General features: G+C 60.5%; 101 protein-coding genes, 1 pseudogene and 1 riboswitch (2 of these 103 running past the window's edge). Of the genes and pseudogenes, 44 read left to right on the forward strand and 58 right to left on the reverse strand.

What is annotated here, in order from left to right; all coding sequences use genetic code 11:
- The 8 genes from fdhA to ACA054_RS29785 all read right to left on the reverse strand — a co-directional run.
- Nucleotides 1–243: the beginning of a formaldehyde dehydrogenase, glutathione-independent gene (gene fdhA / locus ACA054_RS29750; RefSeq protein WP_150705250.1), read on the reverse strand. It extends 957 nt beyond the left edge of the window; the window shows 243 of its 1200 coding nt (coding positions 1–243); its start codon is at nt 241–243; its stop codon lies beyond the left edge, outside the window.
- 209 nt (nt 244–452) lie between these two features.
- Nucleotides 453–1310 carry a formyltetrahydrofolate deformylase gene (purU, locus tag ACA054_RS29755; RefSeq protein ID WP_497687325.1) on the reverse strand — a complete coding sequence of 286 codons (858 nt, stop codon included), beginning with the start codon at nt 1308–1310 and terminating at the stop codon, nt 453–455.
- 208 nt (nt 1311–1518) lie between these two features.
- Nucleotides 1519–2151: a sarcosine oxidase subunit gamma gene (locus tag ACA054_RS29760; RefSeq protein WP_497687326.1), complete on the reverse strand. Its 633-nt coding sequence runs from the start codon at nt 2149–2151 to the stop codon at nt 1519–1521.
- Nucleotides 2152–2299: 148 nt separating this feature from the next.
- Nucleotides 2300–5317 carry a sarcosine oxidase subunit alpha gene (locus tag ACA054_RS29765; RefSeq protein WP_497687327.1) on the reverse strand — a complete coding sequence of 1006 codons (3018 nt, stop codon included), beginning with the start codon at nt 5315–5317 and terminating at the stop codon, nt 2300–2302.
- A complete protein-coding gene (locus tag ACA054_RS29770) occupies nt 5314–5643 on the reverse strand; it encodes a sarcosine oxidase subunit delta (RefSeq protein ID WP_438659005.1) in 330 nt (109 codons plus the stop codon). Before ACA054_RS29770 ends, ACA054_RS29765 begins: the two co-directional genes overlap by 4 nt.
- Before the next feature lie 14 nt (nt 5644–5657).
- A complete protein-coding gene (locus ACA054_RS29775; RefSeq protein ID WP_008057117.1) occupies nt 5658–6908 on the reverse strand; it encodes a sarcosine oxidase subunit beta in 1251 nt (416 codons plus the stop codon).
- A gap of 23 nt (nt 6909–6931) precedes the next feature.
- Nucleotides 6932–8185, reverse strand: coding sequence for a serine hydroxymethyltransferase (glyA, locus tag ACA054_RS29780; RefSeq protein WP_497687328.1), 1254 nt, complete (start codon nt 8183–8185; stop codon nt 6932–6934).
- Between the two features lie 293 nt (nt 8186–8478).
- Entirely contained in the window at nt 8479–9207 is a 729-nt protein-coding gene (locus ACA054_RS29785; protein ID WP_497690391.1) for a TraX family protein, read from the reverse strand.
- Between the two features lie 131 nt (nt 9208–9338).
- On the opposite strand from ACA054_RS29785, the gene ACA054_RS29790 reads away from it, so the two are divergent.
- A complete protein-coding gene (locus tag ACA054_RS29790; protein ID WP_497687329.1) occupies nt 9339–10379 on the forward strand; it encodes a threonine aldolase family protein in 1041 nt (346 codons plus the stop codon).
- A 319-nt stretch (nt 10380–10698) separates the two neighbouring features.
- On the forward strand, nt 10699–11016 hold the full coding sequence (locus ACA054_RS29795; protein WP_497687330.1) for a transposase: 318 nt from the start codon (nt 10699–10701) through the stop codon (nt 11014–11016).
- A gap of 174 nt (nt 11017–11190) precedes the next feature.
- Here ACA054_RS29795 and gbcB read toward each other — a convergent pair whose 3' ends face one another.
- Entirely contained in the window at nt 11191–12291 is a 1101-nt protein-coding gene (gene gbcB, locus ACA054_RS29800; protein ID WP_497687331.1) for a glycine betaine monooxygenase reductase subunit, read from the reverse strand.
- A gap of 283 nt (nt 12292–12574) precedes the next feature.
- On the opposite strand from gbcB, the gene gbca reads away from it, so the two are divergent.
- On the forward strand, nt 12575–13870 hold the full coding sequence (gbca, locus tag ACA054_RS29805; RefSeq protein WP_497687332.1) for a glycine betaine monooxygenase oxygenase subunit: 1296 nt from the start codon (nt 12575–12577) through the stop codon (nt 13868–13870).
- Nucleotides 13871–14652: 782 nt separating this feature from the next.
- Here the strand turns inward: gbca and ACA054_RS29810 are convergent.
- The 9 genes from ACA054_RS29810 to ACA054_RS29850 all read right to left on the reverse strand — a co-directional run bounded on the left by ACA054_RS29810 (nt 14653) and on the right by ACA054_RS29850 (nt 25591).
- A complete protein-coding gene (locus ACA054_RS29810; RefSeq protein WP_497687333.1) occupies nt 14653–15519 on the reverse strand; it encodes an RHS repeat-associated core domain-containing protein in 867 nt (288 codons plus the stop codon).
- Between the two features lie 132 nt (nt 15520–15651).
- Nucleotides 15652–16743: a retropepsin-like aspartic protease gene (locus tag ACA054_RS29815; protein WP_497690392.1), complete on the reverse strand. Its 1092-nt coding sequence runs from the start codon at nt 16741–16743 to the stop codon at nt 15652–15654.
- A 311-nt stretch (nt 16744–17054) separates the two neighbouring features.
- The gene (locus tag ACA054_RS29820; protein WP_497687334.1) at nt 17055–17621 is read right to left on the reverse strand and encodes a GNAT family N-acetyltransferase; all 567 of its coding nucleotides are present in this window, start codon (nt 17619–17621) and stop codon (nt 17055–17057) included.
- A 170-nt stretch (nt 17622–17791) separates the two neighbouring features.
- The gene (gene etfB, locus ACA054_RS29825) at nt 17792–18562 is read right to left on the reverse strand and encodes an electron transfer flavoprotein subunit beta (RefSeq protein WP_497687335.1); all 771 of its coding nucleotides are present in this window, start codon (nt 18560–18562) and stop codon (nt 17792–17794) included.
- 15 nt (nt 18563–18577) lie between these two features.
- On the reverse strand, nt 18578–19798 hold the full coding sequence (gene etfA, locus ACA054_RS29830) for an electron transfer flavoprotein subunit alpha (RefSeq protein WP_497687336.1): 1221 nt from the start codon (nt 19796–19798) through the stop codon (nt 18578–18580).
- Nucleotides 19798–21744, reverse strand: a complete 1947-nt coding sequence (gene dgcB / locus ACA054_RS29835; RefSeq protein ID WP_497687337.1) for a dimethylglycine demethylation protein DgcB — start codon at nt 21742–21744, stop codon at nt 19798–19800. Before dgcB ends, etfA begins: the two co-directional genes overlap by 1 nt.
- Nucleotides 21745–21928: 184 nt before the next feature.
- On the reverse strand, nt 21929–23989 hold the full coding sequence (gene dgcA, locus ACA054_RS29840; RefSeq protein WP_034147459.1) for a dimethylglycine demethylation protein DgcA: 2061 nt from the start codon (nt 23987–23989) through the stop codon (nt 21929–21931).
- A 15-nt stretch (nt 23990–24004) separates the two neighbouring features.
- Complete coding sequence (locus ACA054_RS29845) at nt 24005–24535, reverse strand: 4-vinyl reductase (protein WP_046818255.1); 531 nt, start codon at nt 24533–24535, stop codon at nt 24005–24007.
- Between the two features lie 78 nt (nt 24536–24613).
- Entirely contained in the window at nt 24614–25591 is a 978-nt protein-coding gene (locus ACA054_RS29850) for a dipeptidase (RefSeq protein ID WP_008019494.1), read from the reverse strand.
- Between the two features lie 235 nt (nt 25592–25826).
- On the opposite strand from ACA054_RS29850, the gene ACA054_RS29855 reads away from it, so the two are divergent.
- The 4 genes and pseudogenes from ACA054_RS29855 (at nt 25827) to ACA054_RS29870 (ending at nt 27330) form a co-directional block, all read left to right on the forward strand.
- Nucleotides 25827–26228: a lysozyme inhibitor LprI family protein gene (locus ACA054_RS29855; protein ID WP_497687338.1), complete on the forward strand. Its 402-nt coding sequence runs from the start codon at nt 25827–25829 to the stop codon at nt 26226–26228.
- 91 nt (nt 26229–26319) lie between these two features.
- Nucleotides 26320–26573, forward strand: a pseudogene (locus ACA054_RS29860) (type II toxin-antitoxin system RelE family toxin).
- Nucleotides 26557–26880 (forward strand): helix-turn-helix domain-containing protein, encoded by a 324-nt coding sequence (locus ACA054_RS29865; protein WP_497687339.1) that lies wholly within the window; start codon nt 26557–26559, stop codon nt 26878–26880. Before ACA054_RS29860 ends, ACA054_RS29865 begins: the two are co-directional and overlap by 17 nt.
- Nucleotides 26881–26913: 33 nt before the next feature.
- Nucleotides 26914–27330 carry a DUF3010 family protein gene (locus tag ACA054_RS29870; protein WP_497687340.1) on the forward strand — a complete coding sequence of 139 codons (417 nt, stop codon included), beginning with the start codon at nt 26914–26916 and terminating at the stop codon, nt 27328–27330.
- A gap of 116 nt (nt 27331–27446) precedes the next feature.
- On the opposite strand, the gene ACA054_RS29875 is transcribed toward ACA054_RS29870, so the two are convergent.
- Nucleotides 27447–28391, reverse strand: coding sequence for a GlxA family transcriptional regulator (locus ACA054_RS29875; protein ID WP_497687341.1), 945 nt, complete (start codon nt 28389–28391; stop codon nt 27447–27449).
- 211 nt (nt 28392–28602) lie between these two features.
- Here ACA054_RS29875 and ACA054_RS29880 point away from each other — a divergent pair, with 211 nt between their 5' ends.
- The 6 genes from ACA054_RS29880 (at nt 28603) to ACA054_RS29905 (ending at nt 34039) form a co-directional block, all read left to right on the forward strand.
- Nucleotides 28603–29547, forward strand: coding sequence for a choline ABC transporter substrate-binding protein (locus ACA054_RS29880; protein WP_497687342.1), 945 nt, complete (start codon nt 28603–28605; stop codon nt 29545–29547).
- Nucleotides 29548–29621: 74 nt separating this feature from the next.
- The gene (gene cdhC, locus ACA054_RS29885) at nt 29622–30509 is read left to right on the forward strand and encodes a 3-dehydrocarnitine:acetyl-CoA trimethylamine transferase CdhC (RefSeq protein ID WP_497687343.1); all 888 of its coding nucleotides are present in this window, start codon (nt 29622–29624) and stop codon (nt 30507–30509) included.
- Nucleotides 30510–30642: 133 nt separating this feature from the next.
- Nucleotides 30643–31608, forward strand: a complete 966-nt coding sequence (locus ACA054_RS29890; protein WP_497687344.1) for an L-carnitine dehydrogenase — start codon at nt 30643–30645, stop codon at nt 31606–31608.
- A gap of 124 nt (nt 31609–31732) precedes the next feature.
- Nucleotides 31733–32209, forward strand: coding sequence for a thioesterase family protein (locus tag ACA054_RS29895; RefSeq protein ID WP_497687345.1), 477 nt, complete (start codon nt 31733–31735; stop codon nt 32207–32209).
- Nucleotides 32210–32221: 12 nt separating this feature from the next.
- Nucleotides 32222–33385, forward strand: coding sequence for a gamma-butyrobetaine dioxygenase (locus ACA054_RS29900; protein ID WP_497687346.1), 1164 nt, complete (start codon nt 32222–32224; stop codon nt 33383–33385).
- Between the two features lie 387 nt (nt 33386–33772).
- Nucleotides 33773–34039 carry a hypothetical protein gene (locus ACA054_RS29905; protein ID WP_497687347.1) on the forward strand — a complete coding sequence of 89 codons (267 nt, stop codon included), beginning with the start codon at nt 33773–33775 and terminating at the stop codon, nt 34037–34039.
- Nucleotides 34040–34141: 102 nt separating this feature from the next.
- Here the strand turns inward: ACA054_RS29905 and gbdR are convergent, their stop codons facing one another.
- Complete coding sequence (gbdR, locus tag ACA054_RS29910) at nt 34142–35245, reverse strand: choline metabolism transcriptional regulator GbdR (protein ID WP_095052585.1); 1104 nt, start codon at nt 35243–35245, stop codon at nt 34142–34144.
- A 556-nt stretch (nt 35246–35801) separates the two neighbouring features.
- A complete protein-coding gene (locus ACA054_RS29915) occupies nt 35802–37178 on the reverse strand; it encodes an L-serine ammonia-lyase (protein ID WP_497687348.1) in 1377 nt (458 codons plus the stop codon).
- Nucleotides 37179–37615: 437 nt separating this feature from the next.
- Here ACA054_RS29915 and ACA054_RS29920 point away from each other — a divergent pair, with 437 nt between their 5' ends.
- From ACA054_RS29920 to choV, 3 genes are all read left to right on the forward strand, one after another.
- Nucleotides 37616–38563, forward strand: coding sequence for a choline ABC transporter substrate-binding protein (locus ACA054_RS29920; RefSeq protein WP_497687349.1), 948 nt, complete (start codon nt 37616–37618; stop codon nt 38561–38563).
- A gap of 66 nt (nt 38564–38629) precedes the next feature.
- The gene (gene choW / locus ACA054_RS29925; protein ID WP_497636914.1) at nt 38630–39475 is read left to right on the forward strand and encodes a choline ABC transporter permease subunit; all 846 of its coding nucleotides are present in this window, start codon (nt 38630–38632) and stop codon (nt 39473–39475) included.
- Complete coding sequence (choV, locus tag ACA054_RS29930) at nt 39472–40650, forward strand: choline ABC transporter ATP-binding protein (protein WP_497636916.1); 1179 nt, start codon at nt 39472–39474, stop codon at nt 40648–40650. The genes choW and choV overlap by 4 nt, the downstream gene beginning before the upstream one ends.
- Before the next feature lie 193 nt (nt 40651–40843).
- On the opposite strand, the gene ACA054_RS29935 is transcribed toward choV, so the two are convergent.
- Nucleotides 40844–42784, reverse strand: coding sequence for a BCCT family transporter (locus ACA054_RS29935; protein WP_497640020.1), 1941 nt, complete (start codon nt 42782–42784; stop codon nt 40844–40846).
- A 378-nt stretch (nt 42785–43162) separates the two neighbouring features.
- Here ACA054_RS29935 and betI point away from each other — a divergent pair, with 378 nt between their 5' ends.
- From betI to yccS, 9 genes are all read left to right on the forward strand, one after another.
- Nucleotides 43163–43756 (forward strand): transcriptional regulator BetI, encoded by a 594-nt coding sequence (gene betI / locus ACA054_RS29940; protein ID WP_007975486.1) that lies wholly within the window; start codon nt 43163–43165, stop codon nt 43754–43756.
- A gap of 62 nt (nt 43757–43818) precedes the next feature.
- Nucleotides 43819–45291 carry a betaine-aldehyde dehydrogenase gene (gene betB, locus ACA054_RS29945; RefSeq protein WP_497687350.1) on the forward strand — a complete coding sequence of 491 codons (1473 nt, stop codon included), beginning with the start codon at nt 43819–43821 and terminating at the stop codon, nt 45289–45291.
- A gap of 153 nt (nt 45292–45444) precedes the next feature.
- Nucleotides 45445–47145, forward strand: coding sequence for a choline dehydrogenase (betA, locus tag ACA054_RS29950; protein ID WP_497687351.1), 1701 nt, complete (start codon nt 45445–45447; stop codon nt 47143–47145).
- A 266-nt stretch (nt 47146–47411) separates the two neighbouring features.
- Nucleotides 47412–48854 (forward strand): TldD/PmbA family protein, encoded by a 1443-nt coding sequence (locus tag ACA054_RS29955; protein ID WP_497687352.1) that lies wholly within the window; start codon nt 47412–47414, stop codon nt 48852–48854.
- Nucleotides 48854–50191: a TldD/PmbA family protein gene (locus ACA054_RS29960; RefSeq protein WP_497687353.1), complete on the forward strand. Its 1338-nt coding sequence runs from the start codon at nt 48854–48856 to the stop codon at nt 50189–50191. Before ACA054_RS29955 ends, ACA054_RS29960 begins: the two co-directional genes overlap by 1 nt.
- A gap of 133 nt (nt 50192–50324) precedes the next feature.
- Nucleotides 50325–51752, forward strand: a complete 1428-nt coding sequence (gene mdtD / locus ACA054_RS29965; RefSeq protein WP_497636925.1) for a multidrug transporter subunit MdtD — start codon at nt 50325–50327, stop codon at nt 51750–51752.
- A gap of 105 nt (nt 51753–51857) precedes the next feature.
- A complete protein-coding gene (gene dbpA / locus ACA054_RS29970; protein WP_497690393.1) occupies nt 51858–53195 on the forward strand; it encodes an ATP-dependent RNA helicase DbpA in 1338 nt (445 codons plus the stop codon).
- A gap of 148 nt (nt 53196–53343) precedes the next feature.
- Nucleotides 53344–54522 (forward strand): BaiN/RdsA family NAD(P)/FAD-dependent oxidoreductase, encoded by a 1179-nt coding sequence (locus ACA054_RS29975; protein WP_497687354.1) that lies wholly within the window; start codon nt 53344–53346, stop codon nt 54520–54522.
- A 238-nt stretch (nt 54523–54760) separates the two neighbouring features.
- Nucleotides 54761–56944, forward strand: coding sequence for a YccS family putative transporter (yccS, locus tag ACA054_RS29980; RefSeq protein ID WP_497687355.1), 2184 nt, complete (start codon nt 54761–54763; stop codon nt 56942–56944).
- Between the two features lie 25 nt (nt 56945–56969).
- Here the strand turns inward: yccS and ACA054_RS29985 are convergent, their stop codons facing one another.
- Entirely contained in the window at nt 56970–57707 is a 738-nt protein-coding gene (locus tag ACA054_RS29985; protein WP_497687356.1) for a substrate-binding periplasmic protein, read from the reverse strand.
- Between the two features lie 255 nt (nt 57708–57962).
- Here ACA054_RS29985 and ACA054_RS29990 point away from each other — a divergent pair, with 255 nt between their 5' ends.
- On the forward strand, nt 57963–58415 hold the full coding sequence (locus ACA054_RS29990; protein ID WP_497687357.1) for a GNAT family N-acetyltransferase: 453 nt from the start codon (nt 57963–57965) through the stop codon (nt 58413–58415).
- A 126-nt stretch (nt 58416–58541) separates the two neighbouring features.
- On the opposite strand, the gene ACA054_RS29995 is transcribed toward ACA054_RS29990, so the two are convergent.
- Genes ACA054_RS29995 through ACA054_RS30005 form a run of 3 tightly spaced genes read right to left on the reverse strand, consistent with a single transcriptional unit; the run spans nt 58542 to nt 61576 of the window.
- Nucleotides 58542–58841 carry a winged helix-turn-helix domain-containing protein gene (locus ACA054_RS29995; protein ID WP_497687358.1) on the reverse strand — a complete coding sequence of 100 codons (300 nt, stop codon included), beginning with the start codon at nt 58839–58841 and terminating at the stop codon, nt 58542–58544.
- Between the two features lie 59 nt (nt 58842–58900).
- The gene (locus ACA054_RS30000) at nt 58901–59407 is read right to left on the reverse strand and encodes a M48 metallopeptidase family protein (protein ID WP_497687359.1); all 507 of its coding nucleotides are present in this window, start codon (nt 59405–59407) and stop codon (nt 58901–58903) included.
- Between the two features lie 45 nt (nt 59408–59452).
- On the reverse strand, nt 59453–61576 hold the full coding sequence (locus tag ACA054_RS30005; protein WP_497687360.1) for a putative bifunctional diguanylate cyclase/phosphodiesterase: 2124 nt from the start codon (nt 61574–61576) through the stop codon (nt 59453–59455).
- Between the two features lie 321 nt (nt 61577–61897).
- On the opposite strand from ACA054_RS30005, the gene ACA054_RS30010 reads away from it, so the two are divergent.
- Entirely contained in the window at nt 61898–62566 is a 669-nt protein-coding gene (locus ACA054_RS30010; RefSeq protein WP_497687361.1) for a polysaccharide lyase family 7 protein, read from the forward strand.
- A gap of 226 nt (nt 62567–62792) precedes the next feature.
- Nucleotides 62793–63176, forward strand: coding sequence for a hypothetical protein (locus tag ACA054_RS30015; protein WP_497687362.1), 384 nt, complete (start codon nt 62793–62795; stop codon nt 63174–63176).
- 43 nt (nt 63177–63219) lie between these two features.
- On the opposite strand, the gene fba is transcribed toward ACA054_RS30015, so the two are convergent.
- The 6 genes from fba to tkt all read right to left on the reverse strand — a co-directional run bounded on the left by fba (nt 63220) and on the right by tkt (nt 69589).
- Nucleotides 63220–64284 (reverse strand): class II fructose-bisphosphate aldolase, encoded by a 1065-nt coding sequence (gene fba / locus ACA054_RS30020; RefSeq protein ID WP_007975467.1) that lies wholly within the window; start codon nt 64282–64284, stop codon nt 63220–63222.
- A gap of 261 nt (nt 64285–64545) precedes the next feature.
- Complete coding sequence (locus ACA054_RS30025; protein WP_497687363.1) at nt 64546–64878, reverse strand: MliC family protein; 333 nt, start codon at nt 64876–64878, stop codon at nt 64546–64548.
- A gap of 56 nt (nt 64879–64934) precedes the next feature.
- Complete coding sequence (locus ACA054_RS30030) at nt 64935–65156, reverse strand: hypothetical protein (RefSeq protein WP_497687364.1); 222 nt, start codon at nt 65154–65156, stop codon at nt 64935–64937.
- 35 nt (nt 65157–65191) lie between these two features.
- Nucleotides 65192–66355: a phosphoglycerate kinase gene (locus ACA054_RS30035; protein WP_497687365.1), complete on the reverse strand. Its 1164-nt coding sequence runs from the start codon at nt 66353–66355 to the stop codon at nt 65192–65194.
- Between the two features lie 26 nt (nt 66356–66381).
- A complete protein-coding gene (gene epd / locus ACA054_RS30040) occupies nt 66382–67437 on the reverse strand; it encodes an erythrose-4-phosphate dehydrogenase (RefSeq protein WP_497687366.1) in 1056 nt (351 codons plus the stop codon).
- A 154-nt stretch (nt 67438–67591) separates the two neighbouring features.
- Nucleotides 67592–69589 (reverse strand): transketolase, encoded by a 1998-nt coding sequence (gene tkt / locus ACA054_RS30045; RefSeq protein WP_497687367.1) that lies wholly within the window; start codon nt 69587–69589, stop codon nt 67592–67594.
- Between the two features lie 273 nt (nt 69590–69862).
- Here tkt and ACA054_RS30050 point away from each other — a divergent pair, with 273 nt between their 5' ends.
- The 4 genes from ACA054_RS30050 (at nt 69863) to ACA054_RS30065 (ending at nt 74386) form a co-directional block, all read left to right on the forward strand.
- Nucleotides 69863–70858 (forward strand): ArsR/SmtB family transcription factor, encoded by a 996-nt coding sequence (locus ACA054_RS30050; RefSeq protein WP_497687368.1) that lies wholly within the window; start codon nt 69863–69865, stop codon nt 70856–70858.
- 18 nt (nt 70859–70876) lie between these two features.
- Complete coding sequence (gene metK, locus ACA054_RS30055; RefSeq protein WP_497687369.1) at nt 70877–72067, forward strand: methionine adenosyltransferase; 1191 nt, start codon at nt 70877–70879, stop codon at nt 72065–72067.
- Nucleotides 72068–72211: 144 nt separating this feature from the next.
- Nucleotides 72212–73885, forward strand: a complete 1674-nt coding sequence (gene ligB / locus ACA054_RS30060) for an NAD-dependent DNA ligase LigB (protein WP_497687370.1) — start codon at nt 72212–72214, stop codon at nt 73883–73885.
- Between the two features lie 102 nt (nt 73886–73987).
- Entirely contained in the window at nt 73988–74386 is a 399-nt protein-coding gene (locus ACA054_RS30065; protein ID WP_497687371.1) for a DUF1090 domain-containing protein, read from the forward strand.
- Nucleotides 74387–74516: 130 nt separating this feature from the next.
- Here ACA054_RS30065 and ACA054_RS30070 read toward each other — a convergent pair whose 3' ends face one another.
- Nucleotides 74517–74966, reverse strand: coding sequence for a c-type cytochrome (locus tag ACA054_RS30070; RefSeq protein ID WP_497687372.1), 450 nt, complete (start codon nt 74964–74966; stop codon nt 74517–74519).
- A gap of 128 nt (nt 74967–75094) precedes the next feature.
- Between ACA054_RS30070 and mltA the strand changes: the two genes are divergently transcribed.
- Nucleotides 75095–76267, forward strand: a complete 1173-nt coding sequence (gene mltA, locus ACA054_RS30075; protein WP_497687373.1) for a murein transglycosylase A — start codon at nt 75095–75097, stop codon at nt 76265–76267.
- Between the two features lie 122 nt (nt 76268–76389).
- Here the strand turns inward: mltA and ACA054_RS30080 are convergent, their stop codons facing one another.
- Together ACA054_RS30080 and ACA054_RS30085 are read right to left on the reverse strand one after the other, a co-directional pair.
- Complete coding sequence (locus ACA054_RS30080) at nt 76390–76773, reverse strand: MAPEG family protein (protein ID WP_497687374.1); 384 nt, start codon at nt 76771–76773, stop codon at nt 76390–76392.
- Nucleotides 76774–76803: 30 nt separating this feature from the next.
- Nucleotides 76804–77637: an EamA family transporter gene (locus ACA054_RS30085; protein ID WP_497687375.1), complete on the reverse strand. Its 834-nt coding sequence runs from the start codon at nt 77635–77637 to the stop codon at nt 76804–76806.
- Nucleotides 77638–77958: 321 nt separating this feature from the next.
- On the opposite strand from ACA054_RS30085, the gene ACA054_RS30090 reads away from it, so the two are divergent.
- The gene (locus tag ACA054_RS30090; RefSeq protein WP_497687376.1) at nt 77959–79128 is read left to right on the forward strand and encodes an MFS transporter; all 1170 of its coding nucleotides are present in this window, start codon (nt 77959–77961) and stop codon (nt 79126–79128) included.
- A 281-nt stretch (nt 79129–79409) separates the two neighbouring features.
- A complete protein-coding gene (locus ACA054_RS30095) occupies nt 79410–80114 on the forward strand; it encodes a hypothetical protein (RefSeq protein WP_497687377.1) in 705 nt (234 codons plus the stop codon).
- A 57-nt stretch (nt 80115–80171) separates the two neighbouring features.
- Here ACA054_RS30095 and ACA054_RS30100 read toward each other — a convergent pair whose 3' ends face one another.
- Both ACA054_RS30100 and ACA054_RS30105 read right to left on the reverse strand, forming a co-directional pair.
- The gene (locus tag ACA054_RS30100; RefSeq protein WP_497687378.1) at nt 80172–81050 is read right to left on the reverse strand and encodes a formate/nitrite transporter family protein; all 879 of its coding nucleotides are present in this window, start codon (nt 81048–81050) and stop codon (nt 80172–80174) included.
- 72 nt (nt 81051–81122) lie between these two features.
- Complete coding sequence (locus ACA054_RS30105; protein ID WP_497687379.1) at nt 81123–81527, reverse strand: acyl-CoA thioesterase; 405 nt, start codon at nt 81525–81527, stop codon at nt 81123–81125.
- Nucleotides 81528–81725: 198 nt separating this feature from the next.
- A riboswitch (S-adenosyl-L-homocysteine riboswitch) is annotated at nt 81726–81828 on the forward strand.
- Between the two features lie 23 nt (nt 81829–81851).
- On the opposite strand from ACA054_RS30105, the gene ahcY reads away from it, so the two are divergent.
- From ahcY to rhlE2, 4 genes are all read left to right on the forward strand, one after another.
- Complete coding sequence (gene ahcY / locus ACA054_RS30110) at nt 81852–83261, forward strand: adenosylhomocysteinase (RefSeq protein ID WP_497687380.1); 1410 nt, start codon at nt 81852–81854, stop codon at nt 83259–83261.
- A 200-nt stretch (nt 83262–83461) separates the two neighbouring features.
- The gene (gene metF / locus ACA054_RS30115) at nt 83462–84307 is read left to right on the forward strand and encodes a methylenetetrahydrofolate reductase [NAD(P)H] (RefSeq protein ID WP_497636956.1); all 846 of its coding nucleotides are present in this window, start codon (nt 83462–83464) and stop codon (nt 84305–84307) included.
- Nucleotides 84308–84494: 187 nt separating this feature from the next.
- The gene (locus ACA054_RS30120) at nt 84495–85310 is read left to right on the forward strand and encodes a substrate-binding periplasmic protein (RefSeq protein ID WP_497687381.1); all 816 of its coding nucleotides are present in this window, start codon (nt 84495–84497) and stop codon (nt 85308–85310) included.
- A gap of 225 nt (nt 85311–85535) precedes the next feature.
- The gene (rhlE2, locus tag ACA054_RS30125; protein WP_497687382.1) at nt 85536–87416 is read left to right on the forward strand and encodes an RNA helicase RhlE2; all 1881 of its coding nucleotides are present in this window, start codon (nt 85536–85538) and stop codon (nt 87414–87416) included.
- 273 nt (nt 87417–87689) lie between these two features.
- Here the strand turns inward: rhlE2 and ACA054_RS30130 are convergent, their stop codons facing one another.
- The 3 genes from ACA054_RS30130 to ACA054_RS30140 all read right to left on the reverse strand — a co-directional run bounded on the left by ACA054_RS30130 (nt 87690) and on the right by ACA054_RS30140 (nt 91261).
- Nucleotides 87690–88277 carry a YceI family protein gene (locus ACA054_RS30130; protein WP_046818303.1) on the reverse strand — a complete coding sequence of 196 codons (588 nt, stop codon included), beginning with the start codon at nt 88275–88277 and terminating at the stop codon, nt 87690–87692.
- Nucleotides 88278–88308: 31 nt separating this feature from the next.
- A complete protein-coding gene (locus ACA054_RS30135) occupies nt 88309–88860 on the reverse strand; it encodes a cytochrome b (protein ID WP_497687383.1) in 552 nt (183 codons plus the stop codon).
- A gap of 652 nt (nt 88861–89512) precedes the next feature.
- Nucleotides 89513–91261, reverse strand: a complete 1749-nt coding sequence (locus ACA054_RS30140; RefSeq protein ID WP_497687384.1) for a flavin monoamine oxidase family protein — start codon at nt 91259–91261, stop codon at nt 89513–89515.
- A gap of 221 nt (nt 91262–91482) precedes the next feature.
- Between ACA054_RS30140 and ACA054_RS30145 the strand changes: the two genes are divergently transcribed.
- Complete coding sequence (locus ACA054_RS30145; RefSeq protein WP_497687385.1) at nt 91483–92889, forward strand: adenosylmethionine--8-amino-7-oxononanoate transaminase; 1407 nt, start codon at nt 91483–91485, stop codon at nt 92887–92889.
- A 134-nt stretch (nt 92890–93023) separates the two neighbouring features.
- On the forward strand, nt 93024–93743 hold the full coding sequence (locus ACA054_RS30150; RefSeq protein WP_497687386.1) for a 16S rRNA (uracil(1498)-N(3))-methyltransferase: 720 nt from the start codon (nt 93024–93026) through the stop codon (nt 93741–93743).
- Between the two features lie 105 nt (nt 93744–93848).
- Here the strand turns inward: ACA054_RS30150 and ACA054_RS30155 are convergent, their stop codons facing one another.
- From ACA054_RS30155 to ACA054_RS30165, 3 genes are read right to left on the reverse strand one after another with little or no spacing between them, the layout of a single operon-like run.
- Nucleotides 93849–94751 carry a transporter substrate-binding domain-containing protein gene (locus ACA054_RS30155; RefSeq protein WP_497687387.1) on the reverse strand — a complete coding sequence of 301 codons (903 nt, stop codon included), beginning with the start codon at nt 94749–94751 and terminating at the stop codon, nt 93849–93851.
- 27 nt (nt 94752–94778) lie between these two features.
- Nucleotides 94779–95129: a RidA family protein gene (locus ACA054_RS30160; RefSeq protein WP_497687388.1), complete on the reverse strand. Its 351-nt coding sequence runs from the start codon at nt 95127–95129 to the stop codon at nt 94779–94781.
- Between the two features lie 25 nt (nt 95130–95154).
- Nucleotides 95155–96396, reverse strand: coding sequence for a D-amino acid dehydrogenase (locus tag ACA054_RS30165; protein ID WP_497687389.1), 1242 nt, complete (start codon nt 96394–96396; stop codon nt 95155–95157).
- Between the two features lie 108 nt (nt 96397–96504).
- Here ACA054_RS30165 and ACA054_RS30170 point away from each other — a divergent pair, with 108 nt between their 5' ends.
- Nucleotides 96505–97422 (forward strand): LysR family transcriptional regulator, encoded by a 918-nt coding sequence (locus ACA054_RS30170; RefSeq protein ID WP_497687390.1) that lies wholly within the window; start codon nt 96505–96507, stop codon nt 97420–97422.
- Between the two features lie 39 nt (nt 97423–97461).
- Here the strand turns inward: ACA054_RS30170 and trhA are convergent, their stop codons facing one another.
- Nucleotides 97462–98079 carry a PAQR family membrane homeostasis protein TrhA gene (gene trhA / locus ACA054_RS30175; RefSeq protein ID WP_497687391.1) on the reverse strand — a complete coding sequence of 206 codons (618 nt, stop codon included), beginning with the start codon at nt 98077–98079 and terminating at the stop codon, nt 97462–97464.
- A 99-nt stretch (nt 98080–98178) separates the two neighbouring features.
- Here trhA and ACA054_RS30180 point away from each other — a divergent pair, with 99 nt between their 5' ends.
- On the forward strand, nt 98179–99099 hold the full coding sequence (locus ACA054_RS30180) for a LysR family transcriptional regulator (RefSeq protein ID WP_497687392.1): 921 nt from the start codon (nt 98179–98181) through the stop codon (nt 99097–99099).
- 113 nt (nt 99100–99212) lie between these two features.
- Here the strand turns inward: ACA054_RS30180 and madM are convergent, their stop codons facing one another.
- The 11 genes from madM to ACA054_RS30235 all read right to left on the reverse strand — a co-directional run bounded on the left by madM (nt 99213) and on the right by ACA054_RS30235 (nt 107718).
- Nucleotides 99213–99977, reverse strand: a complete 765-nt coding sequence (gene madM / locus ACA054_RS30185) for a malonate transporter subunit MadM (RefSeq protein ID WP_497687393.1) — start codon at nt 99975–99977, stop codon at nt 99213–99215.
- A 1-nt stretch (nt 99978) separates the two neighbouring features.
- Nucleotides 99979–100395, reverse strand: coding sequence for a malonate transporter subunit MadL (gene madL / locus ACA054_RS30190; protein WP_008063455.1), 417 nt, complete (start codon nt 100393–100395; stop codon nt 99979–99981).
- A 66-nt stretch (nt 100396–100461) separates the two neighbouring features.
- Nucleotides 100462–101373 (reverse strand): malonate decarboxylase subunit epsilon, encoded by a 912-nt coding sequence (gene mdcH, locus ACA054_RS30195; protein WP_497687394.1) that lies wholly within the window; start codon nt 101371–101373, stop codon nt 100462–100464.
- On the reverse strand, nt 101370–101990 hold the full coding sequence (locus ACA054_RS30200) for a malonate decarboxylase holo-ACP synthase (RefSeq protein WP_497687395.1): 621 nt from the start codon (nt 101988–101990) through the stop codon (nt 101370–101372). The genes mdcH and ACA054_RS30200 overlap by 4 nt, the downstream gene beginning before the upstream one ends.
- Complete coding sequence (mdcE, locus tag ACA054_RS30205; protein WP_497687396.1) at nt 101984–102787, reverse strand: biotin-independent malonate decarboxylase subunit gamma; 804 nt, start codon at nt 102785–102787, stop codon at nt 101984–101986. Before mdcE ends, ACA054_RS30200 begins: the two co-directional genes overlap by 7 nt.
- Entirely contained in the window at nt 102784–103635 is an 852-nt protein-coding gene (locus tag ACA054_RS30210; RefSeq protein WP_497687397.1) for a biotin-independent malonate decarboxylase subunit beta, read from the reverse strand. Before ACA054_RS30210 ends, mdcE begins: the two co-directional genes overlap by 4 nt.
- Nucleotides 103628–103927 carry a malonate decarboxylase subunit delta gene (locus ACA054_RS30215; RefSeq protein WP_008063460.1) on the reverse strand — a complete coding sequence of 100 codons (300 nt, stop codon included), beginning with the start codon at nt 103925–103927 and terminating at the stop codon, nt 103628–103630. The genes ACA054_RS30210 and ACA054_RS30215 overlap by 8 nt, the downstream gene beginning before the upstream one ends.
- Nucleotides 103927–104802, reverse strand: a complete 876-nt coding sequence (locus tag ACA054_RS30220) for a triphosphoribosyl-dephospho-CoA synthase (protein WP_497687398.1) — start codon at nt 104800–104802, stop codon at nt 103927–103929. Before ACA054_RS30220 ends, ACA054_RS30215 begins: the two co-directional genes overlap by 1 nt.
- Nucleotides 104802–106472, reverse strand: coding sequence for a malonate decarboxylase subunit alpha (gene mdcA / locus ACA054_RS30225; protein WP_497687399.1), 1671 nt, complete (start codon nt 106470–106472; stop codon nt 104802–104804). Before mdcA ends, ACA054_RS30220 begins: the two co-directional genes overlap by 1 nt.
- Before the next feature lie 228 nt (nt 106473–106700).
- Nucleotides 106701–107126: a hypothetical protein gene (locus ACA054_RS30230; protein ID WP_497687400.1), complete on the reverse strand. Its 426-nt coding sequence runs from the start codon at nt 107124–107126 to the stop codon at nt 106701–106703.
- On the reverse strand, nt 107089–107718 hold the full coding sequence (locus ACA054_RS30235; RefSeq protein ID WP_497687401.1) for a transcriptional regulator: 630 nt from the start codon (nt 107716–107718) through the stop codon (nt 107089–107091). Before ACA054_RS30235 ends, ACA054_RS30230 begins: the two co-directional genes overlap by 38 nt.
- Nucleotides 107719–108162: 444 nt before the next feature.
- On the opposite strand from ACA054_RS30235, the gene ACA054_RS30240 reads away from it, so the two are divergent.
- Nucleotides 108163–108531: a DUF6124 family protein gene (locus tag ACA054_RS30240; RefSeq protein ID WP_497687402.1), complete on the forward strand. Its 369-nt coding sequence runs from the start codon at nt 108163–108165 to the stop codon at nt 108529–108531.
- 113 nt (nt 108532–108644) lie between these two features.
- Here ACA054_RS30240 and ACA054_RS30245 read toward each other — a convergent pair whose 3' ends face one another.
- The 3 genes in view from ACA054_RS30245 to ACA054_RS30255 are tightly spaced (at most 49 nt apart) and all read right to left on the reverse strand, a layout consistent with a single transcriptional unit that may run on beyond the window.
- On the reverse strand, nt 108645–109112 hold the full coding sequence (locus ACA054_RS30245; protein WP_497687403.1) for a chemotaxis protein CheW: 468 nt from the start codon (nt 109110–109112) through the stop codon (nt 108645–108647).
- Nucleotides 109105–115116, reverse strand: a complete 6012-nt coding sequence (locus ACA054_RS30250) for an Hpt domain-containing protein (RefSeq protein ID WP_497687404.1) — start codon at nt 115114–115116, stop codon at nt 109105–109107. Before ACA054_RS30250 ends, ACA054_RS30245 begins: the two co-directional genes overlap by 8 nt.
- A gap of 49 nt (nt 115117–115165) precedes the next feature.
- Nucleotides 115166–115343, reverse strand: the final stretch of a protein-coding gene (locus ACA054_RS30255; protein WP_497687405.1) for a methyl-accepting chemotaxis protein. Its footprint extends 1883 nt past the window's final position; only the last 178 of its 2061 coding nucleotides appear in the window; the start codon falls outside the window, past its right edge; its stop codon occupies nt 115166–115168.

The raw sequence follows: 115343 nt of genomic DNA on the forward strand, positions 1-115343 counted from the left end.
GACGTCGCGGCCCTTCTCGATAACTTCACCGGTGATCTCGTGACCCAGGACCAGACCGGTTTGAGCGGTGGTACGGCCGCGCACCATGTGCTGGTCGGAACCACAGATGTTGGTGGAAACCACGCGCAGGATGACGGCGTGCTCGATCTTCCTGCCGCGCGGGTCCTGCATTTTCGGATAGTCGATTTTCTGTACTTCGACCTTGCCAGCGCCGAGATACACCACACCACGATTGCCAGACATGCTTTCACCTCGCTGTTGTTTTTATGTAGCGGTCGCGTCGCCATGGAGCGGCGGCGCGTTGATTGCTCGGGTTATTGCCTGTGTCTTTTTGCGTTGTATTTGAGGGCCTCATCGCGAGCAGGCTCGCTCCCACAGTTGATCTTGGGTGTGACCAGGATCCGCGGGCAGACACAAATCCCTGTGGGAGCGAGCCTGCTCGCGATGGCGATCTAAAGAACGACGGTTCTGTTCGCGTTGAGAAACACCCTTCGCTCGATGTGATAACCAACCGCCCTGGCCAATGTCAGCCCCTCGATATCCCGCCCCCTGGCGATCAAATCTTCGGGGTAATGGCTGTGATCCACCACCTCGACGCCCTGGGCGATGATCGGACCTTCATCGAGATCGTTGTTGATGTAATGCGCCGTGGCGCCGACCAGTTTCACGCCCTTGTTGTAGGCCTGGTGGTAAGGCTTGGCACCCTTGAAACCCGGTAGCAGGGAGTGGTGGATATTGATCGCCCTGCCGTCGAGTTTGCGGCACAGCTCTGGCGACAGGACCTGCATGTAACGGGCAAGGATCACCAGTTCGGCGCCGGACTCTTCGATCACCTGCAACACCTGACGCTCCTGTGACGGTTTGTCGTTCGGGTCCAGCGGGAAGTGGTAGTACGGAATCTGGTGCCAGTCGGCCAGCGGTTTGAGGTCCGGGTGGTTGGAGACCACGGCAGCCACGTCCATCGACAGCTGGCCGATGCGCTGACGGTAGAGCAAGTCGTTGAGGCAGTGATCGGCCTTGGACACCATGATCACCACTTTTGGCCGGTAATGCGGCGGGGTCAGCTCGAAGATCATGCCGAAGGATTCACCGCGTTCGGCGAGGCCTGCGCGAAACGACTGCTCGTCGAAGCCATCCGGTTGGCGGAACTCCACGCGAATGAAGAAACGGCCCGAGAGCCGGTCATCGAAAGAGTGGTGTTCGGTGACGTAGCAGCCCTGCTCAAACAGAAAGCGCGTCACCGCGTCCACGGTGCCGAGCACGCTGGGGCAGTCGGCGGTCAGAATCCATGTGTCTGGGGCGCGGCTCATAGTGCGGTGACTCCTGTTACAACATCGTGATCGAAGAGAACTGTGTGGCGAGGGGATTTATCCCCGTTGGGCCGCGAAGCGGCCCCAATGTTTGCAACCATGGTGTATCAGGTACACCGCATTCAATGGTTTACGACTGCTGCGCAGCCGGACGGGGATAAATCCCCTCGCCACAAAATCCCCTCGCCACGGGTGGGAACGATCATCTTTATGCCTGAACGCTAAGGCCGAACTCGGCAGAAGCATCCTGCAACCACAACCACCAGTAATCCGAGAAGCTGCGGCGGATCAGCAATTCCCAGGTGTCTTCGCCGGTGTGACGGATCACCAGTTGCGACTTGGCGAACACCGTGCCAACCGCCTTGCCCACCGGGAAGTTGTTCGGATGCACGTCGTAGCTGGTGGATTTCATCAGCACCTGGCGCACGTTCGGGCCGCTCAGTTCGAGGATCTGCTGGCCACCGCTGACGTTGACGATCTGGATGTGCAGATCGCCCAGCGCTTTGCGCAGTTTTTGCTCGGCGGCGAATTCTTCACCGGTCGGCACGATCAGCAACCATTCATCCGGCCCCATCCATTGCAGGCTGGTTTCGCCTTTGACGATGACGGTAAGCGCGCCCGGCAATTCGATGCCGAGGGCTTTGTGTACGCCCGCGGCAAACGCGGCATCGTGGCCATCGCCACGGATGGTCAGGTGGCCGAGGAGTTTTTTCTCGCGCACGGTCACACCGGCGCTCTTGCGGCCCTTGCCCACCAGGCTGGCGAGGTCGGCGTGATGCAGCGACGACTCGGCCTTGGCCCCGGTGGTTGGGCGTTGTTGGTAAACATTGGCTGCGGTCATAAAGCACCTTTCCTGAATTCTGTTGGCCTTGTGGAGGCTGTTCTGCCGTCTTCGCGAGCAGGCTCGCTCCCACAGGGGTTACGCGATATCCTGTGGGAGCGAGCCTGCTCGCGAAGGCGTCGTCAGGCTCACCACAGGGCCTGGGCAATCACACGTTCTGGCGTTCGCCTTTCGGATCGAAGAACACCGAAGAAACGATTTCCGCCTCGATCACGCTGCCGTCCGCCAGTGGCGCGAACACACGCTCGCCCATACGGTTGAGGCCGCCCTTGACCACGCCCATGGCAAACGAATAGCCCAGGGAGTTGTGCAGGTAACTGGAAGTCACGTGACCCACCATGGTCATCGGGATCGCTTGCTTGGTGTTGAACACCAGTTGCGCGCCTTCCGGCAGCCATTTGTTCGGGTCGATCGGCTTCAGGCCGACCAGCTGCTTACGCTGATCACGCACACAGTCTTCGCGGTTCATGCCACGCCAGCCGATCCACGAGAACGGTTTGGTGCGACCGACACACCAGCCCATGTTCAGGTCGTCCGGGGTCATCGAGCTGTCAGTGTCCTGACCGACGATGATGAAGCCCTTCTCGGCCCGCAGCACGTGCATGGTTTCGGTGCCGTACGGCGTCAGGTTGTACTTCTTGCCAGCGTCGACGATTTTTTCCAGTACGCCCATGGCGTAGTCGGCTTGCACGTTGACTTCGTACGACAGCTCACCGGTAAACGAAATCCGGAAGATCCGCGCCGGCACACCACCGACCAAGGCCTCTTTCCAGGTCATGAACGGGAAGGCTTCGTTGCTCAGGTCGGCGTCGGTGACTTCGCTGAGCAGCTTGCGGCTGTTCGGCCCGGACAAGGTCATGGTTGCCCAGTGATCGGTCACGGAAGTGAAGTACACCTTCAGCTCTGGCCATTCAGTCTGGGAGTAGATTTCCAGCCATTGCAGCACGCGTGCAGCGCCGCCGGTGGTGGTGGTCATCACGAAGTGGTTGTCGGCGAGGCAGGCGGTTACGCCGTCGTCGAAGACCATGCCGTCTTCTTTGCACATCAGGCCATAACGGGCCTTGCCCACGTCGAGCTTGGTCCAGGCGTTGGTGTAGATGCGGTTGAGGAACTCACGTGCATCCGGGCCTTGAATGTCGATCTTGCCCAGGGTCGAAGCGTCCAGCAGGCCGACGCTGTCGCGTACGGCTTTGCATTCGCGCTTGACTGCCGCGTGCATGTCTTCACCGGATTTCGGGAAGTACCACGGACGCTTCCACTGGCCAACGTCTTCGAACTCGGCGCCGTTTTTCAGGTGCCAGTGATGCAGTGCGGTGAAACGCACCGGTTCGAAGATGTGCCCACAGTGACGACCGGCCACGGCGCCGAAGGTCACCGGCGTGTAGTTCGGACGGAACATGGTGGTGCCCATCTGTGGGATGGTCACGTTCAGCGAACGAGCGGCGATGGCCAGGCCGTTGACGTTGCCGAGCTTGCCCTGATCGGTGCCGAAGCCCAGCGCGGTATAGCGCTTGACGTGCTCGACCGACTCGAAGCCTTCGCGGGTCGCCAGTTCGATACCGGCCGCGGTGACGTCGTTTTGCAGGTCGACGAATTGCTTCGGCGCACGTGCGGTGACTTTCTCGTAAGGCACTTGAAACAATGCCAGTGTAGGCTCTTCCAGGCGGACCAAGGCTTTGGGCAACTTGGCTTCGACCGGACCGAAGCCGGCTTCGCTGGCGGCGCGAACACCACCTTCAAAACCGTCGGCCAGGGAATCGCCGAGGCCGTAGACGCCGTTGATGCCACCGACGCATACGCGTTTCTGCGGAGCTTCGCCCGGTACGAAACCGAGGATGTCTTCACGCCAGATCGGCTTGCCGCCCAGGTGCGAAGCCAGGTGAACCACCGGGCTATAGCCGCCGGAACTGGCGACCAGGTCGCAATCGAGCCATTCGCCAGGGCTCGTGACCTTGTGTCCTTTCACATCGATCGCGGCCACGCGGGCAGCGGTGACGCGCTTGCTGCCACGGGCTTCGATCACAGCGCTACCGGTGAGGATGCGGATGCCTTTTGCACGCGCCTCTTCCACCAACGCTCCACGCGGGTTGCTGCGGGCGTCGGCGATGGCCACGACTTGCAAACCGGCATCGAGCCAATCCAGCGCTACGCGGTAAGCGTGATCGTTGTTGGTCGACAGCACCAGCTTCTTGCCCGGTGCCACGCCGTAGCGGCGCACGTAAGTCGAGACAGCGCCAGCCAGCATGTTGCCCGGCACGTCGTTGTTGCCGTAAACCAGTGGACGCTCGTGAGCGCCGGTCGCCAACACTACACGCTTGGCGCGAACCCGGTGGATGCGCTGACGCACCTGGCCAATCGGCGCGCGGTCACCGAGGTGATCGGTGAGGCGCTCATGAATGGTCAGGAAGTTGTGGTCGTGGTAACCGTTGACCGTGGCGCGCGGCAACAGCAGCACGTCCGGGGTGTCCTTCAGCTCGGCGATGACGCTGGCGACCCACTCGGTTGCAGGCTTGCCATCGAGGCTTTCGCGGGAGTCGAGCAGGCTACCGCCGAACTCTTCCTGCTCATCGGCCAGGATTACACGCGCACCGCTACGCGCAGCCGCCAGTGCAGCGGCCAGGCCTGCAGGGCCGGCGCCGACGATCAGCACATCGCAGTGCTGGTTCATGTAGTCGTAGGTGTCTGGATCATTCTCGGTTGGCGAGCGACCCAGGCCGGCAGCCTTACGAATGTACTTCTCGTAAGTCATCCAGAACGATTGCGGGTACATGAAGGTTTTGTAGTAGAAACCCGGTGGCATCAGCTTGCCGCCGACCTTGCCGAGAATCCCCATCATGTCGTTGTTTACGTTTGGCCAGCCGTTGGTGCTGGTAGCGACCAGGCCCTGGTACAGCGCTTGTTGCGTGGCGCGTACGTTGGGGATCTGCGTGGCTTCGGTTGCGCCAATCTGCAGCACCGCGTTTGGCTCTTCGGCACCGGCGGCATAGATGCCGCGCGGACGGGAATACTTGAAACTGCGACCGATGATGTCGACGCCGTTGGCCAGCAATGCGGCGGCCAGGGAATCGCCCTCGAAGCCTTTATAGCTCTGGCCGTTGAAGGTGAACGTCAGGACTTTGTTGCGGTCGATCCGTCCGCCGTTGGACAGGCGATTGATCTGGCTCATACCTTCTCTCCCAGAGCCGTGGTGGCCGCTTTCGGGCTATCGGTCTTGTCGGTGAATTGTGGCTTGGTGCCGATCTTGTAGGTTTCGAGAATCTCGTAGGTCACGGTGTCACGGGTGGCGTTGAAGTACTGACGGCAACCGGCGACGTGATCCCAGAGCTCGTGATGCAGACCGCGAGGGTTGTCGCGGAAGAACATGTAGTCGCCCCACTCCTCGTCGGTGCAGCTGTTGGGGTCCAGTGGACGCGGGATGTGCGCCTGGCCGGATGCGTGGAATTCCTCTTCGGAGCGCAGCTCGCCGCAGTGAGGACAGAAGATATGCAACATGGGGATTTCTCCTGTTAGTGGGCAACCGCAGCAGCGCCGTGTTCGTCGATCAACGCACCGTTGTGGAAACGGTCGATGGAGAAAGGTGCGGCCAATGGGTGCATTTCACCCTTGGCCAGGCTCGCGGCAAAAACGTTGCCCGAGCCAGGTGTAGCCTTGAAGCCACCGGTGCCCCAACCGCAGTTGAAGAACATGTTCGGTACCGGGGTTTTCGAAATGATCGGGCATGCGTCCGGGGTGGTGTCGACGATGCCGCCCCACTGACGGTTCATGCGTACGCGGGACAAGACCGGGAACATCTCGACGATGGCCTGGACGGTGTGTTCGATCACCGGGTACGAACCACGCTGGCCGTAGCCGTTGTAGCCGTCGATACCGGCGCCGATCACCAGGTCGCCCTTGTCGGACTGGCTGATGTAACCGTGCACGGCGTTGGACATGATCACGCTGTCGATAATCGGCTTGATCGGCTCGGACACCAGCGCTTGCAGCGGGTGGGATTCGATCGGCAGGCGGAAACCGGCGAGTTTGGCCATGTGCCCGGAGTTACCGGCGGTCACTACGCCGACGCGCTTGGCGCCGATGAAGCCCTTGTTGGTTTCAACACCGATGCACACGCCGTTTTCCTTGCGGAAACCGATCACTTCGGTCTGCTGGATCAGGTCCACGCCCAATGCGTCCGCGGCACGGGCAAAGCCCCAGGCTACGGCATCGTGACGGGCCACGCCGCCGCGACGCTGGACGGTTGCGCCCATCACCGGGTAGCGAGTGTTCTTCGAGCAGTCGAGGTACGGAATCTCGTCGGCCACTTGCTTGGCATCGAGCAGTTCGCCGTCGACGCCGTTGAGGCGGTTGGCGCTGACCCGACGCTCGGAATCGCGAATGTCCTGCAGGGTGTGGCACAGGTTGTAGACGCCGCGCTGGGAGAACATCACGTTGTAGTTCAGGTCCTGGGACAGGCCTTCCCACAGTTTCATCGCGTGTTCGTACAGGTGCGCCGACTCGTCCCACAGGTAGTTGGAGCGAACGATGGTGGTGTTGCGCGCGGTGTTACCGCCGCCCAGCCAGCCTTTTTCGACCACGGCCACGTTGGTGATGCCGTGTTCCTTGGCCAGGTAGTAGGCGGTCGCCAGACCATGCCCGCCACCGCCGACGATGACCACGTCGTAGACCTTTTTCGGGGTCGGCGTGCGCCACATGCGCTGCCAGTTTTCATGGTGGCTGAGGGAGTGTTTGAAGAGGCCGAAGCCTGAGTAGCGTTGCATAGTCATTTACTCCAAAACCGCGCTCAGCGATAAACCGGGAAGTCCGCGCACAGTGCCGATACTTGCTGCGCAACATTGGCCTCGACATCGGCATCGCCGAGGTTGTCGAGGATGTCGCAGATCCAGCCGGCCAGTTCAACGCACTGGGTCACCTTGAAGCCGCGAGTGGTCACCGCCGGGGTGCCGATGCGCAGGCCGGAAGTCACGAACGGCGACTGTGGATCGTTCGGGACAGCGTTCTTGTTCACGGTGATGTGGGCGCGACCGAGTGCTGCATCCGCCTCTTTGCCGGTGAGGCCCTGACGGATCAGGCTGACCAGGAACAGATGGTTATCGGTCCCGCCGGACACTACATCGTAGCCGCGTTTGATAAACACGCCGGCCATGGCCTGGGCGTTGTCGATCACTTGTTGCTGGTAGGTCTTGAAGCCTGGCTCCAGCGCTTCCTTGAAGCACACCGCCTTACCGGCGATCACGTGCATCAGCGGGCCGCCCTGGGCACCGGGGAATACTGCAGCGTTGAGCTTCTTCTCGATTTCTTCGTTGGACTTGGCCAGGATCAGGCCGCCACGTGGACCGCGCAGGGTCTTGTGGGTGGTGGTGGTGACCACGTCGGCGTAAGGCAGCGGGTTCGGGTACAGGCCGGCAGCGACCAGACCGGCGACGTGGGCCATGTCGACGAACAGCAGCGCACCGACTTTGTCAGCGATCTGACGGAAGCGCGGGAAGTCGAGGGTCTTGGAGTAGGCCGAGAAGCCAGCGACGATCATCTTCGGCTTGCACTCGACGGCCAGGCGCTCGACTTCGTCGTAGTCGATCAGGCCGGTCTTGGTGTCGATGCCGTACTGAACGGCGTTGTACAGCTTGCCCGAGGACGACACTTTGGCGCCGTGAGTCAGGTGACCGCCATGGGCCAGGCTCATGCCGAGGATGGTGTCGCCGGCTTGCAGCAGGGCCAGGTACACGGCGCTGTTGGCCGAAGAACCGGAGTGTGGCTGGACGTTGGCGTAGTCGGCGCCGAACAGCTGCTTGGCGCGTTCGATGGCCAGGGCTTCAACCTTGTCCACGTGCTCGCAGCCACCGTAGTAGCGCTTGCCCGGATAGCCTTCGGCGTACTTGTTGGTCAGGCCGCTGCCTTGCGCTTCCATCACGCGCTTGCTGGTGTAGTTCTCTGACGCGATCAGCTCGATGTGATCTTCCTGACGTTGCTCCTCGGCATTCATCGCCGCCAGCAGTGCATCGTCGTAACCCTGGATCTGGTCTTGCTTGCTGAACATCGCGTCTCTCCCAGCGGCGGTGGTGCGCCATTCGTCTCGGTGAGGCACTGGCTTTTCGGCAGTGCCCTTTGATAGCGATGGTATGACCGGCTTCGAGTCGTCAAATGCCTACGCGCGCCACGCAAAGGTGCGTTTACGACATGGCGGAAAATGGCAAGCCGAACACTCCCCGCGAACCAACCGCAATCCCCTGTGGGAGCGAGCCTGCTCGCGAAGGCGATGTGTCAGAAACATTGATGTCGACTGACACTCCCTCTTCGCGAGCAGGCTCGCTCCCACAGGGTTTCCCGTGGTTATGCGAGGGCCTGGCGCAGAGCCAGCAACACAAGGAAATGCGCGGGATAGAGCGCATAGGCCCACCGCCGCATCGGCGGTGGTTTTACGTCACGGGCGTGTCGCAACAGGAACAGAGCCAGCCATGGCGCAATCAGACAAGTGCCGATGGCCGCCATTGCCACGTGATTACCCAGCCGGACGGAGTAATAGAGCACCTGCCACTGATTGGCCGCCAGACAGACCAACCCCGGCAACAGGGCGAAATACCACGGCCGCCGAATCACCCATAGCAGCACCAGCGGCAACAACACGCCAAAGAAACCAAACATCAATCGCTGCGAGAAAAATGCCGCCAGCAATAAGCAAACGGCCGCGAGTAATCGTGTTTGAAGCGCCGGTTGCTGCCAGCCTCGCACCACCAGCAAACCCAGGGCTAACGTTGGCATCACGTTGAGCGTGTCGGGATTGGGAATGAACATCCGGTAAGGAATTTCGCTCAGCGCACTGAACAGCAGCAGCCATCCCAAATAGCGCCACTGTCCGTTGGTCGCCACCGCCGGCTTGCGCTCCAGGTTCGCCGCCATCGCCAGGCAAAACCAAGGAAACGCCAAACGCCCGGGCACATACAACAAATCGACGGAATAACCGACATATCGCAGGTGATCGAGCACCATGCTCAGCAGCGCCAGCCACTTGAGCAGATCCAGTGCGCCGTCGCGCTGCTTTAAGTACACAGTCACGTGCATAATCGTCCTTCGATTGTGTAATTTCCTGACAGCAACATCCCGTGTGCTCTCCTGACGATCTTGGGTAAAGTGCGCACCATCATTGACCACGGAACGCTTCACCATAGGCGTCCCGACCACGGAAGCAGGCCATGACCGATAAGAGCCAACAATTCGCCAGCGACAACTATTCCGGCATTTGCCCTGAAGCCTGGGCAGCCATGGAACAGGCCAATCATGGCCACCAGCGCGCTTACGGTGACGACGAGTGGACCGCCCGCGCGTCCGACGATTTCCGCAAACTGTTCGAAACCGACTGTGAAGTGTTCTTCGCCTTTAACGGCACCGCCGCCAACTCGCTGGCCCTGTCGTCGCTGTGCCAGAGTTACCACAGCGTGATCTGCTCGGAAACCGCCCACGTCGAAACCGACGAATGCGGCGCACCGGAATTTTTCTCCAACGGCTCCAAGCTGCTGATCGCTCGCACCGAAAACGGCAAGCTGACGCCGGAATCAATTCGCGAAGTGGCGCTCAAGCGCCAGGACATCCACTACCCGAAACCCCGCGTCGTGACCCTGACCCAGGCCACCGAAGTCGGCAGCGTCTATACCCCCGACGAAATCCGCGCCATCAGCGCTACCTGCAAGGAACTGGGCCTGAACCTGCACATGGACGGCGCGCGGTTCTCCAACGCCTGCGCCTTCCTCGGCTGCACGCCAGCGGATCTGACCTGGAAGGCCGGTGTTGACGTCCTGTGCTTCGGCGGCACGAAAAACGGCATGGCCGTGGGCGAGGCAATTCTGTTCTTCAACCATAAACTGGCTGAAGACTTTGACTACCGCTGCAAACAGGCCGGGCAACTGGCGTCGAAAATGCGCTTCCTCTCGGCGCCGTGGGTCGGGATTCTGGAAAACGACGCCTGGCTCAAATACGCCCGCCACGCCAACCACTGCGCGCAACTGCTGGCCGAACTGGTGCGCGACATTCCTGGGGTGGAACTGATGTTCCCGGTACAGGCCAACGGCGTGTTCCTGCAACTGTCGGAACCGGCCATCGCCGCCCTGACCGCCAAGGGCTGGCGCTTCTACACCTTCATCGGCAACGGCGGCGCACGCTTCATGTGCTCGTGGGACACCGAAGAAGAGCGCGTGCGGGAATTGGCGAAAGACATTCGCGAAGTCATGTCTCACTAACCCAACATGATCGTTCCCACGCTTCGCGTGGGAACGCCTCCAGGGACGCTCCGCGTTCCGGCCTCACCGCCGATGACAGCCCTGACACCGCTGTGACGCAGAGCGTCACGGGCTGCATTCCCACGCAGAGCGTGGGAACGATCATCAGTGGTGACCTGAACCTTCGCGCAGATATTTCCCACCGCCACCGCAGACTCATCCTCTAGCGCGTCCGCATCGCCCGCGGCAACCTGATCGTTCCCACGCTCTGCGTGGGAATGCCGCCAGGGACGCTCCGCGTTCCATTTCCATCGCGCTACAAGATTCAAGGACGAATCCCATGGGCCGAAGCCGTTACTCCATCACCGAACCTGACAAACCCCACTTCCTCACCTGCAACCTCATGGAATGGCTCCCGCTGTTCACAACCACCTGCTGGGCTGCTGCGCACAAGCAGGATCGGGTTTATCAGCTGTGGCAGGAAGGCTCGCACGCAGAGATGGTTTTCAGTGAATCGGTGATGCGCCAAAAGCTCGAACACCTCCACAACAACCCGGTGAAGCGGGGGTATGTGGAATTGCCGGAGCATTGGCGGTATTCGAGGGCCAGGAACTATGCGGGGATGGGTGGGCTGATCGAGATTCAGCGCTGGTTCTGACGTGCACGGCCAGAAAACTGCGGCGTGACTGGGGCACAGAGCGTCCCGGGCTGCATTCCCACGCGGAGCATGGGAACGATCGGGGTGCGGAGGGTATTGATGATCGTTCCCACGCTCCGCGTGGGAATGCCTCAAGGGACGCTCTGCGTTCCGGCCTCACCGTTGTGAGCGAGATCAGAACTCAATACGCACATCACCCTTCGGTACGCTGCAGCACGACAGGATGTACCCTTCGGCTTCGTCTTCCTCGGTGATCCCGCCGTTGTGCTCCATCTCCACTTCGCCACCCAGCTTCAGCACCTTGCAAGTACCGCAGATGCCCATGCCACAGGCTTTGGGGATCAGCAAACCGACCTTGGCCGCCGCCGCATGCACGGTTTCGCCAGGCGCCACGCGAATGCTCTTGCCGGACGCGATGAACTCCACCTGGTGCAAATCGGCCAAATCTACTTCCGGTGCGTCGGCCGCTTGTTCGGCGTGCTCCACAGCGTCGGCACGCGCCTCTGGCGGGGTCGCGCCGAAGGATTCCTCGTGATAGCGCTTCATGTCGAAGCCGGCGGTTTCCAGCAAGCGTTTGACGGCGCTCATGTACGGGGTCGGGCCGCAGCAGAACACTTCCCGTTCAAGGAAGTCCGGCGCCATCAATTCAAGCATTCTGTGGTTCAGGTAACCGCGATAACCGGCCCAGGGCTCACCCATACCGTGCTTCTCGCAGATCAGGTGCAGGCTGAAGTTGTCGATCCGCGACGCCATGTGTTCCAGCTCGCGGTGGTAAATGATGTCCTTGGGCGAGCGGGCGCTGTGGATAAACACCATGTCGACATTGCCGTTGGTGTCGTAGAACCAGCGCGCCATGGACATGACCGGCGTGATACCGACGCCACCGCTGAGGTAAAGCACCTTCGGCGCGGTGAAGTCCATGGCGTTGAACAGCCCGACCGGCCCGTGCACCGCCAGCTCCTGGCCTTCGTGCAGGGTGTCGTGCAACCAATTCGAGACCTTGCCGCCCGGTACGCGCTTGATCGTCACCGAAAAGCTGTACGGCACCGACGGCGAGCTGGAAATGGTGTACGAACGCATGATCGGCTGGCCTTCGATTTCCAGCTCCAGGGTGACAAACTGCCCCGGCTTGAAGAAGAACATGATCGGCTGGTCGGCCATGAAGCAGAAGGTGCGCACATCCCAGGTTTCCTGGATGACTTTGACGCAACGGACGATGTGCCGACCATTGGCCCAGGTCTGGGTGGTTACCGGGTTCAGGAAGCTGTTGGACATGCTGATCTCCACGGCCGACTGTCGGCCTTCATGTTGGCGATTCTGCGTATAGCGCGAACCATCCATTTACCTATCTGCGACATTCACATGCTTATCGCGACCAGCCCCCAACTACCGGGGCTTGCGCGTCGGGAACAGATTGCACCATGTCGCCCATGGATAAGGTTCTGGCCAGCGCCGGCCCCACACTCGCCTCAACAGGTAACTGCTGTTTTTTTGTCTTGCGTCGCACAACCGTAGCCACTTTCGCCGGCCACACAGAATGGCCTTGAGGATTAAATCGATGGACGTCACTACTACCCTGAGCCTGGGCGATCCGCTGGAACCCGCACGCAAGGCCACCGCGCAGATGCTGCAAGAGCGCGAGCGTACGTTCTCGCTGCCGCAGCCGTTCTACTCTGACGAGCGCCTGTTTGATATCGACATGCAGGAAATCTTTCAGAAAGAGTGGTTGATCGCCGGCATGACCTGCGAGATCCCCACCAAGGGCAACTACCTGACCCTTCAAGTGGGCAAGAACCCGATCATCGTGATTCGCGGCGCCGAGGGCGTGGTGCATGCCTTCCATAACGTCTGCCGTCACCGCGGTTCGCGCCTGTGCACCAGCGAAAAAGGCAAGGTCGCCAAACTGGTTTGCCACTACCACCAGTGGACCTACGAACTCGACGGTCGCCTGCTGTTCGCCGGCACCGAGATGGGCGCCGACTTCGACATGAAGCAGTACGGCCTCAAGCCGGTGAACGTGAAAACCGCCGGTGGTTACATCTTCATCAGCCTGTCGGAGAATCCACCGGCCATCGATGACTTCCTGTCGACGCTCAACCATTACATGGAACCGTATGACATGGAGAACACCAAGGTGGCAATCACCACCACCTTGATGGAAAAAGCCAACTGGAAGCTTGTGCTGGAAAACAACCGCGAGTGCTACCACTGCAACGCGTCGCACCCGGAACTGCTGAAAACCCTTCTGGAATGGGACGACGTCACCGACCCGCGCGCCGACCAGGCCTTCAAGGACCACGTCGCCGCCTCAGCAGCTTCCTGGGAAGCCGAGAAGATCCCATACGCCCACGCCAGCTTCGGCCTGCGTAACCGCATCGTGCGCATGCCGCTGCTCAAGGGCACCGTGTCGATGACCATCGACGGCAAACAGGGCTGCGCCAAACTCATGGGACGCATCAAGAACCCGGACCTTGGCTCGATGCGCATCCTGCACCTGCCGCACTCCTGGAACCACTGCATGGGCGACCACATCATCGTCTTCACCGTGTGGCCGATCAGCGCGCAGGAAACCATGGTCACCACCAAATGGATCGTGCACAAGGACGCCGTTGAAGGCGTGGACTACGACGTGGAGCGCATGCGCCAGGTCTGGGATGCGACCAACGACCAGGACCGTCGCCTGGCCGAAGAGAACCAGCGCGGTATTAACTCCACCGCTTACCAGCCAGGGCCTTACTCCAAGACTTACGAGTTCGGCGTGGTGAACTTCGTGGATTGGTACAGCGAGCGCCTTCTGAACAACCTCGGCGCTGAACCTGCACCGTACCTCAAAGGCGTCCCAGTCCAAGGCTAACGCCACCGCCCCCCTGTAGGAGCGAGCATGCTCGCGATGGACGTCAACGATGACGCTGGCAACCTGATGCCCAGCGGCGTTCTCAGGTTCATCGCGAGCATGCTCGCTCCTACAGGGACGGGTTTTCTCCACACAATTCACATCTCCTTTAGAACTGTACGAAATATGATCTATTCCGTTCAGAGCTATACCGTGCGCGCCTTCCAGCCTTCCGCGAACAAGTTATCCACACCTCCACCCACAGCAAATGGGGACAACTGTGGAAATGTTGAAAACTTTCTCCACAGAAACCACAGAAATTCCGTGACTTATCCAGAACCACGGTTTTCCATAACGTCTGGTCATTTATTAATCAATCATCTAAAGAGCACGGATTACCTGGTTTGTAGAGGATAGCGAACACCTTATCCACAGAAGCGCCAACAGACTTTGGGGGCAACTATTGCGCCTTTGTGGAAAAGCGCTGAAAGCCACGAGTTTTCAGGGTTTGCGCACGGTATAACACTGAAAAACCAAGATTTGATCGATTTTTAACCAAAAGCCTGGACACCTCTGTTTATAAGGCTCTCAGAGGTAAGCGAACATCTTATCCACAGAAGCGCCAACAGAGATTGGGGGCAAGTATTGGCCTTCATCTGATAAAAAAGCGCGGGAAAACCGTAACTTATGCTGGTTATTATTTGATCCAAGGCTTACAGGCCACGGTTTGTATGGGTTGTAGCGAGGGGGCGAACATGTTATCCACAGAAGTACCAACAGTGATTGTGGGTAAACCGGCTATCTCACGAAGTGCGAGGTCGCCCCGTTCTGATCTCACTTAGGGATCCACTCAGTGAACGCATCTGGATATCCTGCCCTCCGCCAGCGGATCCGCTCCTAGTCTGTTCACTTGATGAATCCCGGCGCACTTGCTGGTTTACCACCTTCGCAGGCGTCTTGTTAAAGCCAAAAAGGTTCTTGAGACCAACGCCAGCTTTCGAGCCAGGATTTTCCTGGCGCATCAAGTTTTGGCTCCCCAGGCCAGCTCGGGTTGCCACAGCCAATGTCGATATACCCGTGCCTGTGGCAGACAGTATTTTGCCTATGTCCTTTTCTCCCGCCAGTTGCAGGACAGACCCTGTAATGGCTGTCGTTGATCCGAACAAAGTGGTGCGAGCCGCCCAGAGGGCCAACCCCGAAGGAGGATTCAAGATTGCCGTGACCACAGTCGCGGCGATAATTCCTATATGCAGCGCAATGGTCAGCACCGGTTGAAGCCAATCGGGAACTTCTATTGACTGTCCTGTCGGGTCCGTGAAGTTGATCGGGTTTCCCACACAATAGGCATATGGATTCAGCCCGCCCTTGCCAAATGGACTCAACCGATCTGAACTGTGAAAGCGCATCAGCACCGGGTTATAGACCCGATGACCATTACCCAGGTGATACCAGCCAGCTCGCTCCTTCACCTGCCCGTTGAAGCCCAGGTGCGCTCTCGCGGCCAGGGGGCCGCTTTGCACGCCATAAGCGGTATAGGCGAGGTGGTTCAGGCCATCACGGTGCAATTCGCCGAGAACGCTTTGCTGCAGGTCAGTGGCCAACAACAGCGTTCGCGAGAAGCCGCGATTTGTCGAAGGAGAACGGTGGAGCAGGCGGGATTCAGGCATCATCAGCGTCCTCGATGAATGGGTATTCCTGCAGCGGAAATCAACTTTTCAACACCGTAACAAACGCCTGATGAAATCGACACTAGCAGTTCTGATAGGTAGCTCTCGGCCCGGACTTCAGTAATCCGTCCATAGTCAGACGCTGTTGAAACAAGACCGCCCCGTGTCGACATCCAGATTCAATTCAAAGTCATTGAAGGCTCGCCAGCCGAGCAAAATCGACGGCACGTACCGCCCAAGCACCCACGACGGTGGAATGGTGAAGCCCGGGTAGTATTTGTAGGTAACGGCCATGCCATGACCCGGCAAATTCAGCACGCCTTTGAAGGTTTGATAGCGTTGCCTGTTGGCGGTGTTGAGGGGGGAATTCCCAGGGGCCAGCGACTTCACCGCATTGAGTGGGTTCCCCGGCAATGCCGACGTCAGGTAATCGACATTTCCGGTGTCGACGATCGCCTGGGTAACCCGGTTATCCAGGCGTGCGGCTATCACCAGGCGCTGGTTGATATCCACCCGGCTGTACATGATCGGCGATTCGCAGCGCACGGCAGAGGCCGGGTTCAGTTCCAGGGTTTTACGGGTGATTTTCAGGCGCCCCAGCTTGCTGATCAGGTCCAGGCCCAACAGATTGTCGCGGTCACTGACAAACACCAGCACATTGCGGAATTCGCTTTCGCCCACCTTCAGAGAATCAAGAATCCCAAGCCTGGCAGACAGTGCTCTCTCCCCATAGAACGTGCTGTAGGCGTAGTGGGAGTCAGTCAACAACTTGATCCCCATCAGCTTCGCGGTGTCGTAGTTGACCCGGGTTTGCGGAGCGCCGGTGTCCAGGACGAAACGTGCCGAATGACCATTTGCCGCGCTGACATCGATGAATGGAAGTACTTGGTCAGCAATGAAAGCGTCACTGGAATAGGGATGAATCACCAGCCTTTCGCGCCGCTGCGTTCGTCTAACCGAAAAGTCGCCGGTCACCCTCAGGGTTGATAACGATTGGATGCCGAACATTGAAAACAGTGCTTTCAACTCAGGATCAGCTTCGATTGCCCGAGCATGCTTGCGATTGGTTGCCAGCATGTAGTCAGGCAACTGGTTGGCAGCCTTGGCCTCGAACATTCGAGCGATAACAGATACCGAGCAATCTAGGTTTTTCCCAGCGTCCAGTACCCGGTCGCAACGCTGCTGCAATTGCGCCAGTGAGGCTTTCTGTCCCTGCCCGGACTCCATCCACTGAGAGAAATCCTGATCGGGTTCATCACGTCGGTCGGGCGGATTTAGCCGGGGGCCAGCTATAGACCCATCAGAGGCAAGCGTCACCAGTACAAGAACCAGCAGAGAGCGCTTTACAGGCTTCATAGCCGCCCACTCATAAAAACCAGGTTTTATGATCAAGCGCTGAAGCTCAGAAAACTCCGTGACCGGTTGCTGCACCTTCAACAGCGCACAGTAAAAATGTAGCAGGTGGGGGGATAGCGCGAGAGGTAAACGGGTTATCCACCGGGCTGTGGATAACCGTTAGAGAGGGACAAACTGAGGCCCTAAGGCCGATACATCAAATAGGCTTCCCCGGTGACCCTAATCATCGGATGCGGCGTGATCTGGCAGGTATCGACAATGCGGAAGCCGTGGCGCTCGTAGAAACGACGGGCGCCGGTGTTTGCCGCGTAGTCGATCAAGCTCAGGCCATTGAGCCCGAGCCGGTTGGCGCGGTCGTAGGCGTAGGCAAGGAACTGCTTACCCAGTCCCTGATTGCGCCAGCCTTCATGCAGCGCCAGGCTGGAAATATAAAGGGTGTCGGGGATTTCCATCTTGGCGTACGGCGCCAACACCGGGTCGGTCACCGGTGCCGCGAACGGATCGTGACGCATCACGTAGCTGTGCAGCATGCCAATGACTTCACCCTCGACCTCGGCGATCAGGCAGTTCTGCCAGGAGAAATCCACATCGTCACGGGCGTAACGCAGGGCTCCGACGTCCAGCAGATCCTGGCCAGGTTCTGCTATCTGGCTCCAGATGTAATCCGCAGCACCCTCTGACGAAATCTGGAACAAACGCGCAATCTCTCGCGCATCCGCGCGCACTGCCGAACGAAATTCAACTGCCATTGGTTTTCCTTATGAGGAGCAAACCTGTGGCGAGGGGATTTATCCCCGTTGGGCTGCGAAGCTGCCCCAAAAAATGGGACTGCTGCGCAGTCCAACGGGGATAAATCCCCTCGCCACAATTTACGCATTGCTTGCTACAGCAAACCCACATTTTTGATCCCGTTTGAGGGTCAGCGGACCACACCTTCTTCTATCAGCAGCTTGAGAATCGCCTCAGCCCCCGCTTGCGCCGTCACACCCTTGAGCACTTGTCCCCCACCACCACTGGCCTTGGCCGTTGCGGCTTTCATGCGGTCAGCGCCGCTCTTGGCCTTGATCACCTTCAAGCGTTTAGGCCGCGGCTTGGCCGGTTGCAGGGTAGCGACCGCCAGCAGTTCATCGTCGACGACTTCGACGTCATTGGCCTGCAACAGCCCGCGCCGGGCCGGGCCGTAGGCGCTCTGCCGAGGCTTGGGCGCGGCGTTATCCACAGTGGCGAGGAACGGCAAACGAACCTTCAAGCGACGCCGCTGACCGCGCGGCAAGGCTTGCAACACCAGTGCAGAACCGCCATCGATGGACTCGACCTGCGCCAGTCCCACCACCAGCGGCCAGCCAAGGCCTTCCGCCAGCAGGAACGGCAACATGCCCGAACCTTCGCCGGTTTCGGCCTGGGTGCCGGTCAGCACCACCTGCGCCCCTGCATCACGCAAATACGCGGTCAACGCCGGCAGCGCATCGGCGCCCTCCGGTTGCTCAAGCACGTGCAGTTGCTCAAGGCCCATGCCCAGATAGGCGCGCAGTGCAGGTTCGCCGACGTCGCCGGCATGCAGCACCTGCAAGTTATCCCCAGCCAGTTGCAAGCCCAGTTCCACCGCCCGCGCATCCTGTTCCGCGCGACGTGGTCGACCGGAAGTCGGGTGGGCGCCGATGGACACCAGGCTGATGATTTTCGTGCTCATAACCCTTTCCTTCCCTTAAGCCGCATCGCGCTTGGCTTCGTTGCGGTAGGCCTCTACCGCCGCGATTAAGGCACGAAGAATCTCGGCGCTCTCGCCGATTACCGACAGGTCGGCCCGTTTGATCATGTCGCAGCCTGGATCGAGGTTGATCGCCACCACCTTGTCGCAGGCGCCGATGCCCTGCAGGTGCTGGATCGCCCCGGAAATCCCCACCGCCACGTAGACCCGCGCGGTGACCCAGGTGCCGGACGCCCCGACCTGACGGTCGCGGGCCATGAAGCCGTCGTCCACCGCAACCCGGGACGCACCTTCGGTTGCCCCCAGGGCTGCGGCGGTCTGGTGGAACAAATCCCAATCCTTGACCCCGTTGCCGCCGGAGAAAATGAATTCGGCCTCGGCCATGGGAATCGCCGCCGGGTCCACCGCCACCGCCCCCAGGTCCTCGATGCGCGAGAGACTGCGGGCGACGGCTGTGGATAACTCCACCGGCAAGACTTCGTGACGGGTTTCGCTGACCGGTTCGGCGCATTCAACGGCGGCCAGGATCAACCGTGCAACCGGACGCGCCAGGTCTTGCAAACCGGCACCGGCGCGGCCGATGCACTCCTGATCCTTGACCTGCCAGACCCGCGTGGCCGGGCGTTCGCCCAGGGCAGCGGCAAAGCGCCGACCCAATTCGCCACCGCCGCTGCGACTGTCCGGCAGCAGCCAGTGACGCGGGCTGAACTGGTTATCCACAGCCCGCAGGCCCTGAACTCGTTGTTCCGGTGCATAACCGCTGAACTCGTCGCCTTCGAGCACCAGCAAGCGATCGACGCCGGCTGTGGAAAACGCGTTTTCCTTGTGTTCGCCGAAGACCACGGCCAATACCGCGCCGTCGCTGCCGGCCAGTTGATGGGCCAGGCCCAACAAGTCCTTGTCGTGGCTGCTCAAGCGACCGCCGACCATGTCCGGTACCACGCAAATGAAGAACGCCGGCGCAGGGACTTGATGCAACGGCAATTGCACTTCAACGGCGGCCGAGCGTTTGGTCGCCCCGCCCTGCTGAGCGCCACTGCGGTCGATCCGCTTGATGCCGTTAGGGCCGATGAAACCGATGCCGTGCGGGTTCTTGCGGATAACACCATTGGGCCCCATCCAGCTGTGTTGCGCCGGTTGCATGGCCGCGTGCAGCGGGTGCAGGCGGTTACGGGCGATCCATTCGGCACGGGGGTCGCGGCGGATAATGTCGCTCATCAGTGCACCTCCGCGGGTTCACGTTTGGCCGGCGTAGCCGACTTTGGGGCCTCATCTTCCAGGAGCGCGTCGGCCACCAATTCGGCAATGTCCTTGATCAGAGGTCGCGGCTCGACCACGCCTTCAAGCATCGCGGTGCACTGCGGGCAGCCCACGGCCACCAGTTCGGCGCCCGTCTCGCGGATGTCTTCCATACGCATGTCGGGGATACGTTGCTTGCCCGGAATGTCGGTGATCGGCGCGCCGCCGCCACCGCCGCAGCAGCGCGAACGGAAGCCGGAGCGTTGCATCTCTTTCACTTCGATACCGAGCGCGCGCAGTACCTGGCGCGGTGCCTCGTATTCGCCGTTGTAGCGACCGAGGTAGCACGGGTCGTGATAGGTCACGCTGTCGCCTTTGTGCTGGCCGAGGTTCAGCGCGCCAGCATCGATGATTTCCGCCATGTAGGTGCTGTGGTGCTGCACCAGGTAGTTGCCATCGAAGGCGCCGTATTCGTTCTTCAGCACATGGAAGCTGTGCGGATCGCAAGTGACGATGCGGTTGAAGCTGTATTTGGCCAGGGTCTGGATGTTGCGTTTGGCCAGCAACTGGAAGGTTGCCTCGTCGCCCAGGCGTCGGGCCACGTCACCGCTGTCGCGTTCTTCGAGGCCGAGTACCGCGAAGTCGATTTTCGCCGCTTTCAACACCTTGACGAACGCGCGCAAGGTGCGCTGGTTGCGCATGTCGAAGGCGCCGTCGCCGACCCAGAACAGCACGTCGGTGGATTTCTTTTCGCTGAGCAGATTGAGGTTCAAGTCCGCCGCCCAGTTCATCCGCCCGCCCGGCGCGAAGCCGCCCGGGTTGTCGGTGGCGATCAGGTTTTCCAGGACTTCGGCGCCCTTGTTCGGGGTCGCGCCTTTTTCCAGGGTCAGATGGCGACGCATGTCGACGATGGCATCGACGTGCTCGATCATCATCGGGCATTCCTCGACACAAGCGCGGCAGGTGGTGCACGACCATAGGGTTTCGGCGTCCACCAGACCGTTGACGATCGGCTGATGCGGATTACCGGCGTGTTCGCCAATCGGTTTGCCGGGATAAGGGCTGCCGGCGAACTTGGCATCGGTGCCACCGGCCAGGCCGACGACCATGTCCTGAATCAGCTTTTTCGGGTTCAACGGCTGGCCGGCGGCGAATGCCGGGCACGCAGCTTCGCATTTACCGCACTGCACGCAGGCGTCGAAGCCGAGCAATTGGTTCCAGGTGAAATCCTTGGGTTTTTCCACGCCCAACGGTGCGGTCGGGTCGTTCAGGTCCAGCGGTTTCAAACCGGTGGAGCGACCGCCACCGAAGCGCTCGGCGCGACGGTGCCAGGCCAGGTGCAGGGCTCCGGCGAAGGCGTGCTTCATCGGCCCGCCCCAGGTCATGCCCAGGAACAACTCGGACACGCCCCACAGCACGCCAATACCGAGGATCACGGCCAACAGCCAGCCACCGAAGTTCTCCGGAAGAATCCCGGCCACTGGCAGGGTCACCAGGAAAAACGACACCGAGAATGCCAACAGGCTTTTCGGCAGGCGCATCCACGGGCCTTTCGACAGGCGCGAAGGTGGGTTGCGTCGACGCAGGTACATAAAGATCGCGCCCACGAACATCACCGCCGACATCAGCAGCAGCGCATAACCGAGGAAACGGTTATGCAGGCCGAAACCGTGAACCAGTATCGCCAGCACGATGGACGCCACCGCGCCGCCGGCCGTGGCGACGTGGGTGTTGGCAATGTATTTGTCCCGCGCCACCACATGGTGCAAGTCGACCATGTAGCGCTTGGGCATGGCGAACAGGCCGCCGATCAGGTCGACCTTCGAGGCCCGGCCCCGGCGCCACATGGCTACCCGCCGCAACGCGCCCAGAACCGCGAGGCCCAGGGCAGCGAACAACAGGATTGGAAGAAGGGTGTTCAACATGGTGAAGCTCCCAAAGACCGCAGGGTCTTGCAGGCCAAACTACCTGGATGCCTTGCCCGATTCCTTGTAGGAGCGAGCTTGCTCGCGAAAAACCTGAGAAATACGCGTTAAATCAGACTGCCCGCGTCATCGTTCACGTCCATCGCGAGCAAGCTCGCTCCCACAGGGTTATCCACAAGCTCTCTTAGAAATCCTTGCACAGCCGCAGCGCGTCGTAGATCGCCGCGTGCACGTTGCGCTGGGCCACGCAGTCGCCGATACGGAACAGCAGGTAGCCGTCCCCGCTCTGCTCCAGGCAAGGCTGCGGCTTGATCGCGAACAAGGCTTCGACGTCGATCTGGCCTTTGTTGCGCGAGCCTTCCTTCATCGCGTAGTAGATCTCCTCGTCCGGACGCACGCCGTTCTCGATGACCACCTGGTCCACCACCCGCTCCTCTTTGGCGCCGGTGTATTCGTTTTCCAGCACCGCCACCAGCTTGTCGCCTTCGCGGTAGACCTTCTCCAGCATCATGTCGCCGGTCATGATCACTTCTTTGGGGTACATGCTGCGGTAGTAGGTCGGGAACGACGTACCGCCAATCGCCACGCCTGGCTTGATGTCGTCGGTAACGATCTCAACCTGGCTGCCCTTGTCGGCGATGAAGTCGGCGGTCGACATACCGGTGAATTCGCAAATGGTGTCGTAGACCAGTACGTTCTTGCCCGGCGCAACCTTGCCATCAAGGATGTCCCAGCTGCTGACCACCAGGCCTTCAGCCGCGCCCCAGTGTTCGTTCTGCTCGATGAACGGATGCCCGCCGACAGCGAGCACTACCACGTCCGGACGCAGGTCCATGATGGTTGGCGCATCCGCCGCAGTACCCAAGCGCAGGTCGACTTTCAACCGTGCCAGTTCCAGCTGATACCAGCGGGTGATACCGGCGATCTGGTCACGCTGCGGCGCTTTCGACGCCGTGGTGATCTGCCCGCCGATGAATTCCTTTTTCTCGAACAGGGTCACGTCGTGGCCACGCTCGGCGGCGACACGGGCGGCTTCCATCCCGGCAGGACCGGCACCGACCACCACGACCTTGCGTTTCACACCGGTGGTTTTTTCGATGATGTGCGGCAGGCCCATGTACTCACGGGAAGTCGCCGCGTTCTGGATGCACAGCACATCCAGGCCTTGGTACTGACGGTCGATGCAGTAGTTGGCGCCGACGCATTGTTTGATCTGGTCGATCTGGCCCATCTTGATCTTGGCGATCAGGTGCGGGTCAGCGATGTGCGCGCGGGTCATGCCGACCATGTCGACGTATCCGCCTTCCAGGATACGCGTGGCCTGGTTCGGGTCCTTGATGTTCTGCGCGTGCAGCACCGGAACCTTGACCACTTCCTTGATGCCGGCGGCCAGATGCAGGAACGGCTCCGGTGGATAACTCATGTTCGGAATCACGTTGGCCAGGGTGTTGTGGGTGTCGCAACCCGAGCCCACGACGCCGAGGAAATCGAGCATGCCGGTGTCGTCGTAATACTTGGCAATCTGCTTCATGTCCTCATGGGACAAACCATCCGGGTGGAACTCGTCGCCGCAAATCCGCATGCCCACGCAGAAATCGTCACCGACCTCGGCGCGCACGGCTTTCAAGACTTCCAGACCGAACTTCATGCGGCCTTCGAAGCTGCCGCCCCATTCGTCGGTACGCTTGTTGACCCGCGGGCTCCAGAACTGGTCGATCATGTGCTGGTGCACCGCCGACAGTTCGACACCGTCCAGGCCACCGGCCTTGGCGCGGCGGGCTGCCTGCGCGTAGTTACCGATCACCCGCCAGATTTCTTCCGGCTCGATGGTCTTGCAGGTGGCACGGTGCACCGGCTCGCGCACACCCGATGGCGACATCAGCGTAGGCCAGTTGAAGCCGTCCCAGCGCGAGCGCCGGCCCATGTGGGTAATCTGGATCATGATCTTGGCGCCGTGCTTGTGCATGGCGTCGGCAAGATTCTGGAAGTGCGGGATGATGCGGTCGGTGGACAAGTTCACCGAACTCCACCACTCCTGCGGGCTGTCGATGGCCACGACGGACGAACCGCCGCAGATCGCCAGGCCGATCCCGCCCTTGGCCTTCTCTTCGTAGTACTTGACGTACCGGTCGGTGGTCATGCCGCCGTCGGTCGCATAGACCTCGGCGTGCGCGGTGCTGAGCACGCGGTTACGGATGGTCAGTTTGCCGATCTGGATCGGCTGGAACATTGCTTCGAAAGCCATGGCGGGTTCCTCGACTTACAACGGCTTGACGATGAACAAGCCGTCTTCGTGGCCCTCTTCGGAGCCACCGTAGACTTGCTCGGCCACGGTGCGGATCTTGCTGCCACGAGCAGCGAGGATCTGGTCCATCGCGCCGGCAAACCAGCCGGTGAACATGTAGTCGACCTTGCGCCCGACTTTGCCGTACACGTAGACGAATGCGGAGTGCTCGAGCTTGACGCTGGCAGTGCCTTTATCGAGGTCGATGTCCTGGATCTTGAACAGGCCCCAGCCGCGCTGCGAAAGGCGCTTCATGTAGTGCTCGAACACCGCTACGCCTTCCAGGCCGTGGCATTCGGCTTCTTTTTCACACCAGTGCCAGGCGGACTTGTAGCCGGCCTTGTAGAGGATCTCGGCGTAGGCGTCGGCGCCCAGCACTTCCTCGATGCCCATGTGGTTGTTGACGAAGAAATGACGCGGCACATACAGCATCGGCAGGGCATCGGACGTCCAGACACCGGTCTCGCTGTCGACTTCGATTGGCAATTGCGGGGCGATCTTGGCCATGGAAACTTAACTCCAGAAAAATTTTGGTATTGCCTGCGGCGCGAATGGCCGCAGGTAAGGATTCAGAAGTGCGGCGGCTTATTCGCCCCAGACGTCTTTCAAGACATTGACCCAGTTCTCGCCCATGATCTTGCGCACCACGCGCTCGGAATGGCCGCGCTTGAGCAGGGTTTCGGTGAGGTTCGGGAACTCGCCGACGGTGCGGATGCCCAGCGGGTTGATGATCTTGCCGAAGCTGGTCAGGCGGCGGGCGTAGCCCTTGTCGTGGGTCAGGTACTCGAAGAAGTCCTGGCCGTGACCCTGGGTAAAGTCGGTGCCGATGCCGATCGAGTCTTCGCCGACGATGTTCAGGGTGTATTCGATGGCTTCGGCGTAGTCGTCGATGGTCGAATCAATGCCCTTGGCCAGGAACGGCGCGAACATGGTCACGCCGACGAAACCGCCGTGATCGGCGATGAACTTCAGTTCTTCATCGGACTTGTTGCGCGGGTGCTCTTTGAGACCCGACGGCAGGCAATGGGAGTAGCAGACCGGTTTTTTCGATTCGAGGATGACTTCTTCGGAAGTCTTGGAGCCAACGTGGGACAGGTCGCACATCACGCCGACACGGTTCATTTCGGCGACGATTTCACGACCGAAGCCCGACAGGCCACCGTCACGCTCGTAGCAACCGGTGCCTACCAGGTTCTGGGTGTTGTAGCACATCTGCACAATACCGACGCCGAGCTGCTTGAACACCTCGACATAGCCGATCTGGTCTTCAAAGGCGTGGGCGTTCTGGAAGCCGAAGAGGATGCCGGTCTTGCCCTGCTCCTTGGCCTTGCGGATATCGGCAGTGGTACGTACCGGAATCACCAGGTCGCTGTTCTCGCGGATCAGCTTCTGGCTGGCGGCGATGTTGTTGACGGTGGCCTGGAAGCCTTCCCACACCGACACGGTGCAGTTGGCCGCGGTCAGACCGCCCTTGCGCATGTCTTCGAACAGCTCACGGTTCCACTTGGCAATAATCAGCCCGTCGATAACGATGCTGTCGGCGTGCAATTCGGCTGGGCTCATCAGGCTGTCCCCTTATTAGCGATTCATGCGCCGAATCGTCTGCCGGCGCTTTGGGGCCAGCATATGCCTGAGGACCGGGGCAGCCGGGTGCAAAAACGACAGGGGGTTTGCCGAAAGCGTCAATCCGCGACAAAGGGTCGTCGCAAGGCACAATTGTCGACCTGTTCAAGGCGGTTCGCTTGGGCCAGAATTCGCCACATCTCTTGATGCTTCACTGGATGGGAGCGGCAACCACATGAAATTCATCTTCCTGGCTTTGGCACTGATTGCGACCGGCGTACACGCGGCCGAGGAGTCAGAAGACACCCCCTGCGACAAGGTCGAAAACGACGTCCAGACCCTGGAATGCTCGGCCTTCAGCAAAACCACCGCCGAAGATCTGCTGAGCGAGAACTACAAAAGCCTGGCCGAGCGCATGCAGTCGCTCTATGGCAAGAACCCGTCGCAACTGGCCGACATCACCGCCAAAATCAAGGCTGGGCAACAACAATGGCTGAAAACCCGCGACGCTGATTGCGCCATCGAAGCCTTCCCGGCCACCGCCGGCAGCAAAGCATTCACCATCGCGCAAAATGATTGTGTGGCGCGGATGAGTGATGAGCGGTCGGAGTTTTTGGAGTTGATTGGGCAGGAGTGAGCCGAGCAACATCCCGACATGCTTCGTTCATTGGCCGACAGTGAAATATAAGTAAAGATTGGCATATCTTATAAAAGACTTATATTCTCTCATGAACAGTATTCACTGGACTCGAAAGGCCGTTAAGCAGCTTTTGAAATTGCATTCGCTCACCAGATCCAGGTTCGTGATGCCGTCACAGCGCTGACTGACATGCCTGATATTGGCAACGTCAAAGCACTGGTCGGTCATGACTACGCCTATCGACTTCGAGTAGGTAACTACCGAATCATGTTCGATTGGGATGGCGCAATCAAAGTGGTCAGTATTCAAGAGGTCAAAAAACGCGATGAACGCACCTACTGACGTTCAAATCATCAACGACGCAGATGGAAATCCTGCTTTCGTGGTCATTCCCTACGCGCAGTATGTCGCGCAGAAAATTGAGCCCGATCTGATTCCCCATGAAGTCGTCAGCCGTATTGTCGATGGTGCGACGCCGATTCGCGCCTGGCGCGAACACTTGAACCTAACACAGGATGAAGTGGCCAAACGCATGGGTATCTCCCAACCGGCTTTCGCCCAGCAGGAAAGCGTCGCGAAGCCGCGCAAGGCCACCCGCGAAAAAATCGCTGCGGCGTTTGGCATCACCGCCAATCAACTTGAGCTGTAAGCTTCACGCCTTCAGCCAGAAAAGGGATTCAACATGAAAGTCTGCGGCATCGAAATCAAAGGCAGCGAAGCGATCATTGCCGTGGCCGCCCTCGAAGGCTCGGCGCTGAGCCATGTCGCGCTCGCCACCAAGAAAATCGCCCTCGACGATGACGACGAAGCCGCCAACGTCAAAGTGTTCGCGGCTCAGGTTGCGTCGTTCGTGCGGGAGAATTCGATTGATCGGATCGCCATCAAGAAACGCAGTAAGAAAGGTGAATTCGCTGGCGGACCGACTACGTTCAAGATCGAGGGTGTTTTCCAGTTGTTGGAGAGTTGTGAGGTGACGCTGTTGTCGCCGCAAACCATTACTGCGCAAGCCAAGAAACACGGTTTTGAACCGCCGGCGTCGCTGAACAAGTATCAGCATGAGGCTTACAAGGTGGCGTGCTCGGCGTTGCTGAAGAAGTAACCGTTGATCAATTGTGGGAGCGAGCCTGCTCGCGAAGGCTGTGGATCAGTCAACATCAATGTTGAATGTACCGACCTCTTCGCGAGCAGGCTCGCTCCCACAGGTTTTTTGGGAGGTTATGCCTGGGCGGTACGCCGATCCTCCCTAGGGCACCGTTCATATTTCGCCCGATAACTACGGGTGAAATACGACGGCGATTCAAAGCCGCACGCAATGCTCACCTCCAGCACGCTCATGTCGGTCTGGCGCAACAACTGCCGGGCCTTTTCCAATCGCAATCGCAGATAGAAATTGCTCGGTGTGTCGTTCAGGTGCAAGCGAAACAACCGCTCCAGCTGACGTCGGGTGACTTTGATCGATTCCGCCAACGCCAACGTACTCAGCGGCGGTTCGCTGTGCTGCTCCATTTCACCAATCACCTGCACCAGTTTCTTGTTACTGATGCCATAACGCGTGGCGACTTCCATACGCTGGTGGTCTTTGCGCGGACGGATGCGGCCGAGCACGAATTGCTCGCTGACCTGGATCGCCAGTTCCGGGCCGTGGGCCTGGGCGATCAGATCCAGCATTAAATCAATGGAGGCGGTGCCGCCGGCGGAGGTGATGCGCCGACGGTCGATCTCGAACAGCTCCTGGGTGACGCTGAGCTGCGGATAGGACTCCTTGAAGGCGTCGATGGCTTCCCAGTGCAGGGTCAGCCGGTGGCCGTCGAGCAGTCCGGCTTCGGCGAGAATAAAGCTGCCAGTGTCGATGGCACCGAGGGTCACGCCTTCGTTGTCCAGCCGGCGCAGCCAGTGCTCCAGCGACGGGGTGGCGAATTTCAGCGGTTCGAAGCCCGCCACCACCAATAAGGTCGCGCCTTTTTTCAGCGGTTCCAGCGCCGCATCGGCGTTGACCGACATGCCGTTACTGGCCAGCACCGCCCCGCCATCGGCGCTCAATACATGCCAGCGATACAGCTCGCCACGAAAGCGATTGGCGACCCGCAACGGCTCGATGGCCGAGATAAATCCAATGGCCGAGAAACCCGGCATCAACAAGAAGTAGAAATCCTGGGACATGGAGCGCACTCGATTGGCGGGTAGCGTGAGGGCGGGGAGCGTGAGGACGTTGATACGCCACTTGCCAGCGGCATTCAAGAGCACAGGTCGCTGCAGTGCAAGAGTCGGTCGCCGCAGTGCGCTTTCATGGCAGATTAGCTGCGTAACGTGACATCACCGGCGCACAAAGACGACCGGACCCACAATAACGAAACTGCCGAGGAATCCTGAGATGAAACGACTGATCAGCAGCTGTGTTCTTGCACTCAGCGGTACCGCATTGCTGAGCGCCAGTGTCATGGCCGCCGAACCTGCGTCATGCCAGAACGTGCGCATGGGCGTAGTGAACTGGACCGACGTGATCGCCACCAGTGCGATGACCCAGGTATTGCTCGACGGCCTCGGCTACAGCACCAAACAAACCAGCGCCTCCCAGCAAATCATCTTCGCCGGGATCCGCGATCAGCGCCTGGACCTGTTCCTGGGTTACTGGAACCCGCTGATGACCCAGACCATCACCCCGTTCGTCGACGCCAATCAGGTCAAGGTGCTGGAAGCGCCAAGCTTGAAAGATGCCCGCGCTACCCTCGCCGTACCGACTTATCTTGCCGACAAAGGCCTGAAAACCTTCGCCGACATTGCCAAGTTCGAAAAAGAGCTGGGCGGCAAGATCTACGGCATCGAGCCAGGCTCGGGCGCCAACACCCAGATCAAGGCGATGATTGCCAAGAACCAGTTCGGCCTCGGCAAGTTCCAGCTGGTCGAGTCCAGCGAGGCCGGCATGCTCGCGGCGGTGGATCGCGCTGTGCGCCGCAAGGAGGCCGTGGTGTTCTTCGGCTGGGCGCCGCACCCAATGAACGTCAACGTACAGATGACCTACCTCACCGGCAGCGACGACGCCCTCGGCCCGAACGAAGGCATGGCCACGGTCTGGACCGTCACCGCGCCAAAATACGCCGAACAGTGCCCGAACATCGGTCGCCTGCTGAGCAACCTGACGTTCACCGCCGAAGACGAGAGCCGGATGATGCAGCCGCTGTTGGACCACAAGGACGCCTTCGAATCGGCCAAACAGTGGCTGAAAGACCACCCGCAAGACAAGCAGCGCTGGCTCGAGGGCGTGACCACCTTCGATGGCAAACCGGCGGCTGAAAACCTGAAGCTGACCACCAAGTAACCCTGAACTGAACCACCGCTTCGCAGCCCGACCCGGCTGCGAACGGCACCACCACGCCTGAAGGAAACCGCCTCATGAACCACGACGTCATCATCACCTGCGCACTCACCGGTGCTGGCGACACGACCGCCAGAAGCCCACACGTGCCGGTCACTCCGAAACAGATCGCCGCTGCCGCCGTGGAAGCCGCCAAGGCCGGCGCCACCGTGGTTCACTGCCACGTTCGCGACCCTGAAACCGGCAAGTTCAGCCGCGACGTGGCGCTGTACCGCGAAGTCATGGAGCGCATTCGCGAGGCTGACGTCGACATCATCGTCAACCTCACCGCCGGCATGGGCGGTGATCTGGAAATTGGCGCTGGCGAGAACCCGATGGAGTTTGGCCCGAACACTGACCTGGTTGGTCCGCTGACTCGCCTGGCCCATGTCGAAGAACTGCTGCCGGAAATCTGCACCCTCGATTGCGGCACGCTGAACTTCGGCGATGGCGATACCATTTACGTCTCCACCCCGGCGCAGCTGCGTGCTGGCGCCAAACGCATTCAAGAGCTGGGCGTTAAGCCTGAGCTAGAGATTTTCGACACCGGTCACCTGTGGTTCGCCAAACAGATGATCAAGGAAGGCCTGCTCGATAATCCGCTGTTCCAACTGTGCCTGGGCATCCCTTGGGGCGCGCCGGCCGACACCACCACCATGAAAGCCATGGTCGACAACCTGCCTGCAGACGCCGTGTGGGCCGGCTTCGGTATCGGCCGCATGCAAATGCCGATGGCCGCACAAGCCGTGCTGTTGGGTGGCAACGTGCGGGTCGGGCTGGAAGACAACTTGTGGCTGGACAAAGGCGTACTGGCGACCAACGGCCAGTTGGTCGAACGCGCCAGCGAAATCCTCAGCCGCCTCGGTGCCCGCGTTCTGACCCCGGCTGAAGGCCGCAAGAAAATGGGCCTGAAACAGCGCGGTTAAACCGAACCTATATCCCACCTGTAGGAGCTGCCGCAGGCTGCGATCTTTTGATGTTGCTCTTAAAAACAAGATCAAAAGATCGCAGCCTGCGGCAGCTCCTACAGGGGCTCACCGAATTCTTCAGGAAGTTGCCATGACCTTCATTACCGAAATCAAAACCTTCGCCGCCTTGGGCAGCGGTGTCATCGGCAGCGGCTGGGTGTCCCGCGCCCTTGCCCACGGCCTCGACGTAGTTGCCTGGGACCCTGCGCCCGGTGCCGAAGCCGCCCTGCGCAAACGCGTCGCCAATGCCTGGGGCGCGCTGGAGAAACAAGGCCTGGCGCCCGGTGCCTCGCAGGATCGCCTGCGCTTTGTCGCGACCATCGAAGAATGTGTGCGCGACGCCGATTTCATCCAGGAAAGCGCCCCTGAACGCCTTGAACTGAAACTGGAGCTGCACAGCAAGATTAGCGCCGCGGCCAAGCCCAATGCCTTGATCGGCTCAAGTACCTCCGGCCTGTTGCCAAGCGAGTTCTACGAGAGTTCAACGCACCCGGAACGCTGCGTGGTCGGGCACCCGTTCAACCCGGTTTACCTGTTGCCACTGGTGGAGGTGGTCGGCGGCAAAAACACTGCCCCCGAAGCCGTGGAAGCGGCGATGAAAGTCTACGAATCCCTCGGCATGCGTCCACTGCATGTGCGCAAGGAAGTGCCGGGCTTTATCGCCGACCGATTGCTCGAAGCGCTGTGGCGCGAGGCGCTGCACCTGGTCAACGACGGTGTGGCGACGACCGGCGAAATCGACGACGCTATTCGTTTTGGCGCCGGTCTGCGCTGGTCGTTCATGGGCACGTTCCTGACCTATACCCTGGCCGGTGGCGATGCGGGCATGCGCCACTTCATGGCACAGTTCGGCCCGGCACTGCAGTTGCCGTGGACCTACCTGCCGGCGCCGGAGCTGACTGACAAGTTGATCGACGATGTGGTCGATGGCACCAGCGATCAGTTGGGCAAACACAGCATTTCGGCGCTGGAGCGCTATCGTGATGATTGCTTGCTGGCAGTGCTGGAGGCGGTGAAGACCACCAAAGAGAAGCATGGGATGGCCTTCAGCGAGTAATTAGCTAGCAGGACCGGCCCCTTCGCGAGCAGGCTCGCTCCCACAGGTTTTGCACGGTCCTTGTGGGAGCGAGCCTGCTCGCGAAGACGACAGACCAGTCACCACCCATATTGGAACTTGAAAGATGACCGCACTGACCACCTACCAAACCAGAATCATCCCCGACTGGGTCGACTACAACGGCCACCTGCGCGACGCGTTCTACCTGCTGATCTTTAGCTACGCCACCGACGCACTGATGGACCGCCTCGGCATGGACAGCAACAACCGCGAAGCCAGCGGCAACTCGCTGTTCACCCTGGAACTGCACCTCAATTACCTGCACGAAGTGAAGCTCGACGCCGAGGTCGAAGTGCACACGCAGATCATCGGCCACGACAGCAAACGCCTGCATCTCTATCACAGCCTGCATCTGGTGGGCGATGACAAGGAGCTGGCAGGCAACGAACAGATGCTGCTGCACGTCGACCTCGCCGGGCCAAGCTCCACTCCATTCAGCGAAGTGACCCTGGGTAAACTGCAAGCCATCGTCGCCGAACAGACCGACCTGCCCGCCCCCGCCTACATCGGCCGAGTGATCGCATTACCGCCAAAAAAATAACAAGGAGATCGCATGAACACCGCCGCCGCTTTTGCCGACTTCCGTACTTATCCGTTGATCAGCGCGCTGACAGGCGTGCAGGCCATGGCGGATCGTGTCTTGGTGAAGTGGGCCGACAACCGCGTCAGCCCCTTCCACCACCCATGGTTGCGGGACAATTGCCCGTGCCCGCAATGCGTCTACACGGTGACTCGCGAACAGGTGCTGGAAATCGTCGATGTGCCGGAAAACCTGATGCCTGTCCAAACCAGTGTCGACGCTGAAGGCTGCCTGAGTATCCAGTGGCAGGATGGCCACCTCAGCCGCTTCGACCCCGGCTGGTTGCGCGCCCACGCCTATGACGACGAGTCCCGCGCCGAGCGCCTGGCAGGCAAGCCCAAAGCCAGGCTTTGGCACAGTGACTTGCAGTTGCCGGTGTTCGAGTATCAAGCGCTGATGAACGATAACCAGGCCCTGTTGCAATGGCTGCTGGCCGTGCGCGACACCGGCCTGACCCAGGTCCGTGGCGTACCCACCGAGCCCGGCTCGCTGAAGCTGATTGCCCAGCGCATTTCCTTCATCCGCGAGAGCAATTTCGGCGTGCTGTTCAACGTGCAATCCAAGGCCGATGCCGACAGCAACGCCTACACCGCTTTCAACCTGCCGTTGCACAGCGATCTGCCAACCCGGGAGTTGCAACCGGGGCTGCAGTTCCTGCATTGCCTGGTCAACGATGCCGAGGGTGGCGAGAGCATTTTCGTCGATGGTTTTGCCATCGCCGAGGCGCTACGTCTGGAGGCCCCCGACTCATTCCAGAGCCTCTGCGAGATTTCCCTGGAATTCCGCAATAAAGACCGCCACAGCGACTACCGTTGCCTCGCACCGATCATCGCACTGGATGCCTTGGGGCAAGTGTCGGAAATCCGCATGGCGAACTTTTTGCGGGGGCCGTTCGATGCTTCGGTGGAGCAGATGCCCAAGCTCTATCGTGCCTATCGCCGCTTCATTGCAATGACTCGCGAGCCTCGCTTTCGCTTGATGCAGCGGCTCAACCCTGGCGAGTTGTGGTGCTTCGACAACCGCCGCACCCTGCACGCCCGCAATGCGTTCGATCCTGCCACCGGGGCGCGGCATTTCCAGGGGTGTTATGTCGATCGGGATGAGTTGTTGTCGCGCATTTTGGTGCTACAGCGCTAGACCGCGTCATCGTTCTTCGCGAGCAGGCTCGCTCCCACATTCAACCGCTTTTTTCTGATAGAACTCGGTCAACTGTGGGAGCGAGCCTGCTCGCGATGGCGTCATTCCAGACACCCGAAATGTCCCTGTTTCACAGGCAAAAAAAAGCCCCGATCAAGCCGTGACAGGATCGAGGCAGAGGGTACTGTTGAGGAGCTGCCGTGGGAAGGTGACCAAACCCTCGTGAAGCAAGCTGAGTTCAGTGTGCCGGTTCTCATCGCAGGTAAATAGCCCGAAAACGACCTGTTCATAGTCAATGCTGCCATTGCGACAAATCGCCCTTGCCGCCACCGCGTGCCACTACCAGAATCGATCCACGACACCATTCCCAGAAGAAGGATTCGCGTCATGATGCACGCCGATTTGATAGACCAGGAAGACCTGTTGGGCCAGCTCAAGTCATTGGGTTTTCAAGTACCGAACGGCGCCACGGCCGAGCAGGCTTGCGAGTTTGCTGTGCGAGGTTTGAACAACGAACGGGCCATCGTGCTGCGCACCATGGTCAAGCAGATGTACACCAGCAGCGCGACGATCCTGCCGGCTGTGCGCCAGGCCATCGACAAGCAGTTGCTGCCGGCATTGGCGGAGTACCAACAGAGCCACGTCGCCCGATAAATCGCTTTCGCGAGCAGGCTCGCTCCCACAGTTGACCGAGTTCCAACAAAGGAATGCGGTCGAATGTGGGAGCGAGCCTGCTCGCGAAGAAGGCGACTTGGTCTAGAGCCTTACGCTCGCGAAAGTCGACTCATTACGCGCCTGACTCAGCGCCGACAACGGCCCCGACAACGGCGACAGCACCAACGCCTGCGGCAGCGGCATCATCGCCACTTGCTGCGTGGTGTTGGAACCGACGCGTTCGTCACGCGGCGGAATGCCGAAGTATTCGCGGTAGCACTTGGAGAAGTGCGGCGTGGACACGAAGCCACAGACCGACGCCACTTCGATGATCGACATCGGCGTTTGCTTGAGCAGTTGCCGCGCGCGAATCAAGCGCAGTTTCAGGTAGTAACGCGACGGCGAACAATGCAGGTACTTCTGGAACAGCCGCTCCAGCTGACGACGGGACACGGCGACGTACACCGCCAGTTCGTCGAGGTCGATCGGCTCTTCGAGGTTGGCTTCCATCAGCGCGACGATTTCCTGCAACTTCGGCTGATTGGTGCCGAGCATGTGCTTGAGCGGTACGCGCTGGTGATCCTGTTCGTTGCGGATGCGCTCGTAGACGAACATTTCCGAGATCGCGGCCGACAGCTCACGCCCGTGATCGCGGCTGATCAGGTGCAGCATCATGTCCAGCGGCGCGGTGCCACCGGAGCTGGTGAAGCGGTTACGGTCGAGGGTGAAAAGGCGGGTACTCATGGCCACCCGCGGAAACGCTTCCTGCATCGCCGCCAGGCATTCCCAGTGCACGCTGCAATCGAAACCGTCCAGCAGGCCGGCGCACGCCAGGGCCCAGCTGCCGGTACAGACCGCACCCAGGCGACGGGACTGACGCGCCTGGCTCTGCAGCCATGACACGTGTTCGCGGGTAACAGTGCGTTGAATACCGATACCACCGCAGACGATCACGGTGTCCAGAGGAGGCGCTTTGTGCATGGAGGCGTCAGGCGTGATCTGCAGACCGTCACTGGCCCAGACTTGCCCGCCATCGACGGTGAGGGTGGTCCAGCGATACAGCTCGCGGCCGGACAACTGGTTGGCCATGCGCAGCGGTTCGACTGCGGAGGCCAGGGAAATCAGCGTGAAATTGTCCAGCAGCAGAAAGCCGATGGATTGAGGCGCACGGTTCTGGGGTTGGGCCCCGGAGTTGAACGTCGTCATCGCGGTATCTCCTCACACAAAGCGGGTGATGGCCTCAGGCGGAGGCTCTTGTTATGGCCATCGTTCTCGCGTGGGAGACGGGCTTTGTAATGACAGAGCAATTGCCATGCCTAAATTTGAATGTGCGTTCAATAACTCCTAAAAACGACGTCGGAATGTGTCTATATATGACGCGCAGGGAGTAGGGGGTTATAAGTGCCATCAATGGCGGCAGGCGCTCTGCCCCGTTGCGTGTGAGCAAATCGGTAGCACTTGTGGGAACAGGGCTACAGGGAGCTCTGCAAGAGTGTCACCGCAGGCACGGGTGACGGATGGTCAGCCCTTCGAAAGAGACCCCACCACTGATGAGACAAGTTATCTGTTAGCGACGCGCCAAAAGGTGGCGCGTATTAAATCGGGTGTTCACTTAACGCGCAGTTTTGACTGGTCTGGCCTGGCAAGGTCTATTGTGGCGAGGGGATTTATCCCCGTTCGGCTGCGAAGCAGCCGTAGAGATATTGGGGCCGCTTCGCGACCCAACGGGGATAAATCCCCTCGCCACAGGGTCAACCCGGTCTCAGCATTCCACCGCGCTTACCGCCAACCCACCCCGCGACGTCTCCTTATATTTGTCATGCATATCGGCACCGGTATCACGCATGGTGCGAATCACCCGATCAAGAGAAATGAAGTGCTGACCATCGCCCCGCAGCGCCATTTGCGCCGCGTTGATCGCCTTCACCGCGGCAATCGCGTTGCGCTCGATGCACGGCACCTGCACCAGGCCGCCCACCGGATCGCACGTGAGTCCCAGGTTGTGCTCCAGGCCGATTTCCGCCGCATTACACAGTTGTTCCGGTGTGGCGCCAAGAATTTCCGCCAAGCCCGCCGCCGCCATGGCGCAGGCTGAGCCGACTTCGCCCTGGCAACCGACTTCGGCACCGGAGATCGAGGCGTTCTTCTTGCACAGGATCCCGACTGAAGCCGCGCCGAGCATGTAGTCGACGACATTGGCGTCGGTCACGTCCTCGCTGAACTTCATGAAGTAGTGCAACACCGCCGGAATGATCCCGGCCGCGCCATTGGTTGGTGCCGTGACCATGCGCCCGCCGGCGGCGTTCTCTTCGTTGACCGCCAGGGCGAACAGGTTGACCCACTCCATGGCGCTCAGCGTCGAGCCGATCACGTTGGGCTTGTTCAGCTCCTGCAAGCTGCGATGCAATTTGGCCGCGCGACGGCGCACGTTCAGCCCGCCGGGCAGGATGCCCTCGTGCTTGAGGCCTTGCTCGACGCAATCCTGCATGGCGCGCCACAGGTGCATCAGGCCACTGCGGATTTCCTCTTCGCTGCGCCAGACCTTCTCGTTGGCCATCATCAGTTCGGCCACTCGCAGGTTGTGCTTTTTACACAACTCCAGCAGCTCGGCGGCGCTGGAAAAATCGTACGGCAACACGGTTCGATCCATATCGACTACACCGCTGCTGGCTTGCGCCTCATCGACGACAAAACCGCCGCCGACCGAATAGTAGGTGTCGCGATGCAACTCGCCGTCATCGCCTTCGACAATCAGGGTCATGGCATTGGGGTGAAAGGGCAGGTTCTCATCGATCAGGCGCATGTCCCTGGCCCAGATGAACGGTACTGGCAGCCGGCCGTCGAGCAACAACGTGCCGGTTTCGCGCAGGGTGTCGATGCGAATGCCGATTTGCGACGGATCAATCGCGTCCGGCCACTCCCCCATCAGCCCCATGATCACCGCGTTGTCGCTGCCGTGGCCGATGCCGGTAGCCGACAGCGAACCAAAGAGCTGCACTTCGACACGTCGAACCTGCTCAAGCTGCCTCTGTTCGCGCAACCCCTGCACGAACAGCGCCGCCGCCCGCATAGGCCCCACGGTGTGTGAACTGGAAGGGCCGATGCCGATTTTGAACAGGTCGAAAACACTGATAGCCATTGCTGCCGGACTCCTGGATGTGCCAACTCCAGGCGCAGGAGCGCCCGGTGACGGAGCTGCTACGCTCAAGCTGCAATCCGTCGGGATGGCCGCATCATCAGGCTTTTATCCTGTCGTTCGACGTCTCACACCGACGCACTCATGTCCACGAACGCCGCGTGTCTTTCACGTCGTGTTTTCGCCGTTTTTTTGCGGCTCAGACGGACAAAAGAGGCTGAAAAAAGCTGTAAACGACGTCACCGACACTGGATGCGACCATCCCTGTACTGGTTACGACGCACCCTGTAGGCGTCAGATTTTCACTGGTACATGATCGTATCGACTCGATTGCAAGGCGCCGTGGTAGAGCTGTCTCCAAAACGCCATCCAACCGCAACCTATAAGTGCGGTGGTTCCAGTCGGAAACACTGCCAAAAAAAACACCAAGGAGTCCATCCATGAAAGGTTCCCCGTCGTTGTTGTTGGCCGCCCTGCTTAGTCTGCCGGTTCTGGCGCAAGCCGCCGAACCGGCCCAATGCAACACCGTAAACTTCTCCGATGTCGGCTGGACCGACATTACCGCGACTACCGCGACCACCAGCGTCGTGCTCAACGCCCTCGGTTACAAGACCAAGACCACCATGATTTCCGTGCCCGTGACCTACAAGTCCCTGGCCGACGGCAAGAACATGGACATTTTCCTCGGCAACTGGATGCCGACCATGGAAAACGACATTAAGCCCTACCGCGACGCCGGCACTGTGGATACCGTGCGCACCAACCTCAAGGGCGCCAAGTACACGCTGGCCGTTCCCCAGGCGCTGTATGACAAAGGGCTGCATGATTTCGCCGACATCGCCAAGTTCAAGAAAGAACTCGATGGCAAGATCTACGGCATCGAGCCTGGCAACGACGGCAACCGTCTGATCCAGAGCATGATCGACAAGGACGCCTTCGGCCTGAAAACCGCTGGTTTCAAAGTCGTCGAGTCCAGCGAAGCGGGCATGCTCTCGCAAGTTGACCGCGCGCAGAAACGCGACACCGCCGTGGTCTTCCTCGGCTGGGCGCCGCACCCAATGAACAAGCGCTTCAAGATTCAATACCTGACCGGCGGCGACGACTTCTTCGGCCCCGATTTTGGCGCCGCCACCGTGGCGACCAACACCCGCAAGGGCTACGCCGAGGAATGCAGCAACGTCGGTCAGTTGCTGAAGAACCTGGAGTTCACCGTCGACATGGAAAGTGAACTGATGGGCAACATCCTGGACGACAAAATGAAGCCTGACGCGGCCGCCAAGGCCTGGCTGAAAAAGAATCCCCAGGTGCTCGATACCTGGCTCGCTGGCGTGACCACCATTGACGGTAAACCAGGCTTGGAAGCCGTGAAAGCCAAGCTCGCGCAGTAATCGCTTACGCCGGGCGAGTTCGCTCGCCCGGGCTGTTTATTTCCTTGCATGCGGACGTTCACTACCATGCTGATTGATCAGAAAATACCTCTAGGCCAGTACATCGCAGGCTTCGTCGAATGGTTGACGCAACACGGCGCCAACACCTTCGACGCAATTGCCGTGTCACTGGAAACGATGATCCACGGCGTGACTTTTGCGCTGACCTGGTTCAACCCGCTGGTCTTGATCGGCCTAATCGCAATACTTGCCCACTTCATCCAGCGCAAATGGGGGCTCACCGCCTTCGTCGTAGCCTCCTTCCTGCTGATCCTCAACCTGGGGTACTGGCAGGAAACCATGGAAACCCTGGCCCAGGTGTTGTTCGCCACCCTGGTCTGCGTGGTCATCGGCGTACCCTTGGGTATCGTCGCCGCGCACAAGCCAATGTTCTACACTGTAATGCGTCCGGTACTCGATCTGATGCAGACCGTACCGACCTTCGTTTACCTCATTCCTACCCTGACCCTCTTCGGGCTGGGTGTGGTCCCGGGCCTGATCTCGACGGTGGTGTTCGCGATTGCCGCGCCGATCCGCCTGACCTACCTGGGCATCCGCGATGTCCCGCAAGAACTGATGGACGCCGGCAAGGCCTTTGGCTGCTCGCGTCGCCAACTGCTTACACGGATTGAACTGCCCCACGCCATGCCGAGCATCGCGGCCGGTATCACCCAGTGCATCATGCTGTCGCTGTCGATGGTGGTGATCGCGGCACTGGTGGGCGCCGACGGACTGGGTAAACCGGTGGTCAACGCACTGAACACTGCTGATATCGCCCTGGGCTTCGAAGCGGGCCTGGCGATCGTACTGCTGGCGATCATGCTCGACCGTATCTGCAAACAACCCGACGCTAAAGTAGGGGGTGACGCATGAGCATAATTCGCTTTGAAGACGTCGACGTGATCTTCACCAAAGATCCACGCGAAGCACTGAAACTTCTCGACCAGGGCTTGACCCGCAGCGAGATCCTGAAAAAGACCGGGCAGATCGTTGGCGTCGAAAAGGCCAGTTTAGATATCGAAAAAGGTGAAATCTGCGTGCTGATGGGCCTGTCCGGCTCCGGCAAATCCAGCCTGCTGCGCTGCATTAACGGCCTCAACACCGTCAGCCGTGGCAAGCTGTTCGTCGAGCACGAAGGCAAGCAGATCAACATTGCGTCCTGCACCGCCGCCGAACTGAAAATGATGCGCACCAAGCGCATCGCGATGGTGTTCCAGAAGTTCGCCCTGATGCCTTGGCTGACAGTGCGCGAGAACATCAGCTTCGGCCTGGAAATGCAGGGCCGTCCGGAGAAGGAACGCAAGAAACTGGTCGATGAAAAACTCGAACTGGTGGGCCTGACCCAATGGCGCAACAAGAAACCCGATGAACTGTCCGGTGGCATGCAGCAGCGTGTGGGCCTGGCCCGCGCGTTGGCGATGGACGCCGACATTCTGCTGATGGACGAACCGTTCTCGGCGCTCGACCCGCTGATCCGCCAGGGCCTGCAGGACGAACTGCTGGAGCTGCAACGCAAGCTGAACAAAACCATCGTGTTCGTGAGCCACGACCTCGATGAAGCCCTGAAGCTCGGCAGCCGTATCGCAATCATGAAAGACGGCCGGATCATCCAGTACAGCAAGCCTGAAGAAATCGTCCTCAACCCCGCGGACGACTACGTGCGCACCTTCGTCGCCCACACCAACCCGCTGAACGTGCTGTGCGGGCGCAGCCTGATGCGCACCCTGGACAACTGCAAGCGCATCAACGGTTCGGTATGCCTCGATCCGGGTGGCGATTCGTGGCTGGACCTGGCCGAGGGCAACACCATCAAGGGCGCACGCCAGAACGGTGCGAGCCTGGACCTGCAGAACTGGATTCCAGGGCAGGCGGTAGAAGGTCTGGGTCGCCGGCCGACGTTGGTGGACTCCAATATCGGCATGCGCGATGCGCTGCAGATTCGTTATCAGACCGGCAACAAACTGGTGCTGCACGACAACAACAAAGTGGTCGGGATTCTCGGCGACAGCGAGCTGTACCACGCGCTGCTCGGCAAGAACCTGGGGTAAGGCAACAGACACAAAAACGCCGCGAGAGATCGCGGCGTTTTTGTTTGTGGGGATATCGGGTCATTCAGCTTTATGGCTGATGCCCCCTTCGCGAGCAGGCTCGCTCCCACATTGGAACACGGTCAACTGTGGGAGCGAGCCTGCTCGCGAAGAACGCGACGTGGTGCCTCTGAGACACCGCGCCCCTCACAACTTAGCTATACACCCGGCCAAGGAGCTGCCGATGGCTTTCAAACTGATCGAGCACATCACGCGTGATCTGATCCTGAGTGAAGCCCATCAGGTCGTAGTCCTGACTGCCGTTGTGCAGGTACACCTCGGCGCGGTAGTAGCGCTGACGCGCCTCATCGGACTGGGCCGACTCGGTCGGGGTCGCCAGATAACCGTCCAGGCTGACTTCGTAGACAAAAGGGTTGCCCTCTTCCATCTCGACCCGCACGCCCATGCAACGCTTGGACTTGCCCAGCAGTGTCTGCACTTCCAGGCCTTGAGCACGCATTTGCGTCGTCGCATCCTGCAATGCCGGGCTCACATGCTTATCCATGAAGCGCTGTACCACCGACTGGCTCGGTTGCAGGTCCAGCTGGGTCAAACGCTCGCTGAAACCACGACGACCACGAGCCGCCAATTCCGCTTGCTCCTGTTCGATCTGCACATCCTGGCGCATGGCCTTGTGCAAGCCGAACATGAAGAACACCAACACCACCGAGAACGGCAGGCCGGCCAGTACCACCATGGTTTGCATGGCTTCGAAGTTACCGGCGAACAGCAGGCCGATGGTCACCAGGGTGATCACCGCCGACCAGAAGATCCGCAGCCAGTGCGGCGCATCTTCGTCAACGTTGCCGCCCTTGCACGAAAGGTTGGCCATCATCACCGCGCCGGAATCCGCCGGCGTCAGGAACAACACGAAACCCACGAAAATCGATACACCGATCACCACTTTCGACGCCGGGTAGTGCTCAAGCAACTGGTAGATCGCCATGGACGGCTGTTCCAGCGCCGTCTTACCGAGTTCCACCGCCCCGTGGTTCATCACCAGGTCCAGCGCCGAGTTACCGAAGATCGACAGCCACGCCAGAGTGAAACCCAGCGGAATCAGCAACACGCCAGCGACCAGTTCACGCACCGTGCGACCACGGGAAATACGCGCGATGAACATGCCTACGAATGGCGCCCAGGAAATCCACCAGGCCCAGTAGAACAGGGTCCAAAGGCCCAACCAGCGGTCGGACTTCTCACTGTCGCCTTCGTACACATAGAGGTCGAAGGTCTTCAGCACCACGCCGTTCAGGTAGTCACCGACGTTCTGCACAAAGCCGTTGAGCAGGTGCAGGGTCGGACCGAACAGCAGGACGAAAATCAGCAAGCCGCTGAACAGGATGATGTTGAGGTTGGACAGGCGACGAATGCCGTTTTCCACACCCGACACGGCAGCGATGGTCGCCACGGTGCTCATCACGATGATCACGATCAGCAGGTTGGTGTTGCTGTGCTCCATGCCGAACAGGTTTTCCAGGCCCGACGACACCTGCAGCGAACCAATCCCCAGGTTGGTCACCAGACCCAGCAGGGTCACGAACATGCCGAAGCCGTCCACCGCATGACCGGCCGCGCCCTTGACCCAACGCTCACCCACCAGCGGATACAGCGCCGAACGCAACGCCAGCGGCTGATTGTGACGGTAGGCAAAATACGCCACGGCCAGGCCTACCAGCGCGTAGATCGCCCAGCCATGCAGGCCCCAGTGCAGGAACGTCAGCTGAACCGCCTGACGGGCCGCAAGGTTGCTGCCAGCTACGCCTTCCGGCGGATTGAAGTAGTGGTCCAGCGGCTCGGAAGCACCGAAGTACAGCAGCGAGATGCCAATACCCGACGAGAACAGCATCCCCGCCCAGGCGCCATAGCTGAAGTCCGGGGTATCGTCCTTGCTGCCCAGCTTGAGCTTGCCGTAGGACGAGAACGCCAGGCCGACCACGAAGATCAGATAGGCGGCAATCACCACCATGTAGTACCAGCCGAAGCTGCGGGACAACCAGGCTTGCGCCGTACCGAGCAGTCTGCCGGCCTCTTGCGGGGCGATGATCAGAATGGCGGTCAACAACAGAATCAACGCGGTAGAGGTGTAGAACACCCAACCGTTGACCGTCACCTTCTCGGGTGGGGTCTTTATTAGCGAGGCAGAACTCATGGCACAGATGCTCCGGGCAGTGCGAGAGAAGAACGCAAGACAAACGAGTTACCCGACCAATCGCTTAGTGGGCAGCCGACCAGCGGGTGATATAAAGACAGCCCGATAAAGCTCGAACCCCTTGAGCGCCGTAGCGCGTGGGTTTCGAGCATTTCGGAAGTCGTTTTTTTCGCCGCTACGCGTAGGAAAAATCTGTAGGCAGCGACGATTTGTCGCAGATCTTATTCTTTGTTGATTGAACGTTCAATCAAAACAAAATAGACTGGCCCTCAATCCGATAGACGTTCTGCGTCTGCCGGAAGGCCTAAGGAGATGTGCAAGATGCCCAAGGTCGGTATGCAACCCATCCGTCGCCAGCAGTTGATCGAAGCCACATTGCTGGCGGTCGATCAGGTCGGAATGGGGGACGCCAGCATTGCGCTGATCGCCCGTTTGGCCGGTGTCTCGAATGGCATCATCAGTCATTACTTTCAGGACAAGAACGGCCTGATCGCTGCCACGGCGCAGTACCTGATGAGTGTCCTCAGCGAGAACGTCACCGCGCGCCGACAGGCGCTGACAGATGCCAGCCCGCGGGCGCATCTGCAGGTGATCATCGAAGGCAACTTCGACGCCAGCCAGGTCAATGGCCCGGCAATGAAAACCTGGCTGGCCTTCTGGGCCACCAGCATGCACCACCCGTCTTTGCACAGGTTGCAGCGGATCAACGATCACCGTCTGTATTCCAACCTGTGCTGCCAGTTCCGCCGCGTACTGCCGCTCGATGATGCGCGCAGTGCAGCCCGTGGCCTGGCAGCCCTCATTGACGGCTTGTGGTTGCGCGGCGCGCTGTCGGGAGATGCTTTCGACACCGGGCAGGCGCACCAGATCGCTTACGAATACATGGATTTCCAACTGGCCAAGCAGGTGAGTTAGAGCACACACAGAACGCTCAACCACCGGACCGCGCCACTCACTGATGCACTTGCGAGGACTTTATGGCCCGTTTCGAATTGCAAAAACTCTACATTGATGGCGCTTACTCCGATGCTGGCAGCGACGCCACCTTCGAAGCCATCAACCCGGCTAACGGCGAAGTCCTCGCAAAAGTACAACGTGCAACCAAGGAAGACGTCGAGCGCGCTGTGGTCAGCGCCGAAAAGGGCCAGAAAATCTGGGCCGCGATGACCGCCATGGAGCGTTCGCGCATCCTGCGTCGTGCCGTGGACATCCTGCGCGAGCGCAACGATGAACTGGCCGCCCTGGAAACCCTGGACACCGGCAAGTCGTACTCCGAAACCCGCTACGTCGACATCGTCACTGGCGCTGACGTGCTGGAATACTACGCAGGCCTGGTACCCGCCATCGAAGGCGAGCAGATCCCGCTGCGCACCACTTCGTTCGTCTACACCCGTCGCGAGCCGCTGGGCGTCGTGGCCGGTATCGGCGCGTGGAACTACCCGATCCAGATCGCCCTGTGGAAATCCGCACCGGCCCTGGCCGCCGGTAACGCGATGATCTTCAAGCCAAGCGAAGTCACCTCGCTGACCACCCTGAAACTGGCCGAAATCTACACCGAAGCCGGCCTGCCAGCGGGCGTGTTCAACGTATTGACCGGCAGCGGCCGTGAAGTCGGCACCTGGCTGACCGAGCACCCGCGCATCGAGAAAGTCTCGTTCACCGGCGGTACCGACACCGGCAAGAAAGTCATGGCCAGCGCTTCGAGCTCTTCGCTGAAAGACGTGACCATGGAACTGGGTGGCAAGTCGCCGCTGATCATCTGCGACGACGCCGACCTCGACCGCGCCGCCGACACGGCGATGATGGCCAACTTCTACAGCTCCGGCCAGGTCTGCACCAACGGCACTCGCGTGTTCGTACCGGCGCATCTGAAAGCCGCTTTCGAAGCCAAGATCGTTGAACGTGTTGCGCGCATCCGCGTCGGCAACCCGGAAGACGAAAACACCAACTTCGGCCCGCTGGTCAGCTTCGCCCACATGGAAAGCGTGCTGGGCTACATCGCCAAGGGCAAGGAAGAAGGTGCCCGCCTGCTGTGCGGCGGCGAGCGTCTGACCGAAGGCGAATTCGCCAAGGGCGCCTTCGTTGCGCCGACCGTGTTCACCGACTGCAGCGACGATATGACCATCGTCCGTGAAGAAATCTTCGGCCCGGTGATGGCGATCCTCACCTACGAAACCGAAGAAGAAGTGATCCGTCGCGCCAACGACACCGACTTCGGCCTGGCCGCCGGTATCGTCACCAAGGACCTGAACCGCGCTCACCGCGTGATTCACCAACTGGAAGCCGGTATCTGCTGGATCAACGCCTGGGGCGAGTCCGACGCGAAGATGCCGGTCGGCGGCTACAAGCAGTCGGGTGTTGGTCGTGAAAACGGCATCAGCTCGCTGAACAACTTCACCCGCATCAAATCGGTACAGGTTGAGCTGGGCGACTACGCCTCGGTGTTCTAAGGCGACATTCGCTTCGCCTGCGAGGCCGTCTTCGCGAGCAGGCTCGCTCCCACAGGAGTACGCGTTCCACTGTGGGAGCGAGCCTGCTCGCGAATCGAGTGCGCAGCACTCGCCATGGCCTGACCTGAACCAACTTCAAAGAGGGTGCATTCAATGTCCCAAGAATTCGATTACATCATCATCGGTGCCGGCTCGGCCGGTAACACCCTGGCGACCCGCCTGACTGAAGACGCAGGCGTCACAGTCCTGCTGCTCGAAGCCGGCGGCCCGGACTACCGCATGGACTTCCGCACGCAGATGCCGGCCGCCCTGGCGTTCCCGCTGCAAGGCCGCCGCTACAACTGGGCCTACGAAACCGATCCAGAGCCACACATGGACGGTCGTCGCATGGAATGCGGTCGCGGCAAGGGCCTCGGCGGTTCCTCGCTGATCAACGGCATGTGCTACATCCGTGGTAACGCCATGGACTACGACGGCTGGGCAAAATTGCCAGGCCTTGAGGACTGGTCGTACCTGGACTGCCTGCCGTATTTCCGCAAGGCGGAAACCCGTGACATCGGCCCCAACGACTACCACGGCGGCGAAGGCCCGGTCAGCGTGACCACGCCGAAAGCTGGCAACAACCCGCTGTTCCACGCCATGGTTGAAGCCGGCGTGCAAGCCGGTTACCCGCGCACCGAAGACCTCAACGGTTATCAGCAGGAAGGTTTCGGCCCGATGGACCGTACCGTCACGCCGAAGGGCCGTCGTGCCTCCACCGCCCGCGGTTACCTGGACGTTGCCAAGAAGCGTTCGACCCTGACCATCGTCACCCACGCCCTGACCGACAAGATCCTGTTCGAAGGCAAGCGTGCGGTCGGCGTGCGTTACCTGGTGGGCGACGCCGAAGAGCGCGTTGAAGCCAAGGCACGCAAGGAAGTACTGCTGTGCTCCGGCGCGATCGCTTCGCCGCAGATCCTGCAACGCTCCGGTGTCGGCCCGGCCGAATTGCTGAACAAGCTCGACATTCCGGTGGTCCACGACCTGCCGGGCGTCGGTGAAAACCTGCAGGATCACCTTGAGTTGTACCTGCAGTACGCGTGCACCCAACCGGTCTCGCTGTACCCGTCGCTGCTCTTGCACAACCAGCCGGCCATCGGTGCCGAATGGCTGTTCAACGGCACCGGCATCGGCGCCAGCAACCAGTTCGAAGCCGGCGGTTTCATCCGTACTCGCGAAGAGTTCGAATGGCCAAACATCCAGTACCACTTCCTGCCCGTAGCGATTAACTACAACGGCAGCAACGGTGTGAAAGAGCACGGTTTCCAGGCGCACATGGGCTCCATGCGTTCGCCAAGCCGTGGGCGCATCCAGGCCAAGTCCAAGGACCCACGCCAGCACCCGAGCATCCTGTTCAACTACATGGCTACCGAACAAGACTGGCAGGAATTCCGCGACGGCATCCGCCTGACCCGTGAAATCATGCAGCAACCGGCGCTGGACGCCTACCGTGGTCGCGAAATCAGCCCGGGTATCGAAGTGCAAACCGATGAGCAGCTGGACACGTTCATCCGCGAACACGCCGAAACCGCGTTCCACCCTTCCTGCTCGTGCAAGATGGGCAGCGACGAGATGGCCGTGGTTGATGGCGAAGGCCGCGTGCATGGCATGCAAGGCCTGCGTGTGGTCGATGCGTCGATCATGCCGATCATCACCACCGGCAACCTGAATGCACCGACGATCATGATGGCCGAGAAAATCGCCGACAAGATCCGTGGTCGCCAGCCGTTGCCGCGCAGCAACGCCAAATACTTCGTAGCGGGCGATGCGCCGGTGAAGGGCAAGCCGATGCGTGAAGTCAGCCAGACTGCGTAACACCGCTATACCGCGTTACGGCTATTCGCGAGCAGGCTCGCTCCCACATTTGATCTGTGAACGACTCAGATCCCTTGTGGGAGCGAGCCTGCTCGCGAAGGGGCCTTCCAAAACAACCAACCTCTATCAGACTCACCCCGCTTAAACTTTTCCACACCGATCCAAGCTTGATCCTCCCCCCATGCAGGCCTACTCTAGTGCCGCGCAATCGCTTCATCCCCTCGCCGCACCGCTGTACCGTCACTCCATACCAGGGAGGTTCCCGAATGTTCGATTTCCACCCCCAGCTCAAGCAGCGCTTTGCTGCCTTGCGCACGGGCGCTGAATTCTTTTCCCTGCGTTATGTGCGCGAGTCCGGCCAGTACCTGTCGGTGCGCAAGAACGTTGCCGAACCGCCGAGCCTGAGCCGCGACGAAGGGGCGATGCTGACCGTGCGGGTCAACGGCGTGGAAGCCTATGCGGCCACCAATGACCTGTCGCAACAGGGCCTGCAAGCCGCTCTCGAGCGCGCCGAACATCAGGCGCGCCGACTCAAGCCACACGCCCTGCTGGACCTGCGCGAACACGCGGTATCCAGCGACCGTGCCGATTATTTCTCGCCGACCCTCGACCAGCCCTTCCCCTCCCTGAGCGATTGCTACCAGTTGCTGGGGGCCGAATCCGCCGCCGTGCCCAAGGACGAGCGCCTGGTGAGCTGGCAGGTCAGCCTCGGCATCACCCACGTCGAGCAAATCTACCTCAACAGCGCCGGCGCCGAACTGCGCCAGGCCCAGCGCTTCGTCTACCCGGGTCTCGACGTCACCGCCTACGACGGTAACGACAGCCAGACCCGCAGCCTGGGTCGCGAGAACTTCGGTCAACAGGGCGGCGCCGATGTAATCAGTCGCTGCGGACTGGTCGGTGCCGGCCCGCTGGTCGCCGATCAGGCGCTGCAATTGCTACTGGCACCGAACACGCCGCAAGGTCCACGCGACCTGCTGCTGATGCCCGACCAGATGATGCTGCAGATCCACGAATCCATCGGCCATCCGCTGGAACTGGACCGCATTCTCGGCGACGAGCGCAATTATGCCGGCACCAGTTTCGTCTCTGCCGGCGACTTCGGTAGCCTGCAATACGGCTCGAAACTGCTCAATGTGACCTTCGACCCGGATATTCCCGAACAGCTCGCCAGCTATGGCCATGACGACGACGGCACGGCTGCCAGCAAACAGTTCCTGATTCGCGAAGGCCTGCTGCTGCGGCCCTTAGGCGGTGCCCTCTCGCAGTTCCGCGCCGGCCTGGACGGTGTCGCCAACAGCCGCGCGTGCGGCTGGAACCGTCCGCCGATCGACCGCATGGCCAACCTCAACATCGAGCCTGGCGACCAGCCGCTTGCGCAACTGATCGGCAACATCGAACACGGCATCCTGATGAGCACCAACCGCTCGTGGTCCATCGACGATGCGCGCAACAAATTCCAGTTCGGTTGCGAATGGGGCCAGTTGATTGAAAACGGCGAACTCAAGGGCGTGGTGAAGAACCCGAATTACCGGGCGATTTCCGCGCAGTTTTGGAAGAACCTCAGCGCGGTCGGCGATGCCAGCACCTTCAAGGTCCTGGGCACGCCCAATTGTGGCAAGGGCGAACCGAATCAAGTGATCCGCGTCGGCCATGCCTCGCCAGCCTGCGTATTCAGCAACGTTGATGTTTTTGGGGGAGACAGCTGATGACTACGTCGAAAGCCCAGGCCGATTCGTTCAAGGCATTGGTCGCCGGATTGCGCGAAGCGTTGCGCGAACCGGAACAGTTCACGCTCAGCTACGCCGCCGAATCGTCGGCCTTCGTGCGTTTCAACCACGCCAAGGTGCGTCAGGCCGGGCAGGTGCAGCAGGCGAGCATCGGTTTGAAACTGATCAATGATGGCCGCCACGCCGACTTGCAAATCACCCTGGCGGGCGATCCTGCAGTCGACCATCAGCGCCTGGCCGAAGGTCTGCAACAGCTGCGCGACACCTTGCCGCTGCTGCCCCAGGACCCCTATCTGCTGCTCAACTACAACGGCTGGCAGAGTCAGAACGTGCAGGAGCATCCGCTGCCGGACACCGAGCAAGTGGTCGCCGAAATCACCCAGGCCGCCGAAGGCCTGGATCTGGTCGGGTTCTATGCGGCCGGGCCGATCAGCCGCGGTTTCGCCAGTTCCGCCGGCGCGTTCGGCTGGCATCAGGCCAACAGCTTCAACTTCGATTTCAGCCTGTTCCATGAAAACGGCCAGGCGGTGAAGGCCAGCTATGCCGGGCACGACTGGAACAGCGAAGGCTTTGCCAAACGCTTCCAGCAGGCACGGGAACAGCTTGAATACCTGGGGCGGCCGCTGCGCACCCTGCCCCCGGGTCAGTACCGCGCCTACCTGGCGCCCGCCGCGCTGGAAGAAATCATGGGCATGCTGTGCTGGGGTGGTTTCTCGGCACAGTCGATTGCCAGCAAAAGCAGTCCGCTGCAGAAGCTCTACGGGGGCGATCATGCGTTCAGCCCGTTGGTCTCGCTGGACGAAAAGGTCAGCGGCTCGCTGAGCCCGGCGTTCTCCGACGAAGGTTATCCACGAAGCGACCTGGGTTTGATCGTCGAAGGCAAGGCCGGTGCGCAACTGGTGGGCTCACGCAGCGCCGCCGAGTACGGGTTGACCGCCAACGGCGCCAGCGGCGGGGAATCGCCAACGGCCCTGAACATGCAGGCCGGGGATTTGCCTGAGGCACAAATCCTCAAGCAACTCGGTACCGGCTTGTACATCAGCAACTTGTGGTATCTGAATTTCTCGGACCAACCGGCGGCACGCCTGACCGGCATGACCCGCTTTGCGACCTTCTGGGTCGAGAACGGCAAGATCCAGGCACCGGTCAGCACCATGCGTTTCGATGACAGCGCCTACAGTCTGCTGGGTTCACAGCTGGAAGCGCTGACCACGGAGCGCGAATTGCTGTTGTCGGCGAGCACCTACAGCCAGCGGGCGACGGCATCGGCGTTGTTGCCGGGGGCGCTTGTAAGGCGGTTGACCTTGACCCTCTGACACCGCTCGTTCCCACGCTCTGTGTGGGAATGCAGCCCGGGACGCTCTGCGTCCCAAGTGCGGACGCAGAGCGTCCATTGAGGCATTCCCACGCGGAGCGTGGGAACGATCACTTCCGTCATCAAGAGGTTCCATGCCCAACCGCCTGCCTCTCGATCCTGTCACCGCCCGCTGGGTGCCCTGGGTCGTCGCCATTGCCTTCTTCATGCAGTCCCTCGACGGGACAATCCTCAACACCGCCCTGCCGGCCATGGCCAGCGACCTGGCGGAAGACCCGCTGCGTATGCAAGGCGTGATCATTGCCTACATGCTCACGGTCGCCTTGCTGATCCCCGCCTCGGGCTGGATCGCCGACCGCTTCGGCACGAAAAAAATCTTCTTCAGCGCGATCCTGCTGTTCAGTTTCGGCTCGTTGCTCTGCGCATTATCAAGCAGCTTGAGCATGCTGATCGGCGCTCGGGTGATCCAGGGCCTGGGCGGCGCGTTGATGTTGCCGGTCGGGCGATTGGTGGTGCTGCGCGCCTACCCGCGCTCGGAACTGGTGCGGATCATGGGCTTCATCACCATTCCCGGCCTGCTCGGGCCGTTGATCGGCCCCACCATGGGCGGCTGGATGGTGCAGTACCTGACCTGGCACTGGATCTTCCTGATCAACCTGCCGGTGGGTTTGGTGGGCTGCTACGCCGTGTGGAAATTCATCCCTGACCTGCGCGGTTCCGAGCGTACCCGCTTTGATAGCTTAGGTTTCCTGCTGTTCGGTGCGGCGATGATCCTGATCACCGTCGCCATGGAAGGCCTGGGCGAACTGCACCTGCCGCACCTGCGGGTGATGCTGCTGCTGTTCGGCGGCATGGCCTGCCTGGCGGCCTACTGGCTGCGCGCCGGGCACATCGATAATCCGCTGTTTGCGCCGTCGCTGTTCAAGACCCGGACCTTTGCCGTCGGCATTCTCGGCAACCTCTTCGCCCGGCTCGGCAGCGGCGCCCTGCCGTTCCTCGTGCCGTTGTTGCTGCAAGTGGCGCTGGGGTATTCACCGTCCCAGGCCGGGATGAGCATGCTGCCGCTGGCGGCTGCAGCGATGATCGCCAAGTGGGTGGCGCGACCGCTGATCGAACGCCTGGGCTACCGCATCGTGCTGACCGGCAACACCCTGGCGCTGGGGATCATGCTGGCGAGCATGGGCCTGGTCAGCGAGCAGACGCCATACTGGTTGCTGTTGTGCCTACTGGCAGTCCTGGGGGCGATCAACTCCTTGCAGTTCACCGCGATGAACACCGTGACCCTGATCGACCTCGACGACGCCAGCGCCAGTAGCGGCAATAGCCTGCTGTCGGTGGTGGCGCAATTGTCCTTGAGCCTGGGTGTGGCCTGCGCTGGTGCATTGCTCGGCGGCTTCACGGCAGGGATCGGGAACGATGGCGTCGAGACCGTGTTGGGCGCGTTCCAACTGACGTTTGTCACCGTCGGAATCATGGCGATGCTGGCTGCAACGATCTTTTCCCAGCTCTCAAAGGAAGACGGACGGCGCGTCAAGCGTCCGGAAGAGCACATCGAACCTTAGGGCGAATGGCCATCGGGCTGGTACACTGCGCGACATTTTGTTTTGCAGGCCAGTCCCGTGACCACCATCGCCACCGAATTTAATACTTTGCCGCTGTCCGCCGCCATGCTGGCTAACCTCGACTCCCTCGGTTATGCCCAGATGACGCCGATCCAGGCGCAAAGCTTGCCGGTGATCCTCAAGGGGATGGACCTGATCGCCCAGGCCAAGACCGGCAGCGGCAAGACCGCTGCCTTCGGCATCGGCCTGCTCAACCCGATCAACCCGCGCTACTTCGGTTGCCAGGCGCTGATTCTGTGCCCGACCCGTGAGCTGGCCGACCAGGTTGCCAAGGAAATCCGTCGCCTGGCCCGTGCCGAAGACAACATCAAGGTCCTGACCCTGTGCGGCGGCGTGTCCCTCGGTCCGCAGATCGCTTCGCTGGAACACGGTGCGCACATCATCGTCGGCACCCCTGGACGCATCCAGCAGCACCTGCGCAAGGGCTCGCTGGTCCTGCATGGCCTCAACACCCTGATCCTCGACGAAGCCGACCGCATGCTCGACATGGGTTTCTACGACTCTATCGAAGAAATCATCATGCAGGCCCCGGAGCGTCGCCAGACCCTGCTGTTCTCCGCCACCTACCCGGTGGGCATCAAGCAGCTGGCGTCGAAGTTCATGCGCAACCCGCAGCAAGTGAAGGCCGAGGCGTTCCACGACGATACGCAGATCGAGCAGCGCTTCTACGAAATTTCCCCGGACGATCGCATGAGCGCCGTGACCAAGGTGCTGGGCCATTTCCGCCCGGCGTCCTGCGTGGCGTTCTGCTTCACCAAGCAGCAGGTCCAGGAAACCGTTGATCACCTGACGGCCAAAGGTATCTCCGCCGTCGGCCTGCACGGCGATCTGGAACAGCGTGATCGCGACCAGGTGCTGGCGATGTTCGCCAACCGCAGCACCTCCGTCCTGGTAGCCACCGACGTCGCCGCACGCGGCCTGGACATCGATTCGCTGGACATGGTGATCAACGTCGAGCTGGCCCGTGATTCGGAAATCCACATCCACCGCGTTGGCCGTACCGGTCGCGCCGGTGAAAAAGGTCTCGCCATCAGCTTGGTCGCACCGTCCGAAGCGCACCGCGCCCAGGCCATCGAGCAATTGCAGAAGAACCCGCTGAACTGGGATCAGGTGGACAACCTCACCTCCCAGGGCGGCGGTCCGCTGCTGCCGCAGATGAGCACCCTGTGCATCGGCGCCGGTCGTAAAGACAAGGTTCGCCCGGGCGATATCCTGGGCGCACTGACCGGTGACGCTGGTATTCCGGGCGCCCAGGTCGGAAAGATCGCGATTTTCGACTTCCAGGCCTTCGTGGCCGTGGAACGCGGGATCGCCAAGCAGGCCTTGCAGCGCCTGAACGACGGCAAGATCAAAGGCCGTTCGTTGCGCGTGCGCATCCTGTAACAACAACGCATTTCCCTGTGGGAGCGAGCTTGCTCGCGATGAGGCCAGTACATTCAACATCAATGTTGCCTGTCAGTCCGTCATCGCGAGCAAGCTCGCTCCCACATTGGTTTCCCGGTGAATTTGAATTTAGTGTGAGGACACCGTTTTGCGCTCTACCGAAGTCGTGATCATTGGCGCTGGCGCCGCAGGGTTGATGTGTGCACTGACCGCCGCCGGGCGCGGGCGCAAAGTGTTGCTACTCGACCACGCCAACAAGGCCGGCAAGAAAATCCTGATGTCGGGCGGTGGCCGCTGCAATTTCACCAACATGTACACAGAACCGGGCAATTTTCTCTCGCAGAACGCCCACTTCTGCAAATCCGCCCTCGCGCGCTACACCCAGTGGGACTTCATCGGCATGGTGGCCAAGCACGGCGTGCCATACCACGAGAAAAAACTTGGCCAGCTGTTCTGCGATAACAAGTCCAGCGACATCCTCGAAATGTTGCTCGATGAGTGCGATCAGGTCGGCGTCAGCCTGCACCTGGACACCTCGATCCAGACCATCGAGAAGCTCGAGAAGGGCTATTTGCTGGACACCGCCATGGGCCAGATCACCTGCGAATCGCTGGTGATCGCCACTGGCGGCTTGTCGATTCCAACCCTGGGCGCCACCGGTTTCGGCTATCAAGTGGCCAGGCAATTCGGCCACGAACTGCTGCCTACCCGCGCCGGGCTGGTGCCGTTCACCATCACCGATCAACTCAAGGAGCTGTGCACCGAGTTGTCCGGCACCTCGGTCGATTGTCTGGTTAGCTGCAATGACCAGAGCTTTCGCGAGAACATCCTGTTCACCCACCGCGGCCTCAGCGGGCCAGCGATTTTGCAGATTTCTTCGTTCTGGGAATCCGGCGACACGGTTGAAATCAACCTGATGCCGGACCACGACGTACCGAGCTGGCTGCAACAGCAACAAGCCGAACGTCCCAACAGTGAGCTGAAAACCCTGCTCGGGGAAATCTTCACCAAGAAAATGGCCAACCTGCTGGCCGATAACTGGTTCGTTTCCAAACCAATGAAGCAATACACCCACGCGGAACTGGCCGACATCGCCGAAAAACTGGCGAGCTGGAAAGTCGTACCGGCCGGCACCGAAGGCTATCGCACGGCCGAAGTGACGCTGGGCGGCGTCAATACCAACGAAGTGTCGTCCAAGACCATGGAATCGCTGAAGTGCCCTGGCCTGTATTTCATCGGTGAAGTGCTGGACGTCACCGGGCATCTGGGCGGTTTTAACTTCCAGTGGGCCTGGGCTTCGGGCTACGCGGCTGCGCAGTACGTCTGAAAACAAAAAAAAACTGTGGGAGCGAGCCTGCTCGCGAATGCAATCTGTCAGCCTCCATTGATGTCGGCTGATCCACCGCTTTCGCGAGCAGGTCGAATCGTCGCACCGTCGCTCCCACATTGATTTTGCACTGATCGATAAAGGAACAGATTTTGCTGTCAGATGTGATCGTCGCCATTGCGTCGGCGTCATTACTGGCTCAATTTAGCGTCATTGCCTCGGAAGGCCCTCGCACTTCATGTCATCGACTTCGTTCCGTCAGTCTCTGCGCCGCCTTTGGGCGCTGGATAAATTCAGCTACAGCGTGCGGGTATTCATCGCCCTGACCGGCACCATGGCGCTGTGCTGGTATCAGGATGAAATGGGACTGCTGATCCCGTTGTTCCTGGGGATTATCGCCAGCGCCCTGGCCGAAACCGATGACAGCTGGCAGGGGCGCCTCAACGCGCTGGCGGTAACGCTGGTGTGTTTCGCAGTCGCCGCACTGTCGGTCGAACTGCTGTTCCCCTACCCCATTCTCTTTATCATCGCCTTCGCCCTGGCCGCCTTTTGCCTGACCATGCTCGGCGCCCTTGGCGAGCGTTATGGGGCGATTGCCTCGGCGACGCTGATTCTTTCTGTCTACACCATGATCGGTGTCGATCAGCGCGGCGGCGCGGTCACCGATTTCTGGCATGAGCCGGTGCTGCTGGTGGCCGGTGCGGCCTGGTACGGGTTGCTGTCGGTGCTGTGGCAGGCGTTGTTTTCCAATCAGCCGGTGCAGCAAAGCCTGGCGCGGCTGTTCCGGGAACTGGGTTTTTACCTGAAGTTGAAATCGTCGTTGTTCGAGCCGATCCGCCAGATGGACGTGCAAGCCCGTCGACTGGAACTGGCCCAGCAGAACGGCCGCGTCGTCGCCGCACTGAACGCGGCCAAGGAAATCATCCTGCACCGGGTCGGCAACGGTCGCCCCGGCTCGAAAGTCAGCCGCTACCTGAAGCTGTACTTCCTCGCCCAGGACATCCACGAACGCGCCAGTTCCTCGCACTACCCTTACAACGCCCTGGCCGAAGCGTTCTTCCACAGCGACGTGCTGTTCCGCTGTCAGCGCCTGCTACGCCAGCAAGGCAAGGCCTGCCGCGCTCTGGCCGAATCGATCCAGATGCGCCAGCCGTTCACCTATGACGCGAGTTTCGCCGAAGCCCTAGGCGACCTGCACGCCTCCCTCGAACACCTGCGCATCCAGAGCAATCCCGCCTGGCGCGGGCTGCTGCGCTCACTGCGGGCACTGGCGGCCAACCTGGGCACACTCGACCGCCTGCTCAGCGATGCCAGCAACCCCGACACCCTGGCCGACGCCACCGACAGCAGCCTGCTCGACCGCTCGCCGCGCAATTTCAAGGATGTCTGGGTACGCTTGCGCACGCAGCTGACGCCGACGTCTTTGCTGTTTCGCCATGCCCTGCGCTTGCCCCTGGCCTTGAGCATCGGCTACGCGATGGTGCATTTGATCCACCCGTCCCAGGGTTATTGGATCATCCTCACGACGCTGTTTGTCTGCCAACCGAACTACGGTGCAACAAGGCGCAAGCTCGGCCAGCGGATCATCGGCACCGCGATCGGCCTGACCCTGGCCTGGGCACTGTTCGACCTGTTCCCGAACCCGCTGATCCAGTCGTGTTTCGCGATTGCCGCCGGGGTGGTGTTCTTTACCAACCGCACCACGCGCTACACGTTGGCGACGGCGGCGATCACCCTGATGGTGCTGTTCTGCTTCAACCAGGTGGGCGACGGTTACGGGCTGTTCCTGCCTCGCCTGTTCGATACCCTGCTCGGCAGCCTGATCGCCGGGCTGGCGGTGTTCCTGTTCCTGCCGGACTGGCAGGGTCGGCGCCTGAATAAAGTGCTGGCCAACACCCTGACCTGCAACAGCATTTACCTGCGCCAGATCATGCAGCAATACGCCGCCGGCAAAAGCGACGACCTGGCGTATCGCCTGGCGCGGCGCAACGCACACAACGCCGACGCGGCGCTGTCGACCACCTTGGCCAACATGCTGATGGAGCCGGGACATTTCCGTAAGGAAGCGGATGTCGGGTTCCGCTTCCTGGTGCTGTCGCACACCTTGCTCAGTTATTTGTCCGGGCTGGGTGCACACCGGGAAACCCAATTACCGCAGGACGTACGCGAACATCTGATCGAAGGCGCGGGGGTGAAACTGGCCGCCAGCATCGATGAAATTGCCCAAGGCCTGGCGAGTAAATCCGCCGTTGCCATTCAGAGCGATGAGGAGGAAGCGCTGGCCAACACGCTCGAGCAGATGCCCGATGAAATCGACGAGGGCCAGCGATTGGTGCAGACGCAACTGGCGTTGATCTGTCGGCAATTGGGGCCGTTGCGCACGCTGGCGGCGCATTTGATCAAGGACACGAGTGAGGATTGAGAGCGCTGGTTTCTGCACCGGCCCATTACATCCCGTGTCGCTTCATCAACCGTGCATAACTGCCGTCGGCCTTCATTGCCGCTATGGCGCGGTCAAAACCGGCGACGATCTGCTCATGCTGCGGATTTTTCAGGCTGACCAGGATGTGCAACCCGTTCTCGCTCAGTGGTTTGGGTAAGAACTCCACGGCACTGCGGACCTTGGGGGACTCGCGGGCCAGGTAGTAACGAGCGACGTATTCGTCTTCCAGGGTCAGCTTGACCCTGTCGGCAGCGACCATGCGCACGGCCATGGCGAAGTTGTGTACCGGAATCTTCTGCAATGACACATCTTGATCGAAGGTGGGTGAATAGGCGTAACCACGCACCACCGCAATCGGATAGGTGTATAGCTGCTGCAAATTGCCGAATTCGATGGGTGCATCTTTACGCTTGAGAAAGCGCACGCGATTGACCAGGTACTCGCCCGAAAACTGCCCGAGCCTTGTGCGCTCCTCATCGAACCAGGCATTGACCAGAACGTCATAGCGGCCCTCGCCCACCCCCAGCAACGCCCGCGCCCAGGGCACCTGCTGGAAATCACTGGCATAGCCGGCCCGCGCCAAGGCGGTACTGACGATATCCGTGGCCAACCCGCCGTTATATAGCGTGGCGTCGGTAAAGGGTGGCCAGGCATCCGCCACCAGCCGCAACTTTTCTGCTGCCACAGTTTCAGTCAGCAACAGCAATCCAATCAAGGCAAAGGCTCGATGCAATCGCGGCATGCCAGAAAATCCTTAGTGGGCGGGTTGCCCGACGTGTTTTCAGCTAAAACGCCAAGACCCCGTACCGGCACCCCCAGGCACTCAATGTAAGCTCGTTGCAGCACTGCACATCGCTTCATTTCAGATTACACAAAGAAGACAGCGTCGCGCTAAATGAATGATGGCATTTTGGTCTTTGTCACAGATTTCTACGCCATACAGACATCTATCGTCGAGGCGCTTAGTATCACAAGGACGTTTTCAGGGAATCGACACATGACAATCAACTGGGTCTGCAAACACCACAGCGATCTGGGCAAAGAGCAGCTGTATGCCATTTTGCAACTGCGCGCCGAGGTGTTCGTCGTCGAGCAGAAATGCATCTATCAGGACATCGATGGCCAGGACCTGGAGGGCGACACCTGTCATTTGATGGCTTGGGACGAAGATCGGCTGGTAGCCTACCTGCGCTTGCTCGATCCCGAGCTACAGGGCGGTGACGTGGTGATCGGCCGCGTGATCATTGCGCCACAGGCGCGAGGCACCGGACTGGGGCATGAGATGATGGCCCAGGCGCTGAAGCAGATTGAAAAGCGCTGGCCTGAGATGCCGGTCTATCTCTCGGCTCAGGCGCATTTGCAGGGGTATTACGGGCGGTACGGGTTTGAAGTGGCGGGCGAGGAATATGTCGAGGATGGCATTCCACATATCGGCATGCGTCGTTCCTGAAGGCCCCATCGCGAGCAAGCTCGCTCCCACATTTGATCGCGGTCGTACACAATTTCTGTGTCAGGTGGAGATCCAATGTGGGAGCGAGCCTGCTCGCGAAAGCGCCAGATCAAACACCGCAGAAATTCAGGGGTATTCCAGAACCGCCTTGATCTGCCGAAGATTACACTCGATCCACCCGCGATCAATCGCCCCCCACCCGCGAATCCGATAGCGCCCGGCATGGTTGCGCGCGCCCTCTTCCTGCTCGAACTCGCAAATGATATCCAGATCCGCCAGGGCGGCGATGGTGTCCTGGGCTGTGCGCCGGGGCATACCGGTGACTTCGGTCAATGCCGGAACGCTGCTAGCCAGACCGCTGTCGATCAGGTACGCCACGTACAAGCGGCGGTAGAAGCTGCTCTTGGTCTTGCTTACGTCTGTCACGTTTGCTCCATTTTAAGATCAAAAGATCGTCCGATCGCGGCCCGAACCTTCGGCAGCTCCTACGCGCCTGTGGGCGTCGGCAAATCCCGCCAGGTCAGGTACACCCGCACATCGAATTCCACCTGGTGATACCCGGGCAACATGTGCTCGCACAGTTTGTAGAATGCCTTGTTGTGGTCGGACTCCTTGAAGTGCGCCAACTCATGCACCACGATCATTTTCAGGAACTCCGACGGCGCCTCCTTGAACAATGAGGCAATGCGGATTTCTTTCTTGGCCTTGAGCTTGCCGCCTTGCACCCGGGAGATCGTGGTGTGCAGGCCAAGTGCACGGTGGGTCAGGTCCAGACGGTTGTCGAAGAGTACTTTGTCGATGGACGGGGCGTTACGCAAGTATTCCTGCTTGAGATCCAGCGCATAGGTGTACAGCGCTTTGTCGCTCTGCACGGCATGCTTTTGCGGGTAGCGCTGGCTCAGGTAATCGCCCAGCCGGCCGTCGGCGATCAACTGACGCACCTGGTCCTGCAAGGTAGCCGGATAAGCCTGGAGGTATTTCAACGCGGTCATCGGAGCAGCAACACAAATCACCAAAAGGTCGCCAGTGTAGCGAATTCAGCGGGTCAGCGCGCCCCAGTCGAAGGGCTGCACAAAGTACTCGGTGTCCTCGGCCATCATCGGCCGGGCTATCAGAAAACCTTGCACATATTCACAGCCATTGGCTTGCAGCCACTGGTATTGCGCCAGGGTTTCGACCCCTTCGGCAATCACCAGCATCCCGTACTCTTTGCACAGGTCGATCACATTGCGCACCAGGGCCGCGTCCCTTGAGGACTCAGGAAGACGGCTGATCAGATGGCGATCGAGCTTGAGCGTATCCAGTTCCAGATCGCGCAAGTGGGACAGCGAACACGGGCCGGAGCCGAAATCGTCCAGCGCCACCCGCACCCCCAGATTGCGCAGCAAACGCAGCTGTTTACGGGTTTCCTCAGGGTTATGCATCAAGGCCGCTTCCGTCACTTCGACTTCCAGATGACGCGGCTTCAAGCCATGTCGCTCCACGACCTGGCGCAACTCGGTGACCAGATTGGGCATGGCAAACTGGCTGCTGCTCAAACTGACGCTCACCACCAGATCCTCGGCAAACAGGGTCTCCCAGGCTTTGCGCTGCCCGGCACTGCGCTGGTAGATCCAGCTGCCCAGGCGGCTGATCAACCGCGCCTCTTCCAGCAGCGGCAAAAACAATCCTGGCGGAACGTCGCCGACGCTCGGGTGCTGCCAGCGCAGCAACGCCTCAAACCCGCGAATCCGCCCATCGGCAACAGCCACTTGCGGCTGATACACGAGATTGAAATCACGGTTCTCGATGGCCGTGCGCACGCTTTCTTCGAGCATCAGCCGCGAACGGGCCCGACCGTTCATTTCGTGATCGTAAAACCGATACTGTTGACGACCGGCGCGCTTGGCTTCGTACATGGCGATGTCGGACGCGCGCATCAAGCCGTCGAGATTGGCGCCACAATCGGGATACGTGGCAATGCCAATACTGGCACCGAGGACGATATCCAGACCGTCGATTTGCTGGCAGATCGACACCCGCTCGATGAGCTTTTCCGCAATTTTGGCCGCTTGCTCGGGAAACTCCAGGTCCAAAAGCGCCGTGAATTCATCGCCCCCCATGCGTGCCAGGATATCGAACGGGCGCAGGCAGGCCTTCAACTGTTCGGACACCCATCGCAATACCCGATCGCCGGCATCGTGACCGAGAGAATCGTTGACCCGCTTGAAGCCGTCGAGGTCCAGGTACAACAGGACCCAGGCGCTGTCGGAACGTTCGCCGCGCAACAGCAGGTTTTCCACGGTCTGGTAAAAGCCGCGACGGTTGAGCAGCCCGGTCAGCGGATCGGTGACCGCCTGGAATTCAAGCTGCTGATGCAGGTGGCGCACCACCGACATGTCCAGCACTGTCACTACCATCGCGTGCTGGTCCGAGGGCAGTGGCGCGCAAGACAGTGCCACCGGCACCTGTTGCCCGGGGGCGGTACGCAGCAATGCGTCGTGCAGGCGCAAGGTCTCGCCGCGCTTGTAACCGGTCAACAGGTCAGAATCGGCCCAGACCGGTATGTGCGGTTTTTGCAGAAAATCCAGGAACTCCTTGCCCTGCAGTTCCAGCACCGTAGCGTTGAGCAGTCGCGACATCGCCGGGTTGGCGAAACGGATCAGACCGTCCTCACTGACCACCAGGATGCCCTCGGCAGCGTTGTCCAGCACCGAAGCGTTGAATGCGCGAGCGACCTCCAGGTCATGACTCAGGCGCTGCAATGCCCGGCGATTGCGCTGATGTTCGAGCAGCGCCTGGACCTTGGGCTTGAGAATTTGCGGGTCGAAGGGTTTGAACAGGTAATCCACCGCGCCACTGGCGTAACCCTTGATCACAGCATCCTGGGACTGTTCATTGGCGGTCAGGAAAATGATCGGTGTCAAACGCGTCCGTTGGCTGCCGCGCATCAGGCGCGCCACTTCGAAACCGTCCATGCCTGGCATCTGCACATCCAGCAACACCAGGTCGACATCGTGTTCAAGCAACAGCCCGAGCGCCTCGAACCCGGAGGCAGCGGTGATGACCTGCCAATCCTGGCGCTGCAGCAATGCGCGCATGCTGACCAGGTTTTCAGGGTAGTCATCGACGATCAACAGGGTTGAATGGCCTTCAGCTGGCATTGGGTGCGCGCATTCCATGCTGCTTCTCTAGGTCTGGAGGTCAGGCCGACTTCTCGTGAAAACCGGACAGATACTGTGCCTTCACTCTAGACCGGGATCAGTGAAAGCAGAAGGTGTCAGAGCGCCATCATTCGGCCGAAGCGTCATTAGCCGACTAACGGTCGGCCACGCAGCCCGCTAAAACCGGGAAGGATGGCATTTCGACAGGATGTTGACGCCATTTAACTGCCCGGCGGGCGTTAACAAAATGGCCCGCTACGCTTATAACTACCGACCCCAAAGGCACGTGCTAGAGCCATTGGTACGTGCGTGCAGTAATAAATTGCGGAAGCTTTGACTATGATCGACCTCGCAACCTGGAACCTCAGTGTTCCTGTCGGCAGCCCGCCATACACTGTTGAAACCTCAAAACTGGTGGACGGCTTCAAGGATCAATACTTCCATTCTGACACGGGCACATTGTTTTTCTGGTCACCGGTGACCGGCTCGCGCACTGAAAACGCGATCTACCCCCGTACTGAACTGCGTGAAACCTATAGCAATGGCACGCTACGTAACTGGTACTACCCGGATGCCGACAACTTGCTTCACGCCACGCTGGCTGTGAACCAGGTCCCGAGCTCGGGCAAGATCGTGATTGGGCAGATCCACGCCTATAACAGCCAGAAGCCGATGGTCAAACTCGAATACCAATACAAAACAAAAACCGCGACCGGTAACCTCGTCATCAAAGTGCGCATGCACCCCGACGACGCCGAAAGCCGGGTCATCACCCTCGCCAGCGGGATCAAGCTCAATAGTGAATTCAACTACCTCATTCACTTGAGCCCCGGCGGCGCACTAGGCGTCAGCGCGGCGGGTTACCAGTGGGATACCAATATCAGCGCCACCTGGCGTGATAAACCGCTGTACTTCAAGGCCGGGGTGTATGTGCAGGACAACACCGGGTACACCAGTGAGGGCGGGAAGGTGACGTTCAGCAAGCTGGATATTGATCACGATAAATAGGCGATCTTTTGATCCTGAACCTGCGCTCACAAAAGAACCCGCCTCACGGCGGGTTTTTCATGCAATTGAAGGCTTATTACTGAAAATCCGCTCCAAGATAACAATATCGAATAAATAACTGTCATTTGTAACAGGTGAATATTCGCCACCTCGAAATTATTCTTGGTCAGCAACCAAAAAAACATAGTTCTCCTGGTCTCCAGATCAAACCAAGGAAGAAGGCTCCATGAGTGCTAAGGAAAACATCAACATGCTGGGCTACATCACTGCCACTTACAGCGCCATGGATAAAGCAGGAACGCCTTACGAATTGAACATCACTTCGAGCATTGATAGAAGCGGCGCCATGACAGGTACTTTACGTATTGGCATGATTGATTACCTGTTGGTCGGGGACTATCGGTTCAGAAATGCGAACGGCGCTCAAACCGACATTTACTTTGCCGGGTCAAACACTCGTGACCACAACGCACGATCTGGTTATTTTATCCTCGAAGCCATTAATCGACGTTATGAATCACTCAAGGGAAAACGCGTATATAGCGACCCACACACTCAGACGCTCCACATACTTGATATCGAATTTGTCAAAACTACGGCTCTTCAATAAAAAAACCCGCCTGGCGGCGGGTTTTTTATCAAACACTTAAGGCTTAGTTGACCTTGGCGTTCAACTCACCTTTCAGATAACGCTGATACATCCCTTCCAGGGAGATCGGCTTGATCTTCGAAGCGTTGCCCGCGGTACCGAAGGCTTCGTAACGGGCGATGCACACGTCGCGCATGGCGGTCACGGTGGCGCCGAAGAATTTACGCGGGTCGAATTCGCTCGGGTTGGTGGCCATCAGGCGACGCATGGCGCCAGTGGATGCCAGACGCAGGTCGGTGTCGATGTTGACCTTGCGCACGCCGTGCTTGATGCCTTCGACGATTTCTTCAACCGGTACGCCGTAGGTTTCTTTGATGTCGCCGCCGTACTGGTTGATGATCGCCAGCCACTCTTGCGGAACCGAAGACGAACCGTGCATGACCAGGTGAGTGTTCGGAATGCGCTTGTGGATTTCCTTGATGCGGTCGATCGCCAACACGTCGCCGGTAGGCGGTTTGGTGAACTTGTAGGCGCCGTGGCTGGTGCCGATGGCGATGGCCAGGGCATCGACCTGGGTGCGTTTGACGAAGTCAGCGGCTTCTTCCGGGTCGGTCAGCATCTGGCTGTGATCCAGAACGCCTTCGGCGCCAATGCCGTCTTCTTCACCGGCCATGCCGGTTTCCAGCGAACCCAGGCAGCCCAGCTCGCCCTCTACCGATACGCCGCAGGCGTGAGCCATCGCCACGGTTTGTTGGGTAACGCGGACGTTGTAGTCGTAGTCGGTCGGGGTCTTGCCGTCTTCACCCAGGGAACCGTCCATCATCACCGAGCTGAAGCCCAGCTGGATGGAGCGCTGGCAGACGTCAGGGCTGGTACCGTGGTCCTGGTGCATGCACACCGGGATGTGCGGGAATTCTTCGATGGCTGCCAGGATCAGGTGACGCAGGAACGGTGCGCCGGCGTATTTGCGAGCACCGGCCGAAGCCTGGACGATCACCGGGGAGTCAGTCTTGTCAGCGGCTTCCATGATGGCGCGCATCTGCTCAAGGTTGTTGACGTTGAAGGCTGGAACGCCGTAGCCGAACTCGGCTGCGTGGTCCAACATCTGGCGCATGCTGATAAGTGCCATTGTGTGTGTCTCTCCCGGTTTGGGTCGTTAATCGTGCCAGCCTGCCGTAGCGGCGGCGGCTATTCAAGTTATTGCAGATCGGGGGTTGGTCCGGGCTGCGAATTCGGGTGTTGCCAAAATCTCAAAAACTACAAAGACCCCTGTGGGAGCGAGCCTGCTCGCGATGGACTTCTGGACAACGCGTTTAACCAGACAGCCAGCGTTATCGTTAACGCCCATCGCGAGCAGGCTCGCTCCCACATTGGGTCCGTGGTGTGTCAGTTATTGCGCCTTACAGCCACGGCCAATCAAATCATTGGTGGCGACCCAGTAGACCAGGCCTTCCTCACCTTTCATGTGAAACGCCAGCATGTTGTCGCTGTACAGCGAACCCGACGCGCCCGGCTCTTGCTTCAGGCGATGGACCTGATCGGCTCCGCCCAGTCGAACGTCGACTTCGTTGCGGCTGTCGTCGGTGTAGCGCCAAACCACCTTGGCCTGGCTGTCGCAGGTCCAAGTGGTCCAGTCATCCGCGGGGGCGGACGACTGGAACGGGTTCCAGTTGGCGCACCCGCCCAGCAATGCCAGCGCCGTAATGGCGATAAAGCCTTTCATCCGTGTCCCTCGACTGACGGCAGACACCGCCAGCACTGAGTAAAGAGTCAGACCCGTCAAGGACAACCATGTTCCTTGGCGGGGGTCTGTGTCTCGTATTTGTCCAGGCCATCAGGCCCGGAACGCTTGTTGAGCACCGGGTTGGTTTCCGCCTGCCAGTCGGCTTGATAACAACCGTTCTGGGGCGCGGACGGCGCAGGTTCCGGCTTGGCTTTGGGGTTACTCCCGCAAGCCGCCAGCGATCCCGCGACGATCAACAGCGCTAAGGTCTTGACCATTTGAACACTCCCTTGCCTGGTCAAACGGGCGACCCTCAGGCCTTGGCCCGGCTTTCCAGGACTTCAACGGCTGGCAACACCTTGCCTTCGACGAACTCCAGGAACGCGCCGCCGCCGGTAGAAATGTAGGAGATTTGCTCGGCAACGCCATATTTATCGATGGCCGCCAGGGTGTCGCCGCCGCCAGCAATGGAGAATGCCGCGCTGTCCGCGATAGCCTGGGCCAGCACTTTGGTGCCGTTACCGAACTGGTCGAATTCAAACACGCCAACCGGACCGTTCCACAGAATGGTCTTGGACGATTTCAGCAGTTCGGCGAAGTTCGCCGCCGTCTGTGGGCCAATGTCGAGAATCATGTCGTCGGCGGCAACATCGGCGATCAACTTGACAGTGGCCGTCGCGCTTTCAGCGAATTCCTTGGCAACCACCACGTCCACTGGCAGCGGCACGCTGACTTTAGCAGCGATGGCGCGAGCGGTGTCCAGCAGGTCCGGCTCGTACAGCGATTTGCCGACCGGGTGACCGGCAGCCGCCAGGAAGGTGTTGGCGATACCGCCGCCGACGATCAGCTGGTTGCAGATCTGGCTCAGGCTGTTAAGTACGTCAAGCTTGGTCGATACCTTGGAGCCGGCCACGATGGCGGCCATCGGCTGTGCCGGTGCGCCCAGGGCCTTGCCCAGCGCGTCCAATTCGGCGGCGAGCAGCGGGCCCGCGGCAGCAACCTTGGCGAACTTGGCCACGCCGTGGGTCGAACCCTCGGCGCGGTGCGCGGTACCGAAGGCGTCCATCACGAACACGTCGCACAGGGCCGCGTATTGCTTGGCCAGTTCATCCGCGTTCTTCTTTTCGCCTTTGTTGAAGCGCACGTTTTCAAACAGCACGATGTCGCCGGCTTTTACGTCGACGCCACCCAGGTAGTCAGCCACCAACGGCACTTCGCGGCCCAGGGCCTTGCTCAGGTAGTCAGCCACTGGCTTGAGGCTGTTTTCGGCCGAGAATTCGCCTTCGGTCGGACGGCCAAGGTGCGAGCAAACCATCACGGCCGCGCCTTTTTCCAGGGCCAGCTTGATGGTCGGCAGCGAAGCCAGGATTCGCGCGTCGCTGGTGACAGCACCGTCCTTGACTGGGACGTTGAGGTCTTCGCGAATCAGTACGCGCTTACCTTGCAGATCGAGGTCGGACATCTTCAACACGGTCATGGGTCGCATTTCCTGAGTAGCTGTTCTTAGAGAGCAGGTTTTTTTGAGGCTGTGTGCAGATAGTGTTCCGCAACATCCAGCATTCGGTTGGCAAAACCCCATTCGTTGTCGAACCAGGCCAGGATGTTCACCAGCCTGGGGCCGGAAACTCGAGTCTGACTGGCATCGACGATCGCCGAATGTGGGTCGTGGTTGAAATCACAGCTTGCGTGAGGCAACTCGGTATAGGCCAGAAGGCCTTTGAGCGGGCCGCTGGTGGCAGCCTCGCGCAGGATCCGGTTGACCTCGGTGGCGTCGGTGTCGCTAACGGTCTGCATCGTAATGTCGAGGCAGGACACGTTAACCGTCGGCACACGTACGGCTTTGGCCTGAATTCGCCCGGCAAGTTCCGGCAGCAAGCGTTCGATGCCGCGCGCCAGACCGGTGGACACCGGAATCACCGACTGAAACGCCGAACGGGTGCGGCGCAGGTCTTCATGATGATAAGCGTCGATCACCGGCTGGTCGTTCATTGCCGAATGGATGGTGGTAATCGACACGTACTCAAGACCGATGGCCTGATCCAGCAGTCGCAACAACGGCACGCCGCAGTTGGTCGTGCAGGAGGCGTTGGACACCAGCAACTCATCGCCCGTCAGGCAATCCTGGTTCACGCCGTAGACGATCGTGGCATCGACATCGGCCTCGCTGGCCATCGGCTGGGAAAACAGCACGCGCGGGGCGCCGGCGTCGAGGAACCGCTGGCCGTCTTCGCGAGTGTGGTAAGCGCCGGAGCATTCCAGCACCAGATCGACGCCCAACGACGCCCAATCGATGCCTTCGGGAGTGGCACTGCGCAGGACCTTCACGCAGTCGCCATTAATATGCAGACAATCGCCATCGACCTTCACTTCACCGGGAAAACGCCCGTGGGTGGAGTCGAAGCGTGTCAGGTACTCAATACTGGCCATGTCGGCCAGGTCGTTGATCGCGACAATCTCGAACCCAGCCGTCGAGCCTCGCTCAAACAGCGCACGCAAGACGCAACGACCAATCCGGCCGTAGCCGTTGAGTGCAACTTTGTAGGGACGCGGTTGAGGCATGGGGGTTCTCGATAGACGCAGTCAGACGAAATCTCGTTAACAACACAAACCCCTGTAGGAGCTGTCGAGTGAAACGAGGCTGCGATCTTTTAAGATCAAGATCAAAAGATCGCAGCCTGCGGCAGCTCCTACAGGATCGCAGCAGCCGTTGCGCTTAGTCTTCCAGCAGCTCTTCAGCCTGACCCAGGATATTTTCCAGGGTGAAGCCGAACTCTTCGAACAAGGCAGGCGCAGGCGCCGACTCGCCGTAGGTGGTCATGCCGATTACGCGACCTTCCAGGCCGACGTACTTGTACCAGTAGTCCGCGTGGGAAGCTTCGATCGCGATACGGGCGCTGACCTGCAGCGGCAAGACCGATTGCTTGTAACCGGCGTCCTGGGCGTCGAACACGCTGGTGCATGGCATGGAAACCACACGCACCTTGCGGCCCTGTTCGGTCAGTTTGTCGAAGGCCTGAACGGCCAGACCCACTTCCGAACCGGTGGCGATCAGGATCAGCTCAGGCTCGCCTGCACAGTCCTTGAGCACGTAGCCACCGCGGCTGATGTCGGCAATCTGGCTGGCATCACGGGTTTGGTGCTGCAGGTTCTGACGCGAGAAGATCAGCGCCGAAGGACCGTCTTTACGCTCCAGCGCATATTTCCAGCACACTGCCGATTCAACGGCATCGGCCGGACGCCAGGTGTCGAGGTTCGGCGTGCAGCGCAGGCTGGCCAACTGCTCGATTGGCTGGTGAGTCGGGCCGTCTTCGCCCAGACCGATGGAGTCGTGGGTGTAGACGTGGATCACGCGCTGCTTCATCAGGGCCGACATGCGCACCGCGTTGCGCGCGTATTCCATGAACATCAGGAAGGTCGCGCCGTAAGGCACCAGGCCGCCGTGCAGGGCAACGCCGTTCATGATCGCGGTCATGCCGAACTCGCGCACGCCGTAGTACATGTAGTTGCCGCTGGCGTCTTCGGCGGTGACGCCCTTGCAACCTTTCCACAGAGTCAGGTTGGAACCGGCCAGGTCAGCCGAACCGCCGAGGAACTCAGGCAGCAGCGGGCCGAACGCATTCAGGGCGTTCTGGCTGGCTTTACGGCTGGCGATGGTTTCACCCTTGGCCGCCACTTCGGCGATGTAGGCCGCGGCTTTTTCGCTGAAGTCGGCCGGCAGTTCGCCGCTCAGACGACGTACCAGTTCGTTGGCTTCGGTCGGGAACGCAGCGGAGTAGGCAGCGAAACGCTGGTCCCACTCGGCTTCGACCGCGCGGCCGGCTTCCTTGGCATCCCATTGGGCATAAATCTCGGCCGGAATTTCGAACGGGCCGTGGTTCCACTTCAGCGCCGCACGGGTCAGGGCGATTTCCGCGTCACCCAGCGGGGCGCCGTGGCAGTCTTCCTTGCCTTGCTTGTTCGGCGAACCGAAGCCGATGGTGGTCTTGCAGCAGATCAGGGTCGGCTGCGGGCTTTTGCGCGCCGTCTCGATCGCGGTCTTGATCTCTTCCGGGTCGTGACCGTCGACGTTGCGGATCACTTGCCAGTTGTACGATTCGAAGCGCTTTGGCGTGTCATCGGTGAACCAGCCTTCGACTTCGCCGTCGATGGAGATGCCGTTGTCATCGTAGAAGGCGATCAGCTTGCCCAGGCCCAGGGTACCGGCCAGGGAGCTGACTTCGTGGGAGATGCCTTCCATCATGCAGCCATCACCCAGGAACACGTAGGTGTGGTGGTCGACGATGTTGTGGCCAGGACGGTTGAACTGCGCCGCCATGACTTTTTCAGCCAGGGCAAAGCCCACGGCATTGGCCAGGCCCTGGCCCAGCGGACCGGTGGTGGTCTCGACGCCCGGGGTGTAGCCGAGTTCCGGGTGACCCGGGGTGCGGCTGTGCAGCTGGCGGAACTGTTTCAGGTCATCGATCGACAGATCGTAGCCGGTCAGGTGCAGCAGCGAGTAGATCAACATCGAGCCGTGACCATTGGACAGCACGAAGCGGTCACGGTCAGCGAACGATGGATTGCTCGGGTTGTGCTTGAGGTAGTCGCGCCAAAGCACCTCGGCGATATCCGCCATACCCATGGGGGCACCGGGATGGCCGCTGTTGGCTTTTTGCACGGCATCCATGCTGAGGGCACGAATGGCGTTGGCACGCTCACGACGGCTAGGCATCGCTGTTCTCCTGCGGGTTCTGAATCGAGAGTGAATAAAAATGAAACGGAAAAAAGGCGAGCATTTTCCCTCACCGGGACGCCTCGGGGCAATGACAGAAAGTCATCTGGAGGCGTTTTTCCAACGCTTAACGACGGATTAGGTGGGTGAAACCTTTCCGCTGTTGGTTTGTAGAGTTAACCAGTTCGTGAGAAGTGCCATCTATCGATCAATATCAAAACTTTTTGATATTGATCTTGCGGTGCTTCCGGCGCGTGACTAGACTGCCGGCCTATGAATTTACGCGCGCCTTCCATTCGCCAGGACGATTGTGATGAGCTGGCGGCCTTGTGCAAGGCCGGCGGCGACCCTCTGCGCCTGAATGTCTTGCGCGCGCTGACCAACGATTCGTTCGGCGTACTGGAACTGGCGCAGATCTTCGGCATCGGCCAATCGGGCATGAGTCATCACCTCAAGGTGCTGGCCCAGGCCGATCTGGTAGCAACGCGCCGTGAAGGCAATGCGATTTTCTACCGTCGCGCCCTGCCCCACACTGAGTTGCCGGGGGGCAAACTGCACGCGGCCTTGCTTGAAGAAGTGGACAACCTGACCTTGCCTGCCGACGTGCAGATGCGGATCACTCAGGTCCACAAGCAACGCGAGGCGGCCAGCCAGGACTTTTTCTCACGGGTCGCCGAGAAATTTCGCGCCCAGCAAGACTTGATCGCCGGCTTGGCGCAGTACCGCGAAAGCGTGGTGGCCCTGCTCGACAAACTGAGCTTCGGCAGCGATGCCACGGCGATCGAAGTCGGCCCCGGCGACGGTGCATTCCTGCCGGAACTGGCGCGCCGTTTCACTCAGGTGACGGCACTGGACAATAGCCAGGCCATGCTCGAACTGGCGCGTCAGGTATGCGAACGCGATTCGCTGACTAACGTTAGCCTGCAACTGGCCGATGCCCTGAACGGCGTCAGCCTCAAGGCTGATTGCGTTGTACTGAACATGGTGTTGCATCATTTTGCCGCGCCGGCCGATGCGCTCAAGCACATGGCCAATTTGCTGCAACCAGGCGGCAGCCTGCTGGTGACAGAATTATGTAGCCACAACCAGAGTTGGGCCAAGGAGGCCTGCGGTGATCTCTGGCTGGGGTTTGAACAGGACGATCTGGCCCGTTGGGCCACCGCTGCGGGGCTCGTCCCCGGAGAAAGCCTCTATGTAGGCTTACGTAATGGTTTCCAGATTCAGGTCCGCCATTTTCAGCGGTCGGCTGGCGACACTCACCATCGGTAATTTCAGGAAAACATCGAGATGAGCGAATACTCCCTTTTCACCTCCGAGTCCGTGTCTGAAGGGCATCCGGACAAAATCGCCGACCAGATTTCTGATGCGGTGCTGGACGCCATCATTGCTGAAGACAAGTTCGCCCGCGTGGCGTGCGAGACTCTGGTGAAAACCGGTGTGGCGATCATCGCTGGCGAAGTCACCACCTCAGCCTGGGTTGACCTGGAGCAGATCGTTCGTGACGTCATCACCAACATCGGCTACACCAGCTCCAACGTCGGCTTCGACGGTGCGACCTGCGGCGTGATGAACATCATCGGCAAGCAGTCCCCTGACATCAACCAGGGTGTCGACCGTGCCAAGCCTGAAGATCAGGGCGCCGGCGACCAGGGCCTGATGTTCGGCTACGCCAGCAACGAAACCGACGTGCTGATGCCTGCACCGATCACGTTCTCGCACCAGCTTGTGCAACGTCAGGCCGAAGCTCGTAAATCCGGTCTGCTGCCTTGGCTGCGTCCGGACGCCAAGTCGCAAGTGACCTGCCGCTACGAAAACGGCAAGGTTGTCGGCATCGACGCGGTTGTTCTGTCGACCCAGCACAACCCGGAAGTGTCGTACACCGACCTGCGCGAAGGCGTGATGGAACTGATCGTCAAGCACGTGCTGCCTGCCGAGCTGCTGTCAAAGGACACGCAGTTCCACATCAACCCGACCGGCCAGTTCATCATCGGTGGCCCGGTGGGCGATTGTGGCCTGACCGGCCGCAAGATCATCGTCGACAGCTACGGCGGCATGGCCCGTCACGGCGGTGGCGCATTCTCCGGCAAGGATCCATCCAAGGTTGACCGCTCGGCTGCCTATGCCGGTCGTTACGTGGCCAAGAACATCGTGGCTGCGGGCCTCGCCGAGCGTTGCGAAATTCAGGTCTCCTACGCCATCGGTGTCGCCCAGCCGACCTCGATCTCGTTGAATACCTTCGGCACCGGCAAGATCAGCGATGACAAGATCGTCAAACTGGTCCGCGAAATTTTCGACCTGCGTCCTTACGCAATCACCACCATGCTTGACCTGCTGCACCCGATGTACCAGGAAACCGCTGCGTACGGCCACTTCGGTCGCACCCCGGCAACCAAGACGGTTGGCGATGACACCTTCACCACCTTCACCTGGGAAAAAACCGACCGCGCCGACGACCTGCGCACCGCTGCCGGCCTGTAAGACTTCCCGGCGGTACCCAAAGCCCCGCACGGTTCGCCGTGCGGGGCTTTTTCATGGGTAGAAACAATCCGAAAAACAGCTGCAAGCCCATCAGCCCGCCGCTGACTAACCTTCAGGCACCTCCATCGAGCAAGGAAGCTCACGATGCTGACCCGCCTGCTGACCGGCTTACTCCTGATCTGCCTGTGCCTGGGCACAGCTGCTGGCGAATGCCCCGCCTGGCCGCCCGAGCGTGCCGCGCAAGAACTCGCCGCGCTGCAAAAACAAATCGACCTCTGGGATGACAGCTATCACCGTGAAGGCCGTTCGCTGATCGCCGACGAACTCTACGATCAGTCCTTTGCACGACTGACCGAATGGCGCCAATGCTTCAGTCTCGGTACGGCCACCGATCCATTGCGCACCGCGACCGGCCCACTGGCCCACCCGGTGCCGCATACCGGCCTGGAAAAACTGCCAGACGCTCGCACCGTCGAACACTGGCTGCGTGATCGCGCGCAGGTCTGGGCCCAGCCCAAAGTCGACGGCGTGGCGGTGACCCTGGTCTACCGTAAAGGCCTGCTGGCGCAGGCGATCAGTCGCGGCGACGGTGTGCGTGGCCAGGACTGGACGGCCTCGGCCCGTCAGATTGGCGCCATTCCTCAACGGCTGTCAAAGCCACGGAACCTGGTGGTGCAGGGCGAGCTCTACTGGCGCCTGACTGACCACGTGCAAGCCAGCGCCGGGAGCCTAAACGCCCGCGGCACGGTAGCCGGTTTGATGGCCCGCAAGACGTTGACCATCGAGCAGGCCGAAGGGATCGGCCTGTTTGCCTGGGAATGGCCACACGGTCCGTCGAGCGTGCCGGCCCGTATCGCGGAACTGGAAAAACTCGGTTTTCCCGGCACCGCACCGTACACCCAGGCCATCACTTCATTGGCCGAGGTCGAGCGCTGGCGTGATCACTGGTATCGCTCGCCCCTGCCATTTGCCAGCGACGGGATCGTCCTGCGCCAGGAGCAGCGCCCGCCTGCCGAGCGCTGGCAGGCAAAAGCGCCGTACTGGATCGTTGCCTGGAAGTATCCCTTCGCTCAGACACTGGCCGAGGTGCGAAAGGTGCACTTCAAGATTGGCCGCACAGGACGGATCACTCCCGTACTGGAGTTGACCCCGGTGACGCTTGATGACCAGCAGATCAAGCACGTCAGTGTGAGCTCCCTGCAACGCTGGCAAACGCTGGATATTCGACCGGGCGACCAGGTTGCCATCAGCCTGGCCGGGCTGACCATTCCCAGGCTCGATGGCGTGGTGCTGCGCAATACCGAACGCCTTGAAATGAACGTACCGCTGGCAGCCGACTTTCATCCATTGAGCTGTTGGCATCCGACCCCAGGATGTGAAAGCCAGTTTCTCGCGCGCCTGACCTGGCTCAGCGGCAAACAGGGATTGGCTCTGCCGCATGTCGGCCCCGGCACTTGGGAAAAACTTCTTGAAACAGGTCGCCTGAACAGCCTGTTGGATTGGTTGACCCTCGATGCTCAAGAGCTTGCTAACATTGACGGTTTAGGCGAGCGCAGCGCTGCCCGGCTGGCGAATAGTTTCAGCAGTGCCCGGCAACGTCCATTCGCCCGCTGGCTCAAAGCCCTGGGCATGCCGCCGACCGGTCAGGCACACCTCGGCGATTCATGGCGGGAGCTGACACAACGAGACATCGAGCAATGGCAGGCCCAACCCGACATCGGACCAGGGCGTGCAGCGCAATTGAGGGCTTTTTTTCACGATCCGCAGGTCCTGGCCCTGAGTGAAACGCTGCGCCGGGCTGCCATAGACGGCTTTTAGTTCGGCCCCGGTGATGCCCATGCGCCCGGGAACCCTGAAGTCCCAATGGGCTCAAACTTGCCATCGCTGCATCGACACGAATGCTTTTCACCTGGAGCTTTTATGAAATTTCTTCCACCGCTGGTCCTGTTGACCCTTTGCAGCGTAATGGCCACTCCCTTGATGGCGGCTGTCGAAGACACCCCGGGCCTGACCGGCTGCGCCGCCAAGAAGCAAGGCATCATCAATCAGATCGAGCTGGCCAAATCCCACGGCAATGCCGACCAGCAGGCCGGCCTGGAGAAAGCCTTGAGCGAAGTCAGCGCCAATTGCACCGACGCCTCGCTGAAGAAAGAACGGGAAAACAAGGTGCTCGACGCCAAGCACGAAGTCAGCAAACGTCAGGCCGACCTCGATAAAGCCATGAAAAAAGGCGACCCCGAGAAGATCAACAAGCGCAAGGACAAACTCGCCGAGTCCCGCAAGGAATTGCAGGAAGCGGTGGACGAGCTGGATAAATAAGAACAGGTAAAGATCAGCAATCCCTGGTGTTGCAAAATCCGCCTTCGCGAGCAGGCTCGCTCCCACAGTTGACCGCATACCCCTGTGGGAGCGAGCCTGCTCGCGAAGGTGTCAGACCGGGTATCGTCGATCAATGATCCCGAAACTCTTTATGGCACGCACTGCAAGCATCTTCGACCTTCTGTACCGCCGGCCCCAGATTACTGGCCTTGTAGGGTTGGACCTGGCTGGCGATCACCAGCTCGCCAGTGGCGGCTTCAAGGGAGCGAGCCATTTGCTCAAAGCGTGCCTGCTTCTCCCAGACATCACTCTTGGCACTGGTGTGGTCTTCTTCACGCACCTGCGGAAAATGTTTCCACGGTTCACGGGACAGCGCATCGAGTTTCACCGCACCGTCAGCGAACCTGGGGCCATCGAACGCAATACGGCCACGCAACATGCCGCCCAGGTCTTCACCGGTCTTGAGCATCTGTTTGAAAATGGCCTTGCGCTGACCGAGGGGCGAGTTGGGGTCGACGCCGCCACAAGCACAAAGCGTCAGGCAGGCCAGCAATACAACAGAAAGTCTTTTAAGAGTCATGGTGGCTTCAGGTCACGGAAAACGTCGGCCAGTATCCTCGCGTCACCGGCAAACACCAATACCCCTATTATCAATACGGGTTGCATGAGCGCACACCACACTCAGGCAACCGGCAAAGGAATTACCCCATGAACAGCCGTTTCAAGGCCTGGTGTCACCCCCTGGCCTGGACGCTTCCGATAGTGGCCGTGCTCGCGGGCTGCACCGGCGGTGAAGACAAACAACCGAAGACCCACGCCCTGGCCACCTACTCCAGCGCCACCTGGGAAGCGTTGCCGGCAGTCTCCGACACCGACCTCGTGGCCGGTTTCGGCTCCTGGCGCAGCGCCTGCACCCGACTCAAGGCCGACCCGGTCTGGGGCAACACCTGCGCAGCGGCGGCCAACGTGCCGCAGAGCGCCAGCGACATTCGCGGCTTTCTCAAGCAGAACCTGGATGTCTACGGCCTGCGCGCCGCCAACGACAATCCCAACGGATTGATTACCGGCTACTACGAACCGGTCTACCCCGGCAGCCTGACCCAAACCGCATCGGCAAACATCCCGGTGTATGGCGTGCCTGAAGACATGATCATCGTCTCGCTGGAAAGCATCTACCCGGAACTCAAAGGAAAACGCCTGCGCGGTCGACTTGAAGGCCGCGTACTCAAGCCTTACGACGATGCCGCAACCATCGGCAGCAATGGGGCCAAGGCTCCGGTCGTGGCCTGGCTGACCGATCCGATGAACCTGCAATTCCTGCAAATCCAGGGTTCTGGCCGTATCCAGCTCGACAGCGGTCGTCAGCTGCGAATCGCTTACGCCGACCAGAACGGTCACCCTTACCGACCGATCGGGCGTTGGTTGGTGGAGCAAGGCGAATTGAAGAAAGAAGACGTGACCATGGGTGCGATCAGCAGCTGGGCCAAGGCCAACCCTTCGCGCATTCCAGAACTGCTCGGCAGCAACCCAAGCTATGTGTTTTTTACCCAGAACCCGGACAGCAACGAAGGGCCGCGCGGCTCGCTGAACGTGCCGTTGACGGCCGGATATAGCGCGGCGGTGGATCGCAAGGTGATTCCGCTGGGCAGCCTGTTGTGGTTGTCCACCACCAAACCGGACGGTACGGCACTGGTACGCCCGGTGGCTGCCCAGGACACCGGCGGCGCAATTGCCGGCGAGGTTCGTGCAGATCTATTCTGGGGCACCGGCGATGCGGCCGGGCAACTGGCTGGAGACATGAAGCAGCAGGGGCAGATCTGGATGTTGTGGCCCAAGGGCGCGGCGCTGCCGCAAGTGCCGCAAGTGGCGGACAAGCTTTAAAGCAAAAGATCGCAGCCTGCGGCAGCTCCTACATTGACCGCATCCGCCGCATTATCGCGGATGCACTCGATCCCTGTAGGAGCTGTCGAGTGAAACGAGGCTGCGATCTTTTGATCTTGCCTTTAAGCCGACACTACAAAGAAGCTGACAATCAACCCCATCCCCACAAACCACACTAACGACCGCAAAGTCGCCCAGTCCGCCAGATAGAAAATGATGTAAAGCAGCCGACTGGTGATGAACAACACCGACAGCACATTAAGCGTCACCAGCTCCGCATTGCCGACCAGGTGCGCCACGAGCACCGCCGCCGCGAACGCCGGGGTCACTTCGAAGCTGTTAAGTTGCGCCGCATATGCCCGCTTGCCCAAGCCCTCCAGGGAATCGAGAAATCCCCGGGGATCGTGATTGTGTCTCAAACCGTACCCGCCGCTGATCTTGGCCACCGCCGTACACACATACGGCAGGATGATCGCGATTAAAATGCACCACAGAGCAACATTCATGAAGCAGTCCCTTTTTCACGTTTAGACCCGTCAAAATTTCATTACCAACATGCCGACCAGGACCAACCCGCAGGCCAGAAGCCTTGGCCCGCCGAAAGGTTCTTTCAGGTAACGCATGCCGAACAGCACCACCAGAATCACGCTGATCTCGCGCAAGGCCGCCGCTTCGGCAATCGAGCCCAGCTGCATGGCCCACAGCACCAGAGCGTAGCTGAACAACACGCAGAATCCGACCGCCAGCCCCAGGCGCCATTGCTCACGCCAGAACAGTTTGAACGCCGGCCGCTTGCGAACCCAGGCCAGCAACGGAAACGGCCAGGCACTGAGCAACGTCACCCAGACCAGGTAATCCAGTGGATGCGACCAGCGCCGCAAGGCCTGGCCGTCGATGAAGGTGTAGCAACCAATGCACAAACCGATCAATGCGACCACAGGTAGCATCGACCACGGCAAGCGTGCACCGCCTCCCCCCTGCCAGAGCAGGCAAAGCATACCGAGCGGAATCAGCAGAATTCCGAAGATCTGCTGGTAGGTCAGCACTTCCCCGGCAAAAACCAGGGTCAGTGCCAACACCACCAGCGGCGACAAACCACGCATCAGCGGATAGACCAGCCCGAGGTCGCCGACCCGATAGGCCTGGATCAGCAAATAGCGGTAAAGCAACTCGAACGCTGCCGAGGCGAGAATCCACGGCCAGATTTCCAGTGGCGGCAGCCCCACAAACGGCAGCATCACTGCGACGAAGAGCATCGCTACGCTGTCCATGCAGGCCACCACCAGCAAACGCTCGGCACTGAACTTGATCAGGGTATTCCACGCCGCATGCAGCAGCGCCGCCACCAACACCAACGCCGTCGCAAGCACGGCCTACTCCTTTTGTTGTCCCCGAGATCTTCTGTAGGAGCGAGGCTTGCCCGCGAAGAACGATAACGCGGTGCAGCAGGTACACCGCGGCGCCTGGTTCGCGGGCAAGTCGGATCGCCGCACCGCTCGCTCCTACAGAGTTCAGGCAGAGAATTGATTCGCCATATGTCAGCAGCTGTTTATACTGCAACCGACCACGCCGCACTCAGTTGCGCACAGACTAATTCCAATAACAATGCCCTTGCCCGCTCTCATCGAGATCGGTCTTTGGCATGCGTATGCCTGATCACAGCGTCAAGACTACCGACAGAGACCTTGCGCATGCCACTCGCTTTGCTTGCCCTTGCTGTTGCCGCGTTCGGCATCGGCACCACTGAATTCGTCATCATGGGCTTGCTGCCCGACGTCGCCCGCGACCTCGCGGTGAGCATTCCCCACGCCGGATTGCTGATCACCGGCTACGCCCTGGGCGTGGTGTTCGGTGCGCCGATCCTCGCGGTCGGCACCGCCAACATGCCGCGCAAAGCCACGTTGCTGGGCATGACGCTGATGTTCATCCTCGGCAACATGCTCTGCGCGCTGGCGCCGAACTACGCCACACTGATGGCCGCGCGGGTGGTCACTGCGCTGTGCCACGGCGCGTTCTTCGGCATCGGCTCGGTGGTTGCAGCCGGCCTGGTGGCGCCGAACAAACGGGCCCAGGCAATTGCCATGATGTTCACCGGCCTGACCTTGGCCAACGTACTTGGGGTGCCATTGGGCACCGCGCTGGGGCAGTACGCCGGCTGGCGCTCGACGTTCTGGGCGGTGTCGGTGATCGGCGTGATCGCTGCCATTGCGCAATGGGTCTGGCTGCCGAAAAACATCGCGATGGATAAAGCCAACCTGGCGAGTGAGTTCAAAGTGCTGGGCAAGGCCAACGTGCTGCTGGCACTGGGCATGAGCGTACTGGCCTCGACTAGCCTGTTCAGCGTATTCACCTACATCGCGCCGATCCTGCAGGACATCACCGGTGTCAGCCCCCATGGCGTGACCATCATGCTGTTGTTGTTCGGCGTAGGTTTGACGGCGGGCAGCATGCTCGGCGGGCGATTGGCTGACAGCCGCTTGCTGCCTTCACTGGTCGGTATGGCGCTGGCCGTGGCGGTGGTTTTGGCCGCGTTCAGCCAGACCAGCCACTCGGTGATTCCTGCGGCGATTACCCTGGTGTTGTGGGGCATTTTCGCCTTCGCCCTGTGCCCGATCCTGCAACTGCTGATCATCGATCAGGCCCATGAAGCGCCCAACCTTGGTTCAACGCTGAACCAGAGTGCATTCAATCTCGGTAACGCAGCAGGTGCCTGGATTGGCGGGCTGGTGGTCGCCAGCGGTGCAGACCTGGCGGACTTGTCATGGACCGGCGCACTGGTCAGCAGCCTGACAGTATTGACCGCGCTGTTTTTCATTTACCTGCAACGGCGCGGTGCAGCTGTATTGGATGCGGCCGACTGACCCGGCAGGCCATAAGGCATCCGGCTCCCTGAAAGCCGGTCAGAAAACGGGGCGCCAACGTCAAGGCAATCTGGACGCACGTTGTATGACGTTTCTTCAGGCCCCTGGACCGACATCCTGACGCCCATCTGAAAGCACCGTGGCAGAGCCTTTCGCGTCACGCCTAGGGGTTTTGCCAATCGACTTGAGGCATGTGTTCCAAGTTAATGCATCGTGCTCCCGAGCACCAACCTCTCTCCTAAAGTGCAGCTTACGAACAGCCCTCAAAGGAAAAGGCACTCATGAGCAACCCCACACATACCTCAACGTTCTCACCGCACCCATCGACCAGCGCGGACAACGCCGCAGGTCCGATTGACAATGATTGGAGTGATTTCATGACCGGGTCGACGCAAATCGGTCAGGGCCAACCTGAAACGCTGGTGCGGTCATTGACCGATCGAGAGTTGTCGATCCGCCGCTATGAAAACGGCGTAGTCGAAATACACCTCAAACGTCCCCTAATCGAGCGCTTGGTGCACACCGGCGGTAACGCCAGAGGTCTCGCCTTCTCCGGCCATGAACCCAGTGAAACATACACCTTCAACTCTATGGGTGGAGCACTCCTGGCCCTCGATGACCAAATGTTCGAAGCAGCTATGCTGGAGCTGAAGAACGATCAAGCCTGCGAAGCAGTCATCGCCTTCCGGCAGCAAGCTCAACATGCCTTGGACGATTTGAAGCAGGCCGTGATTGATGCCTTTTCCACATCGAGGGACAGACTGGAACTCTCAAGAGAGATGCATGAAGCGATGCATCATTTGGATCAACTTGGCGATACACCAGGAAAAACCGCGTGGCTGGCGATGAAGCTCAACCATCGAAGCGCCCCTGACTACCGGGAGCTGCTTCAAGCCGTCAAACGTCTGCATGCTGAAACTACGGGGCCGAAGTCTGTGGTTTTGACCGAGGCAATCTCGCAAATGGCATCCGAGACATCTGACTGATACCTGCACTGGACCGTAAAGGCCGGACGAGCACTGAGACCTCGCCCGGCCCGTTGCCTAGCGCTCCTCAGATATCGACTCAGCCTCGTCGCTTTTATCTTTAGGCGGCCCGCTCTCGCTGCGAATCTGCGCATGGCTGATCAACGCGAAGATAAAGCTGCCACCAATGATGTTCCCCACCAGCGTGGGACCTGCGAACACCAGCCAGAAATCCTTCCACGGCAGCTCGCCGGCAAACACCAAATAACCGACCTCAAGCGAGCCGACCACGATGTGCGTGAAATCCCCCAGCGCCATGAGGTAGGTGATGAGGATGATGATCCACATCTTGGCGCTCTCCATGGACGGGATCATCCAGACCATGGTGGCGATCATCCAGCCCGAGATGATGCCCTTGGCGAACATCTGGCTGGCGTCGTTTTCCATGACCTTGCGGCCGATGTCGAGAAAGGCCACGTCGGTCTTGCTGTCGAAAATCGGCAGCTCCAGCATGACGTAAGCCACCAGCAGGGTGCCGCAGAGGTTGCCCACCAGCACAACCGACCACAGCCGCAGCAATCGGCCGAAGTTGCCGAGCGTGGGTTTGCTCATGATCGGCAGCACGGCGGTCAGGGTGTTTTCGGTGAAGAGTTGCTGGCGGGCAAGAATCACCGCGAGGAAACCGGCGCAGTAGCCGAAACTGGCAATCACCTTGAAACCTTCGCCGTCCGGCAGGCGGGAATTGAGCAAGCCCATGCCCATCAGCGAAAGCCCCATGGTCAGGCCGGCGGCCAACGCCGACCACCACAGTGCGGCAACCGTGCGCTCCAGTTCCTGATCGCCCTGGGTGCGGATGATTTCGTGCAGGACCGCCGCGCGGGGCGGCTGGTTTTTTTCGACCTCATGCTGCTCTTTTGCCGAGAGGTCGGGGGTCTTGCCATCTTTTTTAGTGTCCATGAAACTCCTGAACCGCTGGGGTGCGATGTAGTTACGACCCGCGCGGTTCAGATTCCGTTCGTCATCCTCAAATTATTCGACGTCGCCCTCATCCTTGAACTGGTCCTTGACGTACTTGATCTCGGTCCGCCCGTGTGGCGCAGGCAATCCGTCTTCACCCAGGTTGACGAAAACAATCTTCTCCACCGTCAGGATGCTTTTGCGGGTGATCTTGTTGCGCACTTCGCACTGGAGGGTGATCGAGGTGCGACCGAACTCGGTGGCGGTGATACCCAGCTCGATGATGTCGCCCTGGCGCGAGGCGCTGACGAAGTTGATTTCGGAAATGTACTTGGTGACCACGCGTTGGTTGCCCAGCTGGACGATGGCATAGATCGCCGCTTCTTCGTCGAGCCAACGCAGCAGGCTGCCGCCGAACAGCGTCCCATTGGGGTTGAGGTCTTCGGGCTTAACCCATTTGCGGGTGTGGAAATTCATGTTCACTCCTGAGCGTCTTGCCGAATGATGGGCGCTATCTTGGCAGACCCCGGGCCAGAGCTCTATTGAGCATCGACTATGGTCTCGATTACCGTTCGGACATTGACCAACAGAAACCCTTTGGAAGATCAGCATAGCCCGCTATAATCGCCCCCGTTTCAAAACGGTAATCTTCACTTGTTACCGTTTTCCCGCCACCTGTCCGAGGGGCGCTGCAGCAGGCTAGACCTGTCAGGCTCGGATGGGGCGTTGCTTGGCCGTTACCGGCCAGACACTAAACGCACAACGGCGCCCATTCGCATACATTACGAATGGAGGCTCTTCATGAGCGCTGTTATCACGCCTGCAGATTTTAACGATTACAAAGTCGCCGACATGTCCCTGGCTGCCTGGGGCCGTCGCGAAACCATCATCGCCGAATCCGAAATGCCGGCCCTGATGGGTCTGCGCCGCAAGTACTCCGAAGAGCAACCGCTCAAGGGCGCGAAGATCCTCGGCTGCATCCACATGACCATTCAGACCGCCGTGCTGATCGAAACCCTGGTTGCCCTGGGTGCCGAAGTACGCTGGTCGTCCTGCAACATTTTCTCGACTCAAGACCAGGCCGCTGCTGCTATCGCCGCTGCCGGCATCGCGGTTTACGCCTGGAAAGGCGAAACCGAGCAAGAGTACGAGTGGTGCCTGGAGCAAACCATCCTGAAAGATGGCGCGCCTTGGGATGCCAACATGATCCTCGACGACGGCGGCGACCTGACCGAGCTGCTGCACAAGAAATACCCGGCGATCCTGGACCGCGTCCACGGCGTCACCGAAGAAACCACCACTGGCGTGCACCGCCTGCTGGACATGCTGGCCAAGGGCGAGCTGAAAATCCCGGCCATCAACGTCAACGACTCGGTGACCAAGAGCAAGAACGACAACAAGTACGGCTGCCGTCACAGCCTGAACGATGCGATCAAGCGCGGTACCGACCACCTGCTGTCCGGCAAGCAAGCGCTGGTCATCGGTTACGGTGACGTGGGCAAGGGCTCGGCCCAGTCCCTGCGTCAGGAAGGCATGATCGTTAAAGTCTCCGAAGTCGACCCGATCTGCGCCATGCAAGCCTGCATGGACGGTTTCGAACTGGTTTCGCCGTTCATCGACGGTATCAACACCGGTACCGAAGACAGCATCGACAAGGCCCTGCTGGGCAAGATCGACCTGATCGTGACCACCACCGGTAACGTCAATGTTTGCGATGCGAACATGCTCAAAGCCCTGAAGAAGCGCGCTGTTGTCTGCAACATCGGCCACTTCGACAACGAAATCGACACCGCTTTCATGCGCAAGAACTGGGCATGGGAAGAAGTGAAGCCGCAGGTTCACAAGATCCACCGCACCGGCGCTGGCGATTTCGACCCGCAGAACGATGACTACCTGATCCTGCTGGCCGAAGGCCGCCTGGTTAACCTGGGCAACGCCACTGGCCACCCGAGCCGCATCATGGACGGTTCGTTCGCCAACCAGGTGCTGGCGCAGATCTTCCTGTTCGGCCAGAAGTACGCCGACCTGTCGCCAGCCCAGAAAGCCGAGCGCCTGACCGTTGAAGTACTGCCGAAGAAGCTCGACGAAGAAGTGGCCCTGGAAATGGTCCGTGGCTTCGGCGGCGTCGTGACTCAACTGACCAAGACCCAGGCCGACTACATCGGCGTGACCGTTGAAGGTCCGTTCAAGCCGCACGCTTACCGCTACTGATTCGCCGCAGGTTTGCTCACGACCGCGGTGCGCCTTGTGCACCGCGTCGTCTGCATCGCCAGCAAGCCGGCTCCTACAGGTGAGCGCTCGTACGCAAATTAACGGTACGACACAAACTCTGTAGGAGCTGGCTTGCCAGCGATTGGCGGTGTAGCGGACATACCGGCTCCACAGGCTTACGTGTTTCCAAGGATATGACCATGTCCCAAGATCGTCGCTACAGCTTCGAGTTCTTCCCTACCAAGACCGACGCTGGGCATGAAAAGCTGCTCGCCACTGCCCGTCAGCTGGCCACGTACAACCCCGATTTCTTCTCCTGCACCTACGGTGCGGGTGGTTCGACCCGTGATCGCACGCTCAACACCGTGTTGCAGCTCGAGAGCGAAGTAAAAATCCCGGCCGCACCGCACCTGTCGTGCGTCGGCGACAGCAAGGCGGACCTGCGCGGCCTGCTGAGTCAGTACAAGGCCGCCGGTATCCAGCGCATCGTCGCTTTGCGCGGTGACCTGCCTTCGGGCATGGGCATGGCCAGCGGTGAGATGCGCCACGCCAACGACCTGGTTGAATTCATCCGTGAAGAAACTGGCGATCATTTCCACATCGAAGTCGCTGCCTACCCGGAAATGCATCCGCAGGCACGCAACTTCGAAGACGATCTCAACAACTTCGTGCGCAAAGCCAACGCTGGCGCCGACAGTGCGATCACCCAGTACTTCTTCAACGCCGACAGCTACTTCTACTTCGTCGAGCGTGTGCGGGCCAAGGGCGTGAACATCCCGATCGTGCCGGGGATCATGCCGATCACCAACTACAGCAAGCTGGCACGCTTCTCCGATGCCTGCGGTGCGGAAATCCCGCGCTGGATCCGCAAGCAACTGGAAGCCTACGGTGACGACACCCAGAGCATTCAGCGTTTCGGTGAGCAAGTCATCACCGAGATGTGCGAACGCCTGCTGCAGGGCGGCGCGCCAGGGCTGCACTTCTACACGCTGAACCAGGCTGAAGCGAGCCTGGCGGTGTGGAACAACCTGAAGCTGCCGCGTTAAACAAAGCAAGATCAAAAGATCGCAGCCTGCGGCAGCTCCTACAGGGAATACACATTCCAATGTAGGAGCTGCCGCAGGCTGCGATCTTTTGCATTCAACGCGTTTTTAGTGTGATGCAACACACGGAGATAGAGCTTCTCGTTCCCGTTTCTGGCTCTTTCGCGTTTCTCGTCGTAATCTCAAGCCCATGCCTTTGATCACGCAGTTCATCGCCCTGCTTGTTTTTACTTGCCTTAGCTTTGCCGCTAGGGGCGAGAAGTTGCGCATTGTTACCGAACCCTGGGCACCCTACGTGTACGAGGAAAACGGCAAGGCACTGGGGCTGGACTACGAAACCACCGCCATCGTCTTCAAGCGCCTGGGCATCGAAGTGGAATGGCAATTCCTGCCATGGAAACGTTGCCTGTCGATGCTTGAAACAGGTCAGGCCGATGGCGCGCTGGACATTTTCCATAGCACTGAGCGCGATGCGACCCTGCTCTACCCCAGCGAACCGCTATCGGAAGTCCAGTTCGTGATGTTCTACGCCAACGCCAGGCCCCATCCGTTTCGCACCCTCGACGAACTGCGCGGCCTGACCATCGGCATCTCTCCTGGCTACCTGTATAGCCAGGACTTCAGGGACTCGACCCTGTTCACCCGGGAACCGGCACCGAGCCATGAAGCGAACTTCGGCAAACTGGTGCGCGGGCGGATCGACCTGCTGATCACTGACCGCAGGGTGGGCCAGCACTTGCTCGACGAACTGAATATCCGCAACCAGATCACCGAAAACCCCACAGTCATCAGTCAGCAGAGCCAGTTTCTGGCCGTGCGACGCAATGCCGGCATGGACTTGCTGGTGCAGCGCTTCGGCGCTGAACTCAAACGCTTCAAGCGCGAACCGGCCTACTCCGAGCTCAGCGCGCGATATGGTGCCGCCCCGGCCAATCCTGCTAACGCCGCACGGACCACGGCCAACACGGAAAAAACCGTTGAGCAGCAGGAAAGCGGCGCGCAGTGATTGCTCTGTTATACTCCGGCCTTCCCGCCAGGCTCACGCCCGGACGCTCGGAACCGTTCAAGGCATCTCGACCCCGCTACAGCGCAGCTTTTCAGCCCGCGCGAGCGCTCCAGACGAGCCTTCGTGACCGAAGCAGGACCGGACGGGATTGCGTTCCTCATAAACGCCATTCGCGCCAGGCAAGACTCCCATTGGGCCAAGCCCTAACTTAAAACAGGATTACTCATGTCCTTTGCTTCCCTCGGTCTCTCCGAGGCTTTAGTCCGCGCCATCGAGGCAGCGGGCTATACCGAGCCTACTCCGGTGCAACAGCGGGCCATTCCCGCCGTGTTGCAAGGTCGCGACCTGATGGTCGCGGCACAGACAGGTACTGGTAAAACCGGCGGTTTCGCCCTTCCGATCCTGGAGCGGTTGTTCCCCAACGGTCACCCGGACAAATCCCAGCGTCACGGCCCGCGCCAACCGCGCGTATTGGTCCTGACCCCTACTCGCGAACTCGCGGCCCAGGTGCACGAAAGCTTCAAGGTCTATGCCCGTGACCTGAAGTTCGTCAGCGCCTGCATCTTCGGTGGCGTCGGCATGAACCCGCAGGTCCAGGCCATGTCCCGTGGCGTAGACGTGCTGGTGGCCTGCCCTGGCCGCTTGCTCGACCTCGCCGGCCAAGGCAGCGTCGACCTGTCCCACGTGGAAATCCTCGTGCTGGACGAAGCCGACCGCATGCTCGACATGGGCTTCGTCCATGACGTGAAGAAAGTCCTGGCCCGTCTGCCGGCCAAGCGCCAGAACCTGTTGTTCTCGGCGACCTTCTCCAAGGACATCACCGACCTCGCCGGCAAGCTGCTGCACAACCCGGAACGCATCGAAGTCACGCCGCCGAACACCACGGTCGAGCGCATCGAACAGCGCGTATTCCGCCTGCCGGCCAGCCACAAACGTTCGCTGCTGGCGCACCTGATCACCGCCGGTGCCTGGGAACAGGTTCTGGTGTTCACCCGCACCAAGCACGGCGCCAACCGCCTGGCCGAGTACCTGGACAAACACGGCCTGAGCGCCGTCGCGATCCACGGCAACAAGAGCCAGAACGCTCGCACCAAAGCCCTGGCCGACTTCAAGGCCGGTACCGTGCGCATCCTGGTTGCCACCGACATCGCCGCTCGCGGCCTGGACATCGACCAGTTGCCACACGTGGTCAACTTCGAACTGCCTAACGTCGATGAAGACTACGTGCACCGGATCGGCCGTACTGGCCGTGCCGGTCGTTCGGGCGAGGCGATCTCGCTGGTGGCCCCGGACGAAGAAAAACTGCTGAAAAGCATCGAACGCATGACCAGGCAGAAAATCGCCGACGGCGACCTGATGGGCTTCGATGCCAGCGCCGTGGAAGCCGAGAAACCCGAAGCCCGCGAGCGTCCGGACATGCGCAATCCGCGCAATCCACGTGGCCCGCGCGGTGATGGTCCAAATGGCGGCGGTGGTGGTGGCGGTCGCAAGGACAAAGGCAAGGACAAGGGCAAGGAAAAACCGGCGGCTGAGCGCAGTGAGCGTCCAGCCCGTCAGCAAAAGCCCCGCGAAGGCACCCCGGCCCGCGAACAGCGTCAGCCAAGCCAGGCGCCGCGTGCCGCGGCTGATCGTGCTCCGGACGAGTTCCTGGACGACGATGTCGATAACTTCGGTAATCGCGTCGACTACGTTCCCCAGCAGAAACCTGCCCAAGGCCGCGGCCGTCGTCCGGGTGCTCCGGCACAAGGCACAGCTGCAGGCGCAGGCGCAGGCGCTCCGCGCGGTGGCAAGCCACAGGGTGGTCGTCAGAACGGTCCGCGCAGCAGCGATGGCGCCAGCACCGGCACCCCGCCAGCCAAGCGCAGCGGTCCACGCAGCGGCGCACCACGTGATGGCCAGGCCCGTCGCGAAGACTCACGCACCCGCCGCCCGGCCCGTGACGAGCAACCGCGTTCGGAACCCGCCGTGCAGAACCCGCGTGGTCCCGCGCCGAAGATCATGCACAAGGAGTCGAAGGCCGATCGCTTCCCGACACCTGAGCAACTGGATCAACTGCCAAGCCGTCCACGTGGTGAAAAACCGGCGTTGCTGACGCGCAATCGCTAAGTTATCGCTGCAATAAAAAATGCCCCGCGCCGAAAGGTCCGGGGCATTTTTTTTGGGGCTTTTTCCCCTGTAGGAGCGAGCATGCTCCGGGCGGCGTTCCGACGATGAGCTCAAATGCACTGCTTGTATCCAGGATCCCCGCGTCATCGTTGACGTCCATCGCGAGCATGCTCGCTCCTACAGGGGTTCAGCGGTGTTTGTTGATAATTTGTCGGCAATAAAAAACGCCCGCGCTCGTGAGAGCAGCGGGCGTTTTTTTGTCAGGCGCGAAAATTATTTCGCTTTGACACCTTCAAAGGTTACGTACATTTCAACTGCATCGGACGAAGGACCGAGGTCTTTCTGCTTGCCGAAATCGGAACGCTTAAGGCTGAAGGTACCCTCGAAGCCTGCACGGTAGCCGCCCCATGGATCCTTGCCTTCACCCAGGAAAGTGGCTTTGACCACGATTGGCTTGGTCACACCGAGGATAGTCAGGTCGCCAGCCACGTCAGCAGTGTCCTTGCCAGCAGCGTTTTTGCCGGTGGGTTTGACGCTGGTGGAAACAAACGTGGCTTTGCTCCCGTTCAGGAAGTCTTTGCTGGAGATGTGCTTGTCGCGCTCGGCGTTGTTGGTAAACACGCTGGCGGTGTTCACGTTGAATTCGATCTTGCTGTCTTCAGGCTTGGCAGCGTCAAAGCTGAACTTGCCGTCGATGTCCTTGAAAGTACCGGTGATGAAGCTGTAGCCCAGGTGGCTGATCTTGAAATCAACGAAGGCGTGCTGGCCTTCTTTGTCGACGACGTAATCAGCAGCCATGACGCTACCGGCGGACAACAGGGCGGAACCGATTGCCAGAGCGGCCAGAGTCTTTTTCAACATACTTTGTTTTCCTTTGAGTCGAGGTTGAATTTCAGGCTTTGCGACCCAGCATTCGCTTGAGGGTCACATCACGGTCGATAAAGTGGTGCTTCAATGCTGCCAACGCATGGAGGCCGGAAAAAATTACCAGCACCCACGCCAGCCAGAGGTGAATCACACCGGCGGTATCTGCCTGGTCCGGTAGTCCGGACACCAGCGCAGGCACTTCAAACAAGCCGAACACCGGGATACCGACACCTTCTGCGGTGGAAATCAGATAACCGGCAATCATCACAGCGAACAGACTGAGATACAGAAAGCCATGGCCGAAATGGGCGCCAAGGCGCGTCATGCGGCTGTAGCTGGACAGGCTCGGTGGCGGCGGACTGATGAATCGCCACAACACCCGCAGCACCATCACACCCAGCAATACCAGGCCAATGCTCTTGTGCAGGTCCGGCGCGTCTTTGCGCCAGGTGCTGTAGTAGTCGAGTCCGACCATCCACAGCCCCAACGCGAACAGACCGAAGACCGCCAGCGCCACACCCCAGTGCATGAAAATGCTGACCCAGCCGTAACGGGAATTGGAATTTCGTAGCTGCATTGCCTAGATCCTGTAAGTGCTGGCCCAAGACTATCGATTTATCTATCGAATTAAAGCCGAAAATTTCGCTTTGAAATATCGAGAAATGCGATCAAGAGTCTGAATCACGCGGGTTAAGGAAAGATTAAAGTCGAAATTGTGAAAAAAAGTGAATACAAACCAGAGAACACCTGTATCAAAAGGTTTATTCGATTTTCTGCTCCGATTTTTCTCCGGGCGAAAAAAAGCGCGTCCCCTGAGCCGCGCTTTTTTAAGCCTGAATGGAATTTCTCAATAGGTCCTCCCTGGCCACGATCAATGACCTGGGCGACTCCTAGTAGCTTTTGAAGACTGGAGGCGGATCCAGGCAATCAGGATCGTAGGGATTAATCTGACATCTGTAGGCCAGCTGATGTCCCGGTCCTTTAGGAAACCAATGGCCATTTTCACAACTACTCAGTGTTATCAATATCATTAACGCCACTAGTGCTTTCATACGCCCTCCAGCTTTTCGAAGAGCATAGATATCCAGTTCAGGCGTTACCTATCATGCGTTTCCGGTTGTTTTGTGGGACGCATCTGATAAATCGCTGAGGCGTGTAGGACCGGGATCGTGGATTGATAGATGAAAAAAAAGCGCGGCCCTAGGGCCACGCTTTTTTACGCCCGAACGTTACTGGGCCTTGGTAACAGTGGTCGCCACTGGTTTCTTCGTCGGTTCAGCCTTTTTTGCCGGGGCCTTGGTCGGGGCTTTTTTTGCCTCGGTCTTGGCTGCCGGTTTTTTCGCCGGAGCTTTGGCTGGCGCTTTCTTGGCTGGCTCAGCCTTCACCGGAGCAACAGGCTTCGCTGCCTCGACCGGTGCTGGTGCCGGCGTTGGAGCCGGGGCTGCTGCAGGAGCCGGTGCGACTGGCTCTGGCGCCTTGACCGGTTCCGGCTTCTTCTCGTCATCCGAGCCGCCGAACAGGTTGCTGAAGAAGTTACCCTTCTTCGCCGCCACCGCGCCGGCTGCCGCTGCGGCGGCTACTGGAGCGGCCTTCGTCGGTTCAAACGACTTGCCCGCCGCCAGGTCTTCAACCTGACTGGCCGCACGCTGACCAGTACGCAATGCACCTTCCAGAGTACCCGGGTACAAGGTGTCGGTGTGTTCGCCGGCAAAAGCTACGCGCTGAATCGGACGTTCCCACAGGCGCCAGAACTTGCTGATCTGACCTGGGCCGAACGCCAGGTAAGCGCCGCCCATCGAAGGGTCGGTGCTGTAGCGACGGATTTCATAACCGGTAAACGAGCCGCGCGCCTGTGGATAAAATGCGTGCAGGCGGATCAGCACCTGATCGACCATCTGCTTGTCGCCGAACGCCTGCATCACCCGTGAGTTATCGCCGGACAGGTTGATCACCACGTTAGCGCCACCCTTCAGCGCCGGCTCGACCCACAACATGCCCAGGCCGGTGTTGCTGTAGATCTCACCGGACATGCGCGCCTTGCTTTCCCACACCGGCGTCTTGAACTTCAACATGATCTGGTCGCGCCAGCCGTAGTTGGTGCCCTTGATCGCGGCCAGGTGCTGGGCGTCCAGCGCCGGGGTCATCTGGATCTTGCTCAGGGCACGCAATGGCACGGCCAGTACGACGTAGTCAGCCTGGTAGCCAACGCTGCCGACCTTGACGGTGACGCCGTCCTTGTCCTGGATGATGGCCGAGACCGGAGAACTGGTCTTGATGGTTTTCAGCTGTTTGACGAAAGCCTGGGCCAGCACCGGGCTGCCACCGACCAGGCGCGAAGCGCGCAGGTCACGGTCGGAAACGCCACGGTAAACCCGGCTCTGCTGGGCGAAGTACAGCAGCGAGATACGCGAAGGTTCGTCATAACGGGTACGAATCTGCTGGTTCACCAGCTGACGGGCAGTGGCCGGCAGGCTCAAGCGATCAAGCCAGTTGGACACGTTGATCTGGTCCAGCGCGTGCAGCGTGTTGTTGGCCGACGGGTTCTGCGGGTCTTCGATCGAGCGCGCCAGGTCATCCACGGTCTTTTCGTAGCGCTTGAGCGCTTCGGCAGTGGTTGGATCCTTGGTGGCCAGATCGGCAGCGGTGTAATACACGCCGTCGATCAGGTAGCTCGGGGTCCGCACGAATTCGGGCGCTGGTGTGGTGCTCAGGTTGAACGTCGAGACGTACTTGTTCAGGACCGGCTGGGTCTTGTCGTTGCCGATCCACTCGCTGGTGGCCATGCCGGAACGGCCGCCCAGGCTCGGCTTGGCTTCCAGCAGCGTGACCTGCCAGCCTTTGTTCTGCAGCTCATAAGCAGCCGTGAGGCCCGCGACCCCGCCGCCGATCACGATCGCGGTTTTATCCTTGGCCAGCGCAGACACGCTGAACAGCCCCAACATCACCAGCGCACAGGCGCGCAGCCAACCGACAGACATTCAGCGAACTCCGGAAATACAGGAAAAAATAGCGATTTTGCGAGCCAGGCGGCTCCAGAACCGCGAAGGATACGTCAGCCGTCAGACGCCCGCCAGCAACGTCTACCGCCCTATACAAAGTAGCTCATTCGACACAATGGGTTGTTCCCGGGGCACGCATTGCATAGGCTTGCGCGATTGTATGTCCGCGCGTGTCACGGAACGCCTCGAGGAGACTGAACATGGGCCTGAATAATCAGTGGATGCAACGCGATCTCGCGGTGTTGTGGCATCCCTGCACCCAGATGAAAGATCACGAACAACTGCCGCTGATCCCGATCAAGCGCGGTGAAGGCGTGTGGCTGGAAGATTTCGAAGGCAAACGCTACCTCGACGCGGTGAGCTCGTGGTGGGTGAACGTGTTCGGTCATGCCAACCCGCGCATCAACCAGCGCATCAAGGACCAGGTCGATCAGCTGGAACACGTGATCCTCGCCGGTTTCAGCCATCAGCCGGTGATCGAGTTGTCCGAGCGCCTGGTGAAGATGACGCCCGAAGGCCTGACCCGGTGTTTCTACGCCGATAACGGTTCGTCCTGCATCGAAGTCGCGCTGAAAATGAGTTTTCACTACTGGCTCAACCGCGGCCAGTCGAACAAGAAGCGCTTCGTCACCCTGACCAACAGCTACCACGGCGAAACCATGGCGGCTATGTCGGTGGGTGACGTGCCGCTGTTCACCGAAACCTACAAGGCGCTACTGCTCGACACCATCAAGGTGCCGAGCCCCGATTGCTACCTGCGCCCGGAAGGCATGAGCTGGGAAGAACACTCGCGCAACATGTTCGCCGCCATGGAACAGACCCTGGCCGAGAACCATGACACCGTCGCCGCAGTGATTGTCGAGCCGCTGATCCAGGGCGCCGGCGGCATGCGCATGTACCACCCGGTGTACCTCAAGCTGCTGCGCGAAGCCTGCGACCGCTATGGCGTGCACCTGATCCACGACGAAATCGCCGTTGGCTTCGGCCGCACCGGGACGATGTTCGCCTGCGAACAGGCCGGCATCCGGCCGGACTTCCTCTGCCTGTCCAAGGCCCTGACCGGCGGCTACCTGCCGCTGGCGGCGTGCCTGACCACCGACGAGGTCTACAGCGCCTTCTACGACGATTACCCGACCCTGCGCGCCTTCCTGCATTCCCACAGCTACACCGGCAACCCGCTGGCGTGCGCGGCAGCCCTGGCGACGCTGGATATCTTCGAAGAAGACAACGTCATCGAGAACAACAAGGCCCTGGCGCAGCGCATGGCCTCCTCCACTGCGCACCTGGTCGATCATCCGAACGTCAGCGAAGTGCGCCAGACCGGCATGGTGCTGGCCATCGAGATGGTCAAGGACAAGGCGAGCAAAGAGGCTTATCCATGGCAGGAACGCCGCGGCATGAAGGTGTTCCAGCATGCACTGGAGCGCGGTGCCTTGCTGCGGCCGTTGGGCAGCGTGGTGTATTTCCTGCCGCCGTACGTGATCACCCCGGAGCAGATCGACTTCCTCGCCGAAGTCGCCAGTGAAGGGATCGACATTGCCACCCGCGAAAGCGTCAGCGTGGCGGTGCCGAAGGACTTTCATCCGGGATTCCGTGATCCGGGCTAGAGTTCGTCTTCTCGTTCCCACGCTCTGCGTGGGAATGCAGCCCGGGACGCTCCGCGTCCCAAAAGCGGACGCAGAGCGTCCGATGAGGCATTCCCACGCAGAGCGTGGGAACGATCCAACTACAGAGACCCAGCATGAGACTGTCCCGCTTCTTTATCGACGCCCCCCTGAGCACCGGCGAGCACGAGTTGCCCGAAGCCCAGGCCCATTACATCGGCCGCGTGCTGCGCATGGCCGAGGGCGATGCGTTGCAACTGTTCGACGGTTCCGGCCATGAATTTCGCGGCACGCTGGTGGAAGTCGGCAAAAAACGCGTAGTGGTACAGATCAATGAACAGTTCGCCGGCCAGGTGGAATCGCCGTTGCAGATCCACCTCGGCCAAGGCTTGTCCCGTGGCGAGCGCATGGACTGGGCGATCCAGAAAGCGACTGAATTGGGTGTCACGGAAATCACGCCGATCTTCAGTGACCGCTGCGAAGTGCGGCTCAAGGACGAGCGAGCCGACAAGCGCCTGCTGCACTGGCGCCAGGTGGCGATCAGCGCGTGCGAACAATGCGGGCGTTCAAGGGTGCCGGTGATTCATCCACCGATGCTGTTGGCCGACTGGCTGAAACAGACCGAAGCTGAATTGAAACTGGTACTGCACCCGGTGGCCGAGCCATTGATCAGTCATGCCAAACCTTCGACCCTGGCCTTCCTGATCGGCCCGGAAGGTGGGTTGTCGGACGCCGAAGTCGAGCAGGCCAAGGCCGGTGGTTTTCACGCCGCCCGCCTCGGCCCGCGAGTGCTGCGCACCGAAACCGCGCCGGTGGTCGCACTCTCGGTGGCCCAACAACTTTGGGGCGACTTCTAGGGCCTCTTCGCGAGCAGGTTCGCTCCCACAGGAACGCATTCCAATGTGGGAGCGAGCCTGCTCGCGAATGGCCACGACACTGTCCAAAGGATGATCGCTGGATCCTTACTGCACCGGATCACTCACCGGTTTGGCAATGATCGCCTTGAGCTCGCTGGTCATCGGGAATTCAAGATTCAAACCTTTCGGCGGAATCGGCTGTTCGAACCAGCGCTGGTAGATACCGTTGATCTCGCCCGAGCTATATAGATCGCCCAACACACCGTTCACCAGCGCCAGGAATTGCGGGTCGTCCTTGCGCACCATGCAGCTGTAGATTTCCCGCGACTGCTCCTCCCCGACCACCACCCACTTGTGCGGATCATGGGCCTTGGCGCGCTCGCCGTAGAGCAGCGCGTCGTCCATGTAAAACGCTGCGGCGCGACCCGATTGCAGCATCTGGAAAGCTTCGCCGTGGTCCTTGGCACTGATCACGAACATATCGATTTTGTTGTCGACGTTGTAGCTCTTCAGAAAGCGCTCGTTGGTGGTGCCTGCAGTTGTCACCACGTTCTTGCCGCGCAGGTCGGCGAAGCTTTTGATGCCACTGTCCCTGGCAGTGAGCAACTGGCCTTTGACATAGATAAATCCGTAGGAGAACGCCACCTGCTTCTGCCGCTCTGCGGTCACGCCGGTGGAGCCGCACTCCAGATCCACGGTGCCGTTCTGCACCAGCGGAATGCGGGTTTGCGAGGTCACAAGGTTGTAATTCACCTTGAGATCCGGCAGTGCCAGTTGCTGCTGGATGCGCTCGACAATCTTGCTCGCCAGATCCACCGAATAACCCATCGGTTTGCCGGTGTGATCGCCCACATAAGAGAACGGTACCGACGCATCGCGATAGCCCAGGGTGATGGTCTTGGCACTGGCGATTTTACTCAGAGTGCCAGTCAGCGGTGCTTCATTGGCCTGGACCTGACTGCCGAGCAACAGACCTAGCGTGCAGCCGAGCAACGTGATTTTTTGCATTGTTATTCTCCGTTGTGGGTGGTGTTTTCAGATTCGAGCGGCGGTGACGGTGATTTCTACCCGTATCTGCGGTCGCGCCAGTTCAGCCTGCACCGTGGTGCGGCTCGGTGCCTGTCCCGGCGATAGCCAGGCCGACCAGACCTCGTTCATCGCGGCAAAATCTTCGGTGATGTTTTTCAGGTAAATGGTCGCGCTGAGCAGATGATCCTTGTCACTGCCGGCCTCGGCCAGCAAGGCGTCGATCTTCGCCAGCACTTCGCGGGTCTGGCCGCCGGCATCCAGGGCATCGCCTGGCACCTGGCCGGAGAGCAACACCAGATCGCCAAAGGTCACGGCGCCAGACAGGCGCGGGTTGCTGTGCAGTCGGGTAATGGTCATTGCAGTGTCCTCTTCAAAATGGAATTCACGCGGCCCGATGATTGAAGCCGTGCAGGTCGATGGAAGGTTGGCGCTGGCCGATCAGCTCGCTGAGCAACCGCCCGCTACCGCACGCCAGGGTGAAACCCAACGCGCCATGGCCGAGATTGAGCCACAGATTGCGATACGCCGTGGCACCCAGCAACGGCACACCACTGGGCGTCGCCGGACGCATGCCGGCCCACTCCACGGCGGCCTCGTAGTCGCCGGCATTGGCGAAGGTGTCGCGGGCCTGACGCTTGATCAGGGCCAGACGCTCGGGATCGACAGAAGGGTCGAAACCGACGATGTCGACCATTGCCGCCACCCGCAATTGCTCGCCGATGCGGGCGTAGACGATCTTGCGGTCGTAGTCGGTGATGCTCACATCGGGCGCCCGGTGGCCGGCGCCGATTGGCACCGTCAAGCTATAACCTTTCAGCGGATAAAGCGGCAGGCGCAGGCCGGGCAACGCCAGCAGCGGACTGCGGTGGCCGGCGGCGATCACCAGGTGTTCGACCGGCCGCACTTCGTCACCCAGTTCGATGGCGCTGACCGCGCCGTTACTGTGGCGGATTCCAGTCACCGCCTGACCGAGGCGAAATTCGCAACGGCCAGACGCTTTCAGCTGCGCGGCCAGTAGCTGACAGAAACCGTGGCAATCACCGACCTCTTCGTCCGGCGTATAGATCGCGCCGACAAAGGGTGCATCGACCAGCGCCGGTTCAATATCCGCACACTCAGCAGCCGTCAGCACCTGCTGCCGTTGCGGATCGGCCAGGCTTTTGCGCGCATGCTCGAAGCTGCCGACGTTGCGGAAGGTCACCAGTTTGCCGTTGCGTCGCCAGTTGAAGCCGGCCAGGCCATCGACCTCACGCCAATTCTTCATCGTGTCCTGGCTGAACAGCGCCAGACGCAACAGATGCGCTGCGTTTTCACGGTTGACGGAGCTGCGACAGGCAGCGAGGAATGAGGCCATCCAGCGCCACTGCACCGGGTCCAGTCGCGGGCGCAGCTTCAAGGGCGAATCGCCGCGCAGCATCCAGCCGATCGCCTGCAACGGCACACCGGCATCGGCCAGCGGCGCGACATAGCGGTAGGAAAGCTGGCCGCCATTGGCAAAACTGGTTTCGCTACCCAGCGCGTCCCGGGCTTCGACCACCGTCACCTCGAAGCCGTCGCGCACCAGCGCATAGGCCGTTGCCAGGCCAATCACGCCGCCACCGATGATGCATACACGCTGAGCCATGTTCGTCCTAAAACCGTTGTGAAGACCAAACCGAGGTTAGAGCCAGGTGACAGGCGGCGGACAATGAATAAAGATGCCTAACCCATAAACAAAGGTTATGGACTCGCCATGCGTCTTCGCCACATCGAAATTTTCCAGGCCATCCGCCAGACCGGTTCGATCAGCGCGGCCGCGCAATTGCTGCACGTGTCCCAACCGGCGGTGACCAAGGTGCTGCAACATGCCGAGCAGCAGTTGGGGTTCCCGTTGTTCTTGCGCATACGCGGCAAGTTACAGGCGACGCCGGAAGCGCTGGAGCTGGAGCGCGAGGTCGACAAGGTCAGCGAAAGCCTGCAAGGCGTGCGACGCCTGGCCCAGAGCCTGCGCCGCGAGCCGGGCCACAGCCTGCGCATCGGCGCCACACCGGCGTTGGCCCTGTCGCTGCTGCCGCCGGCCATTCATGAGTGGACCGGGCGCTACCCGGACATCGCCTGCGAACTGTCCAGCGCCCATAGCCGCGAACTGGTGCAGAACCTGCTGATGCGCGAAGTGGATGTCGCCCTGACCCTGCAACGACCTGATCATCCTGGATTGAAGGCTCAGGCCCTGGCTTCAGGGGTGCTGGTGGCATTGGCGCCGAAGGGTTATTGGCCGGATGAGGACGTCGGCCAGCCGCTGCCGCTGATGGCCCTGGCCGATGCACCCTTGATTGGCCTGTCCAGTGCCGACCCATTGGCGGCCCGGCTGGACAGCTACCTCGAAGCGGTCGAACCTGCGCCCCGGGTGCGCATCGCCGTGCAGACTTACTCACTGGCCCGGGCGATGGTGGAATCCGGTGCCGGGCTGGCGGTGATCGACCCCTTCACCGCCCTCGGCGCGTCCCCCGCCACGACGACGATTCGCCCGTTGGCACCGCCGTTGCCCATCACCTTGTACGCAGTGACCCGCGCCGCCGAACCGCCGCCCCACACCTTGAACGACCTGTTGCAGATTTTCAGCCGCCGGGCCCAGGCACAACTCGATCGCCTGATCCCGTCCTTCCCCTGACTGCGAATAAAAAACCTGTGGGATTACCCATGACGCGATTTACAGGACGTAAAAAAGAATCGCCACAAAATGCAGCAAACTCCCGGCAATCACAAACAAATGCCAGATCCCGTGGGCATGCCGCAGACGATGGTCCATGGCAAAAAAGACAATACCCACGGTGTACAACACCCCGCCCGATGCCAGCCAGGCAAACCCGGCGCCGCCCAGTGCCGCCAGTAACGGCTTGACCGCCACCAGCACGATCCAGCCCATTACCGCGTAGATCACGATCGACAGGATCCGCGCTTCCGACCTCGGCTTGATTTCCTGCAGTATGCCGATCAGCGCCAGCCCCCAGACAATCCCGAACAACGTCCAGCCCCACGGCCCGCGCAGGGTCACCAGGCAGAACGGCGTGTAGCTGCCGGCGATCAACAGGTAGATCGAGAAGTGATCAACCTTCTGCATGATCACTTTCTTGCGTCCGCGCACGCTGTGGTACACGGTCGATGCGCTGTACAGCACCAGCAAGGTAAAGGCGTAGATTGCCGTGCTGACGATCTTCCATGGACTGCCGTCGAGGCTGGCGACCACGATCAGCCACACACCGCCGACAAACGCCGCCACTGCCCCAACCAAATGCGTCCAGGCGTTCAATCTTTCCCCGTGATACATCGCTTACCCACCTCGAAAATCGATAAAGCGCAATATGGCGCGCTCCTACACAAACCCACATACGTGCACAATCAGGCTATTCCAAAAAGAGTCCACCCCATGCTGATCGATGAAGAGTTGACCCTGAAAAAACTCGAGGTGTTCCTGGCTTTCATGCGCACCGGCAATCTGGCCCGTGCCGCCGCCGAATTGCAGACCAGTAACGTTAGCGTACATCGGGCGATCCACTCCCTGGAAAGCGCCCTGCGCTGCCCGTTGTTCAAGCACGAGGGGCGCAACCTGACGCCACTGGAAAGCGCCTACGTCCTGGAAGAACGGGCGCAGAAGCTGATTCAGGATGTAGTGGAAACTGTGCGCTTGACCCGCGAAGCCGCCGGGTTTTCCGCCGAACGCTTCAAATTGGGCTCGCTGTATTCACTGACGGTGAAGACCGTGCCGCAGTTGATCATGGGCCTGAAGATCCGCCGCACCGAACTCAATATCGACCTGATCCTGGGCTCCAACATCGACCTGCTGTACAAGCTCAAGAACATGGAAGTCGACGCGATCCTGGTGTCCCTGGACGACACTGTCAACGATCCGGATTGCGAGCAGATCCAGCTGTTTTCCGACGATATTTTCCTCGCCACTCCCGCCGACTCCAGGTTCGCCCAGCGTACCGAAGTCGATCTGGCCGAGGTCCGCGACGAAACCTTCATCACCCTGACCCAGGGCTTCGCCACGCATCAGGACGGTAAACGGGTATTCGAGCAGGCGGGGTTCGAGCCGAAGGTGGCGATGCAGGTCAACGACATCTTCACCCTGCTGAGCATGGTCAGCTCGGGTGTTGGATATGCGTTACTGCCGGGCAGGATTGCGGCGGTGTACGAGAACCGGGTGAAGCTGATTCCGTTGCAGGAGAAGTATCGGTTGCAACAGCACATTGGCGTGGTGTTCTTGAAGGCCAAGGAGCGCGATCCGAATTTGCTGGCGCTGCTGGCGGAGTGTCGGATGTACGCCAATCGCCACACCACCCAGTGATCGTTCCCACGCTCTGCGTGGGAATGCAGCCCGGGACGCTCCGCGTCCCATTCGAGAGCTGGAACGCGGAGCGTCCCTTGAGGCATTCCCACGCAGAGCGTGGGAACGATCGGTTAGCCCACAATCCCGCGAACGATGAAGTACAGCAACGAAGGCCCCAGCAAGCACCCAAGCCCGGTATGGAAAGTCGCGGTCAACGCGCCATAAGGCACCAACCGCCGATCCGTCGCCGCCAGCCCCGCCGTCACACCGCTGACCGTGCCGGCCAGGCCGCCAAACACCATCGCCGAACGCGGGTTATCCAGGCCCATCCAGCGCGCCGCCATCGGAGTGCCGACCATCACCAGGATCGCCTTGATCAACCCGGAGGCAATCGACAGCGCCATCACATCCGAGGTCGCGCCAATCGCCGCACCGGTCACCGGCCCGACGATGTAGGTCACCGCACCCGCGCCAATCGTGGTCATGCTCACCGCATCACGATAACCGAACACCCAGGCCAGGCACGCACCGACAATGAACGGCAGCACCGTGCCCAGCAGCAACGCGATCACGCCGATCAACCCGGCCTTTCTGGCTTCGGTGGCCTGCACTTCGAACGCCGTGGCGACAATGGCGAAGTCCCGCAGCATGGCGCCGCCCATCAAGCCGATGCCGGAGAACAGTGTCAGGTCCGCCAGGCCTTTTTGCCCGCCGGTCATGGTACCGCCGACCCAGGCCAGGACCAGGCCGATGACGATGGCAATCGCCGAGCCATGGATGCGCCCGAAGGTCAGGCGTTTGGAGAGAACCACAGACACCCACATGATCACGCCGACGAAGGCGAATGCCGTGACCAGGCCGTTGTGTTCCAGGCCTTTCTCTATGAGATCCCACATATCAGCGACCTCCTACGGGTGTGCCGACGGGGGAGATTTCCGCCGGTTCATCGGGCAAGGGTTCGCCTTTGTGGGTCCGGCTGATCAAGGCAATGGTGCAGCCGCAGACCACCACCGAACCGATCGCCGCCAGCACCGCCACCGGACCGCCGTGCAAGGCCGTGACCACGTTCTGTTGCGCGGCCATCGCCACCACCACGGGAATGTACATGGCACCCCAGAAGCCGACGCCCATTTCGCAATCTTTGGTCATGCCACCGCGTTTTTGCATCCACAACCGCGCGCAGATCAACAGGATCATTGCGATCCCGACCCCGCCGACGTTGGATTTGACGCCCAGCAAGACGCCGAGCATGTCACCCATGATCACCCCTGCCAGCGTACAGATCGCCAGCAGCGCCACACCGTAAATAATCATTTTTGTCGTCCTCAAAGTGCATCGTCGAATGTTGTTCTTGTTGTTCGAAGCCTTCAGTCGCGTGGTCTAGGGGTGGCGACTTCCCTCCTCACGCATCAGCGCCTGCAGGGTATCGAGCCGGGCACCGTCGAAAGCAATCACGGTGCCCTGTTCGAACACCCGGCGCGCCAGCCCGGTCAGCACCGCACCGGGCGGCAGTTCGATCTGTAGACGCACGCCACGCTCGTAGGCGCTTTGTACCGTGCCGCGCCAATCCACCACGCGGCACATGTTGAAGGCCAGGTCGTCGCGCAAGGCGTCGACCTTGATCACCGGGCGCGCGCGACTGCCGCTCAGGTAGCCGATCTTCGGTGTTTGCAGCTGCACACTGGCGAACGCTTCGGCCAGGGTTTGCGCCGGTATATCCAGCAGCGGGCAGTGCGACGGCACACTCACTGCCAGACGCTTGGCCATCCCTGCCCCACGCGCTCTTGCCAGTTCGGCCACAGCTTTCATCGCAGCGTCACTGCCGGCAATCACCACCTGGTTATCTGCGTTGATATTGGCCAGGTAAACCGGCGTATCGACGCTGTGAACCCGGGCCAGCAAGCCCTCCACCACAGTCAGTTCCAGGCCGATGATCGCGGTCATCCCGTAACCCTGTGGATAAGCTTGCTGCATCAACTCACCGCGCAGGCTGACCAGATGCAGCGCATCGCTGAAACTCAGGGCACCGGCGACCACGGCTGCCGGGTAGGCACCGATGGAAAGCCCTGCGACGTAATCCGCCGGCAATGACAACTGCCGCGAAGCCGCCACACCGGCGATCAGCAGGCAGAGCTGCACTGCCCTCGTCGATTGCAACGCTTGGGCAGAATCGAGCAGCCGAACGTCTTCACCGAGCACATCGCTGGCTTCGATCAGCGTTTCCCCAGGCACACGCTGGAGCATGCCCGGCTGCTGCGCACCCTGACCCGGGAACACCAGCAAGCTGCTCACGCTGCTTGCTCCTGCGGGTTCCATGGGTCGATGACCAGGCAGGCTCCCGTTGCATCCTTGAGTAGAACCCGAGGGGAAGAACCCGCCCATTCCCGCAAGGCGACAGCGCCAAACGCTGTCTGCAATTGCATGTCCACCACACACCGCGACGCATCGAGCAACGCCAACAGCTCCCGAGCCTGATCACGCGCCAGAGGTTGTGGCGTGCGCAGAATCAGATCCAGATCGCTGGCCTCATGAAGCGCTGCAAAGCCGCAGGCCAACTCGAACCCGGCACTGCCGCTGACGCCCCAGACCCAACCGCAGGCATCGAGTACAGGGCGCAATTGAGCCAAGGCTGCAAGCGCCGGCAGGTCACGGTGGATATCGACATGACAAAGCTGTTCCGGGCTGACACGACGGGTTATCGCCGCAATCGCCATCGACGTCCCATAGCGCTGCTCACGCAAACGGCCACGCACGCCGACCGCAATCCGCTCCGCCGTCGACACCGCACGACGCACCACCACTGGCTGACCGGCGCTGATCGACTCGACCGCCCAGGCAGGCGCATCCACGGGCAGCTGCTGCGGGGTCATGCCCCAGAGCAGGTCGTGGGCCATAAACCTGCTCACCACTGCTCTCTCAGCAATTGGCGGACCTTGCTTGAGGCCGCACGATTGGCCGCCCCGAGGCGAGCGCTGAGATCAACACCCTTGTGCGCGACATCGCCAATCGCCTGCGTCAGGCACTCGGTCACCCGCGCCAGATCCGCCGTGGTTGGCTGTTCGATTTGCTGCACCGACAAGGTTTCCCAGAGCAAGCCGAGGCTGGCATAGCTGTCGATGTCATAGGCCATCGGCGGCACGCTGGCGGCCAAGGTTTCCAGTTCTTCGACACTGCGCAAGGTCACCCGCGCCGCCGAGGCCTTGCCCATTGCGTGCACCATCACCCCTGGATCGCGCAGGGCAATCAAGCGGTTGGCCTGGTACCCGTGAGCCAGAAACGCCCCGGACATCGCCTTGCCTACCAGCAAACCAATGACGGCATGACCGGCCAGCCGGGCGCGGGCATAACTGTCCGCCGCACCGGCCAAGGCTTGATGAATGCCCAGGGCTTCTTCGCGTCGGCCGTAGGCCTGGCTTGGCACATCGACGATGGCGATCAAGGCGCGTTTTTGCGGCTTGTCCTGATCGGTAGCGATGACTTCATCCACCGCCTTGGCCAGGCCCCAGCCTTCGAGCAACCCGACCTCACCATTGCGGGCACGCACGAAACGGTTGTCTGGATCGGTCACCACGGCGATAAACCGCACGGGTTGCCCCGCCAAAACACCATCGGCGACTTTCAGCGAAGCCGGCAAACCTTCGACCGGTTTGGCATCGCCGCTCAAGGCGTTGAACCAATTCAAGCCCCTCAGGGAATACGAACTCATGAGCGCTCTCCTTGATACAGGTCGCGAACCGTGGCCGGCTCGATTTGCGGCTCGGCGTCCAGACGCGCCAGCCGTTGCAAGAACAGGTCGGCCTGAGCGCTGCGGTGCTGCGCGGGCAAACCTTGCTTGAGCAATTCGCCGACCTGCTGGCGGATCTGCGCCACGTCATCATTGGCGTAGCGATCCACCAGCCCCGTGGCAAAACGTTGCTCGCCTCCGGTCAGGCTCCAGATGAAGGGGCGATCTCGCGAGTCGTATTCCTCGAGCCCCGCTTCCTGTTCGATCACCTGCGGACCGTTCAGGCCGAGGCGGGCTTCCTGGGTCACCAGCAGGTAGCTGCACAAGCCGGCGGCAATCGACATGCCGCCAAAGCACCCGACGCTGCCCGCCACCACACCGATCACCGGTTGGTACTGGCGCAAATCGACAATCGCCGCATGAATATCGGCAATCGCCGCCAATCCGAGATTGGCTTCCTGCAAACGCACGCCACCGGTTTCCAGTAGCAGCACGGCGCGGGTCGGGATGCCCTTGCGGTTGTCCTCGGCGGCCAGTTCCAGTGCACCGGCAATTTTCGCCCCACCGACTTCACCGAGACTGCCGCCCTGGAATGCCCCTTCGATGGCCGCGATCACCACCGGCAAACCCTCGAGACTGCCCTTGGCGATCACCACGCCGTCATCGGCTTGCGGCACCACGCCTTGGCGCGCCAGCCACGGCGACATGATTCGCTGGAACGGGTCGAGCAATTCGCGAAAGGTACCGGCATCGAGCAAGGCTTTCGCCCGTTGCCGGGCACCGAGTTCAACGAAGCTGTGTTTGTTTAGAAGCACGGCGCTGTCAGTCATGGCCGATCTCCTCGAAGCCCTGTTCCAGGCGCAGGCGTACCACGCCGGGGGTGGCGCCGAAATCGTGGATATCGATGTCCATTGCCGGCGGGGTCTGACCGTCGAACATCCGCGCGAACAGGTGCTGCCAGCGTTGTTCGCTGCCATTGACCGATGTCTGCACGGTGATGCTCAGCTTGCCGGGCTGACCCGGCTCGATCAGCACTTCCAGATCGCCCGAGCCGACACAACCGACCAGCGTGCGGCCGCGTGGCGGCTGCCCGGCGGGGAATTCAAAGGATAAGGTTTCCATCAAATAACTCCCTGGATGATGCTGTCGCCCGACTCAATGCGGTCAATGAACAGGCAGGCTGCGAGCAAATCCGCAGCACCACCGGGCGATGCATTCAATGCGATAAGTTGTTGGTCCAGCTCATGCAATCGGCGGCGACCGGCGAGGCTGGCGCTGCCACCGGCGTCGAGCACGGCCTGGGCGCCGAGCTGCATGGTGCTCAGGCCTTCCTCACCGGCGCGGTACAGCACGCAGGTGTCGGCCAAACTCGTCATGATCGCCAGCAGCGCATCGAGCCGGGCGTTCTGTTCGCCATGACCGGCGGCGTGGCTACGCTTGAGTTGCGGCAGCGCGCGTTGAGTCACCGCAGGGAAGCCGAGCTGAGCTTCCTCACGGGCGCCGCGTGCGCCGTAGCGTTGAGCGACTTGCGCGCCGTGACTCAGTGGACGCGGCGCATAACGGTCGTCGAGCAAGGCCAGGCGTGCAGCGCGCAAGGCGATGGCGCCGGCGGCGGTGGATTGCGGATCCAGCGCAACCGCGGCGACCAGCAGGCCTAGCGCCCAGATTGCTCCGCGATGGGTATTCACACCGTTGGTGGTGGCGAGCATCGCTTGTTCGCCTTCACGACCGATCAGGCCAATGGCCTCGCGCAGCGGCAATCCAACCTCGCCAATTTCGATAGCGGCTTCAGCCATTTCCTTGAACGCCGGCCACAAGGCCAGTGCCGAGGCGTGCATCAGCCCCAGGTGCAAATCGGTATGGGCGCCGTTGCCGCGACGGTCGACCAGCGCCGGTTTCGGCGACAGGTCGGCCTCGTCGATAAGCGCGTCCACCGCCAGGTCCGCCAGGCGTTCGGCCAGGCTCAGGGTTTTGGTTTGCAGGTTGAGTGCGTGCATTACCAGCTCCTGAACTTGGCGGGCGGGTTGTAGAGGCCACCGGACCACTCCACCAGATCGGCCACGCTTTTGGCGGCGAGCAATTCGCGGGTGGCGTCGGTGCGGCGGATGCCGAGGTCTTCAGGCAAGGCGATCAAGCCTTCGCGGCGCATGCGCGCGGTGTCTTTGGGGTTGTGACGCAGGCCTATGACGGTCACGCCAGCGACGGCGGCAATCATTGCCTGACGTTCTTCGAGAGAACGAGCCTTGTACAAATAGGCGATGCCTTCTTCGGTCAGCAGGTGGGTGACGTCGTCGCCGTAGATCATGATCGGCGCCAGTGGCATGCCGCTTTTCTTCGCCACCTCGATTGCGTCGAGGGTCTCGACGAAGGTCGGTTTGCCGCCCTCCTGAAAAGTCTCGACCATTTGCACCACGAGTTTCCTGCCGCGTTCGAGCAACGGCTCGGCCGCGTCGCCGTGGCGCATGTCGAGCCAGGCTGGCGTGCCGTGCCGGCGACCGCGCGGGTCGTGGCCCATGTTCGGCGCCCCACCGAAACCGGCCAGGCGACCACGGGTCACGGTGGAAGAATGGCCGTCGCCGTCGACTTGCAGGGTCGCGCCGATGAACAGGTCCACCGCGTATTGCCCGGCCAGTTGGCTGAACATCCGGTTGGAACGCAGGGAGCCGTCGCGCCCGGTGAAGAACACGTCGGGCCGGGCGGCGATGTAGTTTTCCATGCCCAGTTCGGTGCCGAAGCAATGCACGCTTTCGACCCAGCCGCTTTCAATCGCCGGGATCAGGGTTGGATGGGGATTGAGTGTCCAGTTACGGCAGATCTTGCCCTTGAGGCCAAGGGATTCGCCGTAGGTCGGCAGGATCAGTTCAATGGCAGCCGTGTTGAAGCCGATGCCGTGGTTGAGCGACTGTACGTTGTGTTTTTCGTAGATCCCGCGAATCGCCATCATCGCCATCAGCACATGCACCGGCTTGATGTGCCGGGGGTCGCGAGTGAACAGCGGCTCGATGTAGAACGGCTTGTCGGCCACCACCACGAAGTCGACCCAGGAAGCGGGAATGTCGACCCTCGGCAAGTCGCTGACGTCATCCACCAATTGGTTGACCTGGACAATGACGATGCCGTCGCTGAAGGCTGCCGGTTCGATCAGCGCCGGCGTGTCTTCGGTGCTTGGCCCGGTGTAGATATTGCCGGCGCGGTCGGCCATGAAGCCGGCGCTGAGCACCACGTTGGGAATCAGGTCGACCACCAGCCGCGCATAGAGCTCGATGTAGGTGTGGATTGCGCCGATTTCCAGCAGGCCGTCTTCGAGCAACTGGCTGATGCGCAGACTCTGGGTGCCGGCGAAGGAGAAGTCGAGCTTGCGCGCAATGCCGCGTTCGAACAGGTCCAGGTGCTCGGAACGACCGACGCTGGGCATGATCATGTGCAGGTCATGCAGCTTGCCCGGATCGGCCTTGGCCAGGGAACGCGAAAGAAAATCCGCCTGCTTCTGGTTGTTGCCCTCCAGAACCACTCGGTCGCCGGGCAGGATCAACGCCTCCAGCGCCGCCACGATCTTGTCGGTGGGCAACACCACACCGTCGGCCAGGTCTCGCACCTGCGCAAGACGCCGCTGCTTTTCGCTGCGCCGCCGCGTCCATCGCGAGTCGGGGGATATTGTTGTTGTCATGACCACTCCACGGGTTCGCTGTCGTGGAGTCACCATAGGAGTGTTGGGAGGGGGGTATCAATCAAGCAGAGTGGCGGATTGTTACGGTCAAAGTAATGGTTGTTCGAGCCGACGCCTTCGCGATCAGGCTCGCTCCCACAAGGGGTTGGCGGCGTTTACAAAATCTGTGGGAGCGAGCCTGCTCGCGAAGGGGCCAGAAAAGACTCCGAGAATTTGAGCCATGAAACATCACAGCTCGCCCATCTGCTCCTGCACTCGAATCAAGAGCTGCGCAGTAATTTCCAACAACTGCGCCAGCAACGCCTCGTCTTCATCCATATAGCCTTCGTACTCCGCCAGATTTCGCCGTTCATGGCACAAGGCGAAAAGTCGGACCTGAAGCTTGTTCGCATCGGCGGTATGAACCAGGCACTGGAAAACCAGATAGCGCTTGTCGGAGCGGTATCCACTCAACCGCAGAGCGGCCAGCGCGATGGCGTGGGCAGCGTTGTAAGCCAGATCGAATCGGCTTGCGAAGGAAAGTGAAATGCTTTGCGCATCTTTCAGTCGAGCGGTTGCCGAACGCATCAAGCCTTCGCATTCCTTGCGTTCCGGCGGCTCGACCTTCAACCCACCGCTACGTACCAGATTCTCCAGGCTCTCGTTGCTGCCCATCCTTGGACTCCATAGGGCTCTCACCCATCAGATTGATCTTGTCCTGCTGCGCTACCCGCACGACGAAGCTGTTTTCAGACCTTATTTTTGCGGCCCAGTCTTCGGGGGTGTAGAGCGTCGGGTTAATGGTGCGGCCCAGTTGCTCTTCCAGGGGCAAGAGCCGCTCCATCACTTCACTGTAGTGCAGCCCTTTACCAATCAGCATGAGATCAATGTCACTGGATGCGTTGGCCTGATCCTTGGCGATCGACCCATAGACAAACGCCCAAACGAGCTGATCAGCGAAGGGCTGCAATGCGTCGCACAAAGGCTGTGCGATACCGAAGGTTTTGCGAGTGATGCCCAGAAGTTCGGCATAGATGGGGCAATCCGGATTGGCTTGAAAGTGAGTCTGGTTGCCCTGTCGGGACATCGTCAGCACCCCCGCCCGTTGCAAGCGATCCAGTTCGCGCATGAGGCTGCCTTTACCGACTTGGGCCCAGCGCGCGATCTCGTTGGCGTAAAAACTTCGGTCGGGTTTGCCGAACAACAGGCCCAGCACTTTTTGCTGGGTGGTCGTGAACAAGGCTTCGCTGAGGGAAGGGTTTTGCACAGTGACAACCAAAGAGTCCCAAAAAGGGAACGATAGGTCCCTTTTTGGGAATCTTCAACCTCCGCCAGCCAATAGGGTTTGTGTTTAAAAATTTGTCCGCAGGAACAGTGAGCGACTACAAAGCTTGGCGTCGCTGCCTACAACAATGCCGGAACCCGCCGACTGGTGCGCTTTTGCGCTGATCTTTATCGTTTGTGCGTCGCTGCAAATTCAGCGACCGGGCCTGGAAACCCGAGGTGTAAACAACGCAAAAGCGCCTTTCATAACGTATGCTTGCGCACCTTGAATGTGTGCATTCCGTTATGGCGGCTGTGCGCGGGAGACCTTCGGGTCTGCCGGGTTGTTTTCTCCGTTTACCCCCGGATTTCCAGCCTGCGTACAGCTGCCACCCCTTCGCCTGGAAATCGAATGGAGCAGCTGAAACTCATTAAGCGGAGATTCAGTATGTTCAAAGTCACTCCCAATCCCCCGGAAACCGATCCCGATTCCCAAGCGGCCTTCGAAGCCGGGAAACTCAAGGAAGCCGCCGACCGCGTCTTCTCCCATTACTTCCCGCCCGCTCACGAAAAACCGGTAAAGCGCCGAAAATTCCAGCTCTTCACCGTCTCTCCCGATATCGGCACCGAAGCGCTTCTGGCCAATGCCTCCGAAGACCTGCTGTCCATCAGTGCCATTGCGGCCGATCTGGCGGACGGTGTGGAAGGTTCGCGTCGCTCTGTAGCCTTGGCGCTCAGCAGAATGGCTGATGGTGTGCATTTGTTGGTGGAGCGGGCACTGGATAATCATGAGACCTTAGCTCAGGCCAAGGTTTAGCAGTCAGTTTTCAGGCGAATTGAAGGCCGTCTTCGCGAGCAGGCTCGCTCCCACATTGGTTTTGCGGCGAACACCATACCCTGTGGGAGCGAGCCTGCTCGCGAAGGGGTCCGTCAGACGAGCCCTGCACTCACCAACAACTCCTCCAGTGCCAGTAAGTCCGGCACCTTGGCCACTTGATCCGCCACCTGCACCGCCGCCTTCTCCAGCGAACACAACGGCACATCCACATAGCTCAACTGACTGTCGAGCTTGTACGAGCGCGGTATCCCCTGAACCAGTAGCGCGATGAATTTCAGCCCAGGCCGACCACCGAGCGCATTGAGAATGACGATTCGCGCGCGTAAACCGATGTTGATTTTCTGCCCGCACGCCGACTCGAAGCTGAGCAACGGAATCTGCCGGTCCCGCCACGCTACCCGTCCCAGGTACCAGGGCGGTGAGTCCAGGTCGAAGGCCGCGGGCTGGTAATCGATCAGCTCCGCCACCGCGACGTTAGGCAGGATCAGGTTGCGGTCGGCCAGGGGCAGCAGCAGACCGGTGAGCTGGCTGTCGCGCGGGTTGTGGCGACGCTCATGCATGGGTCTTGCTCCACAGGGCGATGCTTTCGAGCAGTACCGTTTCCTGGTACGGCTTGCCAAGGTAGTCGTTGACGCCGATGGCCATGGCCCGGTCGCGGTGTTTCTGGCCTGTGCGGGAGGTGATCATGATGATCGGCAGGTGCCGAAGACGCTCATCCTTGCGCACCTGGGTCGCGACTTCGAAGCCATCCATGCGCGGCATTTCGATGTCCAGCAGCATCAGGTCCGGGCTGTGCTCTTCCAGCAGCAGCATGGCGTCGACACCGTCCTTGGCGGTCAGCACGTTCATGCCGTGACGTTCGAGCAAACGACTGGTGACCTTGCGCACGGTGACCGAGTCGTCGACCACCATCACCAGCAACGGCCGCTGCGGTTCGACCTCGACTTCGTGGCTCACCGGACGCTGCGGCGCACGGGCCTGCATGGCGCGAACCGGCGCCAGCAAATCCAGAATCAGCACCACCCGGCCGTCCCCCAGAATCGTCGCCCCGGACACCCCTTGCACCGCCGCAAACTGCGGGCCGAGGCTCTTCACCACGATCTCGCGCGTGCCAGCCATCGTATCGACCTGCACCGCAATGTGACGCTCGTTGCATTGCACCAGCAATACCGGCAACGGCAGGTTCTGGCCCAGCAGCCGTGGACGTGGGCTGGTTTTCAGCAGCTCACTCAGGTAACACAATTCATAGCACTGCCCGGCGTATTCATAGGTGGGCGGATCAAGGCGGAAATGCCCTTCGAGTTCGTTGGGCAGCACGCGGACAATGCCATCGATGGTGTTCAGCGGGATTGCGTATTGATCCTCCCCGCACTGCACCATCAGGGCTCGGTTGACCGACACGGTGAACGGCAGGCGAATGCGAAAATGCACGCCCTGCCCTGGCACCGAGTCGATACTCATGGTGCCGCCCAGTTGCCGCACTTCCTCGTGCACCACGTCCATGCCGACACCACGCCCGGAGATCTGGGTGATTTTCTCGGCCGTGGAAAACCCCGGCTGCAGTATGAATTGCAGCACGTCGTGATCGCTGATGACGCTGTCCGGATCGAGCAGGCCGCGCTTGATCGCCTTGCGCCGCACCGCTTCCAGTGGCACGCCAGCACCGTCGTCGCGAATATCGAAAATGATGTCGCCGCCTTCGCGCAACAGGTCCAGGGTGATCCGCCCTTGCGCCGGTTTGCCCGCCGCAACCCGCACGGGGGCGGCTTCAAGGCCATGGTCGACGGCGTTGCGCAGCATATGCTCCAGCGGCGCCGCCATGCGTTCGAGCACATTACGATCCATCTCGCCTTCGGCGTTGCCGACGATGAACTCGACGTCCTTGCCCAGCTCACTGGCCACCTGGCGGACAATGCGCTTCAAGCGCGGCAGCATCCGCTCGAACGGCACCATGCGCGTGCGCATCAGGCCTTCCTGCAATTCGGTGTTGATGCGGCCCTGCTGTTGCAACAGGTTCTCCGCATCCTGGTTGCGCCGATCGAGGGTTTCCTTGAGGTCAAGCAAGTCGGAGGCGGATTCGAACAGGGCTCGCGACAGTTGCTGCAATTGCGAGTGACGGTCCATTTCCAGCGGATCGAACTCTTCGTAGCCCAGGCGCTCGGCGTCGACTTGCTGACGGCTGAGAATCCTGCCCTGGGTTTCGATATCGAGCCTGCGCAACTGGTCGCGCATCCGCTCGATGGTGGTTTCCATCTCGTTGAGCGCCACCTGCGCGTCGTTGACCTGCTGTTCGATGCGACCGCGAAAGATCGAAGTTTCAGCAGCCAGGTTGACCAGGTCGTCGAGCAGTTCCGCCGAGACCTTGACTATGTCCGCCCCGGCATCGGGTTGCAGCAGCGGCGTCTCGGCTTTCGCCGTAACGGGTACCGCGAGCGGCGCCGGAGTTTCAGGCGGCACCGGGTGACTGAAGTTCTGGATGGCGTCGATCAGCCGGTCGGCCGGCGGCAATGGCTCACCGGCGCGCGCCGCGTCGAGCATCTGTGCCAGCCGGTCATGGCTGCGCTGCAGCAATTCGAACAGCGCCGCCGTGGGTTGCAGCAGGCCGGTGGTCAAACCTTCGTAGAGAAACTCCAGCTCATGGGTCAAATCGCCAATCGGAGCGATTTCCACCATGCGCGCACCGCCCTTGAGGGTGTGCAGGTCGCGCAGCAGGGTTTCCATTTCCTGGCGGCTCGACGGCTCGGCCTGCCAGCGCAGAAGCGCCGCGCCGGAGCTTTCGATGATGTCGAAGCCTTCCTCAAGAAAGATGTCCAGCAACTCGCTGTCATGGTGGGCCGAGTCGTTGCTGGCCGCCGCTTCGATCACCTCGGCGGTGCTTGTGTGACCTTGCCTGAACGCTCGAATCGCTTCGATCAGCTCCCCGGGGTCACCCAGGGCTTGATGGTCTTGCAGTTGCTCAAGCAACTGCGCCAGACGATCGTGGCTCTGTTGCAGCAACTGCGCCAGCGCTTCGCTGTGGCTGTAACGGCGGTCCACCAGGCCCTCGTAGAGGCTTTCCAGTTCATGGGCCAGGTCACCGACCGGTTCGACCTCGGCCATCCGCGCGCCACCCTTGAGGGTGTGCAAGTCGCGCTGCAACGACGACAGCGGCGCGGGGTTCTGCGGCTCGCCCAACCAACGCTGCAAGGCCTGGCTGGCGCTATCAAGGATGTCCACCGCTTCCTCAAGGAAGATCGAGACGATTTCGTCGTCCGGTTCACGATCCCTTGTGGGAGCGAGCCTGCTCGCGATGGATTCATAGGCGCCGCGTTTGTCCTGCGATACCGCGTCATCGTTGACGTCCATCGCGAGCAGGCTCGCTCCCACAGGGGGGAGGGTGTTTGCAAGTTCGGCGGTGGCGTCGCCCAGCTCGCGGATGCTCAAGGTGCGACTGCCGTCACTGCGGATCAGGCCCATGGCCGAAGGATCCAGGCTCTGATCGAGCAAGCCGTGCAAGGCCCGAACCCGTTCCGGGCGCGGGCTGACTTCCTGGCCGGCCGCCAGCTCATCGAGCATGTTGATCAGCGCTTCGTGGGCACTTTGTGCCTCATGGAAAAACGCCTCGCTGACCGCCAGGCTGCTCTCTTCCACCGCACCGTAGAGGTCGAGCAAGGCTTCGCAGAGCTCATCCACCGGGTGCAGGTCGGCCAGGTGCGCACCTTCGCCGAGGGTGGTCAATTCGTCGAGCAATGCGCTGAGTTCCTGGCGCTCGCCTGGATGCTGCTGCCAGCGCCGCAACAGGCTTTCGGCGTCCAACAGGATGTCCATGCCCTGGGCCAGGAAGTTGTTGATCAACTGCGGGTCGCGCTTGATCCTCAGGCCGGCGTTGGGGGTACTCAAGTGGCTTTGTAGGCGCTCGGCGAGCAGTGCCTTGGCACGCTCGATAAAGGCGCGGGAGCCGGGGATTTCGGCCAGAGGGTCGGTCTTGAGCTGGCGCAAGCCAAGACGGAACAAGCCTTCGGCCTCCAGCAACACTTCGACTTCGTCCAGGTCGAGCGCGATCAGGTGGGCCTTGTACTCCCGGGCCAGTTGATCCAGCGGCGTCGCCAGCTCGGCAATCGGCAGGACCCCCGCCATCGACGCACTGCCCTTGAGCGTGTGCAAAGCGCGCTGCAGCTCATCGCTGGCCTGCAGCGGCAGGTGTTCGGCGGCCTGGTCGAGAAAGCGGTTGAGACTACTCAAATGGGTTTCGGCTTCCTTGCGGAAGATTTCCAGCAATAGCGGGTCGAGGGCCGCGACGTCCAGGGTGTCCTCGTCCGCTGCCGCGGTCTCGCCCTTGGCCAGGGCGTGGGCACGGGCCGCCAACTGGTCGACATCGTTGCGCTGACGCTGGGCACCGGCGGCGTATTCGGCCACCAGCTCCGGCAGCAGATCGAGTACATCGCCGAGCAACTGCTGCACGCTGGCGCCAGGTTCTACGCTGAGTTCCAGCACGCGGTTGAGCAGGTTTTCCAGCGCCCAGGCCAGTTCGCCAAGCACCAGGGCGCGCACCATCCGGCCACTGCCCTTGAGCGTATGGAAGGCACGGCGCAGTTCACTCAGGGCCGACCGGTTGGCGGGATTCGCCGACCAGCGTGGCAAATACTCGCGAAGGATCTCCAGCACTTCATCGGTTTCTTCGAGGAACACTTCGCGCAATTCCTCGTCCACCGGCTCTTCGCATGACGGCGGCGGCAGCAGGCTATCCGGGGTGTCGAGCGCGGGCGGGTTGATGGCCGAGACCGGGTTGGCCAGCACGTCGGCCAGGGTTTGGGCGATGGCCGGAGCATCCTGTTGCTGCTGTTGTTGCAGGGACTGTGCTTCGTTAGGGCTCAAGACATCCGCAAGCACCGGCACTTGTTGTTCGCTGGGGAAAAACCCGAGTGCAGCCAGGCTTCTTTGCGCCACGTCGAGTAGTTGTTCACCGGGCGCTTCGGGGTCGTCGCTGAGGCGCTCAAGGTAATACTCGATGCTGGTGATGACGTCGGCCAGGCTGTCCAGCGCCTGCCAGCCGGGTTGATCCGGATCGAGCAGCAGGTGCTCGCGGATGAAATGATTGCACGTTTCGATCAGGCCCGCCGCCCGGCTCAATGGAATCATCGCCAGCGCACCGCGCACCTGAGTCAGCAAGGCCGGCAGTGCCTGCAGGTGCTGTCGGTCCCAATCGGCATCGATGTAGTCGACGATCATGTCCTTGGCCTGCTGCAGGCAGATGCGCGCTTCCTTGATGACGATCTGGTGGATCTGCGTCAGGTCGGTGGTGGGCAGGCGACTGTCTTCCGGGCTTTCAGGTTCCACGGTACCGACCATGCCGGCCAGTGTCGCTTCGACGTAAAGCAAGGCCCCGGCCACGTCCATGAGGATCGCGTCATCGGGTGTGCGCTGGCCCTGGGCCAGGCTCAGCACCACCGCCAGTTGATCGATGATGACCTTGCGTGGCTGGCCAAAGCCCAGCACCGCCAGGGTGTCGGCGATTTGCCGCAGGGGCGCCAGCAGGCTGTCGAGGTCCGAGGTGTGTTGCCGGTCGCTGCGCACGAACAGATCCAGGCGCTCCTTGACCCGCACCAGCTCTTCGCACAATGCCGACAATACCGAGCGCATGGCGTCACGGTCGGGACCGGCCAGTCGTGCGCGTTCTTCGTCGACCATCGCGCTGTCAGGCAATGCATCGTCCAGTGCGTAGCGATCTTTCATGGTCAGCATCTGCCCGGTTGGGTGTTCGGCCTTTGCAATGTAGAACAGCAAACTCTTGAGCAACTCGGGCGGCGGCGGCTGATTGATAGCCTGCATGCCCTGTTCGAGAAGACGCTTGAGCTCCTTGTCGGCCTCCTTGAACAGGCTGCGCAAGGACGGACTGTTGGCAATGGCGCCGGCGCGCATGCCTTCGACCAGCGCCGAAGCGACCTGCCACAGCGGGCTCAGGGGCGCTGAACCGGACAAGCCTTCCAGCCGCGTAAAGACCTTGGCCAGATACTCCAGGTGCGTGTCGTCTTCCTGTTCACGTAGCAAACCGACCAGGGCCATCTGCAACATCTGCCGCAACTTGCGCAGCACATTCGGCAGTTCCGCCGGCTCCAGCAGCGCCAGGGACGCTTCGTCCAGGGGAGCCAGGCCTGGCAAATGCGGGCTGAACAGGCTGGTTTCCGACAACAGGCTTTCGCCTCGTGCACTGCGCAGGTCGTTGATCAGCGGCAACACCACCAAAGGCAAATCGCGGCGGGCGCCTTGCACGCGATCCAGGTAAATCGGTAACTGCCCCAGCGCTTGCAGCATGAGGTGCAACGCCTCGTCGCGATGATTGACGCGATTGTGTTGCAAGGCGGTGACGAGATGCTCCATTTCTTCGGCGAGCAAGGCCGCGCCGTAGAACTCGACCATCTGCAGACTGCCGTGAACCTGATGGATGCACGCCAGGCATTCGCTCAGGGCGTGCGTCGCCTGCGGGTCATCAAGCTGGGTTTCGATCGCGTGATGAGCCTGCTTCAGCGTTTCGGCAATTTCGCCTTTGACCCATTCGAGGGCCACATAGTCGTGCCGATCACCCATAACCACTCCAATCCCCACTTCTATCAAGATAGCCATGCCCGGGGGCGGTTCAAACTTTGTCCGCGACCTGCGCCTTGGTGGCCGGCAAGGTGAAACCGGACACCGAACGCCGCAACTGGCTGGCCATTTTCGCCAGGTTGCCGATGCTCTCGGCGGTGGCGGTAGAGCCGGACGAGGTCTGCGAGGTGATCTGCTGGATCACGTTCATCGTCAGGGAAATCTGACCG

Source organism: Pseudomonas sp. LBUM1653, from assembly GCF_059716115.1.

What these genes read in the sequence shown, in the direction of transcription:
- ACA054_RS29795 (WP_497687330.1), top strand. Translation starts at nt 10,699, where the DNA reads ATGGGCCGAAGCCGTTACTCCATCACCGAACCTGACAAACCCCACTTC.
- ACA054_RS30140 (WP_497687384.1), bottom strand. Translation starts at nt 91,261, where the DNA reads ATGTCTGTCGGTTGGCTGCGCGCCTGTGCGCTGGTGATGTTGGGGCTG.
- ACA054_RS30070 (WP_497687372.1), bottom strand. Translation starts at nt 74,966, where the DNA reads ATGACTCTTAAAAGACTTTCTGTTGTATTGCTGGCCTGCCTGACGCTT.
- etfA (WP_497687336.1), bottom strand. Translation starts at nt 19,798, where the DNA reads ATGAGCGACATTATCCGCCGCGACCCCCGTGCCGAATGGATCGCCCGT.
- ACA054_RS29865 (WP_497687339.1), top strand. Translation starts at nt 26,557, where the DNA reads ATGAACGCACCTACTGACGTTCAAATCATCAACGACGCAGATGGAAAT.
- ACA054_RS30105 (WP_497687379.1), bottom strand. Translation starts at nt 81,527, where the DNA reads ATGAATTTCCACACCCGCAAATGGGTTAAGCCCGAAGACCTCAACCCC.
- ACA054_RS29810 (WP_497687333.1), bottom strand. Translation starts at nt 15,519, where the DNA reads ATGATGCCTGAATCCCGCCTGCTCCACCGTTCTCCTTCGACAAATCGC.
- betI (WP_007975486.1), top strand. Translation starts at nt 43,163, where the DNA reads ATGCCCAAGGTCGGTATGCAACCCATCCGTCGCCAGCAGTTGATCGAA.
- ACA054_RS30120 (WP_497687381.1), top strand. Translation starts at nt 84,495, where the DNA reads ATGCCTTTGATCACGCAGTTCATCGCCCTGCTTGTTTTTACTTGCCTT.
- ACA054_RS30005 (WP_497687360.1), bottom strand. Translation starts at nt 61,576, where the DNA reads ATGGAATGCGCGCACCCAATGCCAGCTGAAGGCCATTCAACCCTGTTG.
- ACA054_RS29905 (WP_497687347.1), top strand. Translation starts at nt 33,773, where the DNA reads ATGATGCACGCCGATTTGATAGACCAGGAAGACCTGTTGGGCCAGCTC.
- epd (WP_497687366.1), bottom strand. Translation starts at nt 67,437, where the DNA reads ATGCCTCAACCGCGTCCCTACAAAGTTGCACTCAACGGCTACGGCCGG.
- trhA (WP_497687391.1), bottom strand. Translation starts at nt 98,079, where the DNA reads ATGTATCACGGGGAAAGATTGAACGCCTGGACGCATTTGGTTGGGGCA.
- fba (WP_007975467.1), bottom strand. Translation starts at nt 64,284, where the DNA reads ATGGCACTTATCAGCATGCGCCAGATGTTGGACCACGCAGCCGAGTTC.
- ACA054_RS30095 (WP_497687377.1), top strand. Translation starts at nt 79,410, where the DNA reads ATGAGCAACCCCACACATACCTCAACGTTCTCACCGCACCCATCGACC.
- ACA054_RS29815 (WP_497690392.1), bottom strand. Translation starts at nt 16,743, where the DNA reads ATGGAGTCCGGGCAGGGACAGAAAGCCTCACTGGCGCAATTGCAGCAG.
- etfB (WP_497687335.1), bottom strand. Translation starts at nt 18,562, where the DNA reads ATGAGCACGAAAATCATCAGCCTGGTGTCCATCGGCGCCCACCCGACT.
- mdcE (WP_497687396.1), bottom strand. Translation starts at nt 102,787, where the DNA reads ATGAGTTCGTATTCCCTGAGGGGCTTGAATTGGTTCAACGCCTTGAGC.
- dbpA (WP_497690393.1), top strand. Translation starts at nt 51,858, where the DNA reads ATGCTGGCTAACCTCGACTCCCTCGGTTATGCCCAGATGACGCCGATC.
- metK (WP_497687369.1), top strand. Translation starts at nt 70,877, where the DNA reads ATGAGCGAATACTCCCTTTTCACCTCCGAGTCCGTGTCTGAAGGGCAT.
- ACA054_RS30215 (WP_008063460.1), bottom strand. Translation starts at nt 103,927, where the DNA reads ATGGAAACCTTATCCTTTGAATTCCCCGCCGGGCAGCCGCCACGCGGC.
- ACA054_RS30030 (WP_497687364.1), bottom strand. Translation starts at nt 65,156, where the DNA reads ATGGTCAAGACCTTAGCGCTGTTGATCGTCGCGGGATCGCTGGCGGCT.
- choW (WP_497636914.1), top strand. Translation starts at nt 38,630, where the DNA reads ATGCTGATTGATCAGAAAATACCTCTAGGCCAGTACATCGCAGGCTTC.
- ACA054_RS30130 (WP_046818303.1), bottom strand. Translation starts at nt 88,277, where the DNA reads ATGTTGAAAAAGACTCTGGCCGCTCTGGCAATCGGTTCCGCCCTGTTG.
- ACA054_RS30250 (WP_497687404.1), bottom strand. Translation starts at nt 115,116, where the DNA reads ATGGGTGATCGGCACGACTATGTGGCCCTCGAATGGGTCAAAGGCGAA.
- metF (WP_497636956.1), top strand. Translation starts at nt 83,462, where the DNA reads ATGTCCCAAGATCGTCGCTACAGCTTCGAGTTCTTCCCTACCAAGACC.
- ACA054_RS29900 (WP_497687346.1), top strand. Translation starts at nt 32,222, where the DNA reads ATGAACACCGCCGCCGCTTTTGCCGACTTCCGTACTTATCCGTTGATC.
- ACA054_RS30050 (WP_497687368.1), top strand. Translation starts at nt 69,863, where the DNA reads ATGAATTTACGCGCGCCTTCCATTCGCCAGGACGATTGTGATGAGCTG.
- ACA054_RS29785 (WP_497690391.1), bottom strand. Translation starts at nt 9,207, where the DNA reads ATGCACGTGACTGTGTACTTAAAGCAGCGCGACGGCGCACTGGATCTG.
- ACA054_RS30210 (WP_497687397.1), bottom strand. Translation starts at nt 103,635, where the DNA reads ATGACTGACAGCGCCGTGCTTCTAAACAAACACAGCTTCGTTGAACTC.
- ACA054_RS29770 (WP_438659005.1), bottom strand. Translation starts at nt 5,643, where the DNA reads ATGTTGCATATCTTCTGTCCTCACTGCGGCGAGCTGCGCTCCGAAGAG.
- tkt (WP_497687367.1), bottom strand. Translation starts at nt 69,589, where the DNA reads ATGCCTAGCCGTCGTGAGCGTGCCAACGCCATTCGTGCCCTCAGCATG.
- ACA054_RS29760 (WP_497687326.1), bottom strand. Translation starts at nt 2,151, where the DNA reads ATGACCGCAGCCAATGTTTACCAACAACGCCCAACCACCGGGGCCAAG.
- betB (WP_497687350.1), top strand. Translation starts at nt 43,819, where the DNA reads ATGGCCCGTTTCGAATTGCAAAAACTCTACATTGATGGCGCTTACTCC.
- ACA054_RS30000 (WP_497687359.1), bottom strand. Translation starts at nt 59,407, where the DNA reads ATGACCGCGTTGAAATACCTCCAGGCTTATCCGGCTACCTTGCAGGAC.
- ACA054_RS29775 (WP_008057117.1), bottom strand. Translation starts at nt 6,908, where the DNA reads ATGCAACGCTACTCAGGCTTCGGCCTCTTCAAACACTCCCTCAGCCAC.
- ahcY (WP_497687380.1), top strand. Translation starts at nt 81,852, where the DNA reads ATGAGCGCTGTTATCACGCCTGCAGATTTTAACGATTACAAAGTCGCC.
- choV (WP_497636916.1), top strand. Translation starts at nt 39,472, where the DNA reads ATGAGCATAATTCGCTTTGAAGACGTCGACGTGATCTTCACCAAAGAT.
- ACA054_RS29880 (WP_497687342.1), top strand. Translation starts at nt 28,603, where the DNA reads ATGAAACGACTGATCAGCAGCTGTGTTCTTGCACTCAGCGGTACCGCA.
- ACA054_RS30180 (WP_497687392.1), top strand. Translation starts at nt 98,179, where the DNA reads ATGCTGATCGATGAAGAGTTGACCCTGAAAAAACTCGAGGTGTTCCTG.
- ligB (WP_497687370.1), top strand. Translation starts at nt 72,212, where the DNA reads ATGCTGACCCGCCTGCTGACCGGCTTACTCCTGATCTGCCTGTGCCTG.
- betA (WP_497687351.1), top strand. Translation starts at nt 45,445, where the DNA reads ATGTCCCAAGAATTCGATTACATCATCATCGGTGCCGGCTCGGCCGGT.
- ACA054_RS30015 (WP_497687362.1), top strand. Translation starts at nt 62,793, where the DNA reads ATGAGTGCTAAGGAAAACATCAACATGCTGGGCTACATCACTGCCACT.
- ACA054_RS30025 (WP_497687363.1), bottom strand. Translation starts at nt 64,878, where the DNA reads ATGAAAGGCTTTATCGCCATTACGGCGCTGGCATTGCTGGGCGGGTGC.
- ACA054_RS30220 (WP_497687398.1), bottom strand. Translation starts at nt 104,802, where the DNA reads ATGCACGCACTCAACCTGCAAACCAAAACCCTGAGCCTGGCCGAACGC.
- ACA054_RS29845 (WP_046818255.1), bottom strand. Translation starts at nt 24,535, where the DNA reads ATGGCCAAGATCGCCCCGCAATTGCCAATCGAAGTCGACAGCGAGACC.
- cdhC (WP_497687343.1), top strand. Translation starts at nt 29,622, where the DNA reads ATGAACCACGACGTCATCATCACCTGCGCACTCACCGGTGCTGGCGAC.
- ACA054_RS29875 (WP_497687341.1), bottom strand. Translation starts at nt 28,391, where the DNA reads ATGTCCCAGGATTTCTACTTCTTGTTGATGCCGGGTTTCTCGGCCATT.
- madL (WP_008063455.1), bottom strand. Translation starts at nt 100,395, where the DNA reads ATGATTATTTACGGTGTGGCGCTGCTGGCGATCTGTACGCTGGCAGGG.
- ACA054_RS29955 (WP_497687352.1), top strand. Translation starts at nt 47,412, where the DNA reads ATGTTCGATTTCCACCCCCAGCTCAAGCAGCGCTTTGCTGCCTTGCGC.
- mdtD (WP_497636925.1), top strand. Translation starts at nt 50,325, where the DNA reads ATGCCCAACCGCCTGCCTCTCGATCCTGTCACCGCCCGCTGGGTGCCC.
- ACA054_RS29855 (WP_497687338.1), top strand. Translation starts at nt 25,827, where the DNA reads ATGAAATTCATCTTCCTGGCTTTGGCACTGATTGCGACCGGCGTACAC.
- ACA054_RS29895 (WP_497687345.1), top strand. Translation starts at nt 31,733, where the DNA reads ATGACCGCACTGACCACCTACCAAACCAGAATCATCCCCGACTGGGTC.
- dgcB (WP_497687337.1), bottom strand. Translation starts at nt 21,744, where the DNA reads ATGTTGAACACCCTTCTTCCAATCCTGTTGTTCGCTGCCCTGGGCCTC.
- rhlE2 (WP_497687382.1), top strand. Translation starts at nt 85,536, where the DNA reads ATGTCCTTTGCTTCCCTCGGTCTCTCCGAGGCTTTAGTCCGCGCCATC.
- ACA054_RS29960 (WP_497687353.1), top strand. Translation starts at nt 48,854, where the DNA reads ATGACTACGTCGAAAGCCCAGGCCGATTCGTTCAAGGCATTGGTCGCC.
- gbcB (WP_497687331.1), bottom strand. Translation starts at nt 12,291, where the DNA reads ATGTCCAACAGCTTCCTGAACCCGGTAACCACCCAGACCTGGGCCAAT.
- ACA054_RS30145 (WP_497687385.1), top strand. Translation starts at nt 91,483, where the DNA reads ATGGGCCTGAATAATCAGTGGATGCAACGCGATCTCGCGGTGTTGTGG.
- ACA054_RS30245 (WP_497687403.1), bottom strand. Translation starts at nt 109,112, where the DNA reads ATGCATGAGCGTCGCCACAACCCGCGCGACAGCCAGCTCACCGGTCTG.
- ACA054_RS29890 (WP_497687344.1), top strand. Translation starts at nt 30,643, where the DNA reads ATGACCTTCATTACCGAAATCAAAACCTTCGCCGCCTTGGGCAGCGGT.
- ACA054_RS29765 (WP_497687327.1), bottom strand. Translation starts at nt 5,317, where the DNA reads ATGAGCCAGATCAATCGCCTGTCCAACGGCGGACGGATCGACCGCAAC.
- ACA054_RS29920 (WP_497687349.1), top strand. Translation starts at nt 37,616, where the DNA reads ATGAAAGGTTCCCCGTCGTTGTTGTTGGCCGCCCTGCTTAGTCTGCCG.
- ACA054_RS30010 (WP_497687361.1), top strand. Translation starts at nt 61,898, where the DNA reads ATGATCGACCTCGCAACCTGGAACCTCAGTGTTCCTGTCGGCAGCCCG.
- purU (WP_497687325.1), bottom strand. Translation starts at nt 1,310, where the DNA reads ATGAGCCGCGCCCCAGACACATGGATTCTGACCGCCGACTGCCCCAGC.
- ACA054_RS29985 (WP_497687356.1), bottom strand. Translation starts at nt 57,707, where the DNA reads ATGCCGCGATTGCATCGAGCCTTTGCCTTGATTGGATTGCTGTTGCTG.
- ACA054_RS30100 (WP_497687378.1), bottom strand. Translation starts at nt 81,050, where the DNA reads ATGGACACTAAAAAAGATGGCAAGACCCCCGACCTCTCGGCAAAAGAG.
- dgcA (WP_034147459.1), bottom strand. Translation starts at nt 23,989, where the DNA reads ATGGCTTTCGAAGCAATGTTCCAGCCGATCCAGATCGGCAAACTGACC.
- ACA054_RS30240 (WP_497687402.1), top strand. Translation starts at nt 108,163, where the DNA reads ATGTTCAAAGTCACTCCCAATCCCCCGGAAACCGATCCCGATTCCCAA.
- ACA054_RS29790 (WP_497687329.1), top strand. Translation starts at nt 9,339, where the DNA reads ATGACCGATAAGAGCCAACAATTCGCCAGCGACAACTATTCCGGCATT.
- ACA054_RS30150 (WP_497687386.1), top strand. Translation starts at nt 93,024, where the DNA reads ATGAGACTGTCCCGCTTCTTTATCGACGCCCCCCTGAGCACCGGCGAG.
- ACA054_RS30065 (WP_497687371.1), top strand. Translation starts at nt 73,988, where the DNA reads ATGAAATTTCTTCCACCGCTGGTCCTGTTGACCCTTTGCAGCGTAATG.
- ACA054_RS29990 (WP_497687357.1), top strand. Translation starts at nt 57,963, where the DNA reads ATGACAATCAACTGGGTCTGCAAACACCACAGCGATCTGGGCAAAGAG.
- madM (WP_497687393.1), bottom strand. Translation starts at nt 99,977, where the DNA reads ATGTGGGATCTCATAGAGAAAGGCCTGGAACACAACGGCCTGGTCACG.
- ACA054_RS30170 (WP_497687390.1), top strand. Translation starts at nt 96,505, where the DNA reads ATGCGTCTTCGCCACATCGAAATTTTCCAGGCCATCCGCCAGACCGGT.
- ACA054_RS30155 (WP_497687387.1), bottom strand. Translation starts at nt 94,751, where the DNA reads ATGCAAAAAATCACGTTGCTCGGCTGCACGCTAGGTCTGTTGCTCGGC.
- ACA054_RS30165 (WP_497687389.1), bottom strand. Translation starts at nt 96,396, where the DNA reads ATGGCTCAGCGTGTATGCATCATCGGTGGCGGCGTGATTGGCCTGGCA.
- ACA054_RS30135 (WP_497687383.1), bottom strand. Translation starts at nt 88,860, where the DNA reads ATGCAGCTACGAAATTCCAATTCCCGTTACGGCTGGGTCAGCATTTTC.
- ACA054_RS30160 (WP_497687388.1), bottom strand. Translation starts at nt 95,129, where the DNA reads ATGACCATTACCCGACTGCACAGCAACCCGCGCCTGTCTGGCGCCGTG.
- mltA (WP_497687373.1), top strand. Translation starts at nt 75,095, where the DNA reads ATGAACAGCCGTTTCAAGGCCTGGTGTCACCCCCTGGCCTGGACGCTT.
- ACA054_RS30035 (WP_497687365.1), bottom strand. Translation starts at nt 66,355, where the DNA reads ATGACCGTGTTGAAGATGTCCGACCTCGATCTGCAAGGTAAGCGCGTA.
- mdcA (WP_497687399.1), bottom strand. Translation starts at nt 106,472, where the DNA reads ATGACAACAACAATATCCCCCGACTCGCGATGGACGCGGCGGCGCAGC.
- ACA054_RS29915 (WP_497687348.1), bottom strand. Translation starts at nt 37,178, where the DNA reads ATGGCTATCAGTGTTTTCGACCTGTTCAAAATCGGCATCGGCCCTTCC.
- ACA054_RS30090 (WP_497687376.1), top strand. Translation starts at nt 77,959, where the DNA reads ATGCCACTCGCTTTGCTTGCCCTTGCTGTTGCCGCGTTCGGCATCGGC.
- ACA054_RS30080 (WP_497687374.1), bottom strand. Translation starts at nt 76,773, where the DNA reads ATGAATGTTGCTCTGTGGTGCATTTTAATCGCGATCATCCTGCCGTAT.
- gbdR (WP_095052585.1), bottom strand. Translation starts at nt 35,245, where the DNA reads ATGACGACGTTCAACTCCGGGGCCCAACCCCAGAACCGTGCGCCTCAA.
- ACA054_RS29820 (WP_497687334.1), bottom strand. Translation starts at nt 17,621, where the DNA reads ATGGCAGTTGAATTTCGTTCGGCAGTGCGCGCGGATGCGCGAGAGATT.
- ACA054_RS29870 (WP_497687340.1), top strand. Translation starts at nt 26,914, where the DNA reads ATGAAAGTCTGCGGCATCGAAATCAAAGGCAGCGAAGCGATCATTGCC.
- yccS (WP_497687355.1), top strand. Translation starts at nt 54,761, where the DNA reads ATGTCATCGACTTCGTTCCGTCAGTCTCTGCGCCGCCTTTGGGCGCTG.
- glyA (WP_497687328.1), bottom strand. Translation starts at nt 8,185, where the DNA reads ATGTTCAGCAAGCAAGACCAGATCCAGGGTTACGACGATGCACTGCTG.
- gbca (WP_497687332.1), top strand. Translation starts at nt 12,575, where the DNA reads ATGGACGTCACTACTACCCTGAGCCTGGGCGATCCGCTGGAACCCGCA.
- ACA054_RS30230 (WP_497687400.1), bottom strand. Translation starts at nt 107,126, where the DNA reads ATGGGCAGCAACGAGAGCCTGGAGAATCTGGTACGTAGCGGTGGGTTG.
- ACA054_RS29850 (WP_008019494.1), bottom strand. Translation starts at nt 25,591, where the DNA reads ATGAGCCCAGCCGAATTGCACGCCGACAGCATCGTTATCGACGGGCTG.